Origin of the sequence: Mucilaginibacter frigoritolerans (genome assembly GCF_007830615.1) — a bacterium.
GTDB lineage: Bacteria > Bacteroidota > Bacteroidia > Sphingobacteriales > Sphingobacteriaceae > Mucilaginibacter > Mucilaginibacter frigoritolerans.
The window spans coordinates 1-115,343 of sequence record NZ_VLLI01000003.1; the positions used below are offsets into that span (position 1 = coordinate 1).

Here is a 115,343-nt window from a genome sequence, read left to right on the forward strand (position 1 = left end):
AACTGGTAACGCAGGACAGGCAGCGGTGACAAGGTCCCACGCTCTATCTCTTCAAACTGTAGTATCCTGCTGTAATTGCGGCCTTTAAGCAACTGGCTGTTATGGGCTTCCAGGGCCTGCCAGATCGCTGTATTGAGTTCTGTTAAAGAATGGTAGATATGCTTGTTTAAAGGGGCGTATACCTTGGTATAAATGATCTTAACCGCACCTTCTACCAATGCCTTGTCGCGTGAGCGGTACGCCCGCGCCGGTAATATGGTAGTGCCATAATGATCGGCAAAGTCTTCAAATGTTTCGTTCAGGGTAGGTTCATAGCGACTGCTTTTGGTTACCGCCGCCTTCAGGTTATCCGGCACAATGGCGGCAGGAACGCCCCCGATGAAGTGCAGGGTATTCTCACAGGCCGCGATAAAGTCTTCCTTTTGCTGGCTCATAACAGCCTCTACATAGGTGAGCTGGCTGGCACCAAGGATTGCTACAAAGACCTCTACTTCAATGACTTCACCGGTTTCCTTGTCCGTATAGCTCATCTTTTCACCCGCAAAATCGACGTACAGTTTGTCTCCGGCCTTATGATCCATGTGCATGGTCGGATTGACCTTGGTCTTCCACTGGTTGTAATACGTGCAAAACTGAGTATACTTATAGCCCTCGGGGAACTCCTTGATATAGGCTTCCCACAAGATCTGCCGGTTCATACCAGTCTTTTTAAGCTCTTTATCGACGTGGGGGAAGCAGCGCAGCATGGATTGCATACGGCTGCTTGGCTGGTTGTTTTCCCTGGTCTTGCCGAAAAGGTCTTCCAGTTCCTTATCATTCAGGTTATTAACTTCGTCAAAAGTAAAGCCGCTCTTCTTAAGGACGGCCAGGTACTTTCTTACGGTATTCCGGGATGAATCAATCTGGGCAGCTATAAATCGCGTGCTGCGACCCTGGCTGTTCATCCTTAAAATCTTTCTAATCTTACTCATGCTGATTGTCAAATTGGCCATCTTAGAACGGGTCTTTTGCCCTCAAAAGATGGTTGCTTCTACAGAATTTGCTACGCGTTTTGGTGGGTCAGTTTGCCCCGAAATGCCCTGGTCAGTTTGCCCCGAAACAGTGGGTCAGCTTGCGCCGAAATGGTGTGGTCTCATTCATCATAATCTCCATTTTCAGGCTCTATTATAAATTGATCTATAAAGGAAGGAAAAAGCCCGGTATATTTCGCTTTAGATAAAGGTATTAAAGCTATGCCATCAGGCAAACTGGCTTTATCGCCAGTCCCCAATAAGAGGAAGACAGGTGTTTTATAATTGATTGCCTGATACCTTGCCAGTTGTTTTGTATTGCACCATTCAAATTTATCATTATACGCAAAGGTTCTGAATTTAGCTTCTACATAAAATTCCCTTTTCGTATATCTATCCCGAAATTTAAAATCAGGGTTTAACGATGCTTCTACATAGTGATGGCTATTAGTTTGGTAACTGTGAGTTTTTTCTAATAAATCATAGTAGTTAGGGGGAATAAATATTCTTTGATATAATCTTCAAACTGTTGGCCTATTTTAAAAGACTTTGGGGTAGTAATTTCTTCAGAAATTACATTGGCAATTTTGCCAAACATCGTAAGTAAGCCCATAATTGATTTAAGTATATACAATTATACAAAATAGGTCTTATATGACCCAATAAAAAATTAAAGCTTATGTCAGCTTAGTAGCGTGCAAAAAGAACGCTACGATACCTTTTTAAAAACGGTCGGAAACAATGTCCGTAGCATTCGTATTGAAAAAGGTTTGACTATGGAGGCGTTAGCTAATGAAGCCGAAATAGAATACAGGCAGCTCGGCCGTATTGAAAGAGGTGAGGTAAATACTACTATAGTATCTTTGCTCAAAATTGCCAATGTTTTAGAAGTAAATGTCAGTACTTTTCTTCTTTCCTGAATCAAGATAATTCTTTATAGTTCGTAACACTTTTAAAGGCTCAATTAGTCATTAATTGCATTCATGTAACTTAACGAAAATCCAAATTTCATTATAATATTTATATAAATAAGTATTAAAAATAGAGGTTTCAATACCTTACCCCATTTTATTATATATTTTTAACTTCAAAACTAAAAATATAATAATGAGTCATCAGCTTGAATGCCTCGCTGCTAAAATCGGGATTTAGTTGTCGTTCCATGCAAAATCTTACCGCATCAGCGGGGAGATTTGGATCGTGCCACATAGACCCAAACAATAAAACGGGTATTATTTTACCAGGTAACAACGGCTGTGCCTTAAACAACTCGAACTTATGTTCTATATTATATTGAGGGGCTTTGTCAATAAGTTGCACCCTCATTCCTCCAAGCGTTTTAATGGAAACCGCAAATTTTATATCGTCAATTTTATGTATCATCAAGGTAATTTTCCCATCATTTCCTGTCGGAGTCCCGTTACCGATAATTTCACTCCAAATTTCTTCATGTTTTTTCTCGACTCCACCCTTTTCATATTCGTCCAAATACACAAATAGCCTTAGCTTATTTTGCCCTTCTACAGGAATGCCGATATTAAACACATTAATATTTAACAAATTAAGGGCATCTGAAAGGTTCTGCAATGTTACAGGATAATTTAATGTCTGGTTTGCAGTTTCCTTTTCCTGGGCAAATAGGTAGTTACTAACAGACAGGAATATAACGAGAAATAATTTAAAGAATTTCATAGTGTAGTATGTAATTATAAAGCTGTTTAAGGGATAGTGTTTGATCGGAATAAAAAAAGTGTGCTGTTTAAAGTTAAAATTTCATATTACTTAAACGAAATTTAACTTTAATAAGGGGGCAATAAGTGTATTAATGTGCTCTTATGCAACTGACATGAAGCTTCTGTCCATGAATTTCAAAGTTCAAAATAACGGAGTCCCTTAAATATTTCCCGGTATGAATAATATTCTCTGAGTTGGCATTAATTATAAAGCTAAAATCATCCTTATTTACCTTTCCATCAATAAATGAAAAAGTTCCATCTGGCCCAGTTTCAGTTCCTGTAAGTAGGTTGCCATCAACTTTGAAGGTGTATTTCATTGGAAGTGAGTCGCCAGAAGGAAGTATTAATTTTCCAATCCAGCTGCCTGTTAAGCTATCTGTTACAGCATAGCAAATAATAAAACAGCAAATTAACAACAATGTGATAAGGGTTCTTTTTTTCATATTTTAATAGTTAGAAAGTAAAAATGTGTTTGTTTTTTATCTTTTGATGTATTATTTTATTATATAACGCACAATATCTGATATTATTTTAAGTTATTAGTAATATTTATTGATTTGAAAGCAACCTTAACCTTAGCCATTTTAATGATTCTATTGACAATAAGCGTTTTTGGTCAAACTTCAACTTCACGGTCTGTGCCATTACATGAAGTGAGTGGTATAGTTCAAGATACGATTGGGGGACCAGTCAGTAACGCTTCATTATTGTTGTCATCCGTCAGAGATACTTTACATATCACAACCAACAGCGAAGGAATATTTTTATTCAGCCAAGTTAAATCAGCCTCCTTTATACTGACAATTAATGGAGTCGGATATGTTCCATCTGTTAGAAAATATTTCTTCAATGATTCTCAAAAGAAAATAATATTAGATCCCATCATTTTAGGACTAAGATCAAACTTATTGAACGAAGTTAAGATCAATGGAACGCCAAGCATTGTTTATAAAACAGATACGGTTGAGTATCGGGCAAGTGACTATAAAGTGCATGAAAATGCGACTGTAGATGAGTTGCTTAAAAAAATGGAGGGTATGGAAATTGATAATAACGGTTCATTAACCTATCAAGGGCAGTCTGTTACAAGTGCTAAGCTTAACGGAAAAGAATATGCTGGTGGAAGTGTTGAACAGGCTATAAAGAATTTGCCGGCTGAAATAGTCGAAAAAATCCAGATAGTTGATGATTATGGAGATCAGGCTAGTCGTACTGGTATTAAGTTTGGAACCCCTAAAGTAGTATTAAATATTACTACAAGAAGCGATAAATCTATTGGTGATATAGGCATGGCCACAGCTAGTCAGGGAAATGATGATAGGTATGACGACCGTATATTTGCACAACGTATAGACGGTAATAAACAAATAGGCGTTATCGGTGATTTTAAAAATACTATTAATGGTGTTGCAAACAATGCAAGTACCAATACTAATCAACAAGAAAACGGAGGGGTCAATACAGCAGCTTCCGGAAATGCTTTAAATAGTTCATCTGGAAGTGGCGGGGTGGCAAAATCATTTACACCCGCTTTTACATATAGCGACCAATGGGGGGAAAAGATAAATGTAAATGCCAACTATCTCTTTAATAATACTAATAATTATATAATCAATACCAGCCAGGGAGAACAGTTTAGTACGTTAGGAACAACCTACTCAAACAGCCAGAGTTTAGGGGATAACAACAGCAAGAATCATAATTTCACAGTGCAGTTGGAATATAATATTGACGGGGCTGACTATTTGAAAATCACACCGGCTTTTAGCTATTTGGTCATGGATAATTTAAACAATTCAACTATTGGTCAAAGCGGATTACAGCATTTAAATTCGGTTGCAAACACTTTAGAGCAAAGCAAATCGCCCTCTTTCGAAACTACTGTTTTTTATCAACATCTGTTCAATAAAACGGGTAGAAATATTTCAATCGAACTTTACTATAACGCCATCAACCAAACTGAGACCTATCATCAAACTAACGAAATTAGTTACTTTAATATCAATAAAGAATTAAACTATGGAGCAAAAGAAATCAAAGTATTTGGGATTGCCGGTGTCGTTGACTCTCTGATTTCTATTTATAATGATGAAGGAATAAGAACAAAAGTACTCTTTGACAAAAATGGTGCGCTAATTTACGAACTAGCATTGCCTAAAAAATATCTTAATATTAAAAAAGGGGACGCCAAAATCGTTTATAATGTTATGTTAAATGGATTGACATCGATGGTCAAGATTTCTGTTCCAAAGAATGCACCGCAAGTCGCGTCTGTTGTTGCGATCCCAAGAGGTATGTCTAATAGTTCGAATTCTAATTTTGAGATACTAAATTACCCTACTGATTTTTGGGGGATATATCCATTGAAAATCAAATAGGACTTGTTGAATATCTTATATTAAAGTTTATTTATAAAAATGCAAGAGTTTTAGTGTTTAGGGTCAGAATCTTTGTACTAATAATCAATTATACAGCTCGATAAACCGGAGCCAATTGCCCCCAATTTCCAATTTTAAAATGATTACCATTAGTGCTTCGATTTATGTCTTTAGCTGGGCATTCCGGAGCAATTGACGACCTAATTCCGAAAACCACAAAAATGCATCCCTGGAACACTCTGACAACATCAATTTTTTGAGTGTTAATTGTTCAGTAGACCGTTGAGAAGCAAAAAACGAAAGTAGTCAATGAAAAATCTTTTAAAACTTCATGAAGCCATCGCGCTTGCTTTGCTTAATAAAGAGAGCAGGACATGCACTTATGATGAAATTGCCAATTTTATTGAAAAAAGAGGCCTATTTTCTGTAAGAAAAGGAAATATCACTTTGTCTAAACAGGTAATGTTACGCTCAACTAAAAGTAATCAAAGGTACTCACATTGGTTTGAGGCCTTAGATAATTCGAGCATACGTTTTAGAAATTTGATTGAATTATAGAATATTATACCTAATTTTATTGACAGTAGAATTGACAGTAAAAACAAAAACCCATCATAAATACTTAATTTACAATGGGTTTTAAAAGTATTGGTGATCCCATTAGGATTCGAACCTAAGACCTACAGATTAGAAATCTGTTGCTCTATCCAGCTGAGCTATGGGACCATCTGCGATTTTTTTTCGCGGTGCAAATATGCACAATTCAGTTTAAATAGACAATACTAAGCTAAAATCTAATTACACATTAATTAACTTTGTTAGGTATTTACCCTCTCCTCCTCCTCATTAGCCGGTCTGTTCTGCTAATTAACCTGATAAAAACTACTATAAATATTTTATCCGGGTACTATTATTGAAATATATGAGGATCAATTCTTTTTAAAGTCTCTTTTTATCAGTCCCTGATTTTGTAATCATTTCCGGAAAAATAAAAATCACTTAACGTACAATAAACACACTTTGGAAACAAATAGTTATTAAATAATTAACTATAATTGCATATAATTATAAACCAGCTGCCTTCAAAGGCAGGTAAATTTATATGTAAATTTAACAGTTATTCATTAATTGTAAGTCGTTTAGGTTAATTAAGCTGCTTTGATGATGGTAATTATTAAAAAAAAAGAAAATAATTTATCAAAAAACAGATTTTTACTTTTTAAAAGTACAAAGTGTTTTTTTTACAATAAGTAAATCATACTTTTATCCGAATTTTTTTTAAAATAAACTAATTTATGATCATAATTGCTGACGGTGGCTCTACCAAAACAAACTGGTGTCTGGTTACCGAAGAGGGTAAAAAGGTGTACTTTAACACCGAAGGCTATAACCCATATTTTTCAGGTACTGAATATATCATCCAGTCGTTAAAAGATAACTTGCCTACCGACCTTGAGAAGGACGAAATAACAGAAGTAAACTATTACGGTGCGGGCTGTTCAACACCCGAAATGCGCAAGGTAGTTGAAAATGCCATGCAGGCTGTTTTCACCAAATCAAAGGTTTACATAGGTCATGATCTTTTAGCAGCGGCCAGGGCATTACTGGGCAACAATGAAGGCTTTGCAGCCATATTGGGCACCGGTACCAACACCTGCATTTATGATGGTAAAGAAGTAGTTCAAAATATTGACTCAGGCGCTTACATTTTAGGCGATGAAGGCAGTGGTTGTTACATCGGCAAAAAGCTGCTGGTTGATTACCTTAGAGGCTACATGCCTGAGGCTGTTCGCAAAAACTTTTGGGAAACTTACAAACTTACACCCGATGATGTAAACGAAATTGTTTACACTCAACCACGTGCAAATCGTTTTTGTGCAAGCTTCAGCAAGTTTGTTTATGATAACAATGTGCATATCGAATATTCACGTAATTTAGTACGCACCTCGTTCGAAGATTTTTTCCGTAACCTGGTAACGCACTATCCTGACTATCAGAAATATACTTTCAACTGTATCGGTTCGGTAGGTTACAATTTCAGAAACGTACTGGAAGAAGTAGCTGTTGAAAACGGAATGGTAGTGGGTAACATTATTCGCTCACCTATAGATAACCTGGTAAAATTCCATTTGGAGCTGGCGCATAGCCAAGCGTAAACGCAGTGATTAGTGATTGGAGAGCAGAGATTAGGTTAAACCGCAATCAAGCCACCATAAAAGAGAAAGCTTCGACAAAATCGAAGCTTTCTCTTTTTATATCAAATTGCCAGTATCCAATCACTAATCTCCAACGCCTGCTCTCTAACCTCCAATCACTAACCTCTCCACCTCTAACCCCTACTTATCAATGCTCATATCGTTGTGAAATATCTTAGCGTACTTACGTTTGTCAAACTTATAAAGCTTGGCGGCACGGTACGAAACACCTTTTTGCTTTTCATCCAGCTCTTTCAAAAAGCCAAAGCTCAGCATCTTCTTCCTGAAATTTCTTTTATCAAGCTTTTTATTTAAAATAGCCTCATAAAGTGATTGCAGCTGCGTAAGAGTAAACTTCTCGGGCAATAGTTCAAATGCTATTGGTTGATAGTTTAAACGGCGACGTATCTTATTAAACCCAGTATTAAAAATCTCCGAGTGGTCAAACGCCAGCTTGGGTAATTCATTTACCGGGTGCCAGAAAGCTTTACGGGCAAACTGCGTTACCGGCCGTAAATCCTTTTGTCCGTTAATCCTAATCAGCGCATAATAGGCAACGGTAATTACCCTACCCTGCGGGTGCCGGTTTACCTCACCAAAGGTATGAAACTGCTGCATATGCAGATCGCGCAGGCCGGTTAGCTCGTATAAAATACGCTCGGCTGCATCGTCAATACTCTCGTCCTGCTCAACAATATAGCCGGGCAAGGCAAGCCAGTCTTTAAACGGTTCTTCGTTACGCTCAATAAGCAAAATCTTCAGCTCACCGGCCTCAAAACCAAATATCACACAGTCGATAGAAAATACCGAATCAAATGTAGGCAGTTTAACTTCCAAGCTTTGATAGATTTTAGGTAAATAAATAATTAATAATGGTTAACCGCTAATGTAAAAAAAAATAAATTAAATTTAATGGTGTAATTTTCACACACTATCTTCGTCCCTGTAAATAAGCGGAGTAAAAATGAATAAGATTTCAAAACTGGCGGTTCTAACGTCAGGCGGCGACGCCCCGGGCATGAACCCCTGCATCCGGTCTGTTGTCAGAACAGCTATATACAATAACTTAAACGTTGTTGGTATTCGTCGTGGTTATCAAGGACTTATAGAAGATGACATGTTTGATATGCATGCCCGTTCGGTAAGTAATATATTAAACCTGGGCGGTACTATTTTAAAAACGGCAAGGTGCTTACCCTTCCGTACAGATGAAGGAATGGAGATAGCCTACCAGAATTTAAAAAAACAAGGAGTTGACGCTTTAGTGGTTATTGGCGGCGATGGTACCTTTACCGGCGCGCTTCGTTTCTCTAAAAAATATCCGGATATTGCTGTGATGGGGGTACCCGGTACCATTGATAACGACTTATACGGCTCAACCTATACCCTGGGTTTTGATACCGCAACCAACACAGTAATTGAAGCTATTGACAAAATACGTGATACTGCCGATGCACACGACCGCTTATTCTTTATCGAAGTAATGGGTCGCGACTCGGGCGCTATTGCCCTACGTGCCGGTATATCATGCGGAGCTGAGGCCATATTATTGCCCGAAAAAGCAACCGCTATTGACGATCTGATCAAAAACCTTAAAACAGGCGAGAACAATAAAAAATCATCAAGCATAGTAATTGTTGCCGAAGGTGATAAGAACGGTGGCGCTTATGACATCGCTCAAAAGGTTCAAAAAGAGGTTAAATTTTACGATGTAAAAGTTACTATATTAGGCCACTTGCAACGCGGGGGTAGCCCGTCTGCATTTGACAGGATACTGGGCAGCCGTTTAGGCTATGCTGCGGTAAACGCATTAATAAAAGGTGAATCACAAATGATGGTAGGGCTTGAGGCCAATCATATTAAACTAACCACTCTGGAAGAGGCACTTAACCAACACGAATTTAAACTGGAAGAAGATTTGATGGAGATGGCCGAAATACTTTCTATCTAACAAAATAGATGATTGCAGTTGTATACAGCGGATCTAATTATGCCGATTGGAGGCTGGCAGATAAAGACAGAGTTATCGCCACGTTTAAAACCAGCGGGATAAATCCTTATTTTAATGATGAGAAGCACATTATACAACTGCTTAGCAAAAACATTAATCTGATACACCACGCCGAAGAAATAAAACGCATTTATTTTTTTGGCGCAGGCGCCTCTTCCCCTGAGCTTAAGGTTATTGTTCAGGGTGCTTTATCTAAATTTTTCAAATTTGGCAAGGTAACCGTTGAGCATGATATTGCTGCCGCAGCTATCGCCTGTTGTAAAAATGCACCGGGTATCATCAGCATTGTAGGCAGCGGTTCAAATGCGGCCTGGTACGATGGTAAAAAAGTAAAACCAAACAATTATGGTTTAGGTTATATTTTGGCTGATGAAGGATCGGGCAACTGGCTGGGCAGGCAGCTGATAAGGGCTTATATGAACGAAACATTGCCCGATAATATCAATAAAAAATTCATCCAACGCTATGAGCTTGACCGCAAAACCCTGCTCGAAAAAGTTTACCGGCAAAAACAACCTGCTTTGTTTTTAAGCTCATTTACAGAATTCTTCATCGATAATAAAGAAGACCTTTACATCAAAAACATCATCAAAACAGGGTTCGATAAACTGGTAAAAACATATTTATTACCCTTACATGATGAACATCCCGAAGCTTTGTTGTATTTTGCAGGCTCTGTTGCAGCGGGCTTCCAAAACCAGTTATATGAAGCCACTGCCGATGCAAACCTTAAAATTGCGAATATCATTAAAGAACCCATAAATAATTTATTAACGTACTATTCAAGTAAAAATTAAAAAATCATGAAAATAGGAATAAACGGTTTTGGCCGTATTGGCCGCCTGGCATTCAGAGCAGCAATTGAAAGATCAGACATTGAAGTTGTAGGTATTAATGACCTTGTTGAGCCTGATTATATGGCTTACATGTTGAAATACGATTCAACTCACGGCCCTTTCAAAGGCACTATTGCTGTTGAAGGCGGACATTTAGTAGTTAACGGAAAAACTATCCGTGTTACTGCTGAAAAAGATCCTGCTAACTTAAAATGGAATGAAGTTGGTGCGGAAGTTGTAATTGAATCAACAGGCTTATTCTTAACAAAAGAAACAGCTCAAAAACATATTGATGCCGGTGCTAAAAAAGTAGTAATGAGTGCTCCTGCAAAGGATGATACCCCTACTTTTGTAATGGGTGTAAACCATAAAAGCTTAAAAGCTACTGATACTATCGTATCAAACGCTTCATGTACTACTAACTGTCTTGCTCCTATTGCTAAAGTACTGAATGATAAATTCGGTATTGAAGAAGGCTTAATGAGCACCGTACACGCCGTTACAGCCACTCAAAAAACAGTTGATAGCCCATCAGCTAAAGACTGGAGAGGTGGCCGTGGCGCTTACCAAAACATCATCCCTTCATCAACCGGTGCTGCTAAGGCAGTTACTTTGGTTATCCCCGAGTTGAAAGGTAAATTAACAGGTATGTCATTCCGCGTTCCGGTTGCTGACGTTTCTGTAGTTGACTTAACTGTACGCCTTAAAAAAGGTGCTACTTACGAAGAAATCAAAAAAGCAATGAAAGATGCTTCTGAAGGCGAGCTTAAAGGAATTTTAGGTTATACTGAAGATGATGTTGTTTCTGAAGATTTTAAAGGTGATGCACGCACATCAATTTTTGATGCTAAAGCAGGTATTGCTTTGAATGATAACTTCGTGAAAGTAGTATCATGGTATGATAACGAGTGGGGATACTCAAACAAACTGATCGATATGGTTCAGGAAGTTGGTAAAATCTAATTTTGTCATCCTTCAATAATAACAAAGCCTTCTGTGTATACAGAAGGCTTTGTTATTTTATCAGAAATATCTTTATCTACATTAATTCTTTATCCTTTTTTTCATGATAGGTTTTAAAGGCCAGGTAATAAAAAAATACCGCGACAATTAAATTCAGAATAAGTTTGCCTGTATTCAAATGAGGGTATGTAGCATACACCTGATACACCACCCAAACAAAAGCCAACGTAGCTACAATTAAATAAAGGACGAAATATTTAGCACTCATACAAAAGGAATGGATTGTTTTAATTAAACACCCTCCGCCCCATTCTGTTTCACATTGACGAATTAATTACCCGTTTACGCGAACGCGACTTTCCTGCATCACCACATTATGCTCTTGCATAACAATACTACGTTTTTCTACTACCGCTCTGCTTCCAGGGTAAGTTCTGTAAGCGAGGAAAAAAAACAACATATCGGGAATTGTAATAACCAGCACGTGTGCCGGATCTACATTCGGAAATGAAGCAATTAAGTAATAAAACAAATAAACCAGCCCGGCACTACCTGCAAGCAAGTATAATAAACGAAATTTAGCATCCATAACACAATAATAAAAAGGTTAACAACTATATACCGTTATTAATAAGGCAAAAAGAATACCCAAATTACACAATGGTTAAATAAGGCTTTTTTGTGTGTCAATTCAATTAATCATTAACGAATGATTAATTGAATTGCGAAAGGCAGCTGAATGGTAAACTGGTATTTTAATACACCAGTATATTATTATCAGGCTTTACTTTCTTCGGGGTAAGTTTTATAAGCCAGGAAAAACAACAACATATCAGGCAAGGCAATCAACAAAACTCTTTCAGGGTTAAATTCTGGCAGATTAGCAATTATCTCGTAAGCCAATAATACTAGTCCTATAGTACCTAGCAGTATATACAAAAAGCGAAATCTAGTGCTCATAACAAAATTGATTTAATTAAACTATACCCTTTGTACGGCAGCGCCAATCAAAAGGTTTAGTTAAAAAATCAAAATATTACAGAATAAGCAAAATTTAATTATTCTTTAATTCATACTTAGGTGGCACATTAATTATCCTTTTAAAAACAAGCGCACCTAGTGGTGGAACGGTAATATTAATAGAATTTTCCCGGCCATGCCAGTTTACTGTTTCTGTATGTACGGGTTTTCCATTATTTATGCCGCTACCCCAGAATTTTTCCTCGTCAGAATTAAATATTTCAACCCATTGGCCCTTAAAAGGCACCCCAACACGATAATTATAATGAGGCGTAGGTGTCATATTTAAAATAATAACCAGTTCATTGTCAGCATCATGACCTTTCCTAACATAGATTAATATAGAATCATTGGCATTACCACCGTCAACCCATTCAAAACTACTCCATTCAAAGCCTTTTTCATACAGTGCAGGTTCATCCCGGTATAAATGATTCAGGGCCTTAACAGTTTCCTTTATTCCCTGGTGGTTAGGATACTGCAACACATGCCAGTCCAGCGAGTGTTGAAAGTTCCATTCGTTGCCTTGTCCAAATTCATCACCCATAAACAACAATTTCGTTCCGGGATGGGTAAACATATAACTATAAAGCAAACGCAGATTGGCAAACTTTTGCCATTCATCGCCAGGCATTTTGTTAACCATTGAGCCTTTTCCATATACTACTTCATCATGCGAAAAAGGCAGCATAAAGTTCTCGGTAAAGGCATAAATCAAACTGAAGGTGATCTGATTATGATGATACTTACGATAAACAGGATCTTTAGAAAAATATTTGATCGAATCATGCATCCAGCCCATCATCCACTTCATTCCGAATCCTAAACCACCTGTGTAAACAGGACGGCTTACACCTGTAAATGATGTTGATTCTTCTGCTATAGTTTGCACATCGGGGAAATGGCTGTAAACAGCCTCGTTAAATTCTTTTAGAAACGATACAGCTTCCAGGTTTTCATTACCACCATATATATTAGCTTCCCATTCGCCATGTTTACGCGAATAATCCAGGTAAAGCATAGATGCAACGGCATCAACACGTAGTCCATCTACATGGTATCTGTCTAACCAAAATAAAGCATTGCTTATTAAAAAAGATCTTACCTCATTTCGCCCGTAATTAAATATGTACGATTTCCAATCAGGATGAAATCCTTTACGTGAATCTGCATGCTCATATAGGTGCGTACCATCAAAATTATATAAACCATGTGCATCCCCCGGGAAATGTGAAGGCACCCAATCCAATATTACCCCAATACCAGCAAGGTGCAATTGTTCAATCAGGTACATTAGTTGTTTCGGTGTTCCATATCGTGATGATGCAGCAAAAAAACCAGTAATCTGATATCCCCAGCTAGGGTAAAAAGGATGCTCCATTATGGGCATAAACTCTACATGCGTAAAGCCCATTTCTTTTATATAAGGCACCAATGTTTTTGCAAGCTGATCATAACTCAAAAACTCATCAGGGCTTTCCGGACTGCGGGCCCATGAGCCTACATGCATTTCATAAACCGAATATGGCCGGTTCAATCCGTTATGACCATAGCGGTTAGCCATCCAGTCACCATCTTTCCATTCGTAAAAGGTATCCGCAACCAGCGATGCTGTACGAGGTGCTACCTCCCATCTTAAAGCAAAAGGGTCGCTCTTTTCCAGGTCTTCTCCGGTAGATGATTTGATATAATATTTATATGTTTCGTCATTACCTACATTAGGGATAAATCCTTCCCAAATTCCTGAACCATCCCAGCGTACAAACAATGGATGTGTACCCCTGTCCCAATAATTAAAATTACCAATAACCGATATATATTGTGCATTTGGCGCCCAAACGGCAAAATAAGTACCTATAGCACCATTATGTTCAATAACGTGCGATCCTAGTTTTTCATAAAGCTTATAATGCTTGCCCGATTTAAAAAGAGCTATGTCAAAATCGGTAAACTTGCTATAAGGCACAATTGGCTTCAGATCATTGATAACAACTGTTTCTTCCTTTTTCTTTTTAACCGCATTAGGTTTTACGGAAACAGATTCCTTTTCTGCAGGTTTTGCTTTAGGCTTTGCAGCCTTTTTTACAGGAGTTGATGCGGATTCAGCTATTATAGGTTCAATTTTGGTGATCTTTTTTGCCATAGTATAGGTAGACCGTTGGGCCTTTTAGATTTATTTGCGGTAATATATTGGTTATAACAAATGTAATGATTAGAAGTTTCTTTTAGTCAGAAAGAAAGATCAAACTTTATTATCTATAGCGATGGGTTTAAAACCCATCGCTATGAAAAATCTATCGTTAAGAAACGCCTAGTCCCCTACCCCAATATTTCAATCTGCTTAAAGTTTTTGGTGAATTTAAACTCCAGGCAATTATTATCATCAATGCTATAAGGTATATCTTTACCATCGGCCAATATTTTTGACGGCGTAAACGGAATGCCGATAACGTTGAAATGATAACTTTCATACCTCGGCGTGTATAAACCATCCAGACTTTGTTGAAGCGTTAAAACTGATGGTTTACCGCTTACCACAAATTTCTTTTCGAGGTAAATATCCTGTTCGTAGGCAAAGGTTTCACCATAATCCTCAAAAAGGAAAGAGTTAACTTCGTAATTACTGTAATAGATATTAAGCTTTACTTCTTCAATTTCTTTCTCACCTACATATTGCATTACCGGATATTCTGGAATTACCGAACCTGCTTTAATAAATAGCGGGATAGTTTCCAGCGGCGTAGGCACTTCAATTTCCTTACCACCATCTATTAGCTCATACGTCCAGAAATTATACCATTTACCTTTTGGCAAATATACTGTGCGGCTCAGCTGCCCCGGCTCCAATACCGGGCAAACCAGTATTTTATCGCCATAGGTAAATTCATCCTGGCGGAAATGATTGCTGATCTCTTCTTGCTCCTGCATTACTACCGGCCTCAAAATAGGGAAGCCATAGCGATGATGCTCCCAAAAAGTAGAATATAAGTACGGCAGTAAGCGGTAACGTAACTCAATAAATTTCCGGTTTATAGCGGTAAAAGGTTCCCCAAAGCTCCATGGCTCACGCTCCTTGGTATCACCTGCAGAATGCGCCCGCATAAATGGCGAAAAAGTGCCCATTTGTATCCAGCGGGTAAATAACTCGCCATCCGGCTCTCCGCTAAAACCACCTATATCTGTACCGCAAAATGATATACCTGATATCGATAAACGCTGGCATTGTATATTCCCTAACTTTAAATGTTCCCAGGTAGCCACATTATCACCCGTCCAAACAGACGAAAAACGTTGCACACCCGAGTAACCCGCCCTGGTAATGGTAAAAGGGCGCTTATTCTTCATTATTTTACGCAAACCTTCGTACGTTGCACGTACCATTTGCATACCGTAAATATTGTGTGCCTTTCTGTGTGATCCACGATGCCCGTCATATTGGTGGCGCACGTCATCAGGAAAAGTACCTGCACCAAATACGGCAGGTTCATTCATATCATTCCATACCCCGGCTACACCCATTTGTACAAGCTCATCAAACAGGCCTGCCCACCATTCGCGCACTTCAGGGTTGGTAAAATCAGGAAACTGGCAACGGCCCGGCCAAACGTGACCCTCCATAAAGTAATCATCACTCCGCCGACAGAAATACCGATTCTTTTTTCCCTCCTTAAATACCGAATAATTATCATCAACCCTTATTCCAGGGTCAATAATTACTACTGTTTTAAAACCATCAGCGGCCAGCTCTTTGATCATCCTTTTGGGGTCAGGAAAATACTTCCTGTTCCAGGTAAAACATCGGTACCCGTCCATATAATCAATGTCCAGGTAAATGCCATCACAAGGAATCTTGTTTTCGCGGAAACCATTGGTGATTTTTTTCACTTTTGCTTCCGGATAATAACTCCATCTGCATTGGTGGTAGCCCAATGCCCAAAGGGGTGGCATTGGATGTGTACCTGTTAAAAGGTGGTAACTTTTAACCACGTCCATCATGTGCGGACCATGGATATAGTAATATTGTAATTCGCCGCCATCTGCCCAAAAACTGGTTTTGGTAGGGTCTTCAGCACCGAAGTCAAAATGAGCTTTAAAGGTATTATCGAAAAATATACCGTGTGCTATACCTTCATTTAAACTGATGTAAAAGGGTATGCTCCGGTACAATGGATCCTGGTTCCAGGCAAAAGAATAAGCATCGGTATTCCAATTCACTAATCTTTTTCCGCGCAGGTTTAGCTCTGTAGGTTTATCACCCAGGCCGAAAAAGCTTTCTTCGCTATCGCAGGTTTTAGTGCAAAACACATAGTATCCGCCAAAAGCCACGTTTTCTTCCCAGTGCATCGGCACTGCATCTGTACTGGTAATATGCCCCTCAGCATCAGAAAATGAAATAAAAAAATCCTTTTTACGGATATGACAGTTTACAACACCTGTTGATACCCGAAACTCCTCTTCATCTTCAGTTAACTTAAAAACAACAGCTTTTTGCTCAATTTTGGGTACTGCGTAAGAAAATTCTTCCAGAAAAACACTGTGGGGGGCTAATCTTACCCGTATAATTTCGTCAGTAATAACTACTACTTCAACTTTGGCATCCCCATCGGTAAAATAAAACTTATTACCCTGCTGATCTGCATTGTTAGGTACCCCAAGATATTTTTTGATGATCGGCTTTATGCCATCAGCAGGATTATTGAGGTGATGAAACTCTTCTTCCTCTTCAATCAGCTTGCTAGTTACCAGCTCCGGGTTTAGTATATTCTCTTCCATTCAAAACAATTAATCGCTTTCACAAAAGTACAGTGTGTATCTTTTACGCAATATACAATATTCCGGTTTATATTAAAACACATTTAGCCAAAAGTCTTTGGGTGGAATCTTTACATTAAATCAGGCAGTTTCTATGATCTGAATATCCTTGCCGTCCTGAACAAATAACACCGAAATTGCTGCTAAAAACATAAATATACCGGCCATTATCAACCCGTAAATTGCCTGACTGTGAAATAAGTACTTTATTATTAAGCTGCCGGTAAGACTGTTTACTATTTGGGGAAACGTAATAAAGAAGTTAAATAAACCCATATATAACCCTATTTTTTTTGCCGGTATTGAACTTGATAATATTGCATATGGCATAGCCAGGATGCTTCCCCAGGCCAGGCCAACCCCAATCATAGACAGGAGCAGCAAATATTGATTTTGTATAAAAAATATAGATATTAAACCGATGCCACCCATTGTTAGTGAAAAAGCATGTGTTTTTTTACGATTGAATTTTTTTACAATAAACGGCAATGACAACGCATAAACTGCCGATACTGCATTATAAATCCCAAACATTTTGCCTACCCAATCACTAGCTACTGAATATTGGTGCGATGAGGTATCACTTGCTGGCAAATGATAAACATGCGCCGCAACTGCAGAGGTAGTAAAAACCCACATAGAAAAAAGGGCGAACCACGAGAAAAATTGAACCACCCCCAACTGCCTCATTGTTTTTGGCATATTTGTCAAATCATAAAAAAACGCTGATATACCGCTTTTTTTAGCAACTTCTTTATCCGGCTCATGGAATTTAGCATATTCTTCCGGCGGATATTCTTTTGTTTTTATCACCGTCCATAGTATACAACCGATCAGCACAAGGCCGCCGGCGTAAAAGGAGTATAAGAGATTGTTAGGTACAATTCCTTTGGGCGCAACATCAGATATATGAAACCATTCCGCCAAAACTGACGGTAGAAATGAGCCCATAATTGCCCCTACTCCTATAAGGCAAGTTTGCAATGAAAACCCTGTGTTATGCTGGCTGTCTGGTAAATTATCGGCCACTAATGCCCTAAAAGGCTCCATGGCGACGTTGAAGGAAGCATCCATCAGCATGAGCATACCGGCGCCAACAATAATTGGAGGAATTAGAAACGCAAGTCCGGAAGAATTAGGTAAAAAGCAGAGCGCCAAACCTGATAAAATTGCCCCTGTTAAAAAATATGGCCTGCGGCGACCAAGCCTATTCCATGTCCGATCGCTGTAATGACCAATAATAGGTTGAATGATCATACCCGTCAGCGGTGCTGCTAGCCAAAACCAGGATAAATTATCAACCTTAGCGCCAAATTTTAACAAAATGCTGCTTGCGTAGCCCGTTTGCAGTGCAAAACCAAACTGAATCCCTAAAAAGCCGAAGCTCATGTTCCAGATCTGCCAAAAACTCATTTTCGGTTTTTGCAGAATGCCTTGTGTTGCCATAATTTATAATTGGTTCAATAGTTTATTGGTTCATCATCAAATCTCAACCCGTCATGCCGTCCGCCAACTGGCGGATCGGCACCCCACGGGACAAGCAGATAGCAAGGTTTACACTTAGCAAGCGGACTTCCAAGTGTAAACTAAGCAAGTGAAGTGCCGATCCGCCAGTTGGCGGACGGCATGACGTTTTTTTCACCCTACCCTTGTCATTTTACTTTCGCATCCCCTTGTGTTTAAAATTCAAGCAACATTCCACTCATTGCGGATAGTATTACAGGCAGGCCGTTGTTAACGTTTTCTGTATTATATTTTGCACCGTTCAACAGATCGGTAAACTCCACGTGTCCGCTTAAATTAAATAATCTGAGCAGATCATCCGGCAATTTAATGCTGATGGTATTTTCGGTACGATTAAAATTGGTTATTACTAATATACGCTGATTGCCGGTATAACGCAGAAAGATATATAAGCGCTGGTTAAACCCGTTTTGATGCTCATTGGCCAGCATCAACTCATAAAACAAGCCATCGTTTAAAGCTTCGTTTTTATTTACGGCATTGAGCAAGCGGCTATAAAACTGACGCAGTTTTTGTTGACTTTCAGATAATTGCCCGCCATCAAATTGCCCGTTGTTTAACCATTTCTGATACTCAGGCACGCCCCAGTAATCAAATATGGTAGTACGGCCGTCATCACCACTAAAGCCCTCATTACCGCCCGCTGGCTCACCTACTTCCTGACCAGAATAAATCATTACCGGCCCGGTAGATAGCGTTGCCGTAACAATCATACCCGGCACTGCCAGCCATGCATCACCTGCAAAATAGTGGGAGGCTATACGCTGCTCATCGTGGTTTTCCATAAAGCGCAGCATATGCTGATCAATACCGCGGCAATCGTTGTTCCACACGCTGTTAATGTCCCAGGTGGTACCGTTATATTCATTGCGGGTAAGCCGTTTTATGGAATCGTAAAGGCCAACCTTATCATACAAATAATCAAACTTACCTTTAAACAAATATTTACCGTAAAGGCTCACATTATAAGCTTCGCCAATAAATATCAGGTCAGGGTATTTTTCTTTTACCTTCGGGATAACCCATCCCCAAAACTCAATGGGTACCATTTCCACCATATCGCAGCGGAAACCATCCACACCTTTATTACTCCAGAAAATTAAAATATCATAAATCTTATTCCACAATGGCGGAATCGGGTCAAAATGCAATGAATGGCCTCCCTGGTAATCAACCCCATAATTTAGTTTGATGGTTTCGAACCAATCGTTTAAGGATGGCGATGAGCTAAACACGTCATTACCGGTAGCTTTGGCCGGATTTTCATTAAAACTACCACTTTTAAGCGTGCTTTTAAAGTCATAGCCCCCAGGATTGTACCCCGATGGAACGATAAAAGGCTGGCCCGGGATATAATAGAAGTCATTTTGTGTGCTAAAAGCTTTCGTTTTATCATCATCCTGGCCTATGTCGCGTACCCCGGCGGGCTTAACGTCTGATGCATAAGTGCGGGCAACATGGTTAGGCACCAGGTCCATGATTACTTTAAGTCCATTAGCATGCGAACGTTGAATGAGTGATTCATATTCGCCCATCCGGTTTTTCACATCCATAGCTAAATCGGGATCAACATCATAATAATCCTTTATAGCATACGGCGAACCTGCGCGGCCCTTCACTACATCCGGATCATCGGGCGTTATACCATACTGGGAATAATCCGTCATGGTAGCATGTTCCACCACACCTGTATACCAAACATGGGTAAAACCCATGTTTTTTATTTCCCGTAAAGCCTTATCGTTAATATCATTAAACTTACCAACCCCATTTTCTTCAATAGAACCGTACGTTTTATTTACCGTTTTCGTATTGCCGAACAAACGCGGCAACAACTGGTAAATGATCAGTTTGTGGTTGGCTGGTGATGGATTCATATTTATTTTAAAAAAGCGATTAAGCTTCTACCAGTAGTTGGTGATTTGCTTTTACCAGTTGCGGTTTACCGTAAACCAATACAGTAGTTTCTTTACCCGATAGGTTTTTTAGCTGCACTCCTTGCGCACTCACCTTAATATTTAAAATAGCGCCTCTAAAACCAACATTAAAAGAGAATGATTTCCATTTCCCTGGTAAAAACGGCTGGAACGAAAGTTTATCTTCGCGTACCCGCATCCCGCCAAAACCTTCTACAACAGACATCCAGGTGCCTGCCATGGAGGTGATATGACAACCATCTTCGGTATCGTTATTATAATCATCCAGATCCAAACGAGAGGTACGCAAGTAAAACTCGTAAGCACGTGCTTCATCGCCCAGCTTAGCAGCTAAAATAGAATGCACACAGGGTGAAAGTGATGACTCATGTACCGTACGCGGCTCATAAAAATCAAAGTTGCGGCGAATGGTTTCTATATCGTACTGATCTTCAAAAAAGTAAATCCCCTGCAAAACATCAGCCTGTTTAATATAGCACGAACGCAAGATCCTGTCCCAGCTCCATTTTTGGTTGATAGGACGCTCACTTGCCGGTAAATCTTTAACCAGAATCTGTTCTTTATCCAGATAGCCATCCTGCTGCAAAAACACATGCTCCTTTTCATCATAAGGATAATACATTTTGGCAATGATATCCTTAAACCTGGCCGTTTCTTCAGCTTCTTTAAAGTTTATTTTGCTGATTAACGCTGCATATTTTGCAGGTTCGGCAGCTTTTACTTTATCAGCAATTTCAATGGTATATTTCATGCACCAGGTAGCCAGCGTGCTGGTATACCAGTTGTTATTGATGTTGTTTTCGTACTCATTTGGCCCGGTTACGCCCAGCATCACATACTGCTGCTTATCAGCCGACCAGTTAACCCTTTGCGACCAGAAGCGCGCTATGGCAATTAATACCTCCAACCCGTAATCGGCCAGATAGGCTTCATCCGCAGTATAACGTACATAGTTAAATATCGCATAGGCAATGGCACCATTACGATGGATCTCTTCAAAAGTAATTTCCCACTCGTTATGGCATTCGGTACCATCCATGGTTACCATGGGGTATAAAGCTGCACCATTGTTAAAGCCCAATAGTTTGGCATTATCAATGGCTTTGCCCAATTGTTTATATCGGTACAACAACAGGTTACGGGTAACTTTCTGATCAGCGGTTGAGAGATAAAAAGGCACACAATAAGCCTCCGTATCCCAATAGGTTGAACCTCCGTACTTTTCGCCTGTAAATCCTTTAGGACCGATGTTTAAACGATCGTCCTCGCCAGTGTAAGTTTGATTTAATTGGAAGATATTAAAACGGATAGCCTGTTGAGCTGCGGCATCTCCTTCAATAATAATATCGTTATGTTTCCATTTGGCAGCCCAGGCATGGGCTTGCTCGGTCAGCATGGTATCAAAACCTTTAGCGCTGATGCGCACCAGTGTCTGCTTCACTTTTGCCGCTAAATCGGCGGCATTGTAATTTTGAGACGAAAGGTTGGCCGCATATTTAATAATGCTGATACTCTCGCCCTCTTTTGCCTGCAATTCAATTTTTGAGGCAATATATTTTTCTTTTTGGATAGATTGCGCCGAGGTGCTTACTACTTTTCCATTTTGCACAAAGCTGAACTCCTGCCCTGTTGTTACCTCAAAACCTGTTTTTTTGGTACGCATTTGTAGGTAGCCCCCAGTTGCCCAGGTTTCTTTTTTTACTTCATCCCAAAACTTCTCGTCGTAGTTGGAATCTTTGTTAACTATATCACCATCAATAAATGGCGTAATGGTCAATAAGCCACCGAAGTTTATTGGCGTAATGGTATATTTTATAGCTCCTGCTTCATCATCAGCCATACTGCAAAAGCGTATCGCTTCTACCTTTACAACTTTTCCGACAGCGGTTTTAGCGGTGAAACTGCGTTCCAGGTATCCTTTTTTCATGTTCAGCTCGCGATAAAAATCGCTTACCTCACATTTGGCAAGGTCCAGTTGTTCGCCATCAAGTAAAATATCTATTCCTATCCAATTGGCGGCATTTAGCACCTTGGCAAAATATTCGGGATACCCATTTTTCCACCATCCTACGCGGGTTTTATCCGGATAATACACTCCGGCAACGTAATTGCCCTGCAAGGTTTCACCACTGTATGTCTCTTCAAAATTGGCCCGTTGCCCCATACGGCCGTTACCTAAACTGAAAATACTTTCGGATACTTTATTATGATGCGGATTAAAGCCCCGTTCTATAATTCTCCATTCATCAACTTCAATATAGTCCTTCATTGTTGGCCCCCTCTAAATCTCCCCCGGTAGGGGAGACTTTTTAAATCCTCTGGGTTGGGAGGTTTTATAATCTTAAAAAATATCAAATAAAAACATCCTTTTTCTTTAAGTTCCTCTTTAATATTAGAATTCTTAAAGCCCTCCCTTCCGGGGAGGGTTGGGTGGGGCTATAGTGCCCTCAATTTTTCTAAACTCATTTCATTTAAGCCGGGCACCACCATATCAGCCTCGGTTAATACCTGCGGCGATCCAATACCAACGGCTTTCATGCCGCCATTTTTAGCTGCCTCAATACCGGCTATCGCATCTTCAAACACCACGCACTTATCTGGTTTTACATTTACCGCTTCGGCACCTTTTAAAAACACTTCAGGATCTGGCTTTGCTTTGCTTACTTTATTACCATCAATAATAGCATCAAACAAGTGGGTTAAATTAATTTTCTCCAATATAGTCATGGAGTTTTTACTTGCCGAACCCAGTGCCGTTTTTAAGCCCGCTGCTCTGCAGGTTTCCAAAAATTCTTTAGCTCCTGGTAAAATTTCAGCAGGCGTCATATGGCTTATCATTTCCACATACCATTCGTTCTTTTTGGTTGCCAATACTTCCTGCTCGGCTTCGGTTTTGGTAACATGTCCCCACTCCAATATCAGTTGCAAAGAACGAACGCGGCTTACGCCTTTTAGTTTTTCATTATCCTCTTCCGTAAAATCAAACCCCAGTTCGTTGGCTAATCGTTTCCAGGCTTTATAATGATAAACCGCCGTGTCAACAATTACACCGTCGAGGTCAAAAATACAGGCTTTAATATTACTCATTTTAATTTCCAGTCAGTTTTAATTCTTTAGCTATTAGCTTATTACTAACGGCAATTTTTAGTCAATTATATCATTAATCATTCAAATACTGATACTATTACGAAAAATATTGTTTTAATATAACTCAGGGATAACATCTTTTTCCGCTTGTAAAAATATTCTTATTCTAACTCCAGCACGAGCGTTGACTTTTCCGGGATGGTTAGCTTAGCCAGGTCAATCACTTCATCGGTGATAATATTTTTTGCCTTTTTTGCTGCTTTAATTCTTTCGGCATACCTGTCTGTAGCGGTGCTTTGTTCTTTATCACTGCTGTTGTAAACAACCATTACCGTTTTTTTATCATCATACCTAAAGTACACATAAATACCATTTTCAGGAATGTACTGCATTAACTTACCTGTTTGCAAAGCAGTGGTATTTTTACGGTAGTTAGCCAGTTTACGTACATAATTAAATGCATCATTTTCTGCCGCAGTACGACCTGCAGCAACGAACTTGTTTACAGTATCAGCCTTCCACCCTCCTTGAAAATCAGCACGCACCAAACCATCCGGATTGGAAAAGTTTTTCATCAGTATCTCATCACCATAATACATTTGCGGCACGCCTCGCATGGTCATCAGCATAGCAATGCCTGATTTGTATTTGTTTATATCTTCGCCCACAACAGAAAGGAAGCGGCTCATATCATGGTTATCTAAAAATATAGTGTTTTTGGTAGCATCCTTGTACAAAAAGTCCTGCGCCATAACAGAGTATAAACGGTTTACCCCATCAGTCCAGCCTTCTTTTCCGTTCAGGGCTTCATAAACAGCTTCTTTCCAAACGCCATCCGTTACACCCGGCAAATGGGTATCAAAGCCACGGTTTACGGTATTGCCTTCAGTAAAAAATGCCTGGTTGGCTGCCGACCATACCAAGGTTTCACCAAATATGGACAGATGCGGAAATTCTGCTCTTACATCAAGCGCCCATTTAGCCATGTATTCCGGATCATTATAGGGGTAGGTGTCCAAACGGAAACCGTCAACACCTGCATATTCAACCCACCAGATATGGTTTTGGGTTAAATAGTTTTGTACATACGGATTGTTTTCGTTCATATCAGCCATGCGATGATCAAACCAGCCATCCAGCATTTGCTTACGATCTGCCGGGGAAACATGCGGATCCATCACAGCAGCGTCCCTGAAGTTTGATTTAGTATAAGTGGGCCATTGATGCACCCAGCTTTTCATCGGCATATCTTTAATGGTATAGCCCTCGGTGCCGGCATGGTTATGTACCAGATCCATCACCACTTTAAGGCCCATTCTATGGCATTTCTCTACAAACTTTTTGTAAAGTTCATTCGAACCATAACGGCGGTCAACTCTATAATGATCTGTTACTGCATATCCATGATAAGATGCATTGGGTTCGTCATTCTCTACAGCAGGTGTTAACCAGATAGCAGTTACGCCTAAATCTTTCAGATAATCCAGGTGATCCATGATGCCCTGTAAATCGCCACCATGGCGGCTATACATTTTGGCGCGGTTTATTCCTTGCTCAAGCATACCCGGGATGGAATCGTTAGACGGATCACCATTTGAAAATCGATCGGGCATGATGAGATAGATCAGGTCTTTACTGGTTACGCCTTGTGCCCGGTTGGTTGCATGATCTTTTCCCTTCAGTTCATAATTATAAACCAAAGGTTTTTTTCCGCCTTCGGTAAACTTTATCGGGAACGTTCCCGGAACTGCGCTTGAAAAAATGCGCAAATCGACGAATAAGTAATCTGGGTTTTCAACTTTGTGTACTGCAACCAGCTTCACTCCGGGATAGTTTAAAGCTACTTCGCGCGATGAAATATGATCGCCATGAACAATCAGTTGCAGATCCGGATTGTGCATCCCTGTCCACCAAAACATGGGTTCTACGCGTTCCAGGGCAGGAATTTGCGCTGAGGAAGCCAGTGCAGTTAGCATGCAACAGGCTGCAAAAAATAAAAACTTTTTCATTTCAGAATCTTTCAGGATATAATTGGCGCGGTTGTATGTTCTCCTCATTAACCGCGGTTCAAATTTATAATAAAAATGATTTTTTTTATGAAAAAGTAAAAAGAGATTAAACAGGCTATTTAATTCATTCCGAACTACCGTTCTTTCAATTATTAAACAGCCTGTTTTTAACAAGTAAAACTCATAGCCTACTATTGTCTTTTGTAATTACCCAAAAAACCGTCATCGGTAGAAATAACCAATTCGGTGGCATTCCCAGCTTCACTTTTATTAAATTGCAGTTTAATATTTTCCATACCCTCTAACTTAAACGTATCTGCAGACAGTGCAATTAATTTTGTTTTTATGATGCCCTGTTTGGTGTAGTAAAGCGATCCATTTTTCAACGTTATTATTCTTCCTGCATAATTTCCGGTATATAATTTTATCCTTGCAGTATCTGTTCTATAAGCATGCATATGGCCGGTTAACATATCTCGCGCCCATGTGAGGCTTTTAATCTTGTCCTGATCTTTTGAATGATCGATCTGATAATTAAAATAAAGCAACGTTGCTTCGTCTAACGCGCTGTCGGCAGCTATCTGCACATCCGGTTTAACCCCAACAGCTTCCCAATTCTTTTTTGTAACGGGGTTTACTGCCCTGGCATACGGTATATTTCCAATAAAGCCATTACTTATAGCTATTGGCCTTACCGGATGCGCTCCCCCACCCGTAGTTTCGCCAACAATAATTACCCGATTTAAGCTTTGCAGATCATAAGAAAACTCTTCACCCCCTGAAAAAGTGCGTCCGCTTACCAAAACATACACCGGTAAGGATGAAAAAGTTGAAGAATAAATAGCCGGAGTTGTCCAGAACTGATCGGTTTTATTGGTTCGCCTTTCATAAAGGTCATTCAAATGTGTACGATCTTTAAATAAATAATTACAGATGTACTGAACCATTGCAGGGTCGCCCCCACCGTTTTGCCGCAAATCAAAAATCAATGCATCAACATTCTTCAATACTGCAAATACGGCATCAACAGTTGATTTGGAATTAGTATCAACACTAAAAAATCTGTCGAAGTAAACGTAACCGATGTTTCCATTCAGGATTTCCACTTTTTTAAATCCATAATTTTGCCGGGCAGCTAATTGCTCATCATGCCTTTGCCGTTCAACGTCCCCATTGTGCGATGTGTCTTTTAACATATTTTCAAAACGCGGATCAAACTGAATGGCCAAATGCTTGTCATTATAAATATAATGCACATCGGCATTTAAGGCTTGTGCAAATTCGGCCGGATTAGTAATACCTTTATATGCTCCGTCTTTTAAACGTTTATGAATATATGCACTCATTTTTAAAGCGGTATCCTTATAAACGTAAGTGCTCAGTAACGATGCTGATAAACTGTCGGTCACTGCTAAACGGATCGCTGCCGTTATTGGAGGCGCGGGTGCTTGCGCAAATAAGCTGCCGGATAGGCTGCAAAACAGGCTTAAAGAAAAAAATATTTTAAAGTGTTTCATAAAATTGTTTTTGATTTAGACAGGAATAACGCAATGTACGAATATATTCGTACATTAAACAATAATTAATTTAAAATAAAATTTTCTAATGTTGCTCTAATGTGGTAATTATTGTACATTCGTAAATACCTTATAGAAAGGATATTAAACCAATATGGACCATACGATTACACATTTAATGCTTTTAGCAATAATTTTAACGTTGTTCTATATTTATTTTTCCCAAAAACGCGTTAAAAAACCACCCGAAGAATAATTTAACCCAATCTGCATTAAGCATGATATAGTTTCATTAAAACCTTCTTTATCCGGCTTCAAATTAATTCTGTTTTTCTTATCTTGCCTAAATAAACAATTCCCCCTCATGAAGTTTATTAAAGCGCTGCTCTCAATTGCCCTAACTGCATTATTGATATGGGCATTGGATTGCAAATTCGGAGAAATTCCGCCGATAGGTGCATTCCTGAATCCTTCAACAGGTTTCTGGCAAAATGCCGAAAGCAAACATACCCTCGCAACCGAGAACTTAAAACTCCCTGGTTTACTGGATAAAGTTATCATCAGGTATGATGACAACCACATACCGCATATCTTCGCCAAAAATGATCATGACCTGTATTATGCCCAGGGATTTGTTACCGCCCGCGACAGGCTTTGGGAAATGGACATTCAAACCCGTGAAGCCTCAGGCAGACTATCGGAAATAATAGGTTCCAAAACTTTAGATCTTGACCGCTATCACCGCCGAATGGGCATGGTTTATGGCGCCGAAAACACGTTAAAAGGCATAATGGCTAACCCGGTAACCCGCGTAATGGTTAACGCTTATACCGATGGGGTAAATAGTTATATCCATCAATTAGCACCCAAAGATTACCCGATAGAGTTTAAATTACTTGATTATGAGCCCGAAGAATGGAAGCCCATCAATTGCGCTTACCTGCTTAAGCTAATGTCGGAAACGCTTGCAGGCGGCTCGGATCAATTTGCCATGACCAATAACTTAAAACGCTTTGGCATAAAAGATGTAAACGATCTTTTCCCTGATTATCCTTTTCACGAAGACCCTATAATTCCTGTAGGCACCAAATGGGACTTTAAACCCCTGCCTACCCCAAAACCTTCAGCCGGTTTTATAGCCCAAATGACAGAAGGTATCCAAACCAAAGAAATAACTCCGGGTGTTGGCAGTAATAACTGGGCCATCAGTGGCAGCAAATCAGCAACAGGTTACCCTATACTGGCTAATGATCCGCATTTAAACTTAACATTCCCATCTATTTGGTATCAGGTGCAACTATCATCACCAACAGTAAATGTTAATGGTGTTTCATTGCCCGGTGCGCCTTGTATCATCATCGGTTATAACCAAAGCATCAGCTGGGGCGTTACCAATGTTGATGCCGATGTAATGGATTGGTACCAGGTTAAATTTAAAGACAATACCAAAAACGAATATTGGTATAACAACCAATGGAACAAAGTACAGAAACGAGTGGAAGTGATTAAGGTACTTAATCAAAAAGATATAGTTGATACTGTTCTGTATACCCACCAGGGCCCTGTGGTTTATGAAACTACTGATAAAAAACCGGCAAAAGGAAGCGAAAATATCCCGGTTGGAAATGCCCTGAGATGGATTGCACATGATGAATCGGACGAGTTTATGTGTTTCCACCTTTTAAACAGGGGTAAAAACTATGCTGATTACCGCAAGGCACTAACCTATTTTACTGCACCTGCACAAAATTTCATTTTTGCCAGTAACGATAAAGATATTGCCATTACCCCCAACGGAAAGTTCCCATTAAAATTTAAGGATCAGGGTAAATTTATATTGGATGGCAGCGATCCGGCCAACGATTGGCAGGGATGGATCCCGGCCGACCAAAATCCTACCGTCAAAAATCCGCTACGTGGCTTTGTCAGTTCAGCTAATCAGTCATCAACCGATCCATCGTATCCTTACTATATCAACTGGCGATTTGAACAATACTATCGCGGCAAGCGCATTAATGATAAACTGTCGGTCATGAAAAATGCCACTGTTGATAGCATGCGTAGAATGCAGATGGATAACTACAGCATATTGGCGCAGGATATTTTGCCTGGCATGCTCAAATATCTGGATACAACTAAAATGACCGCCGAGCAAATCAATGCTTTTCATATTGTTAAAATATGGGATAAGCACTATGCGGTAAATTCAATTGGTGCAACTATTTTTGATGACTGGTGGTACAATTTCTATAATGAAGTTTGGGGCGATAAATTTGATATTAAAGGCACTTACCTCAAATATCCATCTTATGATCGTACCGAAAAACTACTCTTAACCGAGCCCAATTCAAAATGGTTTGACAACAGCACAACACCCGCAAAAGAAACATGTGCAGATATTGTTGCTCAGTCCTTTTACAATTCTGTAAATGAATTGGTACACAAACATGGCAAACCGGGGCCAAAATGGCAATGGGGGCTTATCAAACAAACCTATGTTAATCACCTGGCCAACTTACCCGGTTTCGGGACAGGTATTTTCGCTGCCGGAGGCAGAGGTGGTGTAATTAATGCCCTGCGCAATGGCAACGGCCCATCATGGCGTATGGTAGTTCAAATGGGCCCCAATGTAAAAGGCTATGGCGTTTTCCCCGGCGGTGAATCGGGCAATCCGGGTAGTTTTTATTACAACGATATGTTTAACACCTGGAAAAATGGTGAGTTGAATGAGTTATTGTTTTTACGTTCGGCTACAGAGCCATCCGTAAGGGTAAAAACTACGCTAGTTTTAAATTAAAGATCAGATAAACACTAAGAAATTTATAAAAGAGATTATATGTTATTTTTAATCATATTGATATTATCCTTTGCCAGTGGTTATTTTTTACCATGGTGGGTGGTAGCCATAGCTGCATTTTTAGCTGCATTTTTTATCGGCAAAACCCCGACCCAATCCTTTTGGTCGGGCTTTTCAGCTGTATTTATCGTTTGGACAGTGCTGGCACTATTTAAAAGTATCCCAAATGATCATATACTGGCCAGCCGGGTAGTGCAACTATTCCCCCTACCCCATAACTGGATTTGGCTGCTGCTAATAACTGCACTTATTGGCGGTATCGTTGGCGGGATGGCGGCCCTATCAGGTGTGTTGTTGAAACGGGCATTTGCTAAGTAAGTGTTGCCATTTATGCTGTCTGAAAATGAAATATTAGCTACACTGGACAATAGCAATCATTCCGGAGATTATTCACACTTTATCCAGTTAGGACACCCATATTCTTATTTAATTGATTGTCGTTTAAATATTTTCCGCAATGATGATCAATGGGCAATTGTTGCCGAAAGATTGGGATATAGTGAAAGATGCGGTGCAATTGAGCTGGAGATTGATTACTTTGGAAACTGCCTTCAAAATCTGGAACAATATAACGGTCAATATACAAATAACTATACTTTATACCCTGTTGATCAAGATAGTTTCGATAAAACAACCGATGGCTTTAGTTTGTATACAGATGCGGGTTATTGGATTGTAGGTGGCAAAAAGGTTTCAATAAGCACCAATATACAGGATTATATTGACAATAAAATTGAACTATGTGAGTACGAAGCTGGTGAAATAACGTTGGTGGAGGCTGCAAGATTATCAATAATTAATTATGCCCATTTATTCAGAGCAACCGAGGATGCGTTGTATAAGTCGCTTCCCAAAAGTCTTAAAAAAGTATTAGTCCTGGATGAATGGTTTCATAAGGATTTTATTGAGATCCCCATATCACCATTTGAATCCGATGAGCAAATAAAGCAGGTTTTCGATTTTAATAAACAACTAACAGGTCTTGAAGGGATAGACTTTGAAACGTTTAAAAGTATCACTAAAAATCAGGATGTTAATAAGAGTAAATTAAACGAACAGGAATGGATCAACAATAGACCAAGCTCTTATGAAACCTGGCAGCAATTAGCCAGGGTAATTGCTACTGGCGACCAATCCTTTTACAAGCCTTCGCTTTTGCCTAATACCCATTGGAAAAACTGGCCTGAATCTGGAAGTCTGTAATAAATATTTTTAAGCCTATGTGATTTTTCTCCACTCTCTGCGAATAATAGTGTAAACAATAAGACAATGCAGCAGCAGGCTCAAAAAGATCAGTTTATCTACCTTATTCAGCAAAATAAAAAACTTATTTTCAAAGTTTGCAATGCTTATTGCCATAATCCGGAGGATCGGAAGGATCTTGTACAGGAAATAATTATCCATTTATGGCAATCCTTTCATAAGTACGATAATCGATTTAAGCTATCCACCTGGATGTATCGCATTGCCATTAATACTGCTATATCCCATTATCGAGCATCAAGCAAAAAACAAAAAGTCACCGTATCCATTCATGATAGCCTTATTGATATTGCTGATGAAACCAACGTAGAACTTGATGAGAATATAAAATTATTATATCACTTTATTAATCAGTTTAATGATCTCAACAAGGCCTTGATGATCCTTTACCTTGATAACAATAGCTATAAGGACATTGCCGAAATTCTAGGCATATCAGAAACCAATGTAGCCACCAAAGTAAACAGGCTCAAACTGCAACTCAAACAACAATTTAAAAAACTTTAAAAATTAACGATATGGAACTAGATGAATTAAAAGATATGTGGAGCGATTACGACAAAAAACTGGACAAAAGTTTAAAGCTGAACATTCAGCTCTTAAGAAAAATCAACCTGGACAAGGCGAAAAACAAATTGCGCAAACTCATGATATTTAAATTGATGGAAATGTTCATCCTTGCAGGTATAATTATTTTCCTGGTAAGCTTTATAGCCGATAATATTACAAGCCCTCAATTCAGTATTTCAGCAGGCATTTTTGCTTTTTTTGCCTTGATGGGATTCATTTCCAACGTAAAACAAGTTGCCATAATGATGCAGTTACAAGGCGGCTATACAGAAGCCGTTGCACCATTGCAAAGGAAGATAGAACTGCTAAAATTACTGATTGTTAAATATGTAAAATACGCGCTGCTTTCTATTCCGTTTTTTCCAATCTGGATGATATTGATCACCAAAATTTTGTTCAATTATGACATTTACAGCAACAGTATGAGAAACTGGTGGCTGGCAAATATTTGCGTAAGCATAGCGCTTATACCATTGGTATGGTGGGTATTTAAGCAGCTAAGTAAAAATGAGATCAGCAGGTTTTGGGTTAAAAACTTTCTGGAAGGCTCCGGCTGGAAACAAGCCGAGGCCGCCCGCGCATTTCTAACCGAAATAGATGATTTTGAACGCGATATATAACAACAAAGCACGGACGTAACTGCCCGTGCTTTGTCTTTTTTAAGCGAAATGATTACATCGCCTTTAATGTTGTTTTCAATGTTTTAACAACCTCAGTACTGCTTTTGCCCGATGCAAAAATATCTTCTGAGCTAATGTCTGATCCGTAGAAAGCAGCATTTGCTTTTTTGTCGATCCCTAAGTTTGACCCGTTAATACTAATGCCGGCAAATAAACCACGACTGCGCGAATAAGAATAAACTTCCGCTTCCAGCTTATAATCAGTATTTGCTGAAGTACTGCGACCAACCGGACCTGCGGCTGCAGAAGCATCGCCACCTATGGTAAAATCGCCATCTTTCACTTTTGTCAGCACACCTTTATGACGGAATACCAGTACCAGATCAACCGACTGAACACCAATTTGAAAACCTATGCTGCCACCAGTTAAAGTAACAAATACAGGATCGCTCCAGCTACCATCTTCTAATTTTATCATGGCTATGCCCCTTCCCCGTTTACCGCCAACAACAAAGCCTGCATTAATTAAATTAGGTACTATAACAATTCCCTCGCACTGAGCAATCAAGTCGTGTGGAATTGACTCTTTCATTTTGCTGAAGTCTTTCAACACACCTATGGCGCTATTTACTTTCTCTGTTTCTTTACTACCATCAATTGTGGCCGATGCCATAACAAAAAGGATGCTTAATAAAACCGGAACTATTACAAATCTTAACTTTTTCATGGCTTGTTACTATATAATTATCATTTTAAGAACGCCAAAAATAGTTAGTTGTTTTTAATAAAAGCTACCAAACTAATGCACCCGTTCAATTTTACAAATAAAACAGCAAGCCTGTGCATTGCGGGCGTGCAAGTAGGCTATATCAGCATTTTGTTCAAATATTTCCGGTATCAGCTCATCAATGTCATCATCTCCCACTAAGCGCGTAAAAACCATTTGCTGTTCCTGGTTATAGCCAATTAACGATATCGGGAAACTCTTTTTATTAGCTTTTATTTCCGGTGGAAAGCGGTAAACGTCATTATATTCTTCTACGTCATCACTGTTAATAAATACCGGGCCGGGTTGGTTATAGGCATTATTCAATTCAAAAGGGCTATGCGTTAATAATAAACGTTTATCAATACCTTTTTCAAACGGCTTTAATGAAACCCTGCATGGGCCCAATCCTGTAGCTATCTTTTCCGTTACTTCATGATCAAAATCATCCGCCATAGTTGATCTGATCTTTTGTGCATACGCCCTTGAAATGGGTACTATTTTAAATTTGTTCATATTATTGATGTTTTAATTCTTCAAACTTCAGCATAAAAGCAAGCTCATAAAACCCGGATCTTGCTGACATTTAATTGTAATTCTATCACCTCCTATCGCTTACAGCCAAGCAAACAATTACACATTTACTTATCTTTGTGCCAATGAACAAACAGCAGGTATTTTCCATCAAAACAGAACAACAGTTTAGCGATACAGCACTGCAAATTTTTAAGTACCAAGCTAAAAACTGTCCTGTTTACCATGAATTTATTCAAGGTTTAAAAATTGATACCGAAAGCGTAACAGAGGTAAAGCAAATTCCTTTTTTACCCATTGAATTTTTCAAATCCCATAAAGTTTTAAGTTCTGATAAACCCATTGAAGTTACCTTCACCAGTTCAGGTACCACCGGAATTATCACCAGCAGCCACCATATTACAGATGTAAGCTGGTATACCGAAAGTTTCAGATCGGCGTTTAATTTATTTTATGGCGATATTGAAAAGTACACCATACTCGCTTTACTACCGGCCTATTTAGAGCGGGAAGGATCATCACTGATTTATATGGCTGATGATCTTATCAAACAATCAAAAAATCCGGATAGTGGCTTCTTTTTATACAATCACGAAGAGTTATTTCATCAGCTTAAAAAACAGCAAAACGCAAAAAAGCCTACCCTGCTAATAGGAGTAACCTTTGCACTGCTTGATTTTATAGAAAACTACACCTTAAATTTTCCTGAACTGATAGTTATGGAAACAGGCGGCATGAAAGGGCGTAGAAAAGAAATGATCCGTGAAGAATTACATGACCAATTATGTAGGGGATTCGGTGTTGATGCCATCCATTCGGAATACGGCATGACCGAATTACTCTCGCAAGCTTACTCAAATGGCGTCAGCATTTTCAATTGCCCACCCTGGATGAAGATCATTACCCGGGATACCAATGACCCGATGAGTTTATTGGATAATAATAAAGCGGGCGGCATCAATATAATTGACCTGGCCAATATTAATTCATGCTCATTTATTGCTACGCAAGATCTTGGCAGGGTATATGCTGACAGTTCGTTTGAAGTATTGGGACGATTTGACAATTCGGATATCCGCGGATGTAATTTACTGATCGCGTAAAACTTAAATCAAACTAATATATTATTACTTATTTTTGTAGATATCATAAAGCACTACCATGATTGAGAAATTTTTGCACGACGAACAGGACCCGAAAGCAGTTGAAAAAGTATATCAGCGCCTTAATGATTTGCTTACTACCGGAGAAGAAATAATTTACATAGCTGTACAAAAAAAACCGCTGGTTAACCTATTTCCTGATTGTGTAGCGCTTACCAGTAAACGCGTTTTGTTTTTTACTGCAGCCAACCTGGGCCTCACCATAAAATTTGTTGATTTTGTGTGGAAGGATATTGTGGATGTTTATACTAAAGAAGAAATAATAGGCGCTATTTTTAGTGTCAGGACTACTAATGATACCGAAATGGGTGTTGATTACCTGCCAAAGGTACAAGCCCGCAAATTATATCAATATGCACAAGAGCGCAAGGAAGCTGAACGCGAAGGCCGCCGCCTGCGCGATCTGGAAGAAAAACGTGCAGAATCAGGAGCTATACAGTTTGAAAAAACAGCCGCTGTTGTTGCTCAACCACCGGTTACCCCCGAGCCTGTTCATACACCAGTGGCTCAGGAAGTTCAAAAACCTGATGAGCTAACTGAGAAACTAAAAAAACTAAAGATGTTGTTTGATAATGGCCTTATCTCACAGGAAGATTACAACCACAAAAAGATGGAATTTCTGAGTGAGTTATAGTAGTTGATTGGTTCATCAGCTCACTGGTTCATTAGTCTTTAATGGTATGAATAACTAATTACTTAATGACCAACTAAACAAGTCTTTCATCAAAATTAAAAGCCTGCTTGTTTAAGATTTTCACTTTCTTTATATCTTTATGAAGAGGATTAAGCAGGTAGTTAAATTCCAGCGGAACAACTGCCGATGGTAATTGTAACATTAAATGATCCTGCTTTTTCAAAAATGCATCACCCAATTGCTTTAAGGCAAGCGGTGGCGAAATAGCCTTCCAGTTACCAGGTAAATCCTCCGGACTAATAACGGCAAAACTGTTATCCGGCACTTCAATTTCAACCAAGCAAAAGTCATTTGGAATCAATAATGGAGGCAAGTGAACCAGCACTTCCAGCATGGCTAATGAGCACGATGAGGCAACATAAACTGCCGACCGGCCCTCACTGTTCCATCTGCCGCCATATAAACGGGCCCCAGTACCGCTCAAATCATCGGCATAAATACATTTGGCAATACGATAAAGTACCATCAGGCAAAAATACCGTGCTCAATACGGCCAAGCTCCCTAAAAACCATATCAAAACCTGCAGAAGTATCTAATAAAGATACTGGGGCTTCGCCGTTAAAAATAAGACTTGGAGATTTAACCCATTTTTTAAACTTATCCATTGAGCCAAATACTTCGGCCCCACGGGTGTATAAACGAGCAAGCTCTACTGCTTTTTCGGCATATTCAGTTTTGATGATATCATCATCATTGTAACGCTGTAATGTGCGCTCGGATATATGCAAAATACCGGCTAACTCCTGGATATTTAAAGATATTTTTTTTGCCAGGTTAAGCAAAACATGCTTTGGGAAACCCTCACGCGCAATCCTGATGATGTCAAAATCATTAGAAATAATAAGTGGTTTGGCGCCTCCAAGCAAATTATAAAATGGGTTTAATGAACCTGCTGTAACATAGGCCACCATAGGTTCATTAACTTTATCTGCTTCGATATGCTTTTTACTATACGACATTTATCCAAAAATAAATACTTTTTGTCGTATTTTGAAATTATTCTGCAATAATTAAGAAATAATTCTTCTTGCCTTTCTGGGCTACCAGGTATTTCCCGTTGATTAAAGCATCTACGCTATAACTATCATCAGCCGAAGCAATTTTAACTTTATTGATGGCTGTGCCACCACCTTGTATCATCTTTTTAGCTTCCCCCTTAGATGGGAATACCGCCGTATGTGATGCTAATAAGTCAACTACATTAAGTCCGGCTTGTAAATCGCTAAGTTTAATGGTAAAATTGGGTACGCCTTCAAATAATCCTAACACTTCGGCGTCATTCAATTCATTTAAAAACTCAATGCCGATGTTACCAAATAAAAACTCTGACGATTTAATCGCTTTTTCATATTCAGCTTCGCCATGCACCCTTATCGTAATATCCTTTGCTAAAGCTTTTTGTAATACCCGTGTATGTGGAGCTGCATCCTGCTCAGCTTCTAAGCTTTCAATAATTTCCTTTTCAAAAAGGGTAAATATCCTGATATATGATTTGGCATCTTCATCACTGGTATTTAACCAAAACTGATAAAATTTATATGGAGATGTTTTTTCAGCATCCAGCCATATGTTTCCGCCTTCAGTTTTACCAAATTTGGTTCCATCAGCCTTTTTAATTAATTGTGTGGTTAAAGCATAAGCTTCTCCCGCGTCCTTACGACGGATCAGTTCAGTACCGGTAACAATATTTCCCCATTGATCTGAACCGCCCATTTGCAATACACAATTATGATTTTTCCACAAGTAATAAAAGTCATAGCCCTGCACCAACTGATAGGTAAACTCCGTAAATGACATCCCTGTATCGCCATTGATACGGTTTTTAACCGAATCTTTAGCCATCATATAATTTACGGTGATATGCTTACCTACATCACGGATAAAATTCAAAAAGGTGAAGTCTTTAAACCAATCGTAGTTGTTTACCATTTGGGCACTATTGGCACCACTATCAAAGTCTAAAAACCTTTCCAGTTGACTTTTTATGCCCTGCAAATTATGCTGTAAGGTATCTTCTGATAATAAATTACGCTCTGCCGATTTCCCCGACGGATCGCCGACCATACCTGTGGCACCGCCAATCAAAGCAAAAGGCTTATGGCCCGCACGTTGAAAATGAATGAGGCTCATAATTTGAGCAAGACTACCTACATGCAGTGAATCAGCAGTAGGGTCAAAGCCGATATAGCCCGATACCATTCCTTTATTTAATATATCTTCGGTGCCTGGCATTATATCATGCAGCATACCCCGCCAGCGTAGTTCTTCAACAAAATTCATTGTATGTTCAATTTCAATCCCGATAGTTATCAGGGACGGCAAAGATAAAAGAAAAATTTTGTGCACATGATTTGATTTTCCTGGCTGTATATAATATCACTCTTTTTTATGGATAGATTCCAAACTAACCATATAACTAATTGATATTAAATATAATACACAAATTACCACTTCAGATTTTCAACTTTAACGCAAAATTTTTCGTAAATTGATCAAAACGGGGTATTTTGCAAAAAAGCGTTATGAATTTTCTATCACACTTTTATTTTGACCGCAATACTGATAACTGCTACTTTATATTGGGTACAGTATTGCCCGATCTTTTAAAAAATGCTGATAAAACCATCATTATTCATCCCGAAAAATTAAAGCACCCGAATCCTGAGGTTAACTCCATTATACAGGGATGGAATAAGCATCTGGATGTTGACCGCTATTTTCATTCGTCCGAGTTTTTCATCACTCATTCACATCAGCTTAAAAAATTACTGCTGCCAGCCATAGAAGGTTCACCTGTAAAACCTTTCTTTTTGGGGCATATTGCGCTTGAGTTGATATTGGATAACCTGCTACTAACCACCAAAAACGTAACTGCCGATGGATTTTATGATCATCTTAATGGCTGCAAACAAGCCGTAGTGAATGAATTTTTATTAGCCGCCGGCCTAAAAGAAACCGCCGTATTTTTTAAGTTTTATGAAGATTTTAAAAAAAGCCGCTACCTGTATAGTTATTCACAAACTAAGGAAATAGCTTACGCGCTTAAACGGATCTGCATGCGGGTATGGAAAGATCCTTTTACCCCGCAAAACGAGGCCATGATGAATGATGTATTAATAACTTACAGAACCACCTTACTAAATGATTTCACCTCCATTTTTGATGAAATTGAAATAAAATTAATGGCTGCTTAAGTAACAATTTAAGGATACTTAACATGTCATCAGTTGTTTTAGCTGGCATTTCAATGAAAAACGGTCAAAATCAGATAAATATCTCCTCTTTATACCAAATAATTTTTTTTGTAATTAAATTATATCCGTACCTTTGCAGTCCCAATTAACAAATTGGGAAAAGGAGAAAATTTATTTAATGGCAAAAAAACAGGAAGCAGAAAAAGAATTAAAAGCTAAGGAAGCTGAACTAGATGTAGTTACAGCATCCCTGGAAAAAGAAACTATTGAATCAGAAGCTGATTCAATCTCTATCGAAGAGATCAAATCAAAAATCACAGCAGCTAACGAAGATTTCGATTGGGATGCTGATGAGAAAAAATTTGGCAATTACAGCGACAGTGACCGTGAGAAAATGGAAAAAATGTATGACGGAACCTTCAGTTCAATTACTAAAGGCGAAATCATCACCGGTACCGTTGTAAATGTTAACAACAAAGATGTAGTATTAAACATTGGCTTTAAATCTGATGGTTTAGTATCTGTATCTGAATTCCGTGATACACCTGATCTGAAGATCGGTGATACCGTTGAAGTTTTTGTTGAATCACAAGAAGATGCTAACGGTCAGTTAGTACTTTCACGTAAACGTGCAAAAACTCAAAAATCATGGGAACGCATTAATTCTGCATTGGACAATGATGAAATCATCACTGGTTTTGTTAAGAGCAGAACTAAAGGTGGTTTAATTGTAGATATAATGGGCGTTGAAGCCTTTTTACCTGGTTCACAAATCGACATTAAACCTATCAGGGATTATGACGTTTATGTGGGCAAAACAATGGAATTCAAAGTTGTTAAAATCAACCACGAGTTTAAAAACGTAGTGGTATCGCACAAAGTGCTGATTGAAGACGATTTGGAAAACCAAAAAACTGAAATTGTTGCCCGTCTGGAAAAAGGACAGGTATTGGAAGGTACCGTTAAAAACATTACTGACTTTGGTGTATTTATTGACCTTGGTGGTGTTGACGGCTTACTACACATTACAGATATTTCATGGGGCCGTATTGAGCATCCGCGTGAAGTATTATCATTAGATCAAAAAATCAACGTTGTTGTACTTGACTTTGATGATGAGAAAAAACGTATCGCTCTTGGCTTAAAACAACTTACTCCACATCCTTGGCAGTCGCTTAGCGAAGATATCCAGGTTGGATCAAAAGTTAAAGGCAAAATTGTTACCGTTGCTGATTATGGCGCATTCCTTGAAATCATCCCTGGTGTTGAAGGTTTGATCCACGTATCAGAAATGTCATGGTCTCAAAACTTACGTAACCCTCAGGAATTCCTGAAAGTTGGTGACGAAGTTGAAGCTCAGGTGTTAACACTTGATCGCGACGAGCGCAAAATGTCATTAGGTATTAAACAATTAACGCCAGATCCATGGCAAAATGCTGCCGAGCGTTACGCTGTGGGCACTCAGCATATTGCTACCGTTAAAAACATGACCAACTTCGGTGTGTTTGTTGAACTAGAAGACGGTATTGATGGTTTAATTCACATCTCTGACCTTTCTTGGTCTAAAAAAGTAAATCACCCTAATGAATTCACTAAAGTTGGTGAAAAATTAGACGTGATTGTTTTAGAACTTGATGTTGAGAACCGCAAATTAAGCTTAGGTCACAAACAATTAGAAGAAAATCCTTGGGATACTTTTGAAACCATCTTTACTATTGATTCAGTACATGAAGGTACCGTATTAAAAGTAACTGATAAAGGTGCAATTGTTGCTTTACCTTACGGTGTTGAAGGCTTTGCGCCTACCAAACACCTGGTTAAAGAAGATGGCAAGAGCTTAAAAGCCGAAGAAGCTGCTGAGTTTAAAATCATTGAATTTAACAAGGAAAACAAACGTATTGTTATTTCACACTCACGCATTTGGGAAGAAGCCCGTGCCGAGCAACGCGTACAGGAATTTGAAACCCGTAAAAAGGAAGCAAAATCTGCCAGCAATGCAGTGAAAAAAGTGAAAGAATCGGTTGAAAAATCAACTTTAGGCGACCTGAGCGTTTTAGCACAGCTAAAAGAGCAAATGGAAGGCGCTGAAAGTAAAGCCCGTAAAGCTTCAACTAAGAAAACAACTTCTGAAGAAGAAGCTGCTGAATAAGTTTAAATAAATTCAATCCTTATAAGCCCTTCCCGATACAATCGGGAGGGGCTTTTTTAATAAACGATAGTATGCCAGGAGAAACCAACCTTACCGAACTACTCAAAACCATGCACCCCACATTAAATGAGGGCGACTATGTTTTTTGTACCATTTCTTCATCAATCACTATTGATCACGATCTTATTATAGGATCTTTCAAAGAGAAAGAAGGTTTAACTATTATTCTGAGCAAAGATGAAGCAGACAAACTGAATTTAACCTATTCTTACATCGCTACATGGATCACTTTAACTGTTCATTCATCATTAGAAGCAGTTGGACTTACTGCCGCATTTGCTACTGAGCTGTCTAAAAACGGCATAAGCTGCAATGTGGTTGCAGCTTATTACCATGATCATATTTTTGTGGCTAAAAAAGATGCCGTTAAGGCGATGGATGTACTTCAAAAAATGGCCGACAAATAATTGAGATTATCTTTTATAAACAAGCCGTATTACCCATTTACTGATTCATATAATCACCCAGTTTTTTAAGATAGGCATCATCAATATCGGTGTCATTGTCTGCCAAAAACTTATTTACCTTATCTGCATCGGCAGCAAATACTGTTTTAATGGCCTTTTTTCTTAAGGATATTTTTTGTGGTTGTCCATCGGGTAGTTTTACAACATAGTAAACACTTTCATCTGCATATTCATCGTAATTATTGCCTGATGAACTGATGCCATTGGTAGTATAATTGGATTTGATAAACTTTGTGCCCAGATCTTTATAAATTTTATACTTATTTCCTGATGACAGCACCTCAACATAACGTTTAGGGTTAATAGCCTGAACATCTTCGAATACATATGGCTGGGCATTATCATCAAATAAAATAAATCCCTTTATTTCCTCTTTAAGAACATCATGAACAGAATTGCCGCCATCGCTGGTGAAAATTAAATTACCTTCCATTTTATCATAGTTAAATAAATAACCATCGTTTTGTTTTACCAAATTCTTGGGGGTAATGCCATAACCATGTACCCAGTTGCCAAAAAGAAAACGGCTACCATGTAAAGTATCCTGGTGGTTACCGATTCGTGTAAGCGAATTCTCAGTCATATTCACAGAGCTTTCTTTGTCTTTGAAAACATTTTTTACCTTCGGGATATTGCCAGGTATTGTACCGGGCAAAATAATTTTCATATCAGCATGAGTATCAATAGCCACCCTGCTTTCGGGAAAAGTTGTGGCGGTAATAATCAGATTAGAAATAGGATCGGCCATCAAAGTAAATCTGCCGTCACGGTCAGAAAAAGTTGCATAAGGATGCTGCGAATCACTAATAAATGCAAATGGCACAGGTTTTCCGTTTTGATCACTTACAGTACCGCTCACTGCTACTGTTTGCGAAAAGGCAAACATTCCTGATAAAACAAAAAGCCCGGTTAGTATTACTTTTTTCATATGCTGATAATAAATTTAGTGTTATGCAATTAAAGCAAAATGTATGAATTTATATTTTAATATTGCAACAATAACTGTAACATAGTTATTCCAAAACCTGCTTCATGAAATTTGATACCACTTTTTTCAAGTTCCATTAATCTCTGACTTAACAAATCTCCAAAAATTATTACCTTTGCCCAAATCCACCCATACGATGCAAAATCTAACACTGCTCGACGGACAGAAATTTCAGATCACTTTACAACGTTTATGTCGTCAGTTAATAGAAAATCATAATGATTTTTCTGAATCGGTTCTTATTGGCATACAGCCACGCGGCATTTATTTAGCCAAACGCATTGCCGAAGAACTGCGCTTAATATTACCCGGCAAAACTATTCAACAGGGCGATCTGGATATCACTTTTTATCGTGATGACTTCCGCCGCCGCGAATCGCAGCTGGTACCCAATCAAACAAAAATTGATTTTATTATAGAGGGCAAAAAAGTAATCATGATGGATGATGTACTTTGGACAGGCCGTACCATCCGCGCAGCTATGGATGCCCTGCAGGCATTTGGCCGACCAGAGCGTATAGAACTGCTTGCCCTGGTTGATCGTCGCTATTCCAGACATATTCCGGTTGAGGCCGATTACGTAGGGATAGAGGTAGATTCCATCGCATCACAAAAAGTAGTGGTAAGCTGGAAAGAAACTGATGGAGAAGACAGGATAACGTTGTTATCTGATGTGAAGTAGATTTGATTTCGAATTTCGGATGTTCAATTTCGGAATTGAGAATGAAGTCTTACAACAATAGGCAAAACAGCAAAAGCGAATCAAAAAAATAACAAATAAAATAAATTCGAAATCGAACATCCGAAATCCGAAATAACATACCCATGGCAGGACTGAGCACAAGACATCTTTTAGGAATTAAGGACTTAAACCCGGCAGATATTCAATTAATATTTGAAACTGCAGATAATTTTAAAACGGTATTAAACAGACCCATTAAAAAAGTCCCGTCTCTACGCGATGTTACCATTGCCAATATATTTTTCGAAAACTCTACCCGCACCCGTCTTTCGTTCGAACTTGCGGAAAGACGTTTATCAGCCGATACCATCAACTTTGCTGCCTCATCATCATCAGTAAGCAAAGGCGAAACGCTGATTGATACGGTAAACAATATATTAGCCATGAAGGTTGATATGGTAGTAATGCGCCATCCTTATGCAGGTGCAGGCATATTTCTTTCCAAACATGTAAAGGCTCAAATAGTAAACGCTGGTGATGGTGCACATGAGCACCCTACCCAGGCACTGCTTGATGCTTTCTCTATCCGCGAAAAACTGGGTGATGTTGCAGGTAAAAAAGTAGTAATTGTAGGCGATATCCTGCATTCGCGTGTAGCCCTCTCCAATATATTATGCCTTAAACAACTGGGTGCCGAAGTAATGGTTTGCGGGCCAACTACGCTTATCCCCAAATACATTGGCTCATTAGGTGTAAGAGTTGAACATAACCTGGTAAAGGCCCTTAACTGGTGCGACGTAGCCAACATGCTCCGTATACAATTGGAGCGTCAGGATATTAAATATTTCCCTTCCCTGCGTGAGTATACCATGCTCTACGGCTTAAACAAGCAAATATTGGATTCACTGGATAAAGAGATCATTGTGATGCACCCCGGCCCCATAAACCGCGGGGTTGAAATTACCAGTGATGTTGCCGATAGCAAGCAATCTATCATATTAGACCAGGTTGAAAATGGTGTGGCCATTCGTATGGCAGTGCTGTTTTTGCTGGCCGGGCAAACTCCATGACCACCAGATACAAAAGATTCTTAATTTGGTTTACCCGCTTTGGCAAAGTAAAAGCGAGAATTATCCATTTTGTATTTCTGTGTATCGCTTATTTTGTATTCCTGCTTGTATTGGACTATGTTTTAGGTATAACAAAGCACACATCCTTTAATAAGGAATGGAGAAACAGTATTTCTTTTAGTCTTTTCTTTTTCGTTTGTGCTCCATTTGTGTCATGGCGATTTTATGATGTCGCCCTGATTCAATTAAAAGAATATAGAGCCCTCGCAAAAAAAGGATTAACCAGGGCTGATCTTTCGCGGATATCCTTTGTAAGAACCTGGGAACATAAAAGAAGAAAAGGTATTGCCGTATATTGTTTCTTTGAGGGTGGCTTAGTTTTGGGCATGTTTCTGTTATTCCCAGTGTCACTACTATTGTTTCTTTCTTTAAAACAATACAATCCAATGTATTATACTTTTGCAATGATAGGAATTTCCATCACTAAAAACATATTGCTGAGTTTCACAATAGGTTTAATTATATTTCGTTTTAGATGGTCATATAACCAGCGCCGGTTTAAGCGTTTAACTAATCCGGTAACATAATTCATCTTCCGCGAGTCGTTTTTTAATATGAGATCAGCATTCATAATTCTTTTAGTTTTGATAATGGCATCTTCAGCGTCTGCCCAAAGCATTCAGCAGCGAAAAGTTGATTCAGTATTTGAACAGGTTAAGAAATATTTCAACCAAAAAAATTCCGACGCTATTTATAACATGGCCGGTGCAGACTTTCAAAAAGAATTAAACATTGATGCCTTTGCGCAGGTTACCCAAAAACAACTTTTCTCCCTGGGTAAAATCAGGGAATCATCATTAGTAAGCTTTGTGAACAACAATGTAGCCACCTACAAATTAAAGCTGGATTCCATAACCTTACAACTCCTGATGAGTTTGGATAAGCACGATAAACTGGAACTTTTCTTGTTTCAGGAATACCAGGAGCCCATTGGCAACAAAACAGCACTGGTACAAACATCCAATCCACTCAGAACAGCAATGGATAAACAGGTGGATAGTGTTGCCCGCATCTACATACAAAAATCAACAACGGTGGGTCTGTCTATTGGTATTATTAAAGATGGAAAAACCACCATATACCAATACGGGGAAACAATAAGGGGCTATAAAAAACTCCCGAACGAAGATAATTTTTTCGAGATAGGCTCTATTACCAAAACATTTACGGCCACCTTGCTGGCCTACTATGTAAACCAGGGGAAAATTAAGTTAACCGATCCGATAACCAAATTTCTGCCAGATTCAGTCGTTGCAAATCCGGCACTTAAAGGTATAACCCTTGTTCAGTTAAGTAATCATACTTCAGGTTTGCCCCGCCTGCCAGATAATTTGATTGAACATGCTACTGATGCACTTAATCCGTATAAAGATTATACCGCGCCTTTTATGTATGCTTATTTAAAAAACTGCAAGCTAAACAGTAAGCCCGGCGAACAATACCTGTACTCAAACCTGGGGGTTGGCTTGCTGGGAAGCATACTGGAAACCATAAGCAGCTTGCCCTTTAACCAAATGGTACATGATATTATTACCCAGCCGCTCAACATGCAAAGTACCAGTCAGTTTTTAAATCCATTGCTTTTACCGCGTTTTTTAGCGGAGTATAATGCAGGTGGACAAGCAACACCGGCCTGGGACTTCGACGTACTGGCCCCCTGTGGCGCACTGCGTTCAACTTTAAGCGATTTATTGATTTACACAAAGGCCAACATGCACCCGGGCAATGAGGAACTTTCCAAAGCCATGATATTAACCCACAAAATCACTTTTAATAAAGATGTTAAAATTGGCCTGGCCTGGCATATAATTACAGTAAACGGCGTGGATTATATTTTCCATAACGGTGGCACCAATGGCAGCAGCAGCTTTTTAGCTTTTAATGCAGACAAGAATATAGGCATTGTTGTACTTTCTAACGCTGCTGAAAGTACAGACGCTGTTGGGAGCGGAATTTTAAAAGAAATTCAATAATACCACTCAACCTTCTGTATGTTGTAGTGCGTAATTGATAAAATTACTGGTCAACCCAAAATCTTCGGTTCCCTTTCTGCGGATAAAAAAGAAATCACGGGTAATTGTCAAGCCTTCTATGGGCACTTCAACCAGATCACCTTCGGCCAATTGGCGAACAATTGACGGTTTGGGCATAAAGCCAAGGCATTGATCGGCCAATAAAAAATTCTTAAGCGCCTCGGTACCGCCAAGACGTATTTTAACAGAAAGATCAGCCGGTTTAATATGGAGCGCCGATAATGATTTTAATAATGCATTCAAAGTTCCAGATCCTCTTTCCCGCAAGGCCAAAGGTGTTTTTACAAACTGTTTAAGCGTTAATGATTTCCCCGCCAGCGGACTTTTGGCCGAACAAACCGGGATCACCTCATCGCTCATAAACGGACGATAGGAAACCGTAGTCAGTTTATTGTCCACCTCAATAATACCAATATCTACCTCGTGGTTAAGCAAAGCATTTAAAATATACTCCGAATTACGGTTAACCAATTGCACATCCACATTAGCATACTCCCGCTGAAAACCGGATAATATAGATGGCAAAATATACAAAGCAATAGTTGTACTGGCCCCTAAGCGCAAATGCCCCGCGGCTTGTGAGAGACTGCTTAAAACCGAAAGATCATATTCAACTTTGCGTTCAATTTCGGTAGCCTGTAATAAATATTCATTCAGCTTTTTGCCAGCCTCGGTGAGCAGAATACTATTGCCTTTGCGCTCAAATAAAGGTACTTTATATTGGTCTTCCAAAGCTTTGATATGCTTGCTAATGGCTGGCTGCGTAACAAATAATATCTGCGCTGCCTTTGAGAAACTCAAATTAGCTGCCACTTCCATAAAAACACGATGCGCAAAGGAGATCATAGATTTGTACTGTTTTCAAAGATAGCAAAACAGTATAAAGGAAAGAGCAGTGTCTCAGTTTGAATTTAACTTAACTTTTCCATTAATGAGCAGGTTTTCGATTAAAATTTCAATTTCGATAAACTTGTTGGCAATCTTTAAAATATCTTCTGTGGGAAAATCCAAATTAACTATTTTCCATCCCTGCATCAAAGTTTGCGGCCCGAATTCCGTACTAACGTTTGGCCAATTGTGTTCAAGACTTTTAAACTGTTCTCTAAAGTCGTCAGCAAATTTTCTACTCGTTAAAGCATAGCCATTAAGCTTTCTTAACTTTAGTGCATGGATGTTGTAAAATAATTTATGCTCTTTGATATCGGCATTATTAATCCAGATAGAAAAAAAAATCGCAGGGCCTGTTTGCGGTTTTGCATCCGGGTTATTTGCCCAATGCTGTTTGTGTATTCTTAAAACGACAGAGTCTAACCAAACGCCCGTTTCCACTTGCAGTTGCCTTTGATTCAATAGTCTTTTGTCAAGTTTATCAACAGCTTGCTGAAATAAGGATAAATAAAAAGTGGTATCCATGCCGTGCTAAACTGAAATGTAATAATACATCAAAAATAAGTTAAATTCAAACTGAGACACTACCAAAAAAAGTTATAATGGAGCTTATATTTAGTTTTTCACCCGCTCAAAATACTGCCCGGTAAACTTATAGACAATGTATTTATGGGTTACCTGGCCGTTTTCATTCACTAACGGGATATGAATTGTTTGTGAAGCCTTATCAAATGTAATTTTGGGTCTTGCATTAAATGCTATATCAACAACCGAAAGGAAATCATAGTCATAATAAATCTTGTTTTTCAGTCCTGTCTGTGTTTTTATAAGCTTCACATTATCATCCAGTTTACCATTTGTAATAGCAAAAACCTTAATTCCTGAACCTACGTCCTTAGTAGAATAGATGCCACCGTAAACACCCAAATAGTACGTTTTATTTCCTGTTTTAAAGGTATAAAGGCTTGAATAAAAAGGAACGTATGTATCTTCGCTACTGGTTAACAGAATTGATTCTGTTTTTTGGCCGGTGCTGTATTGTATAACATTTGCAAAATCCCTCATAGTACCTCCCATCCAGGTTTCCCACGAATAAATCCGGAACAACTCATCATCAGAAGTAAAAATATCCAAATGCTCTTTTTTTAACAGATTAAATGGCGCACTTAAGGTAGATGGATATTTTTTGGTTACCTCTTCAAGTTTCTTGCCAAAAACATCATTGGCTTCAGCTAGTTTATCATCTGCGTTTACAGTTGTATCACCTTTTTTTTGAGACCAATAATCAATCTTTTTAAAAGACTGAAGCAGATCAGCTTCAATAACCTTTGGGGTTTGGGAAAAGCTGTCAGATATTATAAAAATGCCAATTATTAATATAAATAGTTTCTTCATAAAATTTGATAACATAAAAATAGGGATAATCTCTCGATCATCCCTATCTTATTATTAGCCCCACCTAAATCCTCCCCGGAAGGGAGGACTTTTTGAAGGCATTTAATTAAAAACTTTTTTTTAGTCTCCTCTACCGGGGGAGATTTAGAGGGGACTTACACTTCAACAGCCTGCCCTATCAAATGCTTTGCAGCCAAATATTCAGCAATTTGCACGGCATTGGTAGCAGCACCTTTACGCAGATTGTCTGATACTATCCAGCAGTTTAAAGTGTTTGGCTGGCTTTCGTCCCTGCGGATACGGCCCACAAATACGTCATCCTTATCATGTGCATCAAGCGGCATTGGATATTTAAGGTTAGCGATATCATCAACCACCACAATACCCGGTGCTTTTGATAAAAGTTCCTTTACTTCGGCAACATCAAAATCGTTTAAAAACTCAATATTTACAGACTCTGAGTGACCTCCCATTACCGGGATACGTACCGTAGTAGCCGTAACTTTAATACTGTCATCGCCCATAATTTTATTGGTTTCTTTCACCATTTTCATTTCTTCCTTGGTGTAACCATTTTCGGTAAATACGTCAATCTGCGGGATCACATTAAGGTCTATAGTGTAAGGATAAACCTTAGGGCCATCAATACCTTTACGCTCGTTAAATAACTGGTCAACCGCTTTAACGCCTGTACCGGTTACTGATTGATAGGTTGATACCACTACCCTTTTAATTTTATATTTATCATGCAGTGGTTTTAAAGCCACTACCATTTGTATGGTTGAACAATTTGGGTTGGCGATGATTTTGTCATCGGCAGTTAAAACATGCGCATTAACTTCGGGCACTACCAGTTTTTTGGTAGGATCCATGCGCCATGCTGATGAGTTGTCGATAACAGTTGTGCCAGCTGCTGCAAAAAGCGGCGCCTGGGCCAATGAAGTACTACCCCCTGCCGAAAATATGGCAACATCGGGCTTCTGCTTTATCGCATCCTCAACAGAAACTACCTTGTACTGCTTACCCTTAAAAGTGATTTCTTTACCAACACTTTTTTCTGAAGCTACCGGAATTAATTCTGTAACGGGGAAGTTGCGTTCTGCAAGAACCTGCAACATTTTAGTGCCCACTAATCCTGTGGCACCTACTACTGCGACTTTCATTGTTTTTAAATTTGTTATATAAAAAAATTATTTAGCCAACAAATATGCGAATTTTTTCTGAGCTTATAAACCACACTATCTACCAAAATAGTATGATTTATTTTCAATCAAAAACGATAATTTTTACATCATTTCAACCTAATCTACCACAAACCTAATACCCCAATCAACTAATAAATTTTTACCTTTGCGCCAAAATACGGGCATTGCATGAGCGAGAAAATTTTAATTATTGGTGCTAACGGACAAATAGGTACCGAGCTGGTTACCACCCTAAGAAATATACACGGAACTGATGCCGTTATTGCATCAGACATTAACACCCCGGCTGATGCCAGCCACCAAAACGGCCCATTCGAAATTGCCAATGTGCTGGATAAAGATAACCTGCACCAGCTATTTGAAAAATACCGTCCTACGCAAGTTTATCTGCTGGCCGCCATACTATCAGCCATAGGCGAACAAAAACCCAAAATGGCCTGGGATTTAAACATGACCGGCCTTTTGCAAGTGCTTGATCTGGCAGTAGAATTTAAAGTGACTAAAGTTTTCTGGCCAAGCTCTATCGCCGTTTTCGGCCCGCACTCGCCACAACAACAAACACCACAGTATTGTGTAATGGATCCTAATACCGTTTACGGCTTTAGCAAACTGGCGGGTGAGCGCTGGTGCGAATATTACCATGCCAAATACGGATTAGACGTTAGAAGCTTACGCTATCCCGGCCTTATCGGCTGGAAAGCAAATCCGGGAGGTGGCACTACCGACTATGCTGTTCATATATTTCACGAAGCATTAAAAACCGGTAAGTATCAAGGTTTCCTTTCGGCTGAAACTGCCTTACCAATGATGTATATGAATGATGCCATAAGGGCCACCATTAGCCTGATGGATGCACCGGCTGAGGCACTAACTATCCGTTCATCATACAACCTGGCAGGAATCAGCTTTACCCCTACTCAGCTGGCTGCAGAGATTAAAAAACATATCCCTAACTTTGAAATTGGTTATATTGAAAATGACCCGCGCCAGGCCATTGCCGATAGCTGGCCAAAATCAATCGATGACAGCTATGCCCATAAAGACTGGGGATGGAACATTGAATATGATTTGCAAAAAATGACAGCCGATATGCTGGAAAACCTGAAGAATATAGCTTAAAAGCAAAAGGTTAAGAGGAAAAATTTATATTTGTTAATTATTTAATACGCTTATAACAACAAGCATTATATTCGCTAAGTCCGTGGTTCAAAGTCCATGGGCTATGGACAACTAAATAACAATGGGAAGAGCATTTGAATTCCGTAAAGAAAGAAAACTGAAACGCTGGTCGAAAATGGCTGTGCAGTTTACTCGTTTGGGTAAAGAAATTGTAATGGCCGTAAAATCAGGCGGTGGCGATGTAAACACCAACTCGCGCCTGCGTACTGCTGTTCAAAATGCCAAGGCAGTAAACATGCCTAAAGATCGTGTGGAAGCCGCTATAAAAAGAGCTACCAGCCGTGACGAAAAAGATTACGAAGAAATAGTTTACGAAGGCTATGCACCTTACGGCGTAGCCATATTGGTTGAAACGGCTACTGATAATATTAACCGTACCGTAGCTAACGTACGCAGCTACTTTACCAAATACAATGGCTCACTGGGTAAAACCGGATCACTGGATTTCATTTTCAGCCGTAAATCTGTTTTTACTTTTGAACCTGGTGATCGTGACCTGGAAGAACTGGAATTTGAATTGATTGATGCCGGGTTAGAAGATTTATTTGTTGAGGCCGATGAAAACGGAAATGATATTGCCGTAGTACACGCTGCTTTTGAAGATTTCGGAAAAATGCAGAAAACATTGGAAGAAATAGGCATCGAGGTAAAATCAGCCAAACTGGAGCGCGTAGCACAATCATTCCACGAAGTCACTGAAGAACAAGTTACTGATATTATGAAACTGATTGACCGTTTGGAAGAAGACGACGACGTGCAGGCAGTATATCACAATATGCAGGAATAATTTGCCCCTCCCAACCCTCCCCGGTAGGGAGGGCTTTAAAAACTTAAAACAAAAAGTCTCACCTACCGGGGGAGATTTATAGGGAGCCAAACCATATGCCACTTTTCACTTCACGTAAACAAGAGAAAAAAGTGAAGGTAACCTTCGCTAACGGCTTGCTTTTTGTTGAAAAACCTGATGGCAAACAGCAGGCATTTCCTTTAGAATGGTTTCCGCAATTGCTGAACGCTACTGATGAAGAACGTGAAGACTGGGATCAAACTGATAAGGGCATTCACTTTAACAAACTTGATCTTGACGTTTCTTTTTAAGTATTCTGCTGATCTTTAACATTTGCTAACCAATGGAATTCGAAGAGTTTTTTAAGAAGAAAAAAATTGATTTGCCTGTTTTAGAAAAAGCAGAGCCGTCGTTATTTTCTGAATTCAAAACCCATTACCAGCAAATGGGCGAAAAGAGCTTCGATCATACCAAAAAATATTGGTTCAATAAACTTCGCCGCCAATTCCCTTTGGCACCAGAAATTAAAACAGAAAAGGCCCACATTGCAAATCCCATAGCCGAACAAACGGTTACCGAAAGTTTAATTGAAACGGTATTGCCCCCTCCGTTGCCAAAAGTTGGATTTACACCCAGATTTAAAGCCGGAACAACAGCAAAACCAACCGAGGTTATAGATGATAAAAAAGAAGAGGCCCTGCCTAATGCGGATCAGCAACCATCTGAAATAGCCGCCCCTGCTCCCTCACCTAAAGTAGGTTTTACTCCAAGGTTTAAGGCTGGCGTTACGGCTAAGCCAACCGAAACTAAGGATGATAAAAAAGAAGAAACGTTACCTAACGCTGATCAGCAACCAGCCGAAGCAGCAGCCCCTTCTCCTTCGCCCAAAGTAGGTTTTACTCCCAGGTTTAAAGCAGCCGTTACAGCTAAGCCGACCGAAATTAAGGATGATAAAAAAGAAGAAACACTGCCTGATACAGATCAGCAACCATCAGAAATAACGCCCCCTACTCCTTCACCTAAAGTAGGTTTTACTCCCCGATTCAAAGCTGGCGTTACCCCTAAACCGACCACAGCTAAGGATGGAATTTTGCCGCCTGCTACTGAAGAATCTGCCAAAGCAACCGACGCTGGAGAAAACCCGGAAAGTAAGCCTGAAGCTTAAACACTTCGTCCCCAATAAAACACATCAAATTTAAGTAGATCATCATTTTGGGGTTGCTGTTAAAAGGCAAATCATTACATTTGCAATGCTTAAACATAACAAATATGAATTTTGAGCATCTTCTTAAACAAGTGGCCTTCATCCACGAAATTGACAAGGTTAAATATATCCTTCGAAAAACCAAACTCTTCAACAGCGAACGAAATGAAAATGATGCAGAGCATAGCTGGCACCTGGCTATAATGGCTATTATTTTAGCAGAATATGCTAATGAGCCTGTAGATATCCTGAAGGTTGTAAAAATGCTGCTCATCCATGATGTGGTTGAAATTGATGCCGGTGACATATTTCTATACGATACCGCAGTAAACCATACGAATACAGAAGCGGAACTAAAGGCTACCCAACGTATTTTTGGCTTATTGCCTGATGAACAAGCTGCTGATCTAATTGCAGTATGGGAAGAATTTGAATCGGGCAAAACAATGGAAGCCAAATTTGCCCGTGCAATGGATAGGTTAGAGCCTTTACTTCAAAACATTTCCAATAGAGGTGGTACCTGGAAAGAATTTGGGGTTAGCTATGAAAAAGTATTAGAAAAGAAAAGCGTAATCCAAAAGGGATCTGACCAACTTTGGGAATTTGCCAGAGAGCTAATTAACGAGAGTGTTAAAAATGGCATTTTAATTTCGGCTGCTAAGTAGCGTATACTACTACCTTAACAAGGTTAAACTCCCCGAAAGCAAGCTGCAATTTGATTTTAAGTTGATGATATAATAATATACGCCAACCGGAAGATTATTACCCCCTAGTGTACCATTGAATGGGTTGCCGTATCCCTTTGATTCAAATACTTTTTGCCCGTAACGGTTAAATACCTGTACCACTGCGTTCGGGTAATTTTCAATTCCTTTTATGTCCCAGTAATCATTTATCCCATCATTATTAGGTGTAAATGCATTTGGAATACTAATATCTGTTGCCCCAACGGTTACCAAAACTTCTGTCCTTGCACTTTCACAATTGCCCAGATACTGGGTAATAAAATAGCTCCGTGTACCCGAAACAGGTACTTTAAACATTCCATTGGGCGCATCCTGTAAAATATTACTACTGATATTACTATCATACAAATGATAGCCGTAACCGGCCTGTACATTATTCACAGCAATTACAATCTCACCTGCGCTGCAAACCTGCACATTATTCGCGGTAGGCGATGAAATAGGTTCTGTAGTATTTCCAACAGCGTAATCAAGGGTAGCTATATCACAAGCTGTTGCATCTTTTACCTGTAGGGTATAAATACCCGGAGTTATTCCCGTTAAGTTTAAATTTGTTGTGATGCTTTGTCCTAATGCATTAGTCCAATTATAGGTATAAGGCGGAATGCCCCCATTTATCAAAATATTGGTAATACTGCCTGTACCCTGTAAACATTGATCATCATTTACCTGCGCCGATCCTGGTACAACCTGCAGTTGCGGTATCTCATTTATACTGTAGCTATTATAATAGCTCTGGCATTGGTTATTATCGGTAACGTACAATTGATAAGTTCCGGCAGGCTGGTTGGTTAAAACATTGCTGTTTCCAACTTCCACTCCTCCCGGTGTTAGCCATATGTATGCTGCAGGCGTTAAATTAGGATCAAAAGTTACCGTTATGCTTCCATTACTACTGCAGTACGCATCAGTACTGGTATAAGTTGATTGATAATTTTTAAATGCCGGAATATTGCCAATAGTATACACTGCACTCTGTTTGGAGCAAGTTGAGTTTGAGGCTACCAGGTAATAATTCCCTGATGGTGCGTTTAACAAATCAGCACCATTACCCGCTATCTGGTTACTGGCATTAAACCACTGGTATTGTGTTGCCCCTGTAACCACTATACCCGTTATGGAGCCATTACTATTAGTGCAGGATGCAGAAGAGGTAACCACTGCCGATTCGTCCATGGTTATCACATTCTTCTCATTTATGGTAAAAATTGCGCTTTTAACAGGCGGACAATTAAAGTTGTAATTGACTTGCAAATAATACTGGCCTGCGGGAGCATTAATCAAATTTGTGTTATTATATGAAAGTGCTGTACCATTGGTATTATACCAGGTATAATTAGCTCCGACTGCATTGGTCAACACTAACCCGGTTATCGATCCATTTGCCAAATTACAGGTAGCATCAGTTATAACGGCATTACTTGCATCAATTACCGGAGGAGGCGCAGCCGCAAGTACCTGGAACAATGCTGGTGCCGAATTACATCCATTACTGTCGGTTATATAAAGATAATAGCTCCCGGCAGCTAGGTTAGTAACCTTATTGGTGGTCGAAATTATATTCCCATTAGCGTCTGACCAATAATAATTAGTAACCGTAATACCCGAAACAGTGCCAGGATAGGCTGTAAAATATCCTGTGGGCTGGCTGCAGTTTAATTGAAAGGTTGATGGATAAACATGCGAAGTAAGATCTATAACCGTAAAACTATTGGAAACTGATGGGCAAGCGCCATTTTCACTGATCTGCAAATTATAGGTACCCGGCTGCAAATTACTAATGGATTGTCCGTTCCCTACCAATTGCCCATTACTATCTGTCCATAACATTTGAAACTCACCCAACCTTGGTTCATTCAGAGAAATAGAACCTCCGTGATGGCAATCATAATTTACAATAGTTACTTCACTTTGTGAAAGTGCATCGATCTGAAAACCTACCGTATTATTATTTACGGTTGATGATGCTAATACATTTTGAACAGTAGGGCCATTGTATTGCCACTTGCCACTACCGTTTGCAGTTACGGTAGCAAACCATTGATTAGGATTGCAGCTATTACACTTAGTTGCGGTATTATATAATTGCACCGTTGCCCCAGCAGGCGCATCACCAGCTACAGAAGTAGCGGTAAGTGTTGTTATCCTGATGAAGTTTGTACCGCCGTTAAGATCGTTTAACTGAACTGTGGCGTTACAATAAAACATATTTTCAATTACATTGGTAGTGCATCCAAAAGCAAGTATTGGATTTTGGTAATTAGTAAAAACATTCTGATCTGCCGGGGTAGTACCACCTATAACAGCGTTTACATTTGTATTTTCATCAATAGCTTGCGTACCCGAGCCCAATGGAAAAGCCTGCGTTTTATCTATTCCAAAGTAGTTACCCTTAACCACTATGCTTGATGCATTAGCCGCTGCTACACCAACCTCTGATGCGCTAAAAATATTACTAATTACATTTATGGTTGAGTTGGCATCATTTACCAAAATGCATGAGTTATTGGCGCTATTGATTGATTTTGTACCTGTATAATCAGTATTAAAATAGTTATTCTGTATGGTTACCGACTTAGTTACCCCGTTTACTGCGCCGCCAAAATTTATACCGCTGGTACCACCTCCTAAAATAACATTTCCATCCGTTTGAAGTGCACCGCCTATCAGCAAACCATTATAATCTTGTGCTGAGTAAAGAACAGACGAATTATTAAACGGTGTAACTCCATCTGGCGCAACCCCAATAAAATTGCTTTGGATAACCGCATTTTGAAAATAACCCAAAAAAGCAAAGTTGTTCCCGCTTATTATATTGCCTTTGCCGGGTGCACCAATAATTAAATTACAATTCGCATTGGTAACAATTCCGTGCCCCAAACCAGCTTGGTTGGGCGAAAAGCCCATAATACACAAGCCATAAAAAGCAACCTGATCGCCAGGGTTAACTGAAGCAGAAACATTAAATCCGTTAAAGTTTGCTGCAGGCGTGGCTGGTGTAATAATTATTTTAGCATTGCTTACACCTAAAAAGGCTCCGGGTTGGGTGGTGCCATCAATAATTAAATTAGCAGAAACATCTGGTAGTTGCGTTTGCAGCGTAATGGTTATGGCTGCTTGCCCGGTACCGGGTAAATTAAAAGTAATAATATCTGTTGGGAGTGTTCCGTTTGCAGCCGCATCCAGTAAAGCTTGCCGCAAAGTTCCGGGACCTGAGTCGGCATTACTGGTCACAATAAATGTTACGGCAAAAGCTGCATTACAAATAAAAGTGAATAGTACCAGGAAAAATAGCTTAAAAAAGCGCATACCTAATCTTTCTGCAAAGCAATAACAAATGCCTTAATATTAAGCCATTTGTTGGTAAATATTAGAGCTAATTACTTATTGTGTGAAAATAACCAGGGAATAAGCAAAGGTTCAGCAAAAGCATCATTCCAGCTGTTATGGTCATCGTTTGGATAAAGAGTATATTTCGGTTTACCGCCAGCCTCTTTTATCGCTGCCACTATTGATTCAGAGTGTTCATAAGGAACAACGCTATCCTTTTTGCCATGAAATATCCATAATGGTACTTTTTTAGCATATTTCTTTGCATTCAGCGTATTATCGCCTCCGCAAATAGAAAATGCAGCAGCAAAAACGCCAGGTCTCCGTCCGATGATCTCCAACGTACCCATCCCACCCATGGATAGGCCGCCTATATAAAACTGGTGTTTATTTACATAAGGTTTATCCAACAATTCATCAACAAAACCCAATAAACATTGCATGGTCTTTGTTGGTGGCGCATCAGTTTGAAAAATAAATTTAAGCTTTTGTGTGGTAGAATCCTTTTGTATTTTAACGTCAGACCAATAAGATGAAGCCGAACATTGCGGATAAATTACAATGGCTGCATATTTCTCTCTGATGGTATCCTTTAAAAATAATTCTGTCCCGTATTTAAGCTGAGCTTCATTATCATTTCCGCGCTCTCCGGCGCCGTGCAACACCAGAATTACCGGGTATTTTTTTGATGGATCGAAATCAAGCGGAAATAAAATGCGGTAAGGCAGGGTATCCCCTTTTAAAATATATGAGCCACGGTCAAATGGGGATTTTTTTTGTGCCCTTAACAATACCGGAAGTATCAAACATATTAAAAGCGCCAAAAACGGGAGTTTGTATTTTATCATAAATCAGGGTTAAAATATCTTAAAGCTAACTAAAATTACTTTTAATAGTTTTTACAAAAGAATAATTAAAAACAAACAGCGACTCAAAGTTTCGCGTCGCTGTTATCTATTATTCTGTTAAAACCTTTGATTTCTTTGTGACATTAATCGGTTGCGGTATCTTCACGTAGTAGCCCGTTCCATCGTATACCCTTTTGCGGGGATGTTCTTTACAAGCATCACTACAGCATCCTTCCATTTTTTCACCGCATTCGTCACATTGCGTAAAATGCTCATTACACTCCGGATTGGCACAATTGATCATCTTGGGAGTAGTTTTTCCACAATTAAAACAGGTTGATATAATTACCGGGTTCACACTATTTACCTCAACAGACAAGCGATTATCGAAAACATAGCATTTACCTTCAAAATCTTCACCGCCTGCATCTTTACCATATTTAATAATACCACCATGCAATTGGTACACGTCGCTAAATCCTTCGTGCAATAACAGGGCAGAAGCTTTTTCGCATTTGATACCGCCGGTACAATAGGTAATTACCTTTTTGTCCTTATACTGAGCAAGCTCATTTATTTTTGATGGAAAATCTCTGAAGTTTTCAATATCAAGCGTAATGGCATTTTTAAACTTGCCTAAATTATGCTCGTAGTTCGAGCGTACATCCAGTATCACCACGTCATCGGCATCTTTCATCGCCAAAAAATCTTTTGCTTCCAGGTGTTTGCCTGTTTGTATTTGTGGGTTGATCATTTCCGGATCACGCAGGCCCGAGTGCACTATTTCTGATTTATAGCGCACATGCATTTTCACGAAGGATGGTTCATCAACTTCATCAATCTTAAAATCAATAGTTGCAAAACGCAGGTCGGTATGCACCGTATCCATATAAGTTTTGCAAGCCTCTGCCGTTCCCGAAACCGTGCCATTTAAACCTTCGGTAGCTACAATGATACGCCCCGTGAGGCCCAAACTTTTGCAGAGTTTTAAATGATCAGCAGCAAACTGCTCCCCATCGTCTATCGTTGAATAACAATAGTACAGTAGTGTATTATACTTTTCCATAAAATCATTGATACTGCTGTAAACAGTGTTAAATGAGCCGCAAAAATACAGATTATTTTTGATTTCGGAATTCGGATGTTCGATTTCGAACTTAATGGTTTTAAGGTTCATTTTTGATATCCTACAATTCTGCAAATTCTGGTTCAGACAAATAATTCAGAAATCAATACAAATCCGAAATCGAACATCCGAAATCCGAAATATTAGGTAATTTTGCACTTTCTTAAAATTCCACAAATTATGTATAATACACTGAAGCCTGTTTTACAACAGGAGCTTGCCGAAATTGAAAACGCCGGTTTATATAAAAGAGAGCGGATCATTATTTCACCACAGGGCGCTGATATTGAAGTGCAGGGTGGTAAACAGGTAATCAATTTTTGCGCTAATAATTATTTAGGATTATCAGCACATCCAAAAGTTATTGCGGCAGCAAAAGAGGCAATGGATACACACGGATACGGATTATCATCTGTTCGTTTTATTTGCGGCACTCAGGATATACATAAAGAACTGGAGAAAAAAATCGCCGAATTTTTAGGTACCGAAGATACCATTTTATACGCTGCTGCATTTGATGCTAATGGCGGTGTTTTTGAACCTTTATTTAACGAGCAGGATGCCATTATTTCTGATGAACTGAACCACGCTTCCATTATTGATGGTGTGCGTTTGTGTAAGGCACAACGTCAGCGTTACAAACATGATGACATGGCCGATCTGGAAGAAAAGTTAAAAGCTACTGCCAGTTGCCGTCACCGTATCATTGTTACTGATGGTGCTTTCAGCATGGATGGTACAATTGCGCAGTTAGATAAAATTTGCGCCCTTGCCGAACAATATAATGCTTTGGTAATGATTGACGAGAGCCATTGCTCAGGCTTTATGGGTAAAACCGGTCGTGGCACGCATGAACATCATAACGTGATGGGCAAAATCGATATTATCACCGGTACTTTAGGTAAAGCTTTGGGCGGTGCATCAGGCGGTTTTACATCAGGCCGTAAAGAAATTATTGATATGCTGCGCCAGCGTTCACGCCCATATTTGTTTTCAAATACCCTTGCGCCATCAATAACCGGTGCTTCCATAGCAGTATTAAACATGCTGAGCGAAACAACCGACTTGCGAGACAAGCTAGAAAGCAACACCCAATACTTCCGCAAAAAAATGACCGAAGCAGGCTTCGATATTAAACCGGGTGTACACCCAATTGTGCCGGTAATGCTGTATGATGCCAAACTGGCACAGGAGTTTGCCGCAAAAATGCTGGATGAAGGGATCTATGTAATCGGGTTTTATTATCCGGTAGTTCCGCAAGGCAAGGCACGTATCAGGGTACAGATCTCTGCCGCCCATAACACTCAACATCTGGATAAAGCCATTGCAGCCTTTACTAAGGTTGGAAAAGAGCTGGGCGTACTTAAATAACCTGCATTTTTCTTAAATTTGCAGCTGCAACACTATTATAATGCAAGAACAAATAGATCAATATACCGCCGAAATAAACGCTTTCACCCCTGCTAATGCAGATGAACTGGAAACGTTTCGCATCAAATTTTTAGGAACCAAAGGAATTATTAAAGACCTTTTTGAAGAGTTTAAAACCGTTGGCCCTGAAGAAAAACGCACTTTCGGTAAAGTACTTAACCAGTTTAAACAACTGGCCGAAGCAAAATATAATGAGCTAAAGGAAAGCCTTGGCTCCGAAATAGAAAATACGAAATCCGAAATTGATCTTACCTTGCCTGGTGATGGCTTTGCTGTAGGCTCACGTCATCCATTGTCATTGATAAGAACGGAGATCATTGATATTTTTAAAAGGCTAGGCTTTGTGGTTGCTGAAGGTCCGGAGATTGAAGACGACTGGCATAATTTCTCTGCTTTAAACTTCCCGGAAGAACATCCGGCAAGAGATATGCAGGATACTTTCTTTATCAAAAAGAACCATGGCACGGATGATATTGCATTGCGTACCCATACCTCATCGGTACAGGTTAGGATGATGGAAAATGGTAAACCACCATTCCGCGCTATTATGCCTGGCAGGGTGTATCGTAACGAGGCTATTTCAGCCCGTGCGCATTGCTTTTTCCACCAGATAGAAGGTTTATATATTGATGAGAACGTTTCATTCTCTGATCTGAAGCAAACACTTTACCACTTTGTACAGGAACTTTATGGCGAGGGTACACAGGTACGTTTCAGGCCATCTTATTTCCCATTCACCGAACCTTCGGCCGAAATGGACATCTCCTGCACCATCTGTAAAGGAGCTGGCTGCAATATGTGTAAATATACCGGCTGGGTTGAAATTTTAGGTTGCGGCATGGTTGACCCTAATGTTTTGACAAACTGTGGTATTGATAATCAGAAATATACCGGTTTTGCCTTTGGAATGGGTATAGAAAGAATTGCTAACTTAAAATATGTTATACGTGATCTGCGTTTATTCTCTGAAAACGACGTACGTTTTCTGAAGCAATTTCAGACAGAGATCATATGAAAAAAATAATTTTACTTTTAGCTGTATCCTTAACTTTCTTTTCGTGCGGAAAAGATGCGGGAGCTATACCCGACGTGGCCGTGAACTTTCAGGCAGCATTAACTGATCCGCGGCTTGCTGCCTTAAATGTACCCGGTGGAGCTGTTTTAATAGCTGGATACGGTGTTGCCGGGCTTATTCTTTATCGCGAAGCCGATGGCAGTTATGCCGCTTATGACCGTTGCAGCACCTATATGCCACAAAACCACTGTGCCGTTACCCTCGATGCCGGTAATTTTACCTGTACCGATCCTTGCAGCGGATCAAAATTCTCGCTCATTGACGGCACCCCAGTAAAGGCTCCTGCAACTAAGGCTTTAAAGGCATATAATATTGTAGTGAGTAATTACGAAGTTTACGTGTCCAATTAATACCGCAACAGGTTATCTGTTTTCAACATCACGTATATGGTATAGTATAAATGTGAGTATTTTTGAGATATTTGTATCTCATTGATACATGGAAGCCGATAAAATAAAAGATAGTATTAAACGTGCCGCGCAGGACCTTTTCCGCAAATTCGGTTATCATAAAACCAGCGTTAACGAAATTGCAAAAAAGGCTAAAATAGCAAAGGCCACCATTTACAAATACTTTGAAAGCAAGGAGGATGTTTTACACTCCCTGTTGATGGATTATATAAAGGTAAGTGTTGACGATCTGATACATAGCAACACACCCGAAATGGATGAAGAAGCACATTTAAACGTGCTGATCATGAAAACCTGCCGGTTGAGCTACACCATTTGCAATGAATTTATTGGTTGGGATTTTATCCGCGAGTCAGCCAATTCGCAGGATTTTTTAAAGAACCTTTCTAACGAACTGGAAGAAATGCTGGTGAATGCATTTTCTCAGTTAAGCGATCTGCGCAAGCAGGAAAACTACCTGCAACGCCTTCGTTTTTTAATTAAATGCAGCAAAAGCATCGTATTTAGCTTCGCTTTTACCTCTGTAAGTGATTCCGATGTTCGTAAAAATTTTGTTTCATTTCAAAAAGAGATACTGCCATACCTGGTAAAGGCGGCGATTACGATTTGATGTTGAAATTCGGATATTCGATTTCGGATTTAATTATTTTACTATTTAGTCTTTCTGATTATTACAGGCAAATTCCAATCATTCTTAAATTCTATAAATTCGAGTTCAGACAGTAATTTCAAAATTATTTGCATTATCCAAACATTATTATTTACTTTGAATAACAAAGTACTTTTAAGTGAAAGAAAACGAAATACAGGACGAACTTTCAACCATCCGCAACCTGATGGAACGCTCGTCAAAGTTTATATCCCTTAGTGGGCTATCCGGAATCTTAGCAGGGGTTTACGCCTTAATCGGGGCTGCAATAGCTTACCGTTTTATCTACTCCAAAATTTCGGAGATCCCTCCTGATTTTGACCACGATTTAACAAAAGCTTTTTTTTATGATGGCGATATTCACACAGCCACCCTATTTTTGTTGTCAGTCGCTTTTGTAATATTGATAGCGTCAATCGGCACAGGTATTTATCTTACTGCTCGCAAAGCAAAGCAAAAAAGCCAACCCATTTGGGGCAATACCAGTCGCGCATTATTATTTCACCTAGCTACACCCTTAATTACCGGTGGCTTATTGATCCTGGTATTTATCAGTCCTGGGTACTATGGTGTTATTGCTCCGCTTTGCCTTATCTTTTACGGGTTGTCGTTGTTTAGTGCCAGCAGTTTCACTTTTACCCTGGTAAAATACCTTGGCCTGTGCGAAATAATTTTAGGCCTCATTAATGCTTGTTTACCCACTTACGGATTATTATTTTGGGCCATTGGTTTCGGCGTGCTGCACATTGTTTACGGCACTATAATGCATTTTAAATACGACAGGTGAAAGTTCCCTTCGAAAAATTAGATAAAGCCTTTGAGAACCGCCTGCGGTTGCAGATCATGAGTGTACTGGTGGTGAATGACCGCTATGACTTTAACTCACTTAAAGAATTGCTGGATACAACAGATGGCAACCTTGCATCGCACCTGAAAGGATTGGAAAAGGAGGAATATATTGTGGTACACAAGGCTTTTTTAGGCCGCAAGCCTAATACCACTTATGAATCGACCGAAAAAGGAAAAAAGGCTTTTAAGCAGCACCTGGATGCTTTGGAACAGTTAATTAAACAGCAGAAAAATAAATAGTGACCATTTAAATTTAAAGCGATGGACAAAAATCAATTACTACACATTGTGAGGTATGCAACCATGAGCGGCAATATCCTGATCATTTTCTGGATACTTTTTAATGCCATGTACGAGGGATTTAAAGGTACCCTTCCCGAAAAAATTTCCTTTATTGTAGTGATAAGCCTTTTGGTAACCAATACCTGGTTGTTATTGAATAAAGCAAAAAACACACAAAAGCTAAACTAATTTTTTTATCCATTTACTTTGAAATGCAAAGTACTTTTAAAATAACAAAAACATGACAGAACAATCAATTGAAAAGCACAACAAATGGTATCAGGATTCTATTTTAATTAAGTCCTGTGTTATCACTATCCTAATTTTAGTTTTACTTATCCCATCGGTATGGATTCAGGGTCTTATAACGGACCGTGAGGGTTATCAGCAGGACAATATTAATAGTGTATCTGATAAATGGTCGGGTAAACAGCTCATAAATGGGCCTGTATTAATGATTCCATTTAAAAAAGAAATCACAGTAACAAATAGCGACAATAAAGCGATCACACATGAAGTAATACAAACTTTGTACTTGCTGCCACAAAACCTGAAAATTAAAGCTGATATTAAAACACAGTATTTTCAATATGGTATTTATGACGCAATCGTCTATAATTCAAAGGTGGGCATAGAGGGAAGTTTTGATAAACCAGATTTAAACCAGTTGGGTATTAGCAGTGATGCAATAATGTATGATAAAGCACGCCTTGTATTTGGTCTGTCAGATCTGAAAGGGTTAAAGAATAATCCTTCAATAATTATTCAAGGTCATCAATTTACACCCGAACCTGCAATTGATGACAAACTACCATTCGACAAGGGATTGCAGGTTAACTTTGAGCTTCCTAAAGACCAAAGTTTTACTTTCAGTTATCAGCTAGACCTGAAAGGCAGCAATGAGCTTAATTTTTTACATACCGGCAAAACAACTGATGTTGAAATTAATAGCGATTGGAGCAACCCTGGTTTTAATGGTCGCTATTTGCCCGATACACGCACTGTTTCGCAAACCGGATTCAATGCCAAATGGCACCTGCTTTATTACAATCGGCCATTCCCGCAACAATGGGTAAATGATAAAACAATTTTAAATAGTAATAAAGAAGTAAAGGAAGCCCTTTTTGGTGTAAAGCTACAGTTGCCCATTGATCAGTATCGTAAAATACTCAGGACAACCAAGTATTCAACACTTATTATACTGCTTACTTTTGTGTCATTGTTTCTTACGGAACTTATCAAAAAGCAATCCATTCATTTATTCAACTATATTCTTATTGGTGCAGCAATGGTTGTTTACTATACCCTATTGCTATCATTTAGCGAACAAATAGGATACAATTATGCATATCTGCTTGCTTCTGCATCAACCATTATATTAATTTCCTTGTTTACATCTTCGCTATTAAAAAACAGAAATGTAGCAGCATTATTTGCTGTAATACTTACGGTCTTTTATGGCTTTATCTTCATCATTATTCAGTTGGAAGAACTGTCTTTACTGTTTGGAAGTATTGCATTGTTCGTTGTTGTAGCTATGCTGATGTATTTCTCAAGAAAAATTAACTGGAATAACCACTAAACCTGAAACATGGCGGGGGAAGTTATTCCCTGCCTGTTTTTTAAATTAGCTACTTACCTAATGGCCATTAATACATTTGCTTACAGCTTAAAAGTTTGGTTAACCAGCATTTCAATTGCCCCAATATCATTCTTGGTATTTCTATTTTGCACTGATCCCCCGAACTTTGAAAAGGACTTAATCGGTTCGTTGTCTGCCATAATTTTGATGCATTTAGTTATCATTCTTCTTGAATTTATTTTTTCTTTCATTACCTGGTTAATTTTCTGGCTAACCATATACCTGATTACAATTTCTTCAATCCAAACAAAAAATAAAATCTGGGCAATTTTCATTGCCGGCATTTGTTTGAGTACAGCTACGGGTTTAGTCATGTCATCAGCTGGCTTTTTCGGGTCTGACTATACATTATTGTCCTTAACAGCGGGCAATTGCGTTTGTATCTGATTAGGAACATGGTATTATAGATCGACTATTATCCAAATTGATATTTAAAAATTATTTCAAAATACCATTTTGGTTTTTGGTATATATTTACGTAATTTGTTATTATTAAAAGCACAAATCTATGAGTACTGAGCTATTAGAATTTTCAGACATGATAGATGAGCAATTTAATTTTACAGAATTACAAATAGAGGACGAGAACTTTTGGGAATTGGTGGTAAACCTGTTTATTTAATTGCTGAACTATTAAGCTGTGGTCGCCTTAAAAAAGGCGGGTAAAATGCTTTTGCTCCTTCCCTCCCATTTCACATTCAATAAATACCCTTAACTTTGCAGGCTGATGAATAAAGCTGCTAAAAATAAGTTTTTTGAAAACGTAACGATTATTGACATAGCCGAAGAAGGCAAAGGCGTAGGTAAAGCCGATGATTTTGTACTTTTTGTAGATAAAGCCATACCTGGTGATATTGCCGACGTGCAGGTTTATAAAAGCAAAAAGAACTTTGGCGAAGGTAAAATAACCGAACTTAAAAAACCATCCGAATACCGTACCCAACCATTTTGCGAACACTTTGGCACCTGCGGTGGCTGCAAATGGCAGCACATGACTTATGAAGCGCAGTTAAAATTCAAACAAAAATCAGTTACTGATGCACTGGGCCGCATAGCTAAGATCGATGTGGATGGCATGCTGCCGATACTTCCCTCGCCCGAAGATAAATACTATCGTAACAAGCTGGAATATACTTTCTCCAACAAACGCTGGCTGTATGATGGTGAAAGCCGCGATAATGAAGAGCTGAACATGAATGCCCTGGGTTTTCACATCCCTGGTCGTTTTGATAAAATATTGGATGTAAACCATTGCTGGTTACAGGCTGAACCTTCAAACACGCTAAGAAACAGCATCCGCGAGTTTGTGATAGCCAACGGCTACAGTTTTTACGATCTGAAAGCACATAGCGGTGCTTTGCGTAACCTTATTGTCCGCACTTCATCAACCGGCGAAGTGATGGTGATTGTAGTTTTTGGATATGCAAATGAGGAAGAAGTAAATAAGCTGATGGCGTTTATCGACAAAGGTTTCCCGCAAATTACTTCGTTGCTGTATATCATCAACCAAAAAAAGAACGATACCATTTTTGACCAGGATGTAATTGCCTATAAAGGCCCTGAATATATTTACGAAGAAATGGAAGGCATCCGTTTCCGCATCGGGCCAAAATCATTTTACCAAACCAACTCTGTACAGGCCCTGCACCTTTATGAAATAACCCGTAATTTTGCTGATTTTAAAGGCAATGAGCTAGTATACGATCTTTATACCGGCGCGGGCACTATTGCTAACTTTGTGGCCCGTAAGGTGCGCGAGGTGGTGGGTATTGAATATGTACCTTCTGCTATTGAGGATGCTAAAATCAATTCGGCTATTAACAATATCACCAACACCAAATTTTATGCCGGTGATATGAAAGATGTACTGGCACCTGATTTTGTGGCAGCAAACGGCAAACCGGATGTGATCATTACCGATCCACCGCGTGCAGGCATGCACCCTGATGTGGTTAACCGCCTAATGGAAATTGAAGCCCCTAAAATTGTTTACGTAAGCTGCAATGCCGCTACACAGGCCCGCGACCTGTTGGTATTAAAGGAAAAATACGATACTGTGAAAATACAACCGGTCGACATGTTTCCACATACCCAACACGTGGAAAACGTGGTATTACTGGTCTTAAAAGGTTAATAGTTCATTATCAATTGCAGTATAACAATTCAATCAACAAATCTGTTTAATCTTATAAATCGGCGTTCATAATGGAACCGGAAGAATTACTTAACGAAGAAAGAAATAACGAGGGCGCAAAAAAGGAAAGCCCGCTGCTGAGTTTGGAGAAAGATCTGAAATTCTTTAACGAATCTATCCGTGAGGTGTCAGTAGAAATTATGGTTGAAGGACTTTCTGCCTATCCTATCTTTATAGCCCACCAGCATGAACTAAGCTTAGGTGAGATGATCCTTAACCGTTATGACCTGAATACCGAATGGAGCATCCATGCCTCTACCCTGGAAGAGTTTGTAGAAAAAGGCGTAATTAAAGAAATACTGAAGGACCGCTTCATCAATTCGTACAAAAACCCGCACGACTTTATGTGCGTATTTGTAGTGACTCCCGAAGGTGCTAATTTTGTTTATTATCCTTACGTGAAGGAATAATCCCAATATGGACTATTTCATTATTCTTTTAGTGTACCTTTTATATCTAATGGCATCCTTTTATTTCAGGATAAAAATGATCAGGTTAAAATCACCCTGGTTGGTATTTTTATTTGTGATACTCTATTTTTATGCTACCTATTTGTATTTTGATATACTTAATGAAACTCATCAAACATTAAGAGATCATCATATTTATATTGATTTTGGACATGCTTCGTTATTATTAGTAATCGCTTTTTTAATTTGTATGATAACAGGTGTTATTACAACCATTAGTATTATCACAGCAAGAGCCAATAAAAAAATCTCCAATTAAAGAAATCTAAATAAGCGGTACTTTCTTCATTTATCATTAATTTTAGCTTTTTAACGTTTTAGCAAAATGACTGAAAAACATCTTCTCATATTAAACCACCAGCAGATACAGCAAAAGATTGACCGTATTGCCTACCAGATACTGGAAGATAATTTTGATGAAGAAGAGATCCTGATTGCAGGTATACTTCCCAGCGGTGATAAAATTGCGCATCGCATAAAAGACATCCTGGATGGAATTGCTCCCTTTAAAAGTAAATTTATTGGCATTGAGCTTGACAAGCAAAGCAGCAGCCTTAAAGCAACTATTGATTTTGATGTAAATGATTGCAGCAACAAAGTGGTTATTTTGGTTGACGATGTATTAAACAGTGGTAAAACCCTTGCCTATGGCTTTGGTGTTTTCCGTGATGTACCACTCAAAAAGCTTCGTACAGCAGTTTTGATTGACCGCAACCATAAAAAGTTCCCCATGATTACCGATTTTGCCGGTATGGCCCTCTCCACCGTATTAAAAGAACATGTAGATGTTGTGTTGGATGAAGAAGGTGAAGAAGATGGCGTTTATTTAAGATAACCTGATAAACATTTCGACCTAAATAAAAATGGCCCGTTGATTTATTCAACTGGCCATTTCTATTTAAATGTGATTGTTTTTATCCTTTACCCCCGGCAGGTTTGCCACCAGCTGGTGCACCACCGCCTTGGCCAGGCGAACCAGCATCATCAGGATTATCCTGTTGCTGATCCTGTGGCTGGTCTTTATCTTTATTCTTGTTGCGTTTTTGCGGAACACCGTTATTGCCAAAACGATAAGCCAGGGTTACTACGCCTGTACGGGTATTAAACCTCCTGTCCGACACCTGTGTGGCATTAATTTCGGGGCTAAAGTTAATATCCGATACATATTTGCGGGTATTAAATATATCGCGCACATTGGCACTTAAATTTAGCTTCTTGGTTAAATCGTAGCGTACGCCACCATCAACACCATATATGGCTTTCATAGTTCCCTGTGGAATTACCTGCGGTGCCTGGTAATCAGCACGGATCTGGATGCCTAATTTTTTTAGCGGCTTTATGTTAGCGGTAATATTACCATTCCATGAATATCCCGAAGTAGTAGCAATACCATAGGTAGGGTCACCCACAATGTATTTGTAGTAAATATTCAGGTTGGCAGTTAAATCAAGCAATGAACTTGGGCTCACCTTAGCAATCAACTCGTAACCTGCGTTTGATGCACTTTTTATATTCTGGTATTGGGTTAATGTAGTATCCAGATTATGCGGTGTAAGTGGCGTGGTTATTTGTTGTATGTTATCCAGCGTTAAACGATAATACAATGCCGAAGTAAGGGTAACTGCTTTCCAGTAGTTAATGTAGCTTAGCTCAAACGAGTGCGTATCCTCAGGTAACAAGTATGGATTACCCTGCTGATAGTTTAAGCGGTTACTCTCATCAATAAATGGTGATAACTGCCTGCTGTTTGGCCGGGTTACACGTCTGCTGTAACTTAGTTGCAGTGTTTGATTTTCAGACAATTTATCTGTCAGGAACAAGCTTGGATATACCCTGAAATAATCTTGTTTGTGGTTGGTAGTAGCACTATCAACAAGCTGAGTACGGATATTAGCATCTTCGATCCTTAAACCACCCTGAATACTGAATTTTCCAAAATCGTGCTGATAGTTGGTATAAACAGCATTAATATTTTCCTTATAAAGAAAGTCGTTCGACAAAAACGGGTTGTAATCATAGTTACCGGTAACTGTATTCAGCGTATCAGAAATGTAATTGGTATTGTTGTTATTAATGGTACTCCTTAAACCCATTTCCAGTTTACCATTCGTTAAAGGCAGTGTGAAATCTGACTGTGCAATATAGTTATGTTGCCAACCATCGGTAGTATTGTGTTGTACCGAATTAAAGGTCGACGCCGGGTAAAAATACTCGTAATCACTATTTAAATTATCAAAGTTATTGTTTTTATCGCTCGAGTAACCTAAGGTAGCGGTCCATTCCTCGCCTTTTTTCTTGTATTTATGGTCAAAATCTAAAGTGAAGTCAAGGTTGGTACCATGTCCGTTAGATAGGTTATTTTGGTCGATACGCTGTAATAACGAGTCGTTAACAATTGAAGTATTACCGTACTGATCACGGTAGCGGTTACGAATATTGATATTATTGGTAAAGCTGATGGTTGTTTTTGGATCGATATTAAAGTCGATACCGCTGCGGATATTCTGCCCTTTAAAAGTAAAGCTTTGGTTAGCAGTCTGATCCTGTGTTTGTATCGAACCATTATCCAGAAAAGTAGTTTTATCAACCGAACCATTTCCCACACGATCGCCCTGGCGATAGCTATAATTAGTATAAACATTAATATTTTTATTCTGATAGGCGATATTAAACGTGCCGTTATAGGTATGCTGCGTACCTGCAGACGCTGATGCACTGCCCGTAAAGCCTTTCTGAACATTCTTTTTTAATACGATATTGATGATGCCTGAGTCACCTTCCGAATCATATTTAGATGAAGGGTTGGTAATTACCTCAATGGTTTCGATAGCACTTGCAGGGATTGACTGCAGGATGTCTGCAAGATCGCCACCTGTTAAGGCTGATGGCTTTCCATTAATCAACACTTTTACGTTTGATGATCCGCGAAGGCTCACATTACCATCCACATCCACCTGTACCGATGGTACATTGGTTAACAGATCGGTGGCTGAACCTCCCTGGCTTACCAGGCTCTGATCAACATTAAATGATTTTTTATCAAGGCCCAACTGTATCTGGCTCTTTTGTGCCGATACCACTACCTCTTTAAGCAAACTGCCTTTGCCCTGGCGTAATTTTATATTACCAAGATTAATAACTCTTTTTGCTGGGGTAATTGCAATACTATCTTTTAAATAAGTTAAATAGCCAACGTAAGAAGCACGCAGCAAGTAAAAACCATTAGGTACCCCTGTAAGGGTAAAACCACCATTAAGGTCGGTTTGCATGCTTTGCACCTGTTTATTGTCGGCTTTGTTAACCAAGGTTACGGTTGAGAGTTCAAGCGGCTGACCATTGGCGCCATCCACCAATTTACCCGATATGGTGCCTCCTGTTGCTGCCTGTTGTGCATTAGCAGCAAAAAATGAAAATAATAAAAGGGTGTAAAAAACTAATTTGTATAAGGTCAATTTCATGCCGCAAAAATCACCTTTTTTTATTTTATAGCCTACAGCCTAAGTGTAACTTATTTGATAAAGAAACCGGCACTTAGTAAATATTCTATTACTTAAAAAAGGATGTTAGCCTTGATCTTTTCAAAGCTAACTCCCTTTAATTTCGATTTATTTATAACTTTTTCGCTGCATCAGCAATCTCATCTGCCTTAGGTGCCTTATCAAAATATTTCACCAGTTTATGGTTTTTGTCATACAAAGCAATATAAGGTGTAGTGCGAACCTGGTAAAAACGTTGTACCACATAGGTATATCCTTCGGTACCTACCGTAAAGTTGGGGTATTTTTTCAAATCAAAATCGCGGTAAAAAACCTGCGATGCTTTTAGCGGCTCAGCAAAGGTGATCATTACTACCTGCACGTTTTTAAAGTCATCCATTTTAGGCTTCAGCTCATACATTAAATGCTGGCAGTGGCTGCAATCGGGCGAGAAATAGATGATCATTACGGCCTTGTTCTTTTTTAAATTGGCTGGCGTATTATAAACACTATCAGTTGTTAAAATATGGTATGGCGGGATAGTAGCCGGCGGCGTATAAGATGGGGGATTAGTTGATTGCGCATTCGCACAGCCCGCAGCTATTATGAGGCCGAAAAAGAATAATAGTTTTTTCATTGTTTTTATTTGAATTTCAGTTGAGGCATAGTTACGATATTTTTAAGCTTCCAGCAATTCCATTTGCCAGGCAATATGCTCTTCGAATACGGGGTATAACGCATTATTGCGGATAGTATGATATATATCATTAAATAAATCTGTATAATCACCTTTTGGCGCTTTTAGTAATTCTTCGCATCTTTTGTTTGCCAGGTCCATTATAACCAGCTTACCATCGCTGCCTTCAGGTTCCCAGCCATAAGCCGGGTCAGTTGGGAGCATGCCTTTATCCAGCTGGGTTTCCTGTACATCGCCACGTTCTTTGCTAAATACCCCTTGAGTACCTTGCACAACAAAGCCCGGCAAAGCTTCAGCCAATAGAAGCCCGGCAGTTAGGTACACATTTAGCTGGTTGGGATATTTAAGGTGATAATTAAAATAATCAGGCACCTGTGATCCATCGCGGTAAATACCAGTTGTTTTGGTAAAGCTCAATGGCCTGCCAAACAAACTGATCGCATTATCAATCAGGTGCGATCCCAAATCATATACCACCCCATTGGCCGGAGTTGATGCAGTTTCCTTAAAAGCTTTCGGGCTAATAGCTCTTTTAAACCTGTCCATCCGGAAAGTAACTTCAATCAGCTGACCAAGCCTGCCGCTTTCAATTACCTGTTTGGTAAGTACAAAACCACTATCCCAACGGCGGTTATGGTAAACCATTAAGTGTCGGTTTACTTTCCGGGCCAGATCAAACATCTGTTTAACCTCGGCACCTGTTGCTGCGGCAGGTTTTTCAACTAGTACGTGTTTACCGGCATTTAGCGCTTTCATGGTAAAATCAAAATGGGTATTGTTGGGTGTATTTACAATAACCAGTTCAATTTCATCATCAGCTAATAACTCATCTATACTATTATAGCTAATAACATCCGGATAGCGGGTAGCTGCTTTCTTTTCGTGCCGCTCTACAATAGCCTTAAACTTAAAGTTTGGATTGGTACTCACAAACGGTGCATGGAATATCCTGCCCGACATACCGTACGACAATATTCCTACTATAATAGGTGCTGACATAGTTTTTTTCTGTTTTTGTATTTATTGAAATTCAATCGGATTTCAAAATCACTCCCCTATCGGACTTCCATCCGGCATAGGCAGCACTGGCGAGGGCTTAAACTTAGCCGGGTCTTTCTCAAACTGGCTAATCTGCTCCAGTCCAAAAAGCAAATTAGCTTTATGCTCACCTGATGAGGCTTTAACCGAATTGATCATCCAGCTTTTCAGGTTATCAATTTCCAGTAAGCCTATGCTGCCTACACTTTCGGGGGCGCTGTTATCCGCTGCCAAAGTAAGCAATTGTTTTAAAGTTAAACCGTTTACCAGGGCTTGTAACTGACCTTTGTAACCGCTTTGTTGCGGTGCTTTCCAGGTTTGAGCAATCAGTTTATCCAAAACCGCAATTAGTCCTGGCTGTGCGTTATCCCTGGCGTGGTATTCTACCAACCTTGCAGCCCTTTCCGGGTTAAGCATAAAGGCTAGTGTAGTACCTGCCGATGATTCAGCTGCTGCAATAGGATCGAAAGTAAGTCCGGTATGTGATTTAAACAGCTCGCGGGTACGTGGATAATCCACAGGGCGCGGTGGTATTTTTTCAATCAGCTTTTCAGGGATTGCCAATGCATCAGGGCTGATAGTCGCCATCAGGGCGTTAAAGGCTTTCCATTGTTCTGCCGGTGCTATAAATTTGGTGGTTATCTGTCCATCATTCTTAATGGCATAAGTATAGTAAATACCACCAAGCATTTTTGAGGCAGCCTCTACCTGGTAACGTTGCAACAGGTAAATAGGCACTAAGGCTTCTTCAATAGTAGCCATAGGTGCATCCTGCCTAATGGCTTTTTCTGAGAAGTTATCCAGCAAATGCTTACGAATCCCCATCAGGCGATTCAGTTCATCTGCTGCGTTGGTGCCATTATCCCACAAATGGGCTAGCGGATGTGCGCTGCCCGCGGGGCGGGCGTCTTCATCAGTAATAAATAAATGCCCTTGTTTAAGCGTATTGCTCATAATATCTTTCAGCGCAGCATCTTCATCAGTCCCTACAGGAAAATCCTGGTAGCCAAATAAAATGGCTCGTTTATCCCAGCTACCAATTTCAGTAGTATAAGCCTTTGAAAGATCGATACTACCATCATTATTTAAGGCTACATAAGGTGGCGGATAATCCATTACTGAAGAACGGTTGTTGGTACTGGCGACAAAGTTATGCTGCAAGCCAAGTGTATGCCCTACTTCGTGTGCTGCCAGTTGGTGCAAACGGGCAATAGCCAGTTTCATCATGGCATCGCTTACAGGTTTACCATCTTCATAAGGTTGTAAAAGACCTTCGGCAATCAAAAAATCCTGCCTGTCGCGCAGGGAGCCTAATGATACCTGCCCTTTAATAATCTCGCCTGTGCGCGGGTCGGTAATAGATTCACCGTATGACCATCCCCTTGTAGAGCGGTGCACCCATTGAATGATATTATAGCGAATGTCCATCGGATCAACATCTTCGGGTAGTAACTTCACCTGGAATGCATTGATATAGCCGACAGCTTCAAACGCCTGGTTCCACCACGAAGCACCTTCTATTAATGCTGTTCGTACCGGTTCGGGGGCACCGCGATCAACATAATAAACAATGGGTTGTACAGGTTCGCTCATAGCAGCCGTCGGGTCCTTTTTTTGCAGGCGATGGCGGGCAATAAAGCGTTTAACAATAGGCTGATCCATCGGCGTAGCATAATCCAGGTATGATATATCAAAATATCCCGAACGGGGATCAAACTTGCGTGGTTTATAATTGCCGTCAGGTAGTTTAATAAATGAGTGATGCATACGCACTGTAACGGCATCCGGATCGGGCGTTACCGAACTTATCTCCCCTCCCTTAGCTTTGCCTGTTAGAGTTATTGTCGCCTCAAACTCCGAATTATCAGGAAAACTTTTCGTATTAGCCAAATAAACTGCCGAGCGCGATTCATCTTCATTATAACTACCCTGATTACCACTATTTAATCTATAAGCAATATGGTGGCTATCACGAAGCAAAAACGGAGTAAAATCAATCAGTACTTTATCTCCATCCTGGGCCTCGGCTTTAAAGCCCCAAATTACCGATTGGGCAAATGCCTCTTCAACTGATTTGCGTTCATCGGCATTGTTACTTACCGCCCTGTAAGCATAATTGGGCTGTATGAGTAATATTTTAGGGCCACTTTTAATAAACTTAACAATGCGGCTATTGCCAATTTGCCCCCGGTCCAAACCCAAATCATTTGAACCAATTCCTGAAGGCAGAGAGTTAACATATAGAAACTCTGAGTTAAAATTATCAACTTCCAGCAGTATTCGGCCGGTTTTCTCGTCCCAGTAAAAATTAAAATAGCCTTTATACTTGGTAAGTCCTTGTGTTTTTAAATCAATTTCATTCGTTTTTTGGCCTTTAGCCGCTATAAACAAGCAATTTGCTATAAAAAAGAGTAAGATTATTTTTTTCATATATGGGTATTGCAATACTCAGTCTAAAATATTACTTTTAATTAGTAATTTCCAATTAATTGGCGGCTATATTAAGTTCACCTGCCTAATAGAGTTTCCAATTCCCTAAAGCTCTATTGCAGTAACATTTTAAATAGCTGAAAACTTTTATAATTTCGAGCCGTATAAAGAAATCTTAAATACAAAACATGAATTTTAATAACAGGGCTGTTAGTGTTTTACTTGTTGATGATGATGAAATAAATAACTTCATCTCCATAAAACTAATAAAGAAAGCTTTATTAAATACGGAGATTATGGCTTGTCTGAACGGTAAATTCGCTATAGAGCAACTACTTGAAATTCAAAAGAAAGACCCTAATAAACTTCCTGATTATATCCTGCTCGATATTAACATGCCTATTATGAACGGATGGGAGTTTTTGGATGAGTACAAACGACTCAATATTGATCCTTTGGGTAAGTCCAAGATCTTTATCATCTCCTCTTCAGTATTTAGTAATGACATAAATAAGGCCCGCTCTTACCCACTGGTGAAAGATTTTATATCAAAACCGCTTAATGTCGAAAAAATTATTGATCTTTTTAAAGTAGAGGACCCCGCTTAAGCAGGATCAATCTTAAAGTGATCATCCAGATAGCTTACTTTGCCAACTGATAAAGATTTGGTATGATAGAATAAGCAGGTCCAGCCTTCTTCAGCAGCTATTTTTCCATATTCTTCGCGCAGTTGCATTGCTTTACGGCCATCAAAATCATACTTGGCTATAAATTTACGGATCAGTTGCTCTGGTTCAGGAAGCTCATCGCCACCAAAAAATACTTTATCACTGCCTTTTTCCAGCCAGAATACCTGGTGAAAAGGACAATGGCCGCCTGATAATTCATACCTGATATCATTTTGCAACTGACCAGAACCATCAACAAAATTGATATTGACACGATTAACCAATGCCTCGAATATTTCTTTATGGTATGATGATGACTTACCACTCATTCCAAACTCCCATTCGCCCTTTTGTATAACGTGCTCTGCCTGCGGAAAGCTGGGTACCAGTTTACCATTATGCTCCACTACCAAACCTCCGGAGTGATCATAATGCAAATGCGACATTAAAACTAAAGTTACATCCTCCGGCTGAAAACCAGCCTTACGGATATGCCGGTGAATAATGAGTTCGCCATCTTTATTTTTATAACCCAACCCGGTATCCAGTACAATAAGGTCGGTATCGGTTTTAATTAAAAATGGATTTACATGTATAAAAAGCGAAGCCGGGCGTTCACGATAGTTGTCTGTTTCGGGATTAAAAGGAATAAACTTCTTGGTTGCATCAACCGAATATGATCCCTCGCCTAAAGCAAAAATCTTCATTAATCTGTTATCTTTCTAAAAATCAAGTCATACATTAAAAACAATATTTCATCCTTCACAATTCCCTACTCACTAATCACAATTTCATCTATCTTTACTGTTTTTATTACACAAAGATATGAATAAACGGTGGTCTGTAAGGGATAAGGCTGATGATGGAGAAGTAAGTGCATTGGCTGCCGCCCTGAATATTGATTCCGTTTTAAGTACTTTACTGATACACAGGGGCATTAAAGATTATGATGCCGCAAAGCTTTTTTTCAGGCCCGATCAGCGGCACCTGCACGATCCATTCCTGATGAAGGACATGGAGAAAGCAATTTTACGCATCGAAGCTGCCATTGCTGCAGGCGAAAAGATTTTAATTTATGGCGATTATGATGTGGATGGCACTACCGCCGTTTCTGTGGTATATGGCTTTTTTAAAAACTATTACGATAAACTGGAATATTATATTCCCGACCGCTATTTAGAAGGATACGGTATTTCCACCGCCAGTATTGATTACGCTGAGCAAAATAACTTCAAGCTGATTATAGCGCTTGATTGTGGCATAAAATCGGTTGATAAGGTGGCTTATGCCAACACTAAAGGCATTGATTACATTATTTGCGATCACCACCTACCCGGAGCAGAATTACCAGCCGCCGTAGCTATATTGGATCCCAAAAGAGATGATTGTGAATATCCTTACCAGGAATTATCAGGCTGTGGCATTGGTTTTAAACTGATACAGGCATATACCGAAAAAAATGATATCCCATTTGAAAATATAACCCCATACCTTGATCTGGTTGCCATAAGTATAGCTTGCGATATTGTACATATAACCGGTGAAAACCGTGTACTAGCTCATTTGGGTTTGCAAAAAATAAACACCAACCCCTGCATCGGTGTTAAAACACTGATGGATGTTGCTGGTCGGGGAAACTTTTATACCATTTCAGATGTGGTTTTTTTACTGGGTCCACGTATTAACGCGGCCGGGCGCATTGATGATGCCAAGCATGCGGTTGAATTGCTGATTGCAGCGGATGAAGAAACAGCTAAAGAAAAAAGCGAGCTTATAAACGTAAGGAACATCGAGCGTAAAGAGCATGACCTATCTATCACCGACGAAGCGTTGAGCATTATTGATAATGATGATGTCCTGATTGGCCGGAAATCAACCATGGTATTTAATGAGAATTGGCATAAAGGGGTTATTGGCATTGTTGCTTCACGGCTAACTGAAAAATATTACCGCCCCACTATAGTACTTACGCGGTCAAACGGGCATGTGGCGGGTTCTGCACGCTCTGTTTTAGGATATGATTTGTATGAGGCTTTATGCGGATGCAGTGACCTGTTGATTCAGTTTGGAGGACACAAATATGCAGCCGGCCTTACCATGCATCCCGAAAATGTGGAAGCCTTTATGGCCCGCTTTGAAGAAGTAGTGAGTTCGACCATAAAACCCGAACAATTAATACAACAGATACAAATTGACGCAGAATTACGTTTAAGCCAGGTGGAACCTAAATTTTTCAGGGTACTGAACCAGTTTGCACCGTTTGGGCCCGAAAATATGTCACCGGTTTTCCTAAGTAAAAATGTGTATGTTAGCGGTAGCGCAGGATTGGTAGGCGCTAACCATATTAAAATGACCGTAATACAGGAAGGATCTCCGGGGTTTGATGCAATAGCGTTTAACCATGGTGAATATCTTTCCCAAATAAAAAAAGATGTACCTTTTGATATTTGTTATTCTATTGAAGAAAACGTTTGGAAAGAGCGGCGCACTATACAATTAAATATAAAAGGGATTCGATTTAATGACTAGTGGTTGGAGATTAGAGATCAGGAAGAAGAAAATAATATTAAAAACAATAACCTCAATCGGTGAAACCAGATTAAATCGGTGTAATCGTACAATAAAATGATTCTAAGAGCAGATAATTTATTAAAAAAATATAAGCAGCGTACCGTTGTAAATGATGTATCATTCAATGTAGCCCAGGGTGAAATAGTGGGTTTGCTGGGGCCAAACGGCGCAGGCAAAACAACATCATTTTATATGATTGTGGGTTTGATAAAACCTAACGAAGGGCAGATATTTTTGGATGATGAAAATATTACTACCGACCCTATGTATCGCCGGGCACAAAAGGGAATCGGTTACCTGGCACAAGAGGCTTCAGTGTTCCGTAAACTATCTGTTGAGGATAATATAAAAGCGGTGCTGGAAATGGGTAAAATGAGCAAGGAGAAGCAAAAGGATAAACTGGAAGAATTGATTGATGAATTCAGTTTGCATAAAGTGCGCCGTAATCGCGGAGACCTGCTTTCGGGTGGTGAACGCCGCCGTACCGAAATTGCAAGGGCACTGGCCGCCGAGCCTAATTTTATTTTGCTGGATGAGCCATTTGCCGGTGTTGACCCTATTGCGGTAGAAGAGATACAAGCCATGGTTGCTAAGTTAAGAACGCGCAACATAGGCATTTTGATTACCGACCATAATGTACAGGAAACCTTATCTATTACAGACAGGGCCTACCTGCTTTTTGAAGGGAAAATATTAGAATCAGGTGTGCCCGAAGTGCTGGCGGCTAATGAATTGGTGAGAAAGGTTTATCTGGGTGCAAACTTTGTATTGAAGCGAAAAACTTTTGACCATATCAAATAGCAAAAGCTTATGACCATTTTCAACTCTGTTTTTACCTGGTTCATGAAAAAGCGCATTCATCAGATTGAGCTTTTTATGAAATACCCGAACGAAGTGCAGGAGGAATGGTTTGAACAACTCATATCAGGTGCCGAGAAAACAGAATGGGGTAAAAAGTATGGCTACAAAAGCATTCTGAGTTTGAATGATTTTAAGGAACGTGTACCCATTCAAAATTACGATTCATTAAAGCCCTATATTGAAAGGATGCTACGGGGCGAGCAGAATGTTTTATGGCCCTCAGAAATCCGCTGGTTTGCCAAATCATCAGGCACCACCAGCGACAGGAGTAAATTTATCCCGGTAAGTGAAGAGGCGCTGGAAGAATGCCATTTTAAGGGCGGTAAAGATCTGCTTACCATCTACTTTAATAATAATCCTAATGCCCGTATGTTTACGGGTAAAATATTAACACTGGGTGGCAGTCACCAGGTGAGCCAGCTTAGTCCGGATACTTCTTTTGGTGATCTGTCCGCCGTACTAATGAAAAACCTTCCGCTGTGGGCCGAATTTCACCGCACCCCACACATGGATATTGCCCTTTTGGAAGATTTTGAGGAAAAGATTGAAAAAATGGCCTATGCCACCAAAGACGTTAATGTAACCAGCCTGAGCGGCGTACCTACCTGGAACATCTTACTATTTAAACGCATCCTGGAAATTACCGGCAAAAAAAACCTGCTGGAAGTATGGCCCAATCTGGAGATGTATTTCCATGGTGCAGTAAACTTTACTCCTTATCGTGAGCAGTTTAAAAAGCTGATTCCTAAGGATGATATGTATTACCTGGAAAACTACAATGCCTCCGAAGGTTTTTTTGGGATACAGGATACCCGCGAACCCGGCGAAATGTTATTGATGCTTGATTATGGCATTTTTTACGAATTTCTACCGGTGGAGAATGTACTGAAGGAAAATCCTGAAACATTGACCCTTGATGAAGTAGAACTGGATAAAAACTATGCCCTCATCATCAGCACTAATGCCGGCCTTTGGCGATATATGATTGGCGATACTGTTAAATTCACCTCGCTTTCACCGTTTAGGATACAGGTAACCGGCCGCACCAAACATTTTATTAATGCTTTTGGCGAAGAGCTGATTATTGATAATGCTGAGCGTGCACTGGACGAAGCCTGTCAGCAAACCGGTGCTATTATCCGCGATTATACCGCCGCCCCTGTTTATTTTAATAGCGATAGCAGCGGTGCACATGAATGGATTATAGAATTTGAAAAACGCCCGGCCGAATTTGAGCGTTTTATTGATATAATGGACGAAACCCTGCGCCGTGTTAACTCCGATTACGATGCCAAACGCTTTAAAGACATGGCCCTGCGCCGTCCTATTGTTCAAAATGCGCCTAAAGGCACTTTCTTTAACTGGATGAAAGAGCGTGGTAAAATTGGCGGTCAGCATAAAGTACCCCGCCTGGCCAATAACCGCGAATATGTGGATGCTATTTTAAAGGTAATGGAGTTGGTTGGATAGATATTGGATATCCTTCACTTTAAAAAGCAAAGAAACTACTGACACCTTTCCCAAATCTTAACAGCCTCTACAGCTTCTTTAACATCATGCACCCTTAAAATATTGGCACCTTTTGCCAGGGCTATGGTATTTAGGGCAGTGGTACCATTCAGTGCCTCGGCGGCGGTAATGTCCAATGTTCCGTAAATCATTTTTTTGCGGGATATACCTATAAGTATTGGTAGTTGCAATAAGTTAAAATCCTGCAGGCGGTTCATTAAAGCATAGCTGTGCTCCCGCTTTTTGGCAAAGCCAAATCCGGGATCAATAATTACATCATGCACACCCAACTGCTTCAGTTCATAATATTTATTGGCAAAGTAGTCGTAAACCTCAGCAAATACATCTTCGTATTCCGTTTGCTGCTGCATGTTTTGGGGCGTACCGCGCATGTGCATTAAAATATAAGGCACCTGCAAACGGGCAACAGTAGCAAACATATCAGCATCCAACTGGCCGCCCGAAATATCATTAATAATATGCGCACCCGCTTCCACAACAACTTCGGCAACCTTCGCTCTAAAAGTATCTATGGATAAAATGGCTTCCGGAAATTGCTTCACAATAGACTCCACAACAGGCAGCAAACGATCAGTTTCTTCCTGCACAGAAATATCTTCAGCACCCGGGCGCGACGAGTAAGCACCAAGATCTAAAAAATCAGCGCCCTCGTTCAGCATCTTCTCTGCTTGTCGCAACGCTTCTTCAGTGCTTGGTTTTCTGCTGCCTGCGAAAAAGGAATCGGGGGTGAGATTAATAATCCCCATCACTTTAGGGCTACTTAAATCGAGCAGCTTGCCGCCTGCATTTAAAGTTGCCTTTTTACGAAAAAATGTATCTTTAGTCACGAGTTGTTACTATGTTTAGAGCTGAAAATGTTGAAACGTTATTTAATAATTTAACCTTGCAATATTCCAACTTTTCAACGTTACAACATTTTAATATAAAATGAAAGACAAAATTAACAATACACCCGCTGCCTGGTGGGTTTGGGCTGCAAGAATTTTTGTAGGACTACTTTTTATTTTTTCGGGATTAATTAAAATTAACGATCCGCTGGGCTTTTCCTATAAGCTGGAAGAATATTTTGAAGTATTCCATATCACATTTTTAGATGGGCTATCGATTATTATAGCCGTTGTATTATGCTCACTGGAAATCATTTTAGGCTTTGCCTTACTGATTGGTGTACGCCCGGTTAAAGTAGCCTGGGGGTTATTATTACTAATTATCTTTTTTGCGTTTCTAACCTTTTACTCTGCCTTTTTTAAGGTGGTACAAACCTGTGGTTGCTTTGGCGATGCCATACCGCTTACCCCATGGCAATCATTCAGCAAGGATTTATTTTTGCTATTGCTCATCATTGTTTTGTTTATCAACCGGAAGAAAATTCAGCCGGTATTTATTGCCAAAACGGGCGATCAGTTATTAATTGCAGCAACCGTTGTGTCATTAGCAATCGGCTTATACACTTACAACTTTTTACCTTTTATTGATTTTTTACCTTATAAAATTGGCGCTAACCTTCCGGATGAAATGAAAACGCCTCCGGGTGCCCAGCCTGATCAGTTTGAGCTAACCTACAACCTAAAAAACAAAAAAACACACGAAACCAAAGTTATGACCGATGCCGATTACATAAAAACAGGTATCTGGAAAGATAATGACTGGGTGGCAATTGGTCAGTCAGAAAGCAAGTTGATAAAAAAGGGTTTTACACCTAAAATTGTTGACCTTTCTATTCAGGATGCACAAAAGAATGACTATACCAAGGAGTTGCTATCTAATCCTTTTTATAACCTGATGATTGTGGCTTATGATCTGGACAAAACAGATACTGCTGCTATAGACAGGTTAAATGCCCTGGCCATCAATTTAACCGAAGGGTATAATATCCGCACAGTATTACTAACCTCTAACGCGGGCCCATACGCAGAGGCATTCAGTAAAAAGCACCATTTAGCTTTGGAGATTTTTTATGCTGATGAAGTACCACTAAAATCAATGGTACGCGCTAATCCGGGAATACTGTTATTAAAGAACGGGACGGTGATTAATAAATGGCATTATCATTCTATACCTAAATACGATGAACTGGTGAAACAATACTTTGGTAAATAAACTATGATTAGCTACCTCATCCGCAAGTTATTTTACGGGCTGGCAGTAATGCTGGGTATTGTGGTAGTGGTGTTTTTTTTATTTAACATTCTCCCTGTCGACCCGGCCCGGATGACACAGGGACAACGTGCAGACGTACAGTCATTACAAGCTGTACGCAAAGAATTTGGGTTAGATAAACCAGTACCCGTTCAGTTTGCTTATTACATCAATGATCTTTCGCCGGTTGGTATTCATTTAAACAATAAGGAAGAGCAGCAACGCTATCACTACGTTAGGTTATTTGCTGTATCAAAAACTAAAGTACTGGCCTTAAAATGGCCCTATTTAAGGCGATCATACCAAACCCATAAAGAAGTAGCAGCATTACTGCTGGAGGTAATCCCCAACACCCTGGTACTGGCAACTACAGCCATGTTTTTTGCTATTATTATAGGTGTTTTTTTAGGGGTGATAAGCGCCGTGAATCAAAATACCTGGATTGATAAGCTGGCTATCGGATTTTCAACCCTTGGCGTATCGGCGCCGTCTTTTTTTGCCGGAATCATCATTGCCTGGGTCTTTGGTTTCGAGCTTAGTAAATATACGGGGCTGGATATGTCTGGTAGTTTATATACTTATGATCCCTTTAAAGGTGAAGTAATTGCATGGCGCAACCTTATCCTACCTATGGTTACTCTCGCTTTGAGGCCGCTGGCCATTATTGTACAGCTTACCCGCAATGCCATGCTGGATGTTTTAGGGCAGGACTATATCCGCACGGCAAAAGCCAAAGGATTAAGCAGAAATGCCATTATTTACCGCCATGCTTTAAAAAATGCGCTGAACCCGGTTATTACGGCCATTGCCAACTGGTTTGCTTCATTGCTGGCCGGTTCGTTTTTTGTGGAGTACGTATTTGGATATAATGGACTGGGTAAAACAACTGTAGACGCACTGGAAATGTCGGATTTCCCAGTAGTAATGGGGTCTATCCTGTTTATTGCTTTTATATTTGTCGTGATCAATATCCTGGTAGATATTATTTATGTTTGGATTGATCCGAGGGTGAAGCTTAATTAGTTCATAGTTGATGGTTCATAGATCATAGTAGCCTGGAGACTATATTAGAGGTTTTAAGAATGAGTAATTCAGAAAATAAATTAGTTGCAGATATTAATACGGGTACCACTCCTGGCGGATTAGGAATTATATTCCTGATCGGTTTTATGGGATGTGGTAAAACTACATTAGGGCGCAAGCTGGCTAACCGTTTAGGTTATCCCTTTATGGATCTGGATCATGTGCTGGAAGCTCAGGCCGGGATGACCATAGCTCAATATTTTGCCGAATTTGGTGAAGATGCCTTCCGCAAACTTGAATCAGAAGTATTAAAACAAACTGATTATCATCAGCACATGGTGGTATCAACAGGCGGGGGGCTGCCCTGCTTTTTTGATAATATGGAGTGGATGAACGCGCACGGCAAATCGGTTTATATCAAACTATCGCCCAAAACCCTGGCTATGCGCCTGGAAAATGAAAAAGAAGAACGCCCCCTGCTGCGCGAAAAACATGGTGAAGAACTGGTAGCTTTTATTGCTGGTAAATTAATTGAAAGAGAACCATTTTATACCAAAGCAACGGTAGTTACTGATGGATTGAGCTTAACTGCCGAAAAAGTAGAGGCATTGTTGAAGAATAAATAGAAAACCCAGGTATATCTAACAAGATAAAGCCTCTGTACCCTACCCTAAATTTACTATTGAGCGTACTTTTTTCTTACAGTCCTATCCTGCCCTTACCTTGGGAAGGAAGGACACCTCTAATTGCTTATTATTCCATTATTAAGAAGCACTAAACAATTATTTTTTCATCACAAAAGCATCTTTTCTATTAAAATTAGATTAAAAAAATTATTAAATTTAGATGTAAATTGAATTTATGTTGAAAAATTATTAAAAATATTACCAAAAAATTCTTTTTTATACAAAAACACTTCATAAATTACGGTTTTAAAAAAGTAACTGGTTATCATATATCAATTATCCTAATTTTCTTATGCTCGAATCAGCTTATTTTGATAAATACAGTCCCATAAAAGGTGTTTGGGATGAAATGTATGGCCCCGAAGCTCAAGTTCGCGACCATTATCGCAAGGTTATTGAATATATTTCAGGCGAATCGGCCGATGACCTTAATAAAAAGGAAGAACTGGCCAAGCGCTTATTCATGAGCCAGGGAATTACCTTTACCGTGTATAACAGCGGCGAAGGCATTGAAAAAATATTCCCTTTTGACATCATCCCCCGTATTATTACGGCCAGCGAGTGGGCCTTTGTAGAGAAGGGGATCAAACAGCGTTTAACTGCGCTCAACCTATTTTTAAAAGATGTTTATCACAATCAATTCATCATTAATGATGGTATTGTACCGATAGATATTATTTACTCCTGCCCGCACTTTTTGCGGGAAATGCACCAGTTGCAAGTGCCTTATGATATTTATGTACATATTTCGGGCATCGATTTAATCCGTGATCATGACGGTACTTTTTATGTGCTTGAAGATAACTTGCGCACTCCATCGGGTGTGAGCTACATGCTGGAGAACCGGGAGATCACCAAACGGCTATTCCCTGATTTATTACCTCAATGCGGCGTAAGGAGTGTTACCGAGTATCCAACTATACTATATAAAAACCTGCTGGCACTATCGCCAAGACAAATCCATAATCCTACAATAGTACTGCTTAGTCCGGGCATTTATAACTCAGCCTATTTTGAGCATACCACTTTGGCCCGATTAATGGGTGTTGAATTGGTTGAAGGCAGGGACCTGGTGGTAAACAATCACAAAGTGTACATGAAAACCACCACCGGCTTACAGCAGGTAGACGTAATTTACAGGCGTGTTGATGATGAGTTTCTTGATCCGCTGGTGTTTAACCCGGCAAGTATGTTGGGTGTTGCCGGTATTATGGGCGCCTACCGCAAGGGTAACGTAGCTATAGTAAATGCCACCGGAACAGGTGTGGCCGATGATAAGGCGGTGTATACTTACGTACCCGACATGATCCGCTATTACCTTAACGAGGAACCGATACTAAAGAATGTACCCACACACCAATTGGGCCATACAGATGAACGTGAATATGTGTTTAAGAACATCAACAATATGGTTATAAAAAAGACCAATGGCAGCGGTGGTTATGGTATGTTAATGGGCCATGCCGCTACCGAGCAGGAAATTGACGAGTATAAGATTGAAGTAATGAAAGATCCGCGTAATTTTATTGCACAGCCCACCATCAGTCTCTCGGCGGCGCCATGTTACATGCAGGGCGAACTAAAACCACGCCGTATCGATTTAAGGCCTTATGCTCTATACGGCCCTGATGGAATTGAAATTGTACCCGGCGGATTAACCCGTGTGGCACTAAAAGAAGGCTCACTGGTTGTAAACAGTTCACAGGGCGGCGGCAGCAAGGATACGTGGGTATTGGCATAGAGGCAGTTGGCAGTTTATAGTAGGTAGCAAATAAAATTGAACAAGTAAAAATAAATCCGAAATCGAAAATCCGACTTCCGAAATTATAAGATATGTTAAGCAGGGTAGCAGCAAGTTTTTATTGGTTAAGCAGGTATATTGAGCGTAGCGACGGTATGTTGCGGATGTTGAAGATAAACTATGCATCATCGCAGGATGCGGTTCAGGAGTTTACATGGGCACCGGTGATCAGGATATTTGCAGGTCCTGATGATGAAGAAACAGAAAAGCTGGAGAATAATAGTCGCGAGGTATTAAAATTTATGGTTACAGGGAAAAATAATCCCAATTCCATTTTAAACATCATTACCCTGGCACGTGAAAATGCGCGTGGCGTACAAGAACACATACCAAAGGATTTGTGGCAATGTTTAAATGAATATTATCATACCGTAAAAGAACCCCGGCTTGAAAAAGCATTGCAACGAGAAGACCCTATCAGCGTACTTGATGTTTTGATTAAACAAGTAATGCTGTATTACGGCACCATTGAAATTACCATGGAGCGTGGCGAGGGACGCAGTTTTATGAATATCGGCAAATACCTTGAACGGGCCATACAATCAGTTGATATACTGGATACCAAATTTGGTTCAGTGAATGACAACCCGGATCTGTTGACTGATACCAGCTACTGGAAACACCTGCTGTTATCATTAGGCGGATACGAACTCTATTTAAAAACCTATCGGGAGGGTTTTGAAGCGGCCAACATTTTAGAGCAGGTAGTTTTGAATAATGACTTTCCCCGATCAGTAATTTATTCAGTAAATAACATACAACGATATTTTGACAGGCTGAAGAGCGATAGCAACATTGATACATTCAGGGAGATGTCGTTTCAAATAGGCAGGTTGCAGAGTCGTATTAAGTACAGTTCTGTTAAAACGATTGAACAGGACGGTTTGCATTCATTTTTAACCCAAATAAGAAAGGAACTATACGGTATAGGAAATGCGCTTAATGAATACTACTTTGCAAACTCCTGATTTTGATTTGACAATTATCCAATTAACTAATTGAAAAAAAAGATGCCCGAATTTGAGATCCAGCATATTACCCGATATATTTACGAAGGCCCGGTTCGCGATAGTGCCAATCAGATTATCCTTTTCCCTATAAAAGATCAGTTTCAGGATGTTATTAAACAGGAACTTACCATTACCGGTAACCCACTAGTTGATACGCACATTGATTACTATGGCAACGAAGTAGGCAGCTTTACTTATTCTGAGCCGCATACAGTATTAACCATTAACTCTAAACTTTGGGTTACTACCAAACACAGGGAGCTGCCGGTTAATGACATATTTCCGGCCCATCAATGGGAAGATTTAAAGCGGCTACAGTTTATGGTGCCATATATTGACTTTTTAAAGCAGGAATATTTTGAGGGCATTGACGAACTAAAAGCTATTATTGAACAGCAAAGTCAAAATGATGATACCCCTTACCATGTTGCACTGCGATTTTGCCAGTATGTGTATGAAAACTTTGAATACATAAAGGGCGTTACCACTGTTGAAACAAAATTGGATGAAATATGGAAACTAAAAGCTGGTGTTTGCCAGGATTTTGCCCATATCCTGATGGAAATGTTGCGTATGGTACATATTCCGGCGCGGTACGTAAGTGGTTACATCTGTACCAGCAAACGTAATGGTATGCGTGGTGAAGGTGCCACCCATGCATGGGCCGAAGCTTATTTACCCGATTATGGCTGGCTCGGCATCGATCCAACCAATAACTGCATTGCTAATGAAACCCACGTTCGTTTGGCTGTAGGGCGCAATTTTTCGGATTGCTCACCGGTTAAAGGAGTTTATAAAGGCTCATCAAATCATAAGCTGGAAGTGGCTGTTTCTGTTGACGATGAGAATGTATTGAATAACAGCGACGCCATGATAGCCGAAGCTCACGTGACCAACATAGTATCAGATGCTCCCAAAAACAGTTACCAACGTTATATGGAGATTATCCAACAACAGCAGCAACAGCAACAATAAAAGGCCTGTTACGGTAAAGAGTACCATACTAAATCATTATTTTAATACTTATTTAAGGGTAAACTTTTACCGTTTAAAGGTTAGGAATGGGCGAAAATTAAACCGCCGGATTTTTACTTTTTAAACTAATAGCTTCTCTCGTTTGTCCCAATATTCCAAAATCCACTTTACTAAACTTTTGTGGCTTTTCCTCCAACTGGGCAAATCGAAAACAATCATTTCTTCTGCCTTTTGGTAGTGCGAAAGTGTAGGTTCACCCGGAAAATCTTTAAACAAATGGTTTATTAAGAAAAGCACTTCATTTCCATTGGACCGGTCAAAACTTGTTTTGCCTGATCCTTCGGTATAATAAGGGCTATAAACATCTGCTGGTTTATCCCATTTATATACCTTGCCGTCATTGTATCGCATCTGCGATTTTTCAAAGCTCATTTTTTAATTAATTACGATTTTACTAATTACGGTATTAATTTTTAGTTAATAATGGGTTAAATACGCGTTTCATTACCGTTAAAACACCCTAATATTACCTAAAGATTAATTAAAACTCAAGTCATCTCTATTTAAAAGGTTGAAATATATTACTGCGATAATGGTTTATGTTTTTATTTAACTCTTTAATTACTGACTTGATTAATTAGTGGTTTAGTTTTTTTAAATAAGCCGTCTGTATCCATCAATAGAAATACCATCACTATCAGCAAAATAAAACAGTATTGCCAAATAAGCGCTGTAAACTATTTGTGTAAACACAGCATTCCATTGTTCAATAAGGCTGCTGCCCAAAATGAGTGAAAGCATAATAACTACACCTAAAATAATAGCAAAGCGGGTAAACCAGCCTAAAAGCAATAAAAAACCGGTAATAAATTCAAGAAAAGGCAGTGCATATCCAAACCCCAAAACAAGGCCCGCAGGCAATAACGATTTGCTGAATTGCCCCACTATGCCATGGCTAAAAGCATCCAGCTTTGTTAAACGAATAAGGCCATGTCCAAAAAAGCTCATTCCCATTGGCAGCCTGGCTAACAGGTAGGCATATTCTTTCCTCTTCATATAATTATAGCTTTATATTAAACATCATAAAAAGCTTTTTACTTTAGGTTTTTAGCTTTAAGCTAATATCTACTAAATTACTATCTTGTATTTTAATTTTAGGTAATGTATGATATTTGTTGCATTGGGCACATCACTTCTGACAAAATAGTAACTACAACTTCGGTGAATTATATGCCGGGTGGTACCGCTTTTTATTTTTCATATGCATTGAGTAAGCTTAACACCCGTTATTTATTGGTTACTTCGCTTGCAGAAGCTGAGATGCATTATGTGGATAAGCTTCGCAATATAAGCGTTGAAGTTAGGGTGCAACCGGGGGCACATACTGTTTATTTTGAAAATATTTATGCCGAAAATCAAGATGAGCGCACACAAAATGTATTACAAACAGCCGATACTTTTACTATGCAGCAGCTTAAGGATGTAAGCACCAACATTTTTCATCTTGGCCCCTTGCTTGCTAATGATATTTCTTTAGACCTCATTAAAGCGCTTGCGTTAAAAGGAACCGTCAGTTTGGATGTACAGGGTTATTTGCGCAAAGTGGTTAACTATAAAGTTCAGCAAACAGATTGGGTTCAAAAATCAGCAGCATTACCTTACATTAGTATTCTGAAAGCCGATGTAGCTGAACTTAGTGCATTAACAGGCTTAAAGGATGTAAAAGATGGGGCCCTGAAACTTGCAGATGCAGGAGTAAAGGAAGTGGTAATTACCAATGGCAGCAGGGGATCATTAATTTATAAGGATGGCATATTTTATAAAATACCAGCTTATCAGCCCAGCATTATTGCAGATGCTACAGGCTGTGGAGATACTTATATGGCCGGATATTTATATCAACGCAGCAAAGATGCAGGAATACAACAAGCCGGGGAATTTGCTGCGGCTATGGCAGGACTCAAAACTGAAAAGCCCGGTCCGTTTAAAGGCACTGAGCAAAATGTAATACAGTTTTTAGCTAAACATTCATAAACTAACTTTTAACAAGGGATACTGATAGTGAACCTGCTGTACAATCCTTCTTCCGATTTTACATTTATACTGCCATTCATCTGTTTCACGGCATCCTTAACCAAATACAATCCCAATCCTGAACTTCTTTTATTAATACCCGAAAGATAAAACTTATCAAATATGCGTTCCTGATCATTTTTCCTTATTCCTACACCGTTATCTTCTACTTCAATTATAGCTTCCTTATCGGCCAGGTAGGTTTTAACTCTCACCCATTGATCGTCTTTTTTAATATCGCTGTATTTAATGGCATTCGAAACCAGGTTGTTTAAAATTACCTGTAGCTTCAATGCATCGCTTTCAATTTCATCCAATTCCAGTTCTTTATAAAAACGCACCTCTCTCCCATCATTCTTGCAATGGTTTTGCGTAAGAACATCATTAATAATAGCTGTAAGGCTACAATGTTTTTTGATAAACCCGGTATGCTTACTTTTTATAAAAACAAGCATCTCGTTGATAAACTGATCCTGTTTCTCCAGGCTTCTTTTCATCAATAGGGTATACGATTTAATTTGCGTTAGTTCAGTTTCTTCATCAATTAAATCAATCAGCCCAATTAATGCTACCAGCGGAGATCTAAGATCGTGTGTAATGTTGAATACGAATTTATCCAACCCGGCATTAATTGCCTGCAGGTCATCGTTCTGCTCAATTATCTTCCTGTTTGATTCACTCAGGTTCCTGATCATTATACCGGCAAAAGAATATGAGCTTACAACAATAATTAGCGTTACCAAAACATCTGCTATAAACAAATAAATATTAATATCGCGACTGATAGTACCTAATGTATTTGAAAAGTCTTCTTCCTTAACCGTTAGCTGTTGAGAAATGTTATTAATAGCCATAATCATAGATAACTTTTCGGCCGATGAAATTTTACCTGATTGAATTTGCTGCCTCGATTTTAAACCAAGCAAATAAAGATCTTTAACCATGATATCACCACTGGCCCAGGTAGCTATCACTTTTTTAAACATGGGCAATTGCCTGAATGTGTTAAAAAGCCATATGATGTTTTCGATATCTTTTGGATGATTTTTCCCTTGTAAAAGCCCCTTTACAGCCTCTTTATTATTATGTTTAATAGATAGAGCAACGCGGGCAATATGATCGCCTATAGGGATATTTATATTTTTTTCAAAGGCAACGTAATCTGCCTCTTTTTGCAGATAAATGTAATTAATTAAATAAGCCGATGCATCCTTTTGCCCCTTTGAATATTGAGACTCACCATTAATATAAGCTCTTGCAGCTGATAGTATTTTGATTGTATAGTAGTTAGTTACAATCATTGCCGTTGATGCCATTAAAATAATGATCAATAAGACGAGCGATGTTTTACTTTTCAGTAGTTTAAGCCAGGTAGTTATATTATTCAATTTCTGTTTCAAATCAATCAGTTTAATTATAGGATATTTACATATAAATTAAACAGCTTATTAATTGATAGTAATACTTAGTGATTAAAAAATCAACACCACATAAACCACCTCTATTTAACTAAAATACAATAAGTTTACATGTACAATTTTAAGATACAACCGTAAAAAGGCTATAGGTAAATATGTATGTGTATACGTTAACCGCTACACTTAGTTTCACTATAAGCAATAAAATTAAGATCAAGGAGCAAATATTTCTATAGATAACAGATTCAATTAGTCTTCAATCCAGTTAAATGAAAAACCCGGCACATATTGCTGTACCGGGTATTTTATTTTTTAATAAATATATCCACATCTATTACTGATGCGATGGCGGACCAGGATTTGGAGTAGGGGTTGGACTTGGTGGAGTCGGTGTGGGTGTTGGTGTTGGACTAGGGGTCGGCGTTGGACTAGGCGTTGGTGTCGGACTTGGTGTCGGTGTTGGACTAGGAGTAGGACTCGGCATTGGAGTAGGTGCAGGGGTTGGCGAAGGGCTTGGAGTTGGTGACGGATTCGGTTTCTTGCCTGGTATGGTATCATTTAACACCTTGTTTACCTTAAAATCCTGTATGCCTTTATTGCCTGTCTCATTTGCCGCAGCAAACTCAAATATTCCGGCTATAGCTATAGCTGCAATTACTGAACTTATCTTTTTCATAATTATTAATATTTAATTAATTTTATTTATTAAGAGTTCAACAAGGTAAATCAAAAGAAGTTTTAATTGATTGTAATATTGGGAATATGCAGATCACAAACAGGAAAGCATCCGGGCTATTTCTACATTGATTAACAATGAGTTTAAAGCCAAAAACATCCATTAAACCGTATAATTATGAGGACACACAAACTATTATTCTATTCAATTGCAAACAGTTACATTACAGCAAAAAGCCTGCTTAAATCAATAGCAGGCTTTTTATTAGTTATGGAGAGTCGATTATTTTATATCGCCTTGCACTTTTTTGGCAGTTGATTTACCCGGAAGATAAATTTGCAAACCAAAATTTAGCGTTAAATTATTCTGGTAGGTTTGACTACCAAAACCTAACACACCATTATATTTTAATAAAGTTTCAAGGCCAATGTTGGGGGTTACAAAGTAAGCAAAACCGGGGCCAACACCAAAGTCAAATCCATTAGTATTGCCGCCGCCATCACTGATGTTTACCCCTCCAATTCCAGCGGTAGCCTCAGCAAACAAGCGGCCGTGCTTCAATATGGAAACGTCGGAGCCTGTATAATATCTACCTAAAGCACCAACGCCATAATCAATAATAGTGGGCGAACTGGAAGCAGTCTGAATACCGAAATTTAAATAGCCGCCAATGGCCACGTTATCCTGTACAAACCATGCGGCTTCGGGAGTAATATTAAAACTAAAAGTATGCGGAGAATTTAACTGCCAATTAAGGTTACTAAAAGTACTCCCCACCAAAACGTTTCCCTGCTGTATTTGAGCAAAAGACGGAAGACTGAATGCAAATAATGCGAATACAGTTAAAAAAGTAATTTTTTTCATGATAAATCAATTTAAGTGAAACCTGGTAAAATATTCAATACCTATGCCAAGATTTATTTTTATTAATTATTAAGAAATAAAATCACAAAGAAAGGATTCTTATCAATGACAAATAATTATAAAACAAAAAAGGCTTGAGAAAAGTCCCAAGCCTTACAGATTAAACAAGTGTAATATTATTATTCGCCGGCAGCATGTTCATGCGTTGATTCCTCGCGGAATAGCTTAGCACTGAAATAATCATTATTCATGCGGCTGATGTTGGTCATTTTAATTTCTTTAGGACATTCAGCTTCGCAGGCACCGGTATTGGTACAGTTTCCAAATCCTTCTTCGTCCATTTGTGCTACCATTGCCTGTACACGGCTCCAGCGCTCAGGTTGCCCTTGTGGCAACATTGCTAACTGGCTAACCTTTGCAGATACAAACAGCATGGCTGAAGCATTTTTACATGCTGCAACGCAGGCGCCACACCCAATACAGGTTGCTGAATTAAATGCTTCATCAGCAATCACTTTAGGAATCGGGATCTCATTAGCATCAACAGTAACACCTGTATTTACCGATACGAAACCACCAGCCTGTTGTATCCTGTCAAAAGATGAACGATCTACTGCTAAGTCCTTAATAACCGGGAAAGCAGCCGCACGCCATGGTTCAATTACAATGGTTTCACCATCGTGGAAAGAGCGCATATGTAGCTGGCAGGTGGTAATTGCATTTTTAGGCCCATGCGGATGCCCGTTAATATACAAAGAGCACATTCCGCAAATACCTTCGCGGCAATCGTGGTCAAAATTAATAGGCTCATCGCCTTTCAATATCAGGCCTTCATTTACCACGTCGAGCATTTCCAGGAACGACATATCAGGCGAAATACCTTCAGCTTTATAGGTTGCAAAAGCACCTTTGGTTTCTGCATTCTTTTGGCGCCAAACTTTCAGCGTCAGATTCATATTTCCGTTACTCATTCTAAGTTAGATTTGAGATGTGAGACTTGAGATGTTAGACTAAAGATTATTTATTTAACAGCGTTTTTTGAAATGAGTAGTTCATTTTCTGCAACTCATCAATCTGTTTTAATAAATCATCTAATAGATCGTCATTTAATAAATTTAATTTGTTTGCTATTATTAACTGAGTCTGTAATTCATAGGATGAACCATTGGATATTCCTAAAAAATTAGAAAACTCTTTATTCGAATTTCTTCCAGCACCCTCTGCTATCTTTGACGGAATAGAAACAGCCGATCTCCTGGACTGGCTTAATAAACCAAATCTTTCGTCAGCAGGAAAATCTGCAGTAGCTTTATAAACATCAACTGTCAGATCAATTGCTTTATTCCAGATTTTCAGTTCCCTCAGATTATGCATATGGATCAGATTTTAAGATGTGAGACTTAAAACGTTGAAAAAATCTCACGTCTCAAATCTCCTATCTCATGTCTATTATTTATAACTTCTTTGTGTTAAATGAACAAATTCAAAGTCCAGCACTTCTTTGTGTAATACTTCGGGCTGGTTATCCGCTTTATATTCCCAGGCGGCAACGAAGGCGAAGTTGTCGTCGTCGCGTAAAGCTTCGCCTTCCGGTGTTTGCGATTCCAAACGGAAATGTCCCCCGCATGACTCCCTGCGCATCAGGGCATCGTCCACCATCAACTCGCCTAGTTCTAAAAAGTCTGCTACACGTCCTGCTTTTTCAAGCGCAGGGTTTATTTCGTCGTTCTCTCCTACTACAATAACATTCTTCCAAAAATCAGCCCTTAAGTCACTTATCAGTCCTTTTGCTTTGGTTAAACCCTCTTCAGTACGTGCCATTCCGCAATACTCCCACATAATGTGGCCCAATGAACGGTGATAATCATCAACCGTACGGGTACCTTTTAATGAAAGTAATTTATTGATACGATCTACTGTTTCCTGCTTGGTTTTTGCAAAAGCCGGATGATTGGTATCTACCGGTTTTGGACCAATGGTAGCTAAATAATCACCTAAAGTATATGGAATCACAAAGTAACCATCAGCAAGGCCCTGCATTAACGCAGATGCTCCAAGACGGTTAGCACCATGATCAGAGAAATTACATTCGCCTAAAGCATATAAACCCGGGATATTGGTACTCAGGTTATAATCAACCCAAAGGCCGCCCATAGTATAGTGTACCGCCGGATAAATACGCATTGGCTGGGTATAAGGATCTTCGTTGGTAATTTGATAATACATATCAAACAGGTTACCATATTTGGCAGCCACAGCATCTTTGCCTAAACGATTAATCGCGTCAGCAAAATCCAAAAATACTGCAATGCCTGATGCACCAACACCACGGTTATCATCAACCATTTCCTTCGCGTTTCGTGAAGCCACGTCGCGGGGAACCAGGTTACCGAACGAAGGATATTTTCTTTCCAGGAAGTAATCGCGGTCATCTTCTTTCACGTCGGCAGCTTTAAGCTGACCTTTACGCAATTTCTCGGCAGTTTCAACTGTTTTTGGTGCCCAGACACGGCCATCATTACGCAATGACTCTGACATCAACGTTAATTTTGACTGATGATCACCGGTTACCGGGATACAGGTTGGGTGTATCTGGGTAAAACAAGGGTTAGCAAAGAAAGCACCACGTTTGTGGGCACGCCATGCAGCAGTAACGTTTGAACCCATTGCATTGGTTGACAGATAAAACACGTTACCATAACCACCGGTACCCAATAATACGGCATGACCGCTATGTGTTTCAATCTCGCCGGTGATGAGGTTACGGGTAACAATACCTTTAGCCTGACCATCAACCACTACAACGTCCAACATTTCGGTACGGGTGTACATTTTCACCTTTCCTAAATGGATTTGACGGTTAAGGGCAGAATATGCACCTAATAACAATTGTTGCCCTGTTTGTCCCCTTGCATAAAAGGTACGGGATACCTGTGAACCACCGAATGAACGATTATCCAGCAAGCCACCGTATTCACGGGCAAAAGGAACACCCTGTGCAACGCACTGGTCAATTATATTTACTGATACTTCAGCTAAACGATACACGTTTCCTTCACGGGCACGGTAATCGCCACCTTTAATGGTATCATAGAACAGGCGATAAACGCTATCACCATCATTTTGATAGTTTTTAGCAGCATTGATACCACCCTGTGCAGCAATAGAATGCGCACGACGTGGGCTATCCTGGAAACAAAATGCCTTAACATTATAACCAAGTTCAGCTAATGACGCTGCAGCGGCACCTCCTGCAAGGCCTGTACCTACAACTATTACATCGTATTTACGTTTGTTGGCAGGGTTAACCAGCTTTAAATTAAACTTATGCTTGCTCCATTTTTCGGCTAATGGACCTTGTGGAATTTTAGCATCTAAACTCATTTTTATTTTATTTAGTGAGTGGTTGAGTAGTTGATTCAGTGAGTGGTTGATATTTAGTTAGTAAATGATTAATCATTCATTTAACGTAATCAACTCATTCAACCTAATCTAACTTAATCAACTACTTATTTACTTTAAACTTTGTATATAATAAACAATTGGCATAGCTGCAAAACCAAGTGGAATGATTACAGCAAACAACCAGGTACCTATAAAATAAACTATAGGCGTATATTTTCTGTGTACCCATCCCAGCGTACGGAAAGCACTCTGGAAACCATGCACCAGGTGGAATGATACGGCCCCCATGGCTATAACATAAAATATTACATAAATTAAGTTGCTGAAACTGCTGGCCACACGAGCATGCAGGTCTTTAACCCTTACCACTTCGTAATCGCCTTCAGTAGTAACTGATTTTTCAAACTTTGGTGATTCAGGCACGTAATCAACGGCTGTGGTTTCATCAGTTTTTACATTGGTACGGTATTCTTTGTAGCCAATTTTGTCGCTGTATTTGTAGTTAAACCAAAAATCGCTCATGTGAATCACGATGAACAAAAACAGGATAGAACCTAAAAGGCCCATGTTTTTTGACGACCATGTTGCAGGCGCTTTGTTTACTGTAGCATAAGCTACCGGACGTGCTTTGCGGTTTTTAATGGTTAAAACCAGTGCATAAATGGCATGTACCAATATAGAAAGATATAGCAGATAGGCTATTACTTCTATAGGTGGAAAATGGGTAAGGAAATTAGCATACACATTAAATCCGTAACCATCATCATTGCGGAATAGCAACAGGTTACCACCAAGGTGCACAATTAAAAAAGTACACAAAAACAAGCCCGTTAAAGCCATGATCAGCTTCTTTCCCAACGATGAGTTAAAGGTTTGTTTAAATTCGCTCATTATATATCAGATTTATTGGGCAAAAGTATTTAATATATGCCAAAAGATATAAATGGAATAGGCCTAAACAGTAGTTATTGGTTATTTAGAAACAATCTAAAAACAACTCATTTATTTTATTTGCGTTTAATGCCTCTAAGCCTATATTAGCGGCTTTAAATACTTATCACCACAACATATATGAGATATATTTCAGTAATATTTTTGGCTCTTTTAATAACGGGCTGCATAAAAAAATCGAGCATTGAATTCACCGGCACTATTCCCGGCGTAAAAAACGGTGTATTTATAGTTAAAACTACCGGCGACAGCACTATTTATGGTGAAAACATTAAAGGCGGCAAATTTACCCTTACCAAAAGGCCCTTAAAAGAACCGGGGTACTATATGATGAATATTGTTGATCAGGACAATAACGATAATCATTCAGCCTTTGAGGTTTACCTGGAAGGTGCAACGTATAGTATTGAAACGGAAGAAGGCAAATTGTATAAATATCCTAAAATAACTACCTCCTCAAAAACACAGCAGGAGCTTTCGGCATTTTATATTATGTTAGATAAACTTAGCCTTGAAACCCAGCAAGAGGTACAAACATTAAACAATGATATTAAAACCAAAGGTAATAGTCTTTCCTCAGTAGCTTATTCCCAGTTACTCAATAAATTGAGCGCCGCCAAGGCCAGCATGGCCACTAGCAATGAAACTGCATTTAAGGATTTTGTGAAGGAATTCCCTAACAGCGATATCAGCGCCCATTTAATGACTAAATTAGATTATGAAGAAGATCCGGCAAGTTATTACGCAATTTTTAAAACACTCAGTGCGGCTGCAAAAAACAGCGATGACGGCAAAGAAATTGGCGATAAGTTAAGTCACCTAATAAACCTGGTTGAAGGAGCAACGGCCCCTGCTATTGCCGGTAAAATGCTTGATGGAAAAACATTCGATCCAAAATCAATCAGCAAAAAATTGGTTCTGATTGATTTTTGGAGAGCGAGCAATGAAATAAGCAGAAGAAATCATCAAACCATTACCAATATCTTAGAACAAGCTAAATACGGAAAAAATTTGGCCGTAGTAAGCATATCTCTTGATACTAAAAAAGATTGGTGGACAGGTGCCATTATAGAAGACAATATCAATTGGCCACAAATTTGTGATCTTAAAGGTGATGACTCACCCAATGCCGTTAACTGGAACATTACCAAAATACCAACCTACTACTTATTGGATGGGAACTGGAAAATAGTAAGACGTGATATTGACATTAACAGTGTTAATTTTGAGGTTGATGATTATATGAACAAAAAACGTCACAACTAGGCTATAGCCAGCACTTTATCTTTTGCTATGGCGAAGATTTTGTCGGTCTTAATATTCCGGATGGCCACCTTGCCTGTGAATTTTCCGAAGGATGGCAATATGGCCTGACTTTTCCCAAAGGCAAAACAAGGTAGCGTGATATGTTGCCTGCCCCTGCCTGTTAAACTTATACCCGGATGGATGTGCCCACAAAATGCATATCCTCCGGCTTTTAGTAAATCAATATCTTTTAAGGGATGATGCAGCATCAAAAACGGGCCCATGAGCAATTCATTGTACAAAATAATATTCAACTGATTATAGTAGTTATCATCAATAATATCATGATTGCCTTTAATGAGGATGATTTGCAGTTTCGGAAACTGACTGCGCCATAAGATGAACCAATCCCAATCGGCATTCATATCGCTATGAAATAGATCGCCCAGAAAGATGACCTTTTCTGGCTTGTGTTCGTGAATCAAATCTGAAAGTACGGCCAGATCACTCTGTTCCATATTCAAGGGTACAGCAATGCCCGCCTTGCGGAAATGCCCCACCTTTCCTAAATGTACATCGGCAGCTATTAAAGTTTTTTCCTGCTGCCAGTAAATAGCCTTTTGTGGAAGTAGTAAAAGATCCTGATTTAATAAATTAAAAGAAACTGCAGTGCCCGTGTTCATCAAGCAAAAATAGCAAAGCCCTTAGTATTTTCCCCTTAATTCAAAATCTGCCTTTTAAACTGATTAGGGCTAACTCCGGTTTCTTTTTTAAACAACCTCGAAAAATAAGGAAGATTGTCAAAACCTAAAGCATATGCTGTTTCGGCAATATTGTTATCTGATCCTTTTAAGAGGTTTTTTGCTTCGGATATTAAAAATATATGAATCAGCTCGATAGCTGTTTTACCGGTTTCCTGCTTTAAAACATCACTCAGATATTTGGATGATAAGTTTAGCTGCGATGCCATTAATGATACAGAAGGCAAGCCCTTTTCCTGCAAAGAACCATTATCAAAATAAGCTGAAAGGATGTTGTTAAATTTTGACACAAGCTTTCCTGACAGATTAGTACGGTTAATAAATTGTCTTTTATAAAACCGCTGTGAATATTTCAAGATAGAATCAATATGGCCCAGCATAATGTCTTTACTGTACTCATCCTGGTTATTATAGTATTCTGTTTCTATTTTATTGTATAGTTCCCAAATGGTATGCTCTTCATTGGGCGAAAGGTGCAAAGCTTCATTAGCTTCGTATTCAAAATAGCTGTACTTTTTAATATCGGAATGAAGATTGTGACCGTTTAAAAAATCCTCATGAAAATAAATAATAAACCCATCTTCTTCAAATTCCAGATTCTCCAGCTTCATAACCTGCCTTGGCTTTATAAATGACATGGAACCGTTTTCATGGTCATACCTGGTTCGGCCGTATAAAAACACTCCAGATTTAAGTTTTTTAAAACCAATCATGTAAAAGTCGCCGGTAAATTCAGAGACTCCAATAGAACAAACATTTTTGCACCTAAATACACTCATCAACGGATTTTCCGGCGGTGGGAAACCATTTGCGCGATGCAGTTCTGCTAAACTTTTAAAATGCTTCATAATCAATACAATATTAGCAAAGTCTGCGCAGTAAACCACGCAGACTTTGTCAGTTCAATTCAATAATATTTATGTTTTTAGGGGTATTATTTACCGTGTGCAGCAGTAGCTACATCAGCCCATTTTTCCCATTCAGCTAAACGGCCTGCATAAACCTGCTTTGTCCATGGCAATGCTACTTTACCTAACATCAAACGCAACGGTGGATTTTCACTATCAACCAATTTAAGTATTGCGACAGATGTACCTTCAGGATTACCAAATGCTTCGTCAGTTAAACCGGCCTGGAATGCCGCCCTTACCGGGTTATAAATATCCATTGGCTCTGAATTAACTGCTGAAGCACCTGCCCAATCTGTAGCAAATCCATTTGGCTCAATCAGTGTTACGTTAATGCCAAATCCTTTTACTTCTGTTGCCAGTGTTTCACTCAAACCTTCCACTGCAAATTTGGAAGCATTGTAAATACTCAAAATTGGTAATGTTGCTACGCCTAACACACTTGATAATTGTATGATATGACCGTGACCCTGTTTACGCATTATTGGCAATACAGCCTGGGTCATCCATAATAAGCCAAAGAAGTTAGTCTCCATCTGGTCACGTGCTTCTTTTTCGGTCGTTTCTTCCACAGTACCAAAAAGGCCATATCCTGCATTGTTTATCAATACATCAATGACACCAAAGTGCTGTTTTGCTTTGCTAACTACTTCAAAAGCGGCAGCCCTGTCGTTAACGTCCAGTTGCAGAGGAAGAATAAGGTTACCATATGTTTTAACCAGATCATCCAGCGTACTAAGGTTTCTTGCAGTAGCTACTACCTTATCGCCACGTTTTAAAAATGCTTCTGCCCATAGCTTTCCGAACCCGCGGGAAGCACCTGTTATAAAAATTACTCTTGCCATTGTTATTTTGATTAAATTTTGTACCACAAAGTTATATCAGCAAGAGCAGCAGGATTTATACAAAAGGCGGCATTACAGATACATTTTACAGCATAAAATAAATGCTTCTATGTATTGCTATAGCAGAACATTTGTACAGGTAGTAGAAACGTGATTTATTGCAGTTGAAAAGACTCGTTTTTAACTATAGGGAGAGGTTTTAATATTAATTATTAGGGATAACCACCATCAATTAATCATCAAAAAATCCGCAGAGTTAATAAAGTAACATCATCAATTGGTTTGCCCTTTATTACCTGATTAATATGATTCATTATCCGCTGATTAAAGCCATCCGGGGTTTCATTACCATGCGTTTCTATAAATTCAATTAAACTTTCTTCGGTCCAGTTTGGATTACTGTGTTCATGATCCATTAATCCATCAGTATAATTTATCAGCAAGCTATCCGGCTCTATATAAATATCACCCATGTTAAGAAAAGGCAGCTCGTCAAAAACACCTATCATGGTAGTACCCAGGTTAAGCGTTATGGCCTCGCCTTTTGAAAATAAAACCGTTGAGTTATGGCCGGCATTAATATAACTGAGTCTGCGGGTTTTTTCGTTGTATTTGGCCAGGAATAGGGTTATAAATCTTTCGCCCTTAGTATTGGTAACTACTATTTTATTCAACCTGTCAATAATATTGGCTAAATCGTTCTCCACAGCAGCCCATGCCCGTAAGCTTGCCTGAAAATTTGCCATCAACAAAGCAGCCGAAATTCCCTTACCTGATACATCTGCAATACACCACAAAAACTCATGGTCATTCAACCGTACAAAGTCAAAGTAATCGCCACCTATGTTTTGGTGAGGGATGTAACGGGCGCTTACTTCTACACGGTTATCCTTATAAATTTTTAAGGGGATTAGCATGTTTTGCACCTCAACCGCCAGTTCCATTTCGCGTTGAAACCTTTCAGACTGTAACCTTTCCTTAAAAAGCTTTTTGTTTTCGAGGGCTACTACAATAACGTTAATAACCGTTTGGATAAAATTAAGATCGTTATTTAGTAATTCTTCGGTAGTGTTAAAATCGCCGATGAGTGCAAATGCCAGCGCTTTCTTTTTATGATAAATGGGAATAAAGTAATCGTATTTCTTAAGAATCTCATCGCCATGACCCTTTAATGGCGTTGGCTCTTTAAACTTATTCAGTTTTAAGCAGGCTTTATGCAGTTTGCCAACAGGTTCAATATCACCGCCATATTTGGATAGCAGGATATAACCGCCTTCTTTTTCAATTAAAAACCTCAGCTTACCAACCTGCAAATAACTTTGTAAAATTACCTGCAGCATTTGTATCAATACCGGAGTGCCTGTATCCTTGTTAATGGCCTGCGTAATTTCGAGCAATGCATTTAACTCCGTTTGCCTCTTAAGCAACAGCCGTATTAGGTCATCTTCTGCCGAGATATCGTCAAAATTTTGCATCAGTTAAATTAAAAAGGCTGCCTAAAATAAATATATTTTTTTTAAAAGCGGGTACTTTGTGATTTTATATCAAAAGCATCCCTTAAACCAACAGTTACAAGATTAAAAGCGTAAACCAATAACATTATTGCTAAACCGGGCATTATTGCCAAATAAGCGGCATCCATTACAATATAACCATAATGTTCTTTAATCATACTTCCCCAGGTTGGCATGGGGGGCTGTGCCCCAAATCCTAAAAAGCTTAAACCTGCTTCCAATAATATTGCAGCTGCAAAGTTTGATGATGCCATCACCAATATAGGCCCAACAATATTGGGCAAAATATGCTTGCTGATAATGCGGGTATTATTAAAGCCAAGTGAACGTGCGGCTTCAATATATTCTACCTGTTTCAGGCTTAAAACCTGGCCACGAACCAGTCGCGCCACCTCAACCCACATAGATAAACCTACTGCAATAAATATTTGCCATAAGCCCTTACCCAAAGCAAATGATATGGCAATAACCAGCAATAATGCAGGAAGCGACCATAAAATATTCATCAGCCAGCTTAAGGAGACATCAATCCATCCGCCAAAATACCCGGCAATGGAACCAATGGTAACACCTAATAACATACTTATAATAACCGCCATTAAGCCAACAGACAAGGAGATACGCGTACCTAATATAAGCCTGCTTAACATATCACGACCATAAATATCAGTGCCAAGCCAAAAGGTTTTGTGGATAATTCCTGATCCATTGCCTGATGGGCCTGTTGTTGAAAAGAATTGACCTTTAATACTATATAATTTTTGTTCGGGTTTGTCTTCTGTGCCGATATATTCGTCAACAATAACGGCATCATTGGCAAGGTGATAACCGGTGATAGGAATATCCCTATAAAAAGATGGTTGGCCAAAAAGCATTTTAGTGAACAGGTTTACGGTATCAACCCGTTCGGTTTTACGGAGACGTAGCATCATAAATTCAGATCCAGGCTTTTTTAAACTCAATTGGATGGTCATGTTATTAGCCAGTGGGGTAGAATCGGGCATAATTAAATACCCTAGTATTGCCACCAGTGTGAGTGATATAATAAATATCATGCCAGCTACGGCAATTTTATTGCGTTTAAATGTTTTCCAGGTACGCTGTGCAGGGCTAAGATCAGTCAATTTTAGTATGCGGGTGCTTTTTGGTTAAATATCGCCTTTTTTTATGAGTTATAACCAAGACTCTGAATGATTTGACAAGTTTATGAAAGAGAGATCAGGATTGATAAAGTTTATTACATACTTCAATCATCAACCACTAAATTATCATCTTACCATCCTATCCTTCCATATATATTTTCCTTTATTGCCAATCATTCCAATATATACAAAGTAAATTACATATAATGGAATAGATATTAAAAGCAATGAAATGAGCTTTTGCCGTTTAAAAAAACTGGTAACCGGATATAACAGCATCAGCTCAAATAAAAACATCAATACGAACTGTATGGCAAAAACAGTTAAAAAGTGTATGCTAAAAAAGGCTGCTAAAAAGTTCAATAATACCGATACATTAAACAGCCATAAACCAACTACCAGTGCAACTACTTTTTTGTCTTTATATTTTACTGATTTTGATGCCCAGCGACGCCTTTGCTGCAAAAACTCTTTCAGATTTGGTTTGGCATGCGTAAATACAATGGCATCATACAATTTCAGAAAACCAATTTTGCCGGGATAGCGTTCGGCAACCTTTTGCAATAGCAATTCATCATCGCCAGAGGCCAGGTCATCAATGCCCTTAAATCCACCTACTTCATAAAATATATCTTTACGATAGGCCAGGTTGGCTCCATTACAGGTAGATGCCCGTCCATTCCCTATAAAGGCCCCGCCGGTGGCAATAAGTGAGTAAAACTCCAGGCTTTGCATCCGCTCAAATAATGATTTTTCTTCGAAATAGCTTACCGGCGAGGAAATCATCACCGGGTTATACATTTCAAAATAACCAACTATTGTGGATAGCCATTTGTTACCCATACGGCAATCGGCATCAGTAGCTACCATTAAATCGCCGGTTGAAAGATCAATGGCTTTGGCTATGGCTTTTTTCTTGTAGGAGTTTAATGGTTTATCCTCATTCATCTGCAACAGCCTTACTCCCCTATCGGCATAGTTGCTGATAATTTGTGAAGTACGGTCGGTTGAATGATCATCAGCGATGATGATTTCCGTTAGATGTTTGGGATAGTCCTGAGCTAAAATATCTTCTATAGTTAAATGGATCTTTTCTTCCTCATTGCGGGCGGCAATGAGTATGGTTACTCTGGTGCTAAAACCTGATGATTTTACGAGCGGCTGTTTTACTGCATTCCATCCCCTTATCAAAAAGACACAAACACACAGGAAAAGACCTGTTAACAAAAACGACAATGTACTAAGCAGTGCGATCAAAGAATTTTAATTTAAGTACAAAAACAGACCCTAAAATAGCCGGAATAATCAGGTTTATAATATAGATGAGCGAAATGGCTACCACTACGGCAATAGACTGATCTGTTACATAACTAAACAGTTTGCCTGCTGTAAGCGCCCTTACGCCTATATCAAGTACATCTAAAGATGGAATTGCCGACTGGACAAAGAAAAACACAAACATAAGCAAGCCCATAGTCAGAAATGGAATTTCGGGAATAAGCAGGTGAATAATGAGGTAATACTGAAAAGTAAAAACAAAAAATCGCCCTAAACAAAACCACATAATGCTTAACAACTCATTAAACTTATATTTCCCCATAATATCAAAAAAGCGATGAAACTTTTTCAAAAACTTAATGCGGTTAAGCAGAGATACCATCCATTTAATGTTAAAATAAAAGGTAAGCATTATAGCCATAAATACAAGGGCTATAACGGTAATGCCTAACATAATCCACCATTGCGGATGTATAAAAGTGTAAAAGAACCATACAATTGCCCCTGCACCCAAAACATTAGTAATTACATTTTGCCCGAATGAGCCTACCGCCATGGCGAATACCCCATGTATACGTTTGCGAACGGGCAGAAACATTACCCTGCCGCCATACTCACCCAAGCGGTTAGGGGTGAACACGGCCCATGTTAAGCCGCAAAAAACAGATTCTATGGATTTCCATATGGACATTGGCGATAATCTGCGTGTTAAATGCCACCACTTAAGCGCTTCCAACGTCCAGTTAACAATCATCAGCAAAATCACAAATACCATGGTGATCAATACTCGGCTATAAGTGATATGAGACACCAAAACACTGAACTTATGAAGATTATCGTCGTTTTTTAGGATACGATGGTAGATAAACCAAAACGCCAGGACTAAAATACCGAGTTTAAGTAAATAAGAAAGTAGTTTTTTAGCGCGGGCAGTCAAGGGCAGAATATTTTGTACAATGTTACATGAATGATTTCGAATTTCGGAATTTCAATTTCGGATTTAGAAAATTTCCAACTACTGGATTAACCTTTAAGTTGAATGTTATTTTTAATATTAATTATAATTCCCAAATCGAAATTCCGAAATCCGACATTAACGAAGTCTTGGTTTTAAGAATGCGATGGTATAAGCATAGGCATCTTTGGTTGCCTGACTATCATAAATAGGGTTGCTGGGGTTGGCAAAACCATGATCAGCATCATACTGGTGTACGGTTAACTTTTTACCGGCAGCTTTCATATCTGCCTCAAATTTGGCCACTACTTTAGGGTTTATCCATTGGTCTTTATTAGCAAAATTGCCTAAAACATCAGCATGAAGCGCTTTAAGGCGATTTACATCCTGCTCCGGCATTCCATAATACATTACACAACCTGCGGCCTGATTACCTGCGAGTATAGAAGTCTGTAAGCTCCAGCCACCACCAAAACACCAGCCAATGGTGGTAATATGTGCCTTAGGCCCAACATAGGCAATGGCTCCGTTAATAATGGCTTTAGCACGATCATCGTTAACAGCCTGCATTAGTTTGCCGGCTTCATCGCGGGTGTTAGCTACTTTTCCATCGTAAAGATCAAGGTCAATTATGTTTACGTTACCCAGGTCGGTATATAGTTTTTCAGATTCTTTTTTCACCCAATCATTAAGTCCCCACCATTCATGAACAACTAAGAGATAGTTATTGGTTGGATTTTTAGCCTTAAATTCATAGGCATCGGCTTCTTTACCATCGGCAGTTTTGTAGGTAATGGATTTACCGATACTGCTCTGAAAATGCATTTTCAGTGGATTTTTATGCGCCATGCGAAAATCTTTACTGGATGCCAGCATAGCAAACTGCTGTGTGGCTGATGGCTTGGCACAACAGGCCATTTTGCTTTGGCTGAATGCAAATACAGCACAAAAAACAAAAAATGATAAGAGTAAAAACTTTTTCATTTGGTTGATTTTCTAAGGTTGATTTTTAAAAACGACAATAAATGGTTGAACAACCAATATTAACGTTATTTTGTTTGATTATTTTACTCACTTAAGGATATTGCTTTAATTTAACTAATTTGCTTTCACCTTTCAAATTATCGCATGGAATCCGAGTTAATTACCTACCAAAAATTTAGTGACATAGCATTGGCTAACGCAATGGCTGAACAACTAGATAACCACCATATTGAATATCTAATATCTGAGGAATCGTTCAATTTTGACCCGGCATTCAGAATGAATAATGCCCTAAAAGAATATGCTGTAAAAATAAAAAGTACAGATTTTAAAAAGGCCAACAAGGTCTTAAAAGATGATGAAAGTACAAATGTTGCCGAGATTGGGGCAGACTATTACTTGTATGCTTTTACTAATGACGAATTAAAGGAAGTTATTACTAAAGCTGATGAATGGAGTGCCTTTGACAATGTACTTGCACTGAAATTACTGGCTGAAAGGGGAATATCCATCAGCGACAAAGAGATAGCTGAAATCAACAAAAAGAGAATAGAAGAATTACGGGCACCTGAATCACCGCAGACTTTTTATATTGTTATTGGATATTTGGCTGCTTTATTAGGAGGCATAATCGGAATGTTTATTGGATGGCATCTTTCGACCTACAAAAAAACATTGCCCGATGGCGAGCGTGTTTATGATTACACCAAAAACGATAGAATGCACGGCAAAATAATATTTTACCTTTCTGTAATTGTGTTTATAATAGCCGTATTCTATAAAATAGCACCCGTGTTTGAGAGTAATTATTAATTGTTCATTCAAACTTCCGAAGTTTTAAAATCTCGGAAGGCTGACATGTCTAATGCCTGTTTTTTCAGAAGTTCTGTCTTATCCCAATATCTCTTTAATATCCTCCACAGAAAGCGATTTGATAAAGCTTTCTTCGGTAGTGATTAAAGCACGGGCTACACTTAGTTTGCGTTGTTGCAGGGCCAATATCTTTTCTTCAACAGAATCTTTGGTGATGAATTTATAGATGAACACGTTTTTGGTTTGGCCAATTCGGTGGGTCCGGTCAATTGCCTGCTGTTCAACGGCAGGGTTCCACCATGGATCCAGGATGAATACATAATCGGCCTCGGTAAGGTTGAGGCCTACCCCGCCGGCTTTTATTGAAATTAAAAACACCCGGGTTTTTGGGTCTTCCTGAAACTGTTTTACCACATCGCCACGATTTTGGGTGGCACCGTCCAGGTACACATATGGAATATTTTCGGCATTAAAATATTCCCGGTAAATGTTCAATTGTTTTACAAACTGCGAGAAGATGAGCACTTTGTGACCACCCTCCAGCACATTTTCCAGCGTATGTATCACGTTTTCGAACTTGCCCGAATCACCTTCATATTCACTGTCAATCATTATCGGGTGATTGGCAATCTGGCGCAGCTTGATCAGTCCCTGCAACACCTGAATCTGCGTTTTGGCAAAGGTGCCGTCTTCCAGGCTTTTCAACAGTTCGTTGCGGTACTCAGATTTTACCTTTTCATAAACTGATGATTGTTCTTCGCTCATTTCACAGTAAAGCAGCGTCTCCGTTTTGGGTGGCAGCTCTGTAGCTACCTGTTCTTTTGTCCGCCGCAAAACAAAAGGTTTTATCAATGCCTGTAGTTTCCGGGCTTTATCTTCGTCCTTTTTCTTTTCAATAGGTGTTACAAATTCATTCTGAAAAAACTGCTGAATGCCCAATAGTCCCGGATTAATGAACGACATCTGTGTCCATAAGTCATTCACCGAGTTTTCAACCGGGGTACCGCTCAATATCAACTTAAAACGTGATTTTAATTGCTTAACAGACAAAAATGATTTTGATGATGGGTTCTTGATATTCTGACTCTCATCCAATATCACATAATCAAAAAAGTAGGCTTTAAACAATTCAATGTCAATACGGCTAATGCCATAGGTGGTAATCACCACATCATAATTGGCAAAAACCTCCGGCGATTTATAGCGCATAGCGCCGGTATGTACCATTAGCTTCAGTTGCGGGGCAAACTTTTTAGCCTCGTTCAGCCAGTTGTAGATGAGCGAAGTGGGCATTATTACCAGCGAGGTGCTTTTGCCACCCGCTGCTTCTGTATCTTCCTTATGCTTTTGAAGCAGGGCCAATGTTTGTATGGTTTTACCCAAACCCATATCATCGGCCAGGCAGCCGCCAAAATGATAATGTTTTAAAAAGTGGAACCAGTTATACCCAGCCTTTTGATAGGGCCTTAAATTACCTTCAAAAAATTGAGGCATGGGCACATCTTCCAGTTCTTCAAACTCGCTTAGCTTTTGGAGCTTACGGTTCATGGTGATGTTGGCCAACTCGCCCTCCACCAAACTATTAACCAGCCCCAGGTGATGACGGCGCAGTTTAATATCATTGCCACCTTCGGTAAAATGCAGCAGGTTGCCAAATTGCGAGAACCATTTTTCGGGTATTACCGCAATCTCGCCCGATGGCAGTACAAATTCTTTTTTACGGTTGAGGATATGATTTTTTAGCTGGATGAATGGGATACGGTATGAGCCGAAATAAACAAAGGCGTTGATATCGAACCAGTCGTTATGCTCACTGATTTCCATATCAATTTTGCTGCTGCCAAAAACGTAGCGTTTTTGCCCATCGTTGGCAGGCTGTTCTATTTCAAAGCCCTCATCGGCCAGTTGATCAAAATGCTGGTTGATCCATTCAAAAACAGAGAACGAGCGATCGGCTTCTTCATCAGCTATATCTACTTCAAGGTTTTTAAATAAGGACGAGGTAGTTTTTAGCCCCATACTTTCCAATAATTGGAACTTATTTTTTTCCCAAACAACAGAGCGTTTTATACGATGAAAGGTATAGTTATCACCATCGCGTTCCATACGTACAGAAATATGCCTTTCATCGCCATAAGAAAAAGTATAGCCGGCGTATTTAAAAAAAAGCTGTAGCTGCGAAGTACCACCTTCAATATAAATAGGTTTTAAAACCGGCCTTGCATCATATTTTTCGGTGTTGATAGTAAAGCCCTCGGCAAAAACATGGTGTTTTTCTATTAACGGCGCTACAAATTTTTCAAAGTACGATTGCTCAGATGATTTTGGAATAGCAATGTACCGCTTGTTAAGAAACGGCACCAGCTTTTTCCCTTCAATTTCTTTTTCAAAGTAGTAAAGGGTATCATCCAACAGCATCCATGCAGGATGATTACAAATGATCTCTGCATTTTTAAACATAAACTCAATGCGCATGCCCTGGTATTTAATGGTAGGAAAATACCTGATCTCTTCAGCGTCGCGCCTGAAGTGGAATAATACCGTGGCAGCTTCTGTGGCAATGTTCAGCTTGCGCTCGGCAGGGTAGCCTTCCTTACTCATCAGGTAAAGCTCTTTATTAGCCAGCAGGCCCAGCGCTTCGTTAATGCGCTTTTCCATTTTGGGCCGTATGGTATCAAAAAACTGCTCATTAAACACCTTCGAGAAAAACTCAAACGGACGGATTGGCTTTTTATAATATCTTTTAATAATGTTACCCTGCTCCAACTCTTCCAGTATCTTAACCAGCTTTAAATCTGTTTCATCAATATAATTGATAAACTCATTAGCTGTGTTTGAAAATACGCGTTGGTGGGTAAGAGAAAATTCGCCGTTTGGGTTAAGTTGAACTACGTGTGGCTCAATAACATAGGATAGATAGTCGTGCCGGGCTATGGCATAAATAATCTGGCAGGGCTTAGTTGAGTCGACGCGTAGCATACTTCTTATAAAAAAATTATTAGAAGCTACATCAACAAAAAATTCAAACGTAAACAGAATTTACAGTAAGTAAAAATGTTTTTAGTTAAATAATTGTTAACATCTACCTGTCAATATTACATTTGTTGGTTAAGTAATTGTTTTTCAACAACTGATATTCATGTTTATGCCGATGGTGTCTTTTTAATTTAAGAGAAATGTTTAAAACAATACTGGCATTCCACTCTCTAAACCTCCACTTCCCCTTCAAACACTTTTACTGCCGGGCCTTCCAAAAAAATATCTTTAAAGGTGTGCCCATCATAATTAAAGCGGATGTTTAAATCGCCGCCCAATACCTTTATGGGGGTAATTATCTGTCCGCTTTGGTGGTTGTGCTTGGCCATTGCAAGGGCTACTGCTGTAACACCTGTTCCGCAGGCATAGGTTTCGTCTTCTACACCGCGTTCAAAGGTGCGCACAAAGTAACCGTCGTTGTTGGGCTCAACAAAGTTTACGTTAATGCCGAGGGCTTTGTAGGTATTATTATTGCGGATGTCATATCCATCCTGGTAAACATCTTTTTCTTTTAGGCCGCTCACCATTTTTACATAATGGGGCGAACCTGTATTTAATACATAAGCGTCCTCATCTGTATTAATAGTGTCTACATTGATCATTTGCAGGCTCACCCAATCGCCCGATGCTGAAATTTTGGCGTAATGCGGGCCATCAACTGCCAAAAAGTTCGTCTCGGTATCAATAACTCCTAAAAATTTGGCAAATGCCACAATGCAACGTCCGCCATTGCCACACATGCTGCTGGGCTGGCCATCGGCATTATAGTAAACCATTTCAAAATCATACCCTGCTTTGTTTTGCAGCAACATCAAGCCATCGCCACCGATACCGAAACGACGGTCGCAAAGACTGACAATCAGCTTAGGGTTTTGATGATTTATAGCGTTGGTGCGGTTATCAAGCAATATAAAATCATTGCCGGCACCCTGGTATTTATAAAAATGTGTGGTCACAATAAATGTATTAATTTGTTAGTATCTTTATTATCTGCCCAAAAAGCAAAAATGGTTAAAAAAGCACCCTGTTTATTATTTAACAAAATTTAACAAAAATACCAATAACTTAACATTGATTATAACGTCTTAATGGTATTAAATTTGAGTAATAATTCATAAACATAACAAAGAAAGAGAATACAGAAATGAAAAAGTTTGGTTTAACATTATTAACGGCTTTTGTTGGCGGTGCCATGGCACTGGGCGGGTACAGATTAGTTGAAAATAAATACGCCAGCAACATGAGCTTCGAAGACAAACAAAAGGTTTACCTGGCAAGTAACCATATGTCGCCTGCTACTACGCTATCATCGGCCGGGCAGACTGACTTTACAGAAGCTGCAGCCGCAGTAACCCCTGCTGTTGTTTATATCCGTACTACCTATTCGAGCCAGCCAGACAATGGCCAGCAGAGCCAGTTACAACAAATGTTTGGTGATATGTTCGGGCAACGTGTACGTCCGCAGATGGCACCAGAAATGGCTTCAGGATCAGGTGTAATTATTTCGCCCGATGGTTATATCGTAACCAATAACCACGTGGTTGATAAAGCAGAGAAAATTGAAGTAGTAACCAATGATCACCAGGATTTTAAAGCTAAAGTTATCGGTACCGATCCAAGTACTGATTTGGCCTTGATCAAAATTGAAGGCCATGACCTGCCGATAGTAAAATTAGGTAACTCTGATAATGTAAGAGTTGGCGAATGGGTATTGGCCGTTGGTAACCCTTTTAAATTAACATCAACCGTTACTGCGGGTATTGTTAGTGCAAAGGGCCGTAACATTGGTATAATTGGTTCTGAAGATAACCAGGATGAAAATCAAAACCCTTTTGGCCGTACCCAATACCAGGGCCAGCCAAAGTTAAATAAGGCTATTGAGTCATTCATTCAAACAGATGCTGCTATCAACCCTGGTAACAGTGGTGGTGCGCTTGTCAATACCAATGGTGAATTAATTGGTATTAACTCGGCCATTGCATCACACACCGGATCGTACGAAGGTTACGGTTTTGCGATCCCTATTAACCTGGCTAAAAAGGTATTGGATGATATTGAAAAATATGGCGCTGTAAAACGCGGCTATGTAGGTATCAGCTTTAAAGAGCTTGACCAGGATGCTGCCCAACAATTACACATTGACCGTACCGTTGGTTTGTATGTTGACCAGGTTATACCAGGCGGAGGCGCTGCACAAGCCGGTTTAGAAAAAGGTGACATTATTACCAAGGTGGAAGGCAACAAAGTTTATGAGTCATCAGACCTACAAGAACGTGTTGGCCGCTTAGAACCGGGCGATAAAATTCACCTGACTGTTTTACGTGGTAATGACGAGAAAAACTTTACCGTTACCTTAAAACCAGAAGCACCTGTTGCTAAAGTAGCCGTATCAAAATCGGCAGAGGAGTTGTTCAATAAATTTGGTGCCAGCTTTATACCTGTATCATCAACTCAAAAAGCTAAATTCCATATCAACGCTGGTGTAGTGGTTACCCAGGTTAGAGATGGTGGTTTGTTTGATTATACCGAAGTTCCGGTAGGATCAGTAATCACCGAAATTAACAGGCAGCCAATAGCCAATATTGATGATATTGACCATGCGTTAAACAACCTGAAAAATGGATTATTAACCATTTCAGGATATTATCCTGATGGCAGCAAATTAAGAAGCACCATACAGGTACAATAAGTTACTTACAACTCAAGTAAACAAAAAGCTGCTCCATATTGGGGCAGCTTTTTTGTTTAAGAAATATCTGGGTGGCTTATAGCTCAAGCTCTAATTGCGGATCGGTTACCCTAAAAGTACGGCGATGGTATGGTGTATAACCTATTTTTAAAACGGTTTCGCGATGTTTTATGGTGGGGTAACCTTTGTTTTTATGCCAGTCATACTCCGGATGCTCCATGGCAATCTGTTTCATATAATCATCGCGGTAGGTTTTTGCCAGTATGGATGCTGCGGCAATACTTAAATATTTGCCATCGCCACCAATAACACATTGATGAGGCATGGTTTTATACTTATTAAACCGGTTACCATCAATAATTAAAAACTGAGGAGTTAAGGCAAGTTTCTCAATGGCACGGTGCATGGCCAAAAAAGAGGCATTTAAAATATTGATCTCATCAATCTCTAAATTATCAACCACACCTACCGCATGAGCGATGGCCTTTTGTTCAATTTCCATCCTTAATTCATACCGTACCTCTTCTGATAACTGCTTAGAGTCGTTCAGTAAGGTATGCTCAAAATCATCAGGCAAAATAACTGCAGCAGCAAAAACGGGTCCGGCCAAACAACCACGACCAGCTTCATCACATCCTGCTTCAATAAATTGGTGCTGATACCTGGATAATAACATCTGTTTGCAAAGTTAAAAATGTTAAAGCGCTTATCGAATTGATAAACAGGATATTTTTATAAATCTTGTTTAAAACGAATCGTTAATAATATAAATATGATTTTTCTGTAATATTTATCACAAAATATTTATTCACTCAAGATAAGGCTTTGACCGTTCGCTCAAATTATTATTTTTGTTGGAAACCGTCAAACCAATTGAAAATACTTTTTTTAACTCATCGTGTCCCGTTTCCGCAAAATGGCGGCTATCCAATAGTGGTTTGTAATACTATAAGAGGGCTGGTAAA

At 39.3% G+C, this 115,343-nt stretch carries 108 protein-coding genes and 1 tRNA gene (1 of these 109 running past the window's edge); 53 read left to right on the forward strand and 56 right to left on the reverse strand.

Annotation, left to right across the window (positions count from 1 at the left end):
• Window positions 1-971, reverse strand: a 971-nt coding sequence (gene istA, locus JN11_RS05765; protein WP_144910545.1) for an IS21 family transposase, incomplete at its 3' end; no start/stop codon positions are given.
• Window positions 972-1,705: 734 nt separating this feature from the next.
• On the opposite strand from istA, the gene JN11_RS24620 reads away from it, so the two are divergent.
• Entirely contained in the window at window positions 1,706-1,930 is a 225-nt protein-coding gene (locus tag JN11_RS24620) for a helix-turn-helix domain-containing protein (protein WP_211360676.1), read from the forward strand.
• 151 nt (window positions 1,931-2,081) lie between these two features.
• Here JN11_RS24620 and JN11_RS05775 read toward each other — a convergent pair whose 3' ends face one another.
• A complete protein-coding gene (locus tag JN11_RS05775; protein WP_144910548.1) occupies window positions 2,082-2,702 on the reverse strand; it encodes a DUF5041 domain-containing protein in 621 nt (206 codons plus the stop codon).
• Window positions 2,703-2,832: 130 nt separating this feature from the next.
• Window positions 2,833-3,189 carry a glycoside hydrolase gene (locus tag JN11_RS05780; protein ID WP_144910550.1) on the reverse strand — a complete coding sequence of 119 codons (357 nt, stop codon included), beginning with the start codon at window positions 3,187-3,189 and terminating at the stop codon, window positions 2,833-2,835.
• A 114-nt stretch (window positions 3,190-3,303) separates the two neighbouring features.
• Between JN11_RS05780 and JN11_RS05785 the strand changes: the two genes are divergently transcribed.
• Both JN11_RS05785 and JN11_RS05790 read left to right on the forward strand, forming a co-directional pair.
• Complete coding sequence (locus JN11_RS05785) at window positions 3,304-5,124, forward strand: carboxypeptidase-like regulatory domain-containing protein (protein WP_144910552.1); 1,821 nt, start codon at window positions 3,304-3,306, stop codon at window positions 5,122-5,124.
• A 309-nt stretch (window positions 5,125-5,433) separates the two neighbouring features.
• Window positions 5,434-5,682 (forward strand): hypothetical protein, encoded by a 249-nt coding sequence (locus JN11_RS05790; RefSeq protein WP_144910554.1) that lies wholly within the window; start codon window positions 5,434-5,436, stop codon window positions 5,680-5,682.
• A 91-nt stretch (window positions 5,683-5,773) separates the two neighbouring features.
• On the opposite strand, the gene JN11_RS05795 is transcribed toward JN11_RS05790, so the two are convergent.
• A tRNA-Arg gene (locus tag JN11_RS05795) sits at window positions 5,774-5,850 on the reverse strand.
• A gap of 569 nt (window positions 5,851-6,419) precedes the next feature.
• Between JN11_RS05795 and JN11_RS05800 the strand changes: the two genes are divergently transcribed.
• A complete protein-coding gene (locus JN11_RS05800) occupies window positions 6,420-7,280 on the forward strand; it encodes an N-acetylglucosamine kinase (RefSeq protein ID WP_144910556.1) in 861 nt (286 codons plus the stop codon).
• 180 nt (window positions 7,281-7,460) lie between these two features.
• Here JN11_RS05800 and JN11_RS05805 read toward each other — a convergent pair whose 3' ends face one another.
• The gene (locus JN11_RS05805; RefSeq protein WP_144910558.1) at window positions 7,461-8,156 is read right to left on the reverse strand and encodes an NUDIX hydrolase; all 696 of its coding nucleotides are present in this window, start codon (window positions 8,154-8,156) and stop codon (window positions 7,461-7,463) included.
• A gap of 127 nt (window positions 8,157-8,283) precedes the next feature.
• On the opposite strand from JN11_RS05805, the gene pfkA reads away from it, so the two are divergent.
• The 3 genes from pfkA to gap are packed head-to-tail and all read left to right on the forward strand — an operon-like array spanning window position 8,284 to window position 11,129.
• Window positions 8,284-9,270, forward strand: a complete 987-nt coding sequence (gene pfkA / locus JN11_RS05810) for a 6-phosphofructokinase (RefSeq protein ID WP_144910560.1) — start codon at window positions 8,284-8,286, stop codon at window positions 9,268-9,270.
• Window positions 9,271-9,278: 8 nt separating this feature from the next.
• Window positions 9,279-10,127 carry a hypothetical protein gene (locus tag JN11_RS05815; RefSeq protein WP_144910562.1) on the forward strand — a complete coding sequence of 283 codons (849 nt, stop codon included), beginning with the start codon at window positions 9,279-9,281 and terminating at the stop codon, window positions 10,125-10,127.
• Window positions 10,128-10,133: 6 nt separating this feature from the next.
• Complete coding sequence (gap, locus tag JN11_RS05820) at window positions 10,134-11,129, forward strand: type I glyceraldehyde-3-phosphate dehydrogenase (RefSeq protein ID WP_144910564.1); 996 nt, start codon at window positions 10,134-10,136, stop codon at window positions 11,127-11,129.
• 76 nt (window positions 11,130-11,205) lie between these two features.
• Here the strand turns inward: gap and JN11_RS05825 are convergent, their stop codons facing one another.
• The 11 genes from JN11_RS05825 to JN11_RS05875 form a co-directional block, all read right to left on the reverse strand.
• Complete coding sequence (locus tag JN11_RS05825) at window positions 11,206-11,397, reverse strand: hypothetical protein (RefSeq protein WP_144910566.1); 192 nt, start codon at window positions 11,395-11,397, stop codon at window positions 11,206-11,208.
• Between the two features lie 66 nt (window positions 11,398-11,463).
• Window positions 11,464-11,718, reverse strand: coding sequence for a hypothetical protein (locus JN11_RS05830; protein WP_144910568.1), 255 nt, complete (start codon window positions 11,716-11,718; stop codon window positions 11,464-11,466).
• A gap of 188 nt (window positions 11,719-11,906) precedes the next feature.
• Entirely contained in the window at window positions 11,907-12,089 is a 183-nt protein-coding gene (locus tag JN11_RS05835; RefSeq protein ID WP_144910570.1) for a hypothetical protein, read from the reverse strand.
• Between the two features lie 94 nt (window positions 12,090-12,183).
• The gene (gene glgB / locus JN11_RS05840) at window positions 12,184-14,292 is read right to left on the reverse strand and encodes a 1,4-alpha-glucan branching protein GlgB (protein WP_144910572.1); all 2,109 of its coding nucleotides are present in this window, start codon (window positions 14,290-14,292) and stop codon (window positions 12,184-12,186) included.
• Between the two features lie 176 nt (window positions 14,293-14,468).
• Window positions 14,469-16,922 (reverse strand): glycoside hydrolase family 31 protein, encoded by a 2,454-nt coding sequence (locus tag JN11_RS05845; protein WP_144910574.1) that lies wholly within the window; start codon window positions 16,920-16,922, stop codon window positions 14,469-14,471.
• Between the two features lie 120 nt (window positions 16,923-17,042).
• On the reverse strand, window positions 17,043-18,407 hold the full coding sequence (locus tag JN11_RS05850; RefSeq protein WP_144910576.1) for an MFS transporter: 1,365 nt from the start codon (window positions 18,405-18,407) through the stop codon (window positions 17,043-17,045).
• A gap of 233 nt (window positions 18,408-18,640) precedes the next feature.
• A complete protein-coding gene (locus JN11_RS05855; protein WP_144910578.1) occupies window positions 18,641-20,362 on the reverse strand; it encodes an alpha-amylase family protein in 1,722 nt (573 codons plus the stop codon).
• Between the two features lie 19 nt (window positions 20,363-20,381).
• Window positions 20,382-22,691 carry a glycoside hydrolase family 65 protein gene (locus JN11_RS05860; RefSeq protein WP_144910580.1) on the reverse strand — a complete coding sequence of 770 codons (2,310 nt, stop codon included), beginning with the start codon at window positions 22,689-22,691 and terminating at the stop codon, window positions 20,382-20,384.
• A gap of 167 nt (window positions 22,692-22,858) precedes the next feature.
• Window positions 22,859-23,509, reverse strand: a complete 651-nt coding sequence (pgmB, locus tag JN11_RS05865; RefSeq protein ID WP_144910582.1) for a beta-phosphoglucomutase — start codon at window positions 23,507-23,509, stop codon at window positions 22,859-22,861.
• 161 nt (window positions 23,510-23,670) lie between these two features.
• Entirely contained in the window at window positions 23,671-25,566 is a 1,896-nt protein-coding gene (locus JN11_RS05870) for a glycoside hydrolase family 13 protein (RefSeq protein WP_246138951.1), read from the reverse strand.
• Window positions 25,567-25,709: 143 nt separating this feature from the next.
• Entirely contained in the window at window positions 25,710-27,035 is a 1,326-nt protein-coding gene (locus tag JN11_RS05875; protein WP_144910585.1) for a S41 family peptidase, read from the reverse strand.
• Window positions 27,036-27,399: 364 nt separating this feature from the next.
• Here JN11_RS05875 and JN11_RS05880 point away from each other — a divergent pair, with 364 nt between their 5' ends.
• The 5 genes from JN11_RS05880 to JN11_RS05900 all read left to right on the forward strand — a co-directional run bounded on the left by JN11_RS05880 (window position 27,400) and on the right by JN11_RS05900 (window position 32,345).
• Window positions 27,400-29,832 (forward strand): penicillin acylase family protein, encoded by a 2,433-nt coding sequence (locus tag JN11_RS05880; RefSeq protein ID WP_144910587.1) that lies wholly within the window; start codon window positions 27,400-27,402, stop codon window positions 29,830-29,832.
• Between the two features lie 39 nt (window positions 29,833-29,871).
• A complete protein-coding gene (locus JN11_RS05885; RefSeq protein WP_144910590.1) occupies window positions 29,872-30,210 on the forward strand; it encodes a hypothetical protein in 339 nt (112 codons plus the stop codon).
• 12 nt (window positions 30,211-30,222) lie between these two features.
• The gene (locus tag JN11_RS05890; protein ID WP_144910592.1) at window positions 30,223-31,095 is read left to right on the forward strand and encodes a DUF7003 family protein; all 873 of its coding nucleotides are present in this window, start codon (window positions 30,223-30,225) and stop codon (window positions 31,093-31,095) included.
• Window positions 31,096-31,161: 66 nt separating this feature from the next.
• Window positions 31,162-31,662, forward strand: a complete 501-nt coding sequence (locus JN11_RS05895; RefSeq protein ID WP_144910595.1) for an RNA polymerase sigma factor — start codon at window positions 31,162-31,164, stop codon at window positions 31,660-31,662.
• A gap of 11 nt (window positions 31,663-31,673) precedes the next feature.
• Window positions 31,674-32,345 (forward strand): hypothetical protein, encoded by a 672-nt coding sequence (locus JN11_RS05900; protein ID WP_144910597.1) that lies wholly within the window; start codon window positions 31,674-31,676, stop codon window positions 32,343-32,345.
• Window positions 32,346-32,397: 52 nt separating this feature from the next.
• Here JN11_RS05900 and JN11_RS05905 read toward each other — a convergent pair whose 3' ends face one another.
• Together JN11_RS05905 and JN11_RS05910 are read right to left on the reverse strand one after the other, a co-directional pair.
• Window positions 32,398-33,072, reverse strand: coding sequence for a lipid-binding SYLF domain-containing protein (locus JN11_RS05905; protein WP_144910599.1), 675 nt, complete (start codon window positions 33,070-33,072; stop codon window positions 32,398-32,400).
• A gap of 72 nt (window positions 33,073-33,144) precedes the next feature.
• Window positions 33,145-33,627 carry a DUF1203 domain-containing protein gene (locus tag JN11_RS05910; protein ID WP_144910601.1) on the reverse strand — a complete coding sequence of 161 codons (483 nt, stop codon included), beginning with the start codon at window positions 33,625-33,627 and terminating at the stop codon, window positions 33,145-33,147.
• 143 nt (window positions 33,628-33,770) lie between these two features.
• Between JN11_RS05910 and JN11_RS05915 the strand changes: the two genes are divergently transcribed.
• Together JN11_RS05915 and JN11_RS05920 are read left to right on the forward strand one after the other, a co-directional pair.
• On the forward strand, window positions 33,771-34,748 hold the full coding sequence (locus JN11_RS05915; RefSeq protein ID WP_144910604.1) for a LuxE/PaaK family acyltransferase: 978 nt from the start codon (window positions 33,771-33,773) through the stop codon (window positions 34,746-34,748).
• Window positions 34,749-34,806: 58 nt separating this feature from the next.
• Entirely contained in the window at window positions 34,807-35,442 is a 636-nt protein-coding gene (locus tag JN11_RS05920) for a PH domain-containing protein (protein WP_144910606.1), read from the forward strand.
• Between the two features lie 73 nt (window positions 35,443-35,515).
• On the opposite strand, the gene JN11_RS05925 is transcribed toward JN11_RS05920, so the two are convergent.
• The 3 genes from JN11_RS05925 to tyrS are packed head-to-tail and all read right to left on the reverse strand — an operon-like array spanning window position 35,516 to window position 37,783.
• Complete coding sequence (locus JN11_RS05925) at window positions 35,516-35,968, reverse strand: RES family NAD+ phosphorylase (protein ID WP_144910608.1); 453 nt, start codon at window positions 35,966-35,968, stop codon at window positions 35,516-35,518.
• The gene (gene parS / locus JN11_RS05930) at window positions 35,968-36,462 is read right to left on the reverse strand and encodes a type II RES/Xre toxin-antitoxin system antitoxin (protein WP_144910612.1); all 495 of its coding nucleotides are present in this window, start codon (window positions 36,460-36,462) and stop codon (window positions 35,968-35,970) included. Before parS ends, JN11_RS05925 begins: the two co-directional genes overlap by 1 nt.
• 37 nt (window positions 36,463-36,499) lie before the next feature.
• Window positions 36,500-37,783: a tyrosine--tRNA ligase gene (gene tyrS, locus JN11_RS05935; RefSeq protein ID WP_144910615.1), complete on the reverse strand. Its 1,284-nt coding sequence runs from the start codon at window positions 37,781-37,783 to the stop codon at window positions 36,500-36,502.
• A 242-nt stretch (window positions 37,784-38,025) separates the two neighbouring features.
• Here tyrS and JN11_RS05940 point away from each other — a divergent pair, with 242 nt between their 5' ends.
• The 3 genes from JN11_RS05940 to JN11_RS05950 all read left to right on the forward strand — a co-directional run bounded on the left by JN11_RS05940 (window position 38,026) and on the right by JN11_RS05950 (window position 41,313).
• Window positions 38,026-38,697 (forward strand): hypothetical protein, encoded by a 672-nt coding sequence (locus JN11_RS05940; protein WP_144910618.1) that lies wholly within the window; start codon window positions 38,026-38,028, stop codon window positions 38,695-38,697.
• Window positions 38,698-38,875: 178 nt separating this feature from the next.
• Window positions 38,876-40,846 (forward strand): 30S ribosomal protein S1, encoded by a 1,971-nt coding sequence (gene rpsA, locus JN11_RS05945; protein ID WP_144910621.1) that lies wholly within the window; start codon window positions 38,876-38,878, stop codon window positions 40,844-40,846.
• A gap of 71 nt (window positions 40,847-40,917) precedes the next feature.
• Window positions 40,918-41,313: an ACT domain-containing protein gene (locus JN11_RS05950; RefSeq protein WP_144910624.1), complete on the forward strand. Its 396-nt coding sequence runs from the start codon at window positions 40,918-40,920 to the stop codon at window positions 41,311-41,313.
• 37 nt (window positions 41,314-41,350) lie between these two features.
• On the opposite strand, the gene JN11_RS05955 is transcribed toward JN11_RS05950, so the two are convergent.
• Window positions 41,351-42,301, reverse strand: coding sequence for a carboxypeptidase-like regulatory domain-containing protein (locus JN11_RS05955; protein WP_144910626.1), 951 nt, complete (start codon window positions 42,299-42,301; stop codon window positions 41,351-41,353).
• A 196-nt stretch (window positions 42,302-42,497) separates the two neighbouring features.
• On the opposite strand from JN11_RS05955, the gene pyrR reads away from it, so the two are divergent.
• From pyrR to JN11_RS05975, 4 genes are all read left to right on the forward strand, one after another.
• Entirely contained in the window at window positions 42,498-43,043 is a 546-nt protein-coding gene (gene pyrR, locus JN11_RS05960; protein ID WP_144910629.1) for a bifunctional pyr operon transcriptional regulator/uracil phosphoribosyltransferase PyrR, read from the forward strand.
• Window positions 43,044-43,186: 143 nt separating this feature from the next.
• Window positions 43,187-44,113, forward strand: coding sequence for an aspartate carbamoyltransferase catalytic subunit (locus tag JN11_RS05965; protein WP_144910632.1), 927 nt, complete (start codon window positions 43,187-43,189; stop codon window positions 44,111-44,113).
• Window positions 44,110-44,700, forward strand: coding sequence for a hypothetical protein (locus JN11_RS05970; RefSeq protein WP_144910635.1), 591 nt, complete (start codon window positions 44,110-44,112; stop codon window positions 44,698-44,700). The genes JN11_RS05965 and JN11_RS05970 overlap by 4 nt, the downstream gene beginning before the upstream one ends.
• 27 nt (window positions 44,701-44,727) lie before the next feature.
• Window positions 44,728-46,146, forward strand: coding sequence for a serine hydrolase domain-containing protein (locus JN11_RS05975; RefSeq protein ID WP_144910637.1), 1,419 nt, complete (start codon window positions 44,728-44,730; stop codon window positions 46,144-46,146).
• A 6-nt stretch (window positions 46,147-46,152) separates the two neighbouring features.
• Here the strand turns inward: JN11_RS05975 and JN11_RS05980 are convergent, their stop codons facing one another.
• From JN11_RS05980 to JN11_RS05995, 4 genes are all read right to left on the reverse strand, one after another.
• The gene (locus JN11_RS05980) at window positions 46,153-47,052 is read right to left on the reverse strand and encodes a LysR substrate-binding domain-containing protein (protein ID WP_144910640.1); all 900 of its coding nucleotides are present in this window, start codon (window positions 47,050-47,052) and stop codon (window positions 46,153-46,155) included.
• Between the two features lie 54 nt (window positions 47,053-47,106).
• The gene (locus JN11_RS05985; RefSeq protein WP_144910641.1) at window positions 47,107-47,619 is read right to left on the reverse strand and encodes a hypothetical protein; all 513 of its coding nucleotides are present in this window, start codon (window positions 47,617-47,619) and stop codon (window positions 47,107-47,109) included.
• Between the two features lie 90 nt (window positions 47,620-47,709).
• Window positions 47,710-48,489 carry a hypothetical protein gene (locus JN11_RS05990; RefSeq protein WP_144910644.1) on the reverse strand — a complete coding sequence of 260 codons (780 nt, stop codon included), beginning with the start codon at window positions 48,487-48,489 and terminating at the stop codon, window positions 47,710-47,712.
• A gap of 155 nt (window positions 48,490-48,644) precedes the next feature.
• A complete protein-coding gene (locus JN11_RS05995; protein WP_144910646.1) occupies window positions 48,645-49,652 on the reverse strand; it encodes an aspartate-semialdehyde dehydrogenase in 1,008 nt (335 codons plus the stop codon).
• A 210-nt stretch (window positions 49,653-49,862) separates the two neighbouring features.
• Between JN11_RS05995 and JN11_RS06000 the strand changes: the two genes are divergently transcribed.
• From JN11_RS06000 to JN11_RS06020, 5 genes are all read left to right on the forward strand, one after another.
• Window positions 49,863-50,813 carry an NAD-dependent epimerase/dehydratase family protein gene (locus tag JN11_RS06000; protein ID WP_144910649.1) on the forward strand — a complete coding sequence of 317 codons (951 nt, stop codon included), beginning with the start codon at window positions 49,863-49,865 and terminating at the stop codon, window positions 50,811-50,813.
• A gap of 121 nt (window positions 50,814-50,934) precedes the next feature.
• Window positions 50,935-51,660: a YebC/PmpR family DNA-binding transcriptional regulator gene (locus tag JN11_RS06005; RefSeq protein WP_144910652.1), complete on the forward strand. Its 726-nt coding sequence runs from the start codon at window positions 50,935-50,937 to the stop codon at window positions 51,658-51,660.
• Between the two features lie 95 nt (window positions 51,661-51,755).
• Window positions 51,756-51,971 carry a DUF2442 domain-containing protein gene (locus JN11_RS06010; protein WP_144910654.1) on the forward strand — a complete coding sequence of 72 codons (216 nt, stop codon included), beginning with the start codon at window positions 51,756-51,758 and terminating at the stop codon, window positions 51,969-51,971.
• Between the two features lie 32 nt (window positions 51,972-52,003).
• On the forward strand, window positions 52,004-52,825 hold the full coding sequence (locus JN11_RS06015; protein ID WP_144910657.1) for a hypothetical protein: 822 nt from the start codon (window positions 52,004-52,006) through the stop codon (window positions 52,823-52,825).
• 104 nt (window positions 52,826-52,929) lie between these two features.
• Window positions 52,930-53,529 (forward strand): HD domain-containing protein, encoded by a 600-nt coding sequence (locus tag JN11_RS06020; protein ID WP_144910659.1) that lies wholly within the window; start codon window positions 52,930-52,932, stop codon window positions 53,527-53,529.
• Window positions 53,530-53,538: 9 nt separating this feature from the next.
• Here JN11_RS06020 and JN11_RS06025 read toward each other — a convergent pair whose 3' ends face one another.
• The 3 genes from JN11_RS06025 to trhO form a co-directional block, all read right to left on the reverse strand.
• Window positions 53,539-56,919, reverse strand: coding sequence for a gliding motility-associated C-terminal domain-containing protein (locus JN11_RS06025; RefSeq protein ID WP_144910662.1), 3,381 nt, complete (start codon window positions 56,917-56,919; stop codon window positions 53,539-53,541).
• A 71-nt stretch (window positions 56,920-56,990) separates the two neighbouring features.
• Complete coding sequence (locus JN11_RS06030; RefSeq protein WP_144910665.1) at window positions 56,991-57,788, reverse strand: carboxylesterase family protein; 798 nt, start codon at window positions 57,786-57,788, stop codon at window positions 56,991-56,993.
• A 109-nt stretch (window positions 57,789-57,897) separates the two neighbouring features.
• Window positions 57,898-58,854, reverse strand: coding sequence for an oxygen-dependent tRNA uridine(34) hydroxylase TrhO (gene trhO / locus JN11_RS06035; RefSeq protein WP_144911329.1), 957 nt, complete (start codon window positions 58,852-58,854; stop codon window positions 57,898-57,900).
• A gap of 240 nt (window positions 58,855-59,094) precedes the next feature.
• Between trhO and kbl the strand changes: the two genes are divergently transcribed.
• The 8 genes from kbl to creD all read left to right on the forward strand — a co-directional run bounded on the left by kbl (window position 59,095) and on the right by creD (window position 65,192).
• The gene (gene kbl / locus JN11_RS06040; protein WP_144910667.1) at window positions 59,095-60,285 is read left to right on the forward strand and encodes a glycine C-acetyltransferase; all 1,191 of its coding nucleotides are present in this window, start codon (window positions 59,095-59,097) and stop codon (window positions 60,283-60,285) included.
• A gap of 40 nt (window positions 60,286-60,325) precedes the next feature.
• Complete coding sequence (pheS, locus tag JN11_RS06045) at window positions 60,326-61,360, forward strand: phenylalanine--tRNA ligase subunit alpha (protein ID WP_211360678.1); 1,035 nt, start codon at window positions 60,326-60,328, stop codon at window positions 61,358-61,360.
• A complete protein-coding gene (locus tag JN11_RS06050) occupies window positions 61,357-61,770 on the forward strand; it encodes a Rieske (2Fe-2S) protein (protein WP_144910673.1) in 414 nt (137 codons plus the stop codon). The genes pheS and JN11_RS06050 overlap by 4 nt, the downstream gene beginning before the upstream one ends.
• A gap of 88 nt (window positions 61,771-61,858) precedes the next feature.
• Window positions 61,859-62,440, forward strand: coding sequence for a TetR/AcrR family transcriptional regulator (locus tag JN11_RS06055; RefSeq protein ID WP_144910676.1), 582 nt, complete (start codon window positions 61,859-61,861; stop codon window positions 62,438-62,440).
• Between the two features lie 178 nt (window positions 62,441-62,618).
• The gene (locus tag JN11_RS06060; protein WP_170227698.1) at window positions 62,619-63,266 is read left to right on the forward strand and encodes a hypothetical protein; all 648 of its coding nucleotides are present in this window, start codon (window positions 62,619-62,621) and stop codon (window positions 63,264-63,266) included.
• Complete coding sequence (locus JN11_RS06065) at window positions 63,263-63,568, forward strand: winged helix-turn-helix domain-containing protein (RefSeq protein ID WP_211360679.1); 306 nt, start codon at window positions 63,263-63,265, stop codon at window positions 63,566-63,568. The genes JN11_RS06060 and JN11_RS06065 overlap by 4 nt, the downstream gene beginning before the upstream one ends.
• Window positions 63,569-63,589: 21 nt before the next feature.
• Complete coding sequence (locus JN11_RS06070) at window positions 63,590-63,799, forward strand: hypothetical protein (RefSeq protein ID WP_144910679.1); 210 nt, start codon at window positions 63,590-63,592, stop codon at window positions 63,797-63,799.
• Between the two features lie 52 nt (window positions 63,800-63,851).
• Window positions 63,852-65,192: a cell envelope integrity protein CreD gene (creD, locus tag JN11_RS06075; RefSeq protein WP_144910682.1), complete on the forward strand. Its 1,341-nt coding sequence runs from the start codon at window positions 63,852-63,854 to the stop codon at window positions 65,190-65,192.
• An 80-nt stretch (window positions 65,193-65,272) separates the two neighbouring features.
• Here the strand turns inward: creD and JN11_RS06080 are convergent, their stop codons facing one another.
• The gene (locus JN11_RS06080) at window positions 65,273-65,566 is read right to left on the reverse strand and encodes a hypothetical protein (protein WP_144910685.1); all 294 of its coding nucleotides are present in this window, start codon (window positions 65,564-65,566) and stop codon (window positions 65,273-65,275) included.
• A 413-nt stretch (window positions 65,567-65,979) separates the two neighbouring features.
• Here JN11_RS06080 and rlmD point away from each other — a divergent pair, with 413 nt between their 5' ends.
• The 4 genes from rlmD (at window position 65,980) to JN11_RS06100 (ending at window position 68,751) form a co-directional block, all read left to right on the forward strand.
• A complete protein-coding gene (gene rlmD, locus JN11_RS06085) occupies window positions 65,980-67,386 on the forward strand; it encodes a 23S rRNA (uracil(1939)-C(5))-methyltransferase RlmD (protein WP_144910687.1) in 1,407 nt (468 codons plus the stop codon).
• Between the two features lie 71 nt (window positions 67,387-67,457).
• Window positions 67,458-67,856, forward strand: coding sequence for a hypothetical protein (locus tag JN11_RS06090; protein WP_144910689.1), 399 nt, complete (start codon window positions 67,458-67,460; stop codon window positions 67,854-67,856).
• A gap of 49 nt (window positions 67,857-67,905) precedes the next feature.
• Window positions 67,906-68,175 carry a hypothetical protein gene (locus tag JN11_RS06095; protein ID WP_144910692.1) on the forward strand — a complete coding sequence of 90 codons (270 nt, stop codon included), beginning with the start codon at window positions 67,906-67,908 and terminating at the stop codon, window positions 68,173-68,175.
• Between the two features lie 66 nt (window positions 68,176-68,241).
• A complete protein-coding gene (locus JN11_RS06100; protein ID WP_144910695.1) occupies window positions 68,242-68,751 on the forward strand; it encodes a phosphoribosyltransferase family protein in 510 nt (169 codons plus the stop codon).
• Between the two features lie 79 nt (window positions 68,752-68,830).
• Here the strand turns inward: JN11_RS06100 and JN11_RS06105 are convergent, their stop codons facing one another.
• The 4 genes from JN11_RS06105 to JN11_RS06120 form a co-directional block, all read right to left on the reverse strand.
• Entirely contained in the window at window positions 68,831-71,374 is a 2,544-nt protein-coding gene (locus JN11_RS06105) for a TonB-dependent receptor domain-containing protein (RefSeq protein ID WP_144910697.1), read from the reverse strand.
• A gap of 151 nt (window positions 71,375-71,525) precedes the next feature.
• Window positions 71,526-72,029, reverse strand: a complete 504-nt coding sequence (locus JN11_RS06110; protein ID WP_144910700.1) for a TlpA family protein disulfide reductase — start codon at window positions 72,027-72,029, stop codon at window positions 71,526-71,528.
• Window positions 72,030-72,071: 42 nt separating this feature from the next.
• On the reverse strand, window positions 72,072-73,088 hold the full coding sequence (locus JN11_RS06115) for a Gfo/Idh/MocA family oxidoreductase (RefSeq protein ID WP_144910703.1): 1,017 nt from the start codon (window positions 73,086-73,088) through the stop codon (window positions 72,072-72,074).
• Window positions 73,089-73,136: 48 nt separating this feature from the next.
• Complete coding sequence (locus JN11_RS06120) at window positions 73,137-75,557, reverse strand: zinc-dependent metalloprotease (protein WP_144910705.1); 2,421 nt, start codon at window positions 75,555-75,557, stop codon at window positions 73,137-73,139.
• A 188-nt stretch (window positions 75,558-75,745) separates the two neighbouring features.
• Here JN11_RS06120 and JN11_RS06125 point away from each other — a divergent pair, with 188 nt between their 5' ends.
• Window positions 75,746-76,165 carry a response regulator gene (locus JN11_RS06125; RefSeq protein ID WP_144910708.1) on the forward strand — a complete coding sequence of 140 codons (420 nt, stop codon included), beginning with the start codon at window positions 75,746-75,748 and terminating at the stop codon, window positions 76,163-76,165.
• Here JN11_RS06125 and JN11_RS06130 read toward each other — a convergent pair.
• Window positions 76,162-76,932, reverse strand: coding sequence for an MBL fold metallo-hydrolase (locus JN11_RS06130; protein WP_144910711.1), 771 nt, complete (start codon window positions 76,930-76,932; stop codon window positions 76,162-76,164). The genes JN11_RS06125 and JN11_RS06130 overlap by 4 nt on opposite strands.
• Before the next feature lie 118 nt (window positions 76,933-77,050).
• Here JN11_RS06130 and recJ point away from each other — a divergent pair, with 118 nt between their 5' ends.
• The 3 genes from recJ (at window position 77,051) to JN11_RS06145 (ending at window position 81,127) form a co-directional block, all read left to right on the forward strand.
• On the forward strand, window positions 77,051-78,754 hold the full coding sequence (recJ, locus tag JN11_RS06135; RefSeq protein ID WP_144910714.1) for a single-stranded-DNA-specific exonuclease RecJ: 1,704 nt from the start codon (window positions 77,051-77,053) through the stop codon (window positions 78,752-78,754).
• 96 nt (window positions 78,755-78,850) lie between these two features.
• A complete protein-coding gene (gene lptB, locus JN11_RS06140; protein WP_144910716.1) occupies window positions 78,851-79,597 on the forward strand; it encodes an LPS export ABC transporter ATP-binding protein in 747 nt (248 codons plus the stop codon).
• A 9-nt stretch (window positions 79,598-79,606) separates the two neighbouring features.
• Window positions 79,607-81,127: a GH3 auxin-responsive promoter family protein gene (locus JN11_RS06145; RefSeq protein ID WP_144910719.1), complete on the forward strand. Its 1,521-nt coding sequence runs from the start codon at window positions 79,607-79,609 to the stop codon at window positions 81,125-81,127.
• 35 nt (window positions 81,128-81,162) lie between these two features.
• Here the strand turns inward: JN11_RS06145 and folP are convergent, their stop codons facing one another.
• Window positions 81,163-82,014, reverse strand: a complete 852-nt coding sequence (folP, locus tag JN11_RS06150; RefSeq protein ID WP_144910722.1) for a dihydropteroate synthase — start codon at window positions 82,012-82,014, stop codon at window positions 81,163-81,165.
• Between the two features lie 100 nt (window positions 82,015-82,114).
• On the opposite strand from folP, the gene JN11_RS06155 reads away from it, so the two are divergent.
• The 6 genes from JN11_RS06155 to JN11_RS06180 all read left to right on the forward strand — a co-directional run bounded on the left by JN11_RS06155 (window position 82,115) and on the right by JN11_RS06180 (window position 88,821).
• Entirely contained in the window at window positions 82,115-83,287 is a 1,173-nt protein-coding gene (locus tag JN11_RS06155) for a BT_3928 family protein (RefSeq protein WP_144910724.1), read from the forward strand.
• 3 nt (window positions 83,288-83,290) lie between these two features.
• Window positions 83,291-84,349 (forward strand): ABC transporter permease, encoded by a 1,059-nt coding sequence (locus tag JN11_RS06160; RefSeq protein ID WP_144910727.1) that lies wholly within the window; start codon window positions 83,291-83,293, stop codon window positions 84,347-84,349.
• Window positions 84,350-84,408: 59 nt separating this feature from the next.
• Window positions 84,409-84,975, forward strand: a complete 567-nt coding sequence (locus tag JN11_RS06165; RefSeq protein ID WP_144910730.1) for a shikimate kinase — start codon at window positions 84,409-84,411, stop codon at window positions 84,973-84,975.
• A gap of 352 nt (window positions 84,976-85,327) precedes the next feature.
• A complete protein-coding gene (locus JN11_RS06170; RefSeq protein WP_144910733.1) occupies window positions 85,328-86,776 on the forward strand; it encodes a circularly permuted type 2 ATP-grasp protein in 1,449 nt (482 codons plus the stop codon).
• Between the two features lie 92 nt (window positions 86,777-86,868).
• A complete protein-coding gene (locus tag JN11_RS06175) occupies window positions 86,869-87,804 on the forward strand; it encodes an alpha-E domain-containing protein (protein ID WP_144910735.1) in 936 nt (311 codons plus the stop codon).
• A 42-nt stretch (window positions 87,805-87,846) separates the two neighbouring features.
• Entirely contained in the window at window positions 87,847-88,821 is a 975-nt protein-coding gene (locus JN11_RS06180; protein ID WP_144910738.1) for a transglutaminase family protein, read from the forward strand.
• Window positions 88,822-88,941: 120 nt separating this feature from the next.
• Here JN11_RS06180 and JN11_RS06185 read toward each other — a convergent pair whose 3' ends face one another.
• Together JN11_RS06185 and JN11_RS06190 are read right to left on the reverse strand one after the other, a co-directional pair.
• The gene (locus JN11_RS06185; protein WP_144910741.1) at window positions 88,942-89,253 is read right to left on the reverse strand and encodes a hypothetical protein; all 312 of its coding nucleotides are present in this window, start codon (window positions 89,251-89,253) and stop codon (window positions 88,942-88,944) included.
• 222 nt (window positions 89,254-89,475) lie between these two features.
• Window positions 89,476-89,877 (reverse strand): DoxX family protein, encoded by a 402-nt coding sequence (locus JN11_RS06190; RefSeq protein ID WP_144910744.1) that lies wholly within the window; start codon window positions 89,875-89,877, stop codon window positions 89,476-89,478.
• A gap of 105 nt (window positions 89,878-89,982) precedes the next feature.
• Between JN11_RS06190 and JN11_RS06195 the strand changes: the two genes are divergently transcribed.
• Window positions 89,983-90,855: a PfkB family carbohydrate kinase gene (locus JN11_RS06195; RefSeq protein WP_144910747.1), complete on the forward strand. Its 873-nt coding sequence runs from the start codon at window positions 89,983-89,985 to the stop codon at window positions 90,853-90,855.
• An 8-nt stretch (window positions 90,856-90,863) separates the two neighbouring features.
• Here JN11_RS06195 and JN11_RS06200 read toward each other — a convergent pair whose 3' ends face one another.
• From JN11_RS06200 to JN11_RS06230, 7 genes are all read right to left on the reverse strand, one after another.
• On the reverse strand, window positions 90,864-92,294 hold the full coding sequence (locus JN11_RS06200; RefSeq protein WP_144910750.1) for a sensor histidine kinase: 1,431 nt from the start codon (window positions 92,292-92,294) through the stop codon (window positions 90,864-90,866).
• 352 nt (window positions 92,295-92,646) lie between these two features.
• Window positions 92,647-92,988, reverse strand: coding sequence for a hypothetical protein (locus JN11_RS24625; RefSeq protein ID WP_211360680.1), 342 nt, complete (start codon window positions 92,986-92,988; stop codon window positions 92,647-92,649).
• Between the two features lie 282 nt (window positions 92,989-93,270).
• Window positions 93,271-93,852 (reverse strand): outer membrane beta-barrel protein, encoded by a 582-nt coding sequence (locus tag JN11_RS06210; protein ID WP_144910753.1) that lies wholly within the window; start codon window positions 93,850-93,852, stop codon window positions 93,271-93,273.
• A gap of 179 nt (window positions 93,853-94,031) precedes the next feature.
• A complete protein-coding gene (locus JN11_RS06215) occupies window positions 94,032-94,823 on the reverse strand; it encodes a succinate dehydrogenase/fumarate reductase iron-sulfur subunit (RefSeq protein WP_144910755.1) in 792 nt (263 codons plus the stop codon).
• A gap of 46 nt (window positions 94,824-94,869) precedes the next feature.
• Window positions 94,870-95,226, reverse strand: a complete 357-nt coding sequence (locus JN11_RS06220) for a four helix bundle protein (protein WP_144910758.1) — start codon at window positions 95,224-95,226, stop codon at window positions 94,870-94,872.
• A 75-nt stretch (window positions 95,227-95,301) separates the two neighbouring features.
• The gene (locus tag JN11_RS06225) at window positions 95,302-97,236 is read right to left on the reverse strand and encodes a fumarate reductase/succinate dehydrogenase flavoprotein subunit (protein WP_144910761.1); all 1,935 of its coding nucleotides are present in this window, start codon (window positions 97,234-97,236) and stop codon (window positions 95,302-95,304) included.
• Window positions 97,237-97,365: 129 nt separating this feature from the next.
• On the reverse strand, window positions 97,366-98,148 hold the full coding sequence (locus tag JN11_RS06230) for a succinate dehydrogenase cytochrome b subunit (protein ID WP_144910764.1): 783 nt from the start codon (window positions 98,146-98,148) through the stop codon (window positions 97,366-97,368).
• 180 nt (window positions 98,149-98,328) lie between these two features.
• On the opposite strand from JN11_RS06230, the gene JN11_RS06235 reads away from it, so the two are divergent.
• Window positions 98,329-99,474, forward strand: coding sequence for a TlpA family protein disulfide reductase (locus tag JN11_RS06235; protein ID WP_144910767.1), 1,146 nt, complete (start codon window positions 98,329-98,331; stop codon window positions 99,472-99,474).
• Here the strand turns inward: JN11_RS06235 and pdeM are convergent.
• From pdeM to JN11_RS06275, 8 genes are all read right to left on the reverse strand, one after another.
• Window positions 99,471-100,136 carry a ligase-associated DNA damage response endonuclease PdeM gene (gene pdeM / locus JN11_RS06240; protein WP_144910770.1) on the reverse strand — a complete coding sequence of 222 codons (666 nt, stop codon included), beginning with the start codon at window positions 100,134-100,136 and terminating at the stop codon, window positions 99,471-99,473. The two genes, JN11_RS06235 and pdeM, sit on opposite strands and share 4 nt — an antisense overlap.
• A 35-nt stretch (window positions 100,137-100,171) precedes the next feature.
• Complete coding sequence (locus JN11_RS06245) at window positions 100,172-101,062, reverse strand: helix-turn-helix domain-containing protein (protein ID WP_144910773.1); 891 nt, start codon at window positions 101,060-101,062, stop codon at window positions 100,172-100,174.
• Window positions 101,063-101,148: 86 nt separating this feature from the next.
• On the reverse strand, window positions 101,149-101,967 hold the full coding sequence (locus tag JN11_RS06250) for an SDR family NAD(P)-dependent oxidoreductase (RefSeq protein ID WP_144910776.1): 819 nt from the start codon (window positions 101,965-101,967) through the stop codon (window positions 101,149-101,151).
• A 239-nt stretch (window positions 101,968-102,206) separates the two neighbouring features.
• A complete protein-coding gene (locus JN11_RS06255; protein ID WP_144910779.1) occupies window positions 102,207-103,442 on the reverse strand; it encodes a PP2C family protein-serine/threonine phosphatase in 1,236 nt (411 codons plus the stop codon).
• A 41-nt stretch (window positions 103,443-103,483) separates the two neighbouring features.
• Complete coding sequence (locus JN11_RS06260) at window positions 103,484-104,605, reverse strand: ABC transporter permease (RefSeq protein WP_144910782.1); 1,122 nt, start codon at window positions 104,603-104,605, stop codon at window positions 103,484-103,486.
• Window positions 104,606-104,749: 144 nt separating this feature from the next.
• Entirely contained in the window at window positions 104,750-105,880 is a 1,131-nt protein-coding gene (locus JN11_RS06265; RefSeq protein ID WP_144910785.1) for a glycosyltransferase family 2 protein, read from the reverse strand.
• Window positions 105,864-106,676 carry a hypothetical protein gene (locus tag JN11_RS06270; RefSeq protein WP_246138952.1) on the reverse strand — a complete coding sequence of 271 codons (813 nt, stop codon included), beginning with the start codon at window positions 106,674-106,676 and terminating at the stop codon, window positions 105,864-105,866. Before JN11_RS06270 ends, JN11_RS06265 begins: the two co-directional genes overlap by 17 nt.
• Window positions 106,677-106,994: 318 nt before the next feature.
• Window positions 106,995-107,840, reverse strand: a complete 846-nt coding sequence (locus JN11_RS06275; RefSeq protein ID WP_144910790.1) for a dienelactone hydrolase family protein — start codon at window positions 107,838-107,840, stop codon at window positions 106,995-106,997.
• Window positions 107,841-107,984: 144 nt separating this feature from the next.
• On the opposite strand from JN11_RS06275, the gene JN11_RS06280 reads away from it, so the two are divergent.
• On the forward strand, window positions 107,985-108,653 hold the full coding sequence (locus JN11_RS06280; RefSeq protein ID WP_144910793.1) for a hypothetical protein: 669 nt from the start codon (window positions 107,985-107,987) through the stop codon (window positions 108,651-108,653).
• A 78-nt stretch (window positions 108,654-108,731) separates the two neighbouring features.
• Here JN11_RS06280 and JN11_RS06285 read toward each other — a convergent pair whose 3' ends face one another.
• Complete coding sequence (locus JN11_RS06285) at window positions 108,732-111,632, reverse strand: DEAD/DEAH box helicase (RefSeq protein ID WP_144910796.1); 2,901 nt, start codon at window positions 111,630-111,632, stop codon at window positions 108,732-108,734.
• Between the two features lie 227 nt (window positions 111,633-111,859).
• The gene (gene dapF / locus JN11_RS06290) at window positions 111,860-112,645 is read right to left on the reverse strand and encodes a diaminopimelate epimerase (RefSeq protein ID WP_144910798.1); all 786 of its coding nucleotides are present in this window, start codon (window positions 112,643-112,645) and stop codon (window positions 111,860-111,862) included.
• 188 nt (window positions 112,646-112,833) lie between these two features.
• Between dapF and JN11_RS06295 the strand changes: the two genes are divergently transcribed.
• Complete coding sequence (locus JN11_RS06295) at window positions 112,834-114,378, forward strand: Do family serine endopeptidase (protein ID WP_144910801.1); 1,545 nt, start codon at window positions 112,834-112,836, stop codon at window positions 114,376-114,378.
• A gap of 76 nt (window positions 114,379-114,454) precedes the next feature.
• Here JN11_RS06295 and JN11_RS06300 read toward each other — a convergent pair whose 3' ends face one another.
• Entirely contained in the window at window positions 114,455-115,054 is a 600-nt protein-coding gene (locus tag JN11_RS06300) for a ribonuclease HII (protein ID WP_144910804.1), read from the reverse strand.
• Between the two features lie 197 nt (window positions 115,055-115,251).
• Between JN11_RS06300 and JN11_RS06305 the strand changes: the two genes are divergently transcribed.
• A protein-coding gene (locus JN11_RS06305) for a glycosyltransferase family 4 protein (protein WP_144910806.1) crosses the window boundary here: on the forward strand, window positions 115,252-115,343 show its start. It continues 1,108 nt past the right edge of the window; only the first 92 of its 1,200 coding nucleotides appear in the window; its start codon is at window positions 115,252-115,254; its stop codon lies beyond the right edge, outside the window.

Bases quoted from the DNA above. Each gene is read 5' to 3' on its own strand.
- JN11_RS05775 (WP_144910548.1), bottom strand. From the start codon at position 2,702: ATGAAATTCTTTAAATTATTTCTCGTTATATTCCTGTCTGTTAGTAAC.
- JN11_RS05780 (WP_144910550.1), bottom strand. From the start codon at position 3,189: ATGAAAAAAAGAACCCTTATCACATTGTTGTTAATTTGCTGTTTTATT.
- JN11_RS05790 (WP_144910554.1), top strand. From the start codon at position 5,434: ATGAAAAATCTTTTAAAACTTCATGAAGCCATCGCGCTTGCTTTGCTT.
- JN11_RS05800 (WP_144910556.1), top strand. From the start codon at position 6,420: ATGATCATAATTGCTGACGGTGGCTCTACCAAAACAAACTGGTGTCTG.
- pfkA (WP_144910560.1), top strand. From the start codon at position 8,284: ATGAATAAGATTTCAAAACTGGCGGTTCTAACGTCAGGCGGCGACGCC.
- JN11_RS05815 (WP_144910562.1), top strand. From the start codon at position 9,279: ATGATTGCAGTTGTATACAGCGGATCTAATTATGCCGATTGGAGGCTG.
- gap (WP_144910564.1), top strand. From the start codon at position 10,134: ATGAAAATAGGAATAAACGGTTTTGGCCGTATTGGCCGCCTGGCATTC.
- JN11_RS05825 (WP_144910566.1), bottom strand. From the start codon at position 11,397: ATGAGTGCTAAATATTTCGTCCTTTATTTAATTGTAGCTACGTTGGCT.
- JN11_RS05830 (WP_144910568.1), bottom strand. From the start codon at position 11,718: ATGGATGCTAAATTTCGTTTATTATACTTGCTTGCAGGTAGTGCCGGG.
- JN11_RS05835 (WP_144910570.1), bottom strand. From the start codon at position 12,089: ATGAGCACTAGATTTCGCTTTTTGTATATACTGCTAGGTACTATAGGA.
- glgB (WP_144910572.1), bottom strand. From the start codon at position 14,292: ATGGCAAAAAAGATCACCAAAATTGAACCTATAATAGCTGAATCCGCA.
- JN11_RS05845 (WP_144910574.1), bottom strand. From the start codon at position 16,922: ATGGAAGAGAATATACTAAACCCGGAGCTGGTAACTAGCAAGCTGATT.
- JN11_RS05850 (WP_144910576.1), bottom strand. From the start codon at position 18,407: ATGGCAACACAAGGCATTCTGCAAAAACCGAAAATGAGTTTTTGGCAG.
- JN11_RS05855 (WP_144910578.1), bottom strand. From the start codon at position 20,362: ATGAATCCATCACCAGCCAACCACAAACTGATCATTTACCAGTTGTTG.
- JN11_RS05860 (WP_144910580.1), bottom strand. From the start codon at position 22,691: ATGAAGGACTATATTGAAGTTGATGAATGGAGAATTATAGAACGGGGC.
- pgmB (WP_144910582.1), bottom strand. From the start codon at position 23,509: ATGAGTAATATTAAAGCCTGTATTTTTGACCTCGACGGTGTAATTGTT.
- JN11_RS05870 (WP_246138951.1), bottom strand. From the start codon at position 25,566: ATGAGGAGAACATACAACCGCGCCAATTATATCCTGAAAGATTCTGAA.
- JN11_RS05875 (WP_144910585.1), bottom strand. From the start codon at position 27,035: ATGAAACACTTTAAAATATTTTTTTCTTTAAGCCTGTTTTGCAGCCTA.
- JN11_RS05880 (WP_144910587.1), top strand. From the start codon at position 27,400: ATGAAGTTTATTAAAGCGCTGCTCTCAATTGCCCTAACTGCATTATTG.
- JN11_RS05885 (WP_144910590.1), top strand. From the start codon at position 29,872: ATGTTATTTTTAATCATATTGATATTATCCTTTGCCAGTGGTTATTTT.
- JN11_RS05890 (WP_144910592.1), top strand. From the start codon at position 30,223: ATGCTGTCTGAAAATGAAATATTAGCTACACTGGACAATAGCAATCAT.
- JN11_RS05895 (WP_144910595.1), top strand. From the start codon at position 31,162: ATGCAGCAGCAGGCTCAAAAAGATCAGTTTATCTACCTTATTCAGCAA.
- JN11_RS05900 (WP_144910597.1), top strand. From the start codon at position 31,674: ATGGAACTAGATGAATTAAAAGATATGTGGAGCGATTACGACAAAAAA.
- JN11_RS05905 (WP_144910599.1), bottom strand. From the start codon at position 33,072: ATGAAAAAGTTAAGATTTGTAATAGTTCCGGTTTTATTAAGCATCCTT.
- JN11_RS05910 (WP_144910601.1), bottom strand. From the start codon at position 33,627: ATGAACAAATTTAAAATAGTACCCATTTCAAGGGCGTATGCACAAAAG.
- JN11_RS05915 (WP_144910604.1), top strand. From the start codon at position 33,771: ATGAACAAACAGCAGGTATTTTCCATCAAAACAGAACAACAGTTTAGC.
- JN11_RS05920 (WP_144910606.1), top strand. From the start codon at position 34,807: ATGATTGAGAAATTTTTGCACGACGAACAGGACCCGAAAGCAGTTGAA.
- JN11_RS05925 (WP_144910608.1), bottom strand. From the start codon at position 35,968: ATGGTACTTTATCGTATTGCCAAATGTATTTATGCCGATGATTTGAGC.
- parS (WP_144910612.1), bottom strand. From the start codon at position 36,462: ATGTCGTATAGTAAAAAGCATATCGAAGCAGATAAAGTTAATGAACCT.
- tyrS (WP_144910615.1), bottom strand. From the start codon at position 37,783: ATGAATTTTGTTGAAGAACTACGCTGGCGGGGTATGCTGCATGATATA.
- JN11_RS05940 (WP_144910618.1), top strand. From the start codon at position 38,026: ATGAATTTTCTATCACACTTTTATTTTGACCGCAATACTGATAACTGC.
- rpsA (WP_144910621.1), top strand. From the start codon at position 38,876: ATGGCAAAAAAACAGGAAGCAGAAAAAGAATTAAAAGCTAAGGAAGCT.
- JN11_RS05950 (WP_144910624.1), top strand. From the start codon at position 40,918: ATGCCAGGAGAAACCAACCTTACCGAACTACTCAAAACCATGCACCCC.
- JN11_RS05955 (WP_144910626.1), bottom strand. From the start codon at position 42,301: ATGAAAAAAGTAATACTAACCGGGCTTTTTGTTTTATCAGGAATGTTT.
- pyrR (WP_144910629.1), top strand. From the start codon at position 42,498: ATGCAAAATCTAACACTGCTCGACGGACAGAAATTTCAGATCACTTTA.
- JN11_RS05965 (WP_144910632.1), top strand. From the start codon at position 43,187: ATGGCAGGACTGAGCACAAGACATCTTTTAGGAATTAAGGACTTAAAC.
- JN11_RS05970 (WP_144910635.1), top strand. From the start codon at position 44,110: ATGACCACCAGATACAAAAGATTCTTAATTTGGTTTACCCGCTTTGGC.
- JN11_RS05975 (WP_144910637.1), top strand. From the start codon at position 44,728: ATGAGATCAGCATTCATAATTCTTTTAGTTTTGATAATGGCATCTTCA.
- JN11_RS05980 (WP_144910640.1), bottom strand. From the start codon at position 47,052: ATGATCTCCTTTGCGCATCGTGTTTTTATGGAAGTGGCAGCTAATTTG.
- JN11_RS05985 (WP_144910641.1), bottom strand. From the start codon at position 47,619: ATGGATACCACTTTTTATTTATCCTTATTTCAGCAAGCTGTTGATAAA.
- JN11_RS05990 (WP_144910644.1), bottom strand. From the start codon at position 48,489: ATGAAGAAACTATTTATATTAATAATTGGCATTTTTATAATATCTGAC.
- JN11_RS05995 (WP_144910646.1), bottom strand. From the start codon at position 49,652: ATGAAAGTCGCAGTAGTAGGTGCCACAGGATTAGTGGGCACTAAAATG.
- JN11_RS06000 (WP_144910649.1), top strand. From the start codon at position 49,863: ATGAGCGAGAAAATTTTAATTATTGGTGCTAACGGACAAATAGGTACC.
- JN11_RS06005 (WP_144910652.1), top strand. From the start codon at position 50,935: ATGGGAAGAGCATTTGAATTCCGTAAAGAAAGAAAACTGAAACGCTGG.
- JN11_RS06010 (WP_144910654.1), top strand. From the start codon at position 51,756: ATGCCACTTTTCACTTCACGTAAACAAGAGAAAAAAGTGAAGGTAACC.
- JN11_RS06015 (WP_144910657.1), top strand. From the start codon at position 52,004: ATGGAATTCGAAGAGTTTTTTAAGAAGAAAAAAATTGATTTGCCTGTT.
- JN11_RS06020 (WP_144910659.1), top strand. From the start codon at position 52,930: ATGAATTTTGAGCATCTTCTTAAACAAGTGGCCTTCATCCACGAAATT.
- JN11_RS06025 (WP_144910662.1), bottom strand. From the start codon at position 56,919: ATGCGCTTTTTTAAGCTATTTTTCCTGGTACTATTCACTTTTATTTGT.
- JN11_RS06030 (WP_144910665.1), bottom strand. From the start codon at position 57,788: ATGATAAAATACAAACTCCCGTTTTTGGCGCTTTTAATATGTTTGATA.
- trhO (WP_144911329.1), bottom strand. From the start codon at position 58,854: ATGGAAAAGTATAATACACTACTGTACTATTGTTATTCAACGATAGAC.
- kbl (WP_144910667.1), top strand. From the start codon at position 59,095: ATGTATAATACACTGAAGCCTGTTTTACAACAGGAGCTTGCCGAAATT.
- pheS (WP_211360678.1), top strand. From the start codon at position 60,326: ATGCAAGAACAAATAGATCAATATACCGCCGAAATAAACGCTTTCACC.
- JN11_RS06050 (WP_144910673.1), top strand. From the start codon at position 61,357: ATGAAAAAAATAATTTTACTTTTAGCTGTATCCTTAACTTTCTTTTCG.
- JN11_RS06055 (WP_144910676.1), top strand. From the start codon at position 61,859: ATGGAAGCCGATAAAATAAAAGATAGTATTAAACGTGCCGCGCAGGAC.
- JN11_RS06070 (WP_144910679.1), top strand. From the start codon at position 63,590: ATGGACAAAAATCAATTACTACACATTGTGAGGTATGCAACCATGAGC.
- creD (WP_144910682.1), top strand. From the start codon at position 63,852: ATGACAGAACAATCAATTGAAAAGCACAACAAATGGTATCAGGATTCT.
- JN11_RS06080 (WP_144910685.1), bottom strand. From the start codon at position 65,566: ATGACTAAACCCGTAGCTGTACTCAAACAAATGCCGGCAATGAAAATT.
- rlmD (WP_144910687.1), top strand. From the start codon at position 65,980: ATGAATAAAGCTGCTAAAAATAAGTTTTTTGAAAACGTAACGATTATT.
- JN11_RS06090 (WP_144910689.1), top strand. From the start codon at position 67,458: ATGGAACCGGAAGAATTACTTAACGAAGAAAGAAATAACGAGGGCGCA.
- JN11_RS06095 (WP_144910692.1), top strand. From the start codon at position 67,906: ATGGCATCCTTTTATTTCAGGATAAAAATGATCAGGTTAAAATCACCC.
- JN11_RS06100 (WP_144910695.1), top strand. From the start codon at position 68,242: ATGACTGAAAAACATCTTCTCATATTAAACCACCAGCAGATACAGCAA.
- JN11_RS06105 (WP_144910697.1), bottom strand. From the start codon at position 71,374: ATGAAATTGACCTTATACAAATTAGTTTTTTACACCCTTTTATTATTT.
- JN11_RS06110 (WP_144910700.1), bottom strand. From the start codon at position 72,029: ATGAAAAAACTATTATTCTTTTTCGGCCTCATAATAGCTGCGGGCTGT.
- JN11_RS06115 (WP_144910703.1), bottom strand. From the start codon at position 73,088: ATGTCAGCACCTATTATAGTAGGAATATTGTCGTACGGTATGTCGGGC.
- JN11_RS06120 (WP_144910705.1), bottom strand. From the start codon at position 75,557: ATGAAAAAAATAATCTTACTCTTTTTTATAGCAAATTGCTTGTTTATA.
- JN11_RS06125 (WP_144910708.1), top strand. From the start codon at position 75,746: ATGAATTTTAATAACAGGGCTGTTAGTGTTTTACTTGTTGATGATGAT.
- JN11_RS06130 (WP_144910711.1), bottom strand. From the start codon at position 76,932: ATGAAGATTTTTGCTTTAGGCGAGGGATCATATTCGGTTGATGCAACC.
- recJ (WP_144910714.1), top strand. From the start codon at position 77,051: ATGAATAAACGGTGGTCTGTAAGGGATAAGGCTGATGATGGAGAAGTA.
- lptB (WP_144910716.1), top strand. From the start codon at position 78,851: ATGATTCTAAGAGCAGATAATTTATTAAAAAAATATAAGCAGCGTACC.
- JN11_RS06145 (WP_144910719.1), top strand. From the start codon at position 79,607: ATGACCATTTTCAACTCTGTTTTTACCTGGTTCATGAAAAAGCGCATT.
- JN11_RS06155 (WP_144910724.1), top strand. From the start codon at position 82,115: ATGAAAGACAAAATTAACAATACACCCGCTGCCTGGTGGGTTTGGGCT.
- JN11_RS06160 (WP_144910727.1), top strand. From the start codon at position 83,291: ATGATTAGCTACCTCATCCGCAAGTTATTTTACGGGCTGGCAGTAATG.
- JN11_RS06165 (WP_144910730.1), top strand. From the start codon at position 84,409: ATGAGTAATTCAGAAAATAAATTAGTTGCAGATATTAATACGGGTACC.
- JN11_RS06170 (WP_144910733.1), top strand. From the start codon at position 85,328: ATGCTCGAATCAGCTTATTTTGATAAATACAGTCCCATAAAAGGTGTT.
- JN11_RS06175 (WP_144910735.1), top strand. From the start codon at position 86,869: ATGTTAAGCAGGGTAGCAGCAAGTTTTTATTGGTTAAGCAGGTATATT.
- JN11_RS06180 (WP_144910738.1), top strand. From the start codon at position 87,847: ATGCCCGAATTTGAGATCCAGCATATTACCCGATATATTTACGAAGGC.
- JN11_RS06185 (WP_144910741.1), bottom strand. From the start codon at position 89,253: ATGAGCTTTGAAAAATCGCAGATGCGATACAATGACGGCAAGGTATAT.
- JN11_RS06190 (WP_144910744.1), bottom strand. From the start codon at position 89,877: ATGAAGAGGAAAGAATATGCCTACCTGTTAGCCAGGCTGCCAATGGGA.
- JN11_RS06195 (WP_144910747.1), top strand. From the start codon at position 89,983: ATGTATGATATTTGTTGCATTGGGCACATCACTTCTGACAAAATAGTA.
- JN11_RS24625 (WP_211360680.1), bottom strand. From the start codon at position 92,988: ATGAAAAAGATAAGTTCAGTAATTGCAGCTATAGCTATAGCCGGAATA.
- JN11_RS06210 (WP_144910753.1), bottom strand. From the start codon at position 93,852: ATGAAAAAAATTACTTTTTTAACTGTATTCGCATTATTTGCATTCAGT.
- JN11_RS06215 (WP_144910755.1), bottom strand. From the start codon at position 94,823: ATGAGTAACGGAAATATGAATCTGACGCTGAAAGTTTGGCGCCAAAAG.
- JN11_RS06220 (WP_144910758.1), bottom strand. From the start codon at position 95,226: ATGCATAATCTGAGGGAACTGAAAATCTGGAATAAAGCAATTGATCTG.
- JN11_RS06225 (WP_144910761.1), bottom strand. From the start codon at position 97,236: ATGAGTTTAGATGCTAAAATTCCACAAGGTCCATTAGCCGAAAAATGG.
- JN11_RS06230 (WP_144910764.1), bottom strand. From the start codon at position 98,148: ATGAGCGAATTTAAACAAACCTTTAACTCATCGTTGGGAAAGAAGCTG.
- JN11_RS06235 (WP_144910767.1), top strand. From the start codon at position 98,329: ATGAGATATATTTCAGTAATATTTTTGGCTCTTTTAATAACGGGCTGC.
- pdeM (WP_144910770.1), bottom strand. From the start codon at position 100,136: ATGAACACGGGCACTGCAGTTTCTTTTAATTTATTAAATCAGGATCTT.
- JN11_RS06245 (WP_144910773.1), bottom strand. From the start codon at position 101,062: ATGAAGCATTTTAAAAGTTTAGCAGAACTGCATCGCGCAAATGGTTTC.
- JN11_RS06250 (WP_144910776.1), bottom strand. From the start codon at position 101,967: ATGGCAAGAGTAATTTTTATAACAGGTGCTTCCCGCGGGTTCGGAAAG.
- JN11_RS06255 (WP_144910779.1), bottom strand. From the start codon at position 103,442: ATGCAAAATTTTGACGATATCTCGGCAGAAGATGACCTAATACGGCTG.
- JN11_RS06270 (WP_246138952.1), bottom strand. From the start codon at position 106,676: ATGGTATTTGTGATTTTGCTGATGATTGTTAACTGGACGTTGGAAGCG.
- JN11_RS06275 (WP_144910790.1), bottom strand. From the start codon at position 107,840: ATGAAAAAGTTTTTACTCTTATCATTTTTTGTTTTTTGTGCTGTATTT.
- JN11_RS06280 (WP_144910793.1), top strand. From the start codon at position 107,985: ATGGAATCCGAGTTAATTACCTACCAAAAATTTAGTGACATAGCATTG.
- JN11_RS06285 (WP_144910796.1), bottom strand. From the start codon at position 111,632: ATGCTACGCGTCGACTCAACTAAGCCCTGCCAGATTATTTATGCCATA.
- JN11_RS06295 (WP_144910801.1), top strand. From the start codon at position 112,834: ATGAAAAAGTTTGGTTTAACATTATTAACGGCTTTTGTTGGCGGTGCC.
- JN11_RS06300 (WP_144910804.1), bottom strand. From the start codon at position 115,054: ATGTTATTATCCAGGTATCAGCACCAATTTATTGAAGCAGGATGTGAT.